Annotated in this window: 110 protein-coding genes (2 of these 110 only partly in view); 54 read left to right on the top strand and 56 right to left on the bottom strand. The window is 69.1% G+C overall.

The window, feature by feature from the left end:
- The 3 genes from ACFVVM_RS06905 to ACFVVM_RS06895 form a co-directional block, all read left to right on the top strand.
- A protein-coding gene (locus tag ACFVVM_RS06905) for an OsmC family protein (protein WP_387613922.1) crosses the window boundary here: on the top strand, positions 1-476 show its 3' portion. 37 nt of this gene lie to the left of the window's left edge; the window shows 476 of its 513 coding nt (coding positions 38-513); its start codon lies beyond the left edge, outside the window; its stop codon occupies positions 474-476.
- A 121-nt stretch (positions 477-597) separates the two neighbouring features.
- Complete coding sequence (locus ACFVVM_RS06900; protein ID WP_387613919.1) at positions 598-1,212, top strand: DUF2637 domain-containing protein; 615 nt, start codon at positions 598-600, stop codon at positions 1,210-1,212.
- 63 nt (positions 1,213-1,275) lie between these two features.
- Positions 1,276-1,722, top strand: a complete 447-nt coding sequence (locus ACFVVM_RS06895) for an alpha/beta fold hydrolase (protein WP_387613916.1) — start codon at positions 1,276-1,278, stop codon at positions 1,720-1,722.
- Here the strand turns inward: ACFVVM_RS06895 and ACFVVM_RS06890 are convergent.
- From ACFVVM_RS06890 to ACFVVM_RS06865, 6 genes are read right to left on the bottom strand one after another with little or no spacing between them, the layout of a single operon-like run.
- Positions 1,717-2,634, bottom strand: coding sequence for an ADP-ribosylglycohydrolase family protein (locus ACFVVM_RS06890; protein ID WP_387613913.1), 918 nt, complete (start codon positions 2,632-2,634; stop codon positions 1,717-1,719). The two genes, ACFVVM_RS06895 and ACFVVM_RS06890, sit on opposite strands and share 6 nt — an antisense overlap.
- On the bottom strand, positions 2,631-3,572 hold the full coding sequence (locus tag ACFVVM_RS06885) for an STM4011 family radical SAM protein (RefSeq protein WP_387613911.1): 942 nt from the start codon (positions 3,570-3,572) through the stop codon (positions 2,631-2,633). Before ACFVVM_RS06885 ends, ACFVVM_RS06890 begins: the two co-directional genes overlap by 4 nt.
- Complete coding sequence (locus ACFVVM_RS06880; protein ID WP_387613907.1) at positions 3,572-4,909, bottom strand: STM4012 family radical SAM protein; 1,338 nt, start codon at positions 4,907-4,909, stop codon at positions 3,572-3,574. Before ACFVVM_RS06880 ends, ACFVVM_RS06885 begins: the two co-directional genes overlap by 1 nt.
- A complete protein-coding gene (locus ACFVVM_RS06875; RefSeq protein ID WP_387613904.1) occupies positions 4,906-5,742 on the bottom strand; it encodes an STM4013/SEN3800 family hydrolase in 837 nt (278 codons plus the stop codon). The genes ACFVVM_RS06880 and ACFVVM_RS06875 overlap by 4 nt, the downstream gene beginning before the upstream one ends.
- Complete coding sequence (locus ACFVVM_RS06870) at positions 5,739-6,833, bottom strand: STM4014 family protein (RefSeq protein ID WP_387613901.1); 1,095 nt, start codon at positions 6,831-6,833, stop codon at positions 5,739-5,741. The genes ACFVVM_RS06875 and ACFVVM_RS06870 overlap by 4 nt, the downstream gene beginning before the upstream one ends.
- Positions 6,834-6,839: 6 nt before the next feature.
- Positions 6,840-7,811, bottom strand: a complete 972-nt coding sequence (locus ACFVVM_RS06865; protein ID WP_387613898.1) for an STM4015 family protein — start codon at positions 7,809-7,811, stop codon at positions 6,840-6,842.
- A gap of 153 nt (positions 7,812-7,964) precedes the next feature.
- On the opposite strand from ACFVVM_RS06865, the gene ACFVVM_RS06860 reads away from it, so the two are divergent.
- Genes ACFVVM_RS06860 through ACFVVM_RS06850 form a run of 3 tightly spaced genes read left to right on the top strand, consistent with a single transcriptional unit; the run spans position 7,965 to position 9,909 of the window.
- Positions 7,965-8,291: a hypothetical protein gene (locus tag ACFVVM_RS06860; RefSeq protein WP_387613895.1), complete on the top strand. Its 327-nt coding sequence runs from the start codon at positions 7,965-7,967 to the stop codon at positions 8,289-8,291.
- Positions 8,291-9,337, top strand: coding sequence for a DUF6745 domain-containing protein (locus ACFVVM_RS06855; protein ID WP_387613893.1), 1,047 nt, complete (start codon positions 8,291-8,293; stop codon positions 9,335-9,337). Before ACFVVM_RS06860 ends, ACFVVM_RS06855 begins: the two co-directional genes overlap by 1 nt.
- Positions 9,338-9,360: 23 nt before the next feature.
- Positions 9,361-9,909: a DUF1990 family protein gene (locus ACFVVM_RS06850; protein ID WP_387613890.1), complete on the top strand. Its 549-nt coding sequence runs from the start codon at positions 9,361-9,363 to the stop codon at positions 9,907-9,909.
- Positions 9,910-9,924: 15 nt separating this feature from the next.
- Here the strand turns inward: ACFVVM_RS06850 and ACFVVM_RS06845 are convergent, their stop codons facing one another.
- A complete protein-coding gene (locus tag ACFVVM_RS06845; protein WP_387613887.1) occupies positions 9,925-10,779 on the bottom strand; it encodes an alpha/beta fold hydrolase in 855 nt (284 codons plus the stop codon).
- Between the two features lie 56 nt (positions 10,780-10,835).
- Here ACFVVM_RS06845 and ACFVVM_RS06840 point away from each other — a divergent pair, with 56 nt between their 5' ends.
- Positions 10,836-11,468, top strand: a complete 633-nt coding sequence (locus ACFVVM_RS06840; protein ID WP_387613884.1) for a TetR/AcrR family transcriptional regulator — start codon at positions 10,836-10,838, stop codon at positions 11,466-11,468.
- A 23-nt stretch (positions 11,469-11,491) separates the two neighbouring features.
- On the opposite strand, the gene ACFVVM_RS06835 is transcribed toward ACFVVM_RS06840, so the two are convergent.
- Positions 11,492-12,451: an endonuclease/exonuclease/phosphatase family protein gene (locus ACFVVM_RS06835; protein WP_387613881.1), complete on the bottom strand. Its 960-nt coding sequence runs from the start codon at positions 12,449-12,451 to the stop codon at positions 11,492-11,494.
- Positions 12,452-12,608: 157 nt separating this feature from the next.
- Between ACFVVM_RS06835 and ACFVVM_RS06830 the strand changes: the two genes are divergently transcribed.
- The gene (locus ACFVVM_RS06830) at positions 12,609-13,970 is read left to right on the top strand and encodes a M20/M25/M40 family metallo-hydrolase (RefSeq protein ID WP_387613878.1); all 1,362 of its coding nucleotides are present in this window, start codon (positions 12,609-12,611) and stop codon (positions 13,968-13,970) included.
- A 36-nt stretch (positions 13,971-14,006) separates the two neighbouring features.
- Entirely contained in the window at positions 14,007-14,534 is a 528-nt protein-coding gene (locus tag ACFVVM_RS06825) for a YbhB/YbcL family Raf kinase inhibitor-like protein (RefSeq protein WP_387613875.1), read from the top strand.
- Positions 14,535-14,593: 59 nt separating this feature from the next.
- On the opposite strand, the gene ACFVVM_RS06820 is transcribed toward ACFVVM_RS06825, so the two are convergent.
- From ACFVVM_RS06820 to ACFVVM_RS06810, 3 genes are all read right to left on the bottom strand, one after another.
- On the bottom strand, positions 14,594-16,420 hold the full coding sequence (locus ACFVVM_RS06820) for an AMP-dependent synthetase/ligase (protein ID WP_387613873.1): 1,827 nt from the start codon (positions 16,418-16,420) through the stop codon (positions 14,594-14,596).
- A gap of 132 nt (positions 16,421-16,552) precedes the next feature.
- Positions 16,553-17,302, bottom strand: a complete 750-nt coding sequence (locus tag ACFVVM_RS06815; protein WP_387613870.1) for a GTP cyclohydrolase II — start codon at positions 17,300-17,302, stop codon at positions 16,553-16,555.
- A gap of 99 nt (positions 17,303-17,401) precedes the next feature.
- Positions 17,402-18,901 carry a carbohydrate kinase family protein gene (locus ACFVVM_RS06810; RefSeq protein ID WP_387616779.1) on the bottom strand — a complete coding sequence of 500 codons (1,500 nt, stop codon included), beginning with the start codon at positions 18,899-18,901 and terminating at the stop codon, positions 17,402-17,404.
- Between the two features lie 355 nt (positions 18,902-19,256).
- On the opposite strand from ACFVVM_RS06810, the gene ACFVVM_RS06805 reads away from it, so the two are divergent.
- A complete protein-coding gene (locus ACFVVM_RS06805) occupies positions 19,257-19,649 on the top strand; it encodes a hypothetical protein (RefSeq protein ID WP_387613868.1) in 393 nt (130 codons plus the stop codon).
- Positions 19,650-19,654: 5 nt separating this feature from the next.
- Here the strand turns inward: ACFVVM_RS06805 and ACFVVM_RS06800 are convergent, their stop codons facing one another.
- From ACFVVM_RS06800 to ACFVVM_RS06790, 3 genes are read right to left on the bottom strand one after another with little or no spacing between them, the layout of a single operon-like run.
- Complete coding sequence (locus tag ACFVVM_RS06800; protein ID WP_387613866.1) at positions 19,655-20,734, bottom strand: quinone-dependent dihydroorotate dehydrogenase; 1,080 nt, start codon at positions 20,732-20,734, stop codon at positions 19,655-19,657.
- 7 nt (positions 20,735-20,741) lie between these two features.
- The gene (locus ACFVVM_RS06795) at positions 20,742-20,996 is read right to left on the bottom strand and encodes a DUF5703 family protein (RefSeq protein WP_387613863.1); all 255 of its coding nucleotides are present in this window, start codon (positions 20,994-20,996) and stop codon (positions 20,742-20,744) included.
- A complete protein-coding gene (locus tag ACFVVM_RS06790) occupies positions 20,996-22,006 on the bottom strand; it encodes a YncE family protein (protein WP_387613861.1) in 1,011 nt (336 codons plus the stop codon). Before ACFVVM_RS06790 ends, ACFVVM_RS06795 begins: the two co-directional genes overlap by 1 nt.
- A gap of 165 nt (positions 22,007-22,171) precedes the next feature.
- Here ACFVVM_RS06790 and ACFVVM_RS06785 point away from each other — a divergent pair, with 165 nt between their 5' ends.
- The 3 genes from ACFVVM_RS06785 to ACFVVM_RS06775 are packed head-to-tail and all read left to right on the top strand — an operon-like array spanning position 22,172 to position 25,167.
- Entirely contained in the window at positions 22,172-22,528 is a 357-nt protein-coding gene (locus tag ACFVVM_RS06785; RefSeq protein ID WP_387613858.1) for a hypothetical protein, read from the top strand.
- Between the two features lie 6 nt (positions 22,529-22,534).
- Positions 22,535-23,068, top strand: coding sequence for a hypothetical protein (locus ACFVVM_RS06780; protein ID WP_387613855.1), 534 nt, complete (start codon positions 22,535-22,537; stop codon positions 23,066-23,068).
- A gap of 2 nt (positions 23,069-23,070) precedes the next feature.
- A complete protein-coding gene (locus ACFVVM_RS06775; RefSeq protein ID WP_387613852.1) occupies positions 23,071-25,167 on the top strand; it encodes an MMPL family transporter in 2,097 nt (698 codons plus the stop codon).
- On the opposite strand, the gene ACFVVM_RS06770 is transcribed toward ACFVVM_RS06775, so the two are convergent.
- A complete protein-coding gene (locus ACFVVM_RS06770) occupies positions 25,154-28,372 on the bottom strand; it encodes a BTAD domain-containing putative transcriptional regulator (protein ID WP_387613850.1) in 3,219 nt (1,072 codons plus the stop codon). The two genes, ACFVVM_RS06775 and ACFVVM_RS06770, sit on opposite strands and share 14 nt — an antisense overlap.
- A gap of 320 nt (positions 28,373-28,692) precedes the next feature.
- On the opposite strand from ACFVVM_RS06770, the gene ACFVVM_RS06765 reads away from it, so the two are divergent.
- Positions 28,693-30,279 carry an MFS transporter gene (locus tag ACFVVM_RS06765; protein WP_387613846.1) on the top strand — a complete coding sequence of 529 codons (1,587 nt, stop codon included), beginning with the start codon at positions 28,693-28,695 and terminating at the stop codon, positions 30,277-30,279.
- A 4-nt stretch (positions 30,280-30,283) separates the two neighbouring features.
- Here the strand turns inward: ACFVVM_RS06765 and ACFVVM_RS06760 are convergent, their stop codons facing one another.
- The 5 genes from ACFVVM_RS06760 to ACFVVM_RS06740 form a co-directional block, all read right to left on the bottom strand.
- Positions 30,284-31,156, bottom strand: coding sequence for an SDR family NAD(P)-dependent oxidoreductase (locus ACFVVM_RS06760; RefSeq protein ID WP_387613844.1), 873 nt, complete (start codon positions 31,154-31,156; stop codon positions 30,284-30,286).
- 398 nt (positions 31,157-31,554) lie between these two features.
- Positions 31,555-32,424, bottom strand: a complete 870-nt coding sequence (locus ACFVVM_RS06755) for a heme ABC transporter ATP-binding protein (RefSeq protein ID WP_387613841.1) — start codon at positions 32,422-32,424, stop codon at positions 31,555-31,557.
- Positions 32,421-33,542 carry a FecCD family ABC transporter permease gene (locus ACFVVM_RS06750; protein WP_387613839.1) on the bottom strand — a complete coding sequence of 374 codons (1,122 nt, stop codon included), beginning with the start codon at positions 33,540-33,542 and terminating at the stop codon, positions 32,421-32,423. The genes ACFVVM_RS06755 and ACFVVM_RS06750 overlap by 4 nt, the downstream gene beginning before the upstream one ends.
- Positions 33,539-34,549, bottom strand: coding sequence for a hemin ABC transporter substrate-binding protein (locus ACFVVM_RS06745; protein ID WP_387613836.1), 1,011 nt, complete (start codon positions 34,547-34,549; stop codon positions 33,539-33,541). Before ACFVVM_RS06745 ends, ACFVVM_RS06750 begins: the two co-directional genes overlap by 4 nt.
- A gap of 17 nt (positions 34,550-34,566) precedes the next feature.
- Positions 34,567-35,544 (bottom strand): aldo/keto reductase, encoded by a 978-nt coding sequence (locus ACFVVM_RS06740; RefSeq protein ID WP_387613833.1) that lies wholly within the window; start codon positions 35,542-35,544, stop codon positions 34,567-34,569.
- Between the two features lie 227 nt (positions 35,545-35,771).
- On the opposite strand from ACFVVM_RS06740, the gene ACFVVM_RS06735 reads away from it, so the two are divergent.
- From ACFVVM_RS06735 to ACFVVM_RS06720, 4 genes are read left to right on the top strand one after another with little or no spacing between them, the layout of a single operon-like run.
- Positions 35,772-36,713 (top strand): undecaprenyl-diphosphate phosphatase, encoded by a 942-nt coding sequence (locus ACFVVM_RS06735; protein ID WP_387616777.1) that lies wholly within the window; start codon positions 35,772-35,774, stop codon positions 36,711-36,713.
- Between the two features lie 32 nt (positions 36,714-36,745).
- Positions 36,746-37,462, top strand: coding sequence for a histidine phosphatase family protein (locus ACFVVM_RS06730; protein WP_387613830.1), 717 nt, complete (start codon positions 36,746-36,748; stop codon positions 37,460-37,462).
- Between the two features lie 50 nt (positions 37,463-37,512).
- Entirely contained in the window at positions 37,513-38,100 is a 588-nt protein-coding gene (locus ACFVVM_RS06725) for a DUF3090 domain-containing protein (RefSeq protein WP_387613827.1), read from the top strand.
- Between the two features lie 4 nt (positions 38,101-38,104).
- Positions 38,105-38,902 (top strand): SCO1664 family protein, encoded by a 798-nt coding sequence (locus ACFVVM_RS06720; RefSeq protein ID WP_387613824.1) that lies wholly within the window; start codon positions 38,105-38,107, stop codon positions 38,900-38,902.
- Between the two features lie 37 nt (positions 38,903-38,939).
- On the opposite strand, the gene ACFVVM_RS06715 is transcribed toward ACFVVM_RS06720, so the two are convergent.
- Positions 38,940-39,335, bottom strand: a complete 396-nt coding sequence (locus ACFVVM_RS06715; RefSeq protein ID WP_387616775.1) for a RidA family protein — start codon at positions 39,333-39,335, stop codon at positions 38,940-38,942.
- 114 nt (positions 39,336-39,449) lie between these two features.
- Here ACFVVM_RS06715 and ACFVVM_RS06710 point away from each other — a divergent pair, with 114 nt between their 5' ends.
- Together ACFVVM_RS06710 and ACFVVM_RS06705 are read left to right on the top strand one after the other, a co-directional pair.
- Positions 39,450-40,415, top strand: a complete 966-nt coding sequence (locus tag ACFVVM_RS06710; RefSeq protein ID WP_387613821.1) for a helix-turn-helix transcriptional regulator — start codon at positions 39,450-39,452, stop codon at positions 40,413-40,415.
- Positions 40,416-40,590: 175 nt separating this feature from the next.
- Positions 40,591-40,860: a hypothetical protein gene (locus ACFVVM_RS06705; protein ID WP_387613819.1), complete on the top strand. Its 270-nt coding sequence runs from the start codon at positions 40,591-40,593 to the stop codon at positions 40,858-40,860.
- Between the two features lie 51 nt (positions 40,861-40,911).
- Here the strand turns inward: ACFVVM_RS06705 and ACFVVM_RS06700 are convergent, their stop codons facing one another.
- Together ACFVVM_RS06700 and ACFVVM_RS06695 are read right to left on the bottom strand one after the other, a co-directional pair.
- The gene (locus ACFVVM_RS06700; protein ID WP_387613816.1) at positions 40,912-41,772 is read right to left on the bottom strand and encodes an alpha/beta fold hydrolase; all 861 of its coding nucleotides are present in this window, start codon (positions 41,770-41,772) and stop codon (positions 40,912-40,914) included.
- Positions 41,769-42,194, bottom strand: coding sequence for a helix-turn-helix domain-containing protein (locus ACFVVM_RS06695; RefSeq protein ID WP_387613813.1), 426 nt, complete (start codon positions 42,192-42,194; stop codon positions 41,769-41,771). The genes ACFVVM_RS06700 and ACFVVM_RS06695 overlap by 4 nt, the downstream gene beginning before the upstream one ends.
- Positions 42,195-42,500: 306 nt before the next feature.
- On the opposite strand from ACFVVM_RS06695, the gene mshC reads away from it, so the two are divergent.
- The 10 genes from mshC (at position 42,501) to ACFVVM_RS06645 (ending at position 54,246) form a co-directional block, all read left to right on the top strand.
- Positions 42,501-43,739: a cysteine--1-D-myo-inosityl 2-amino-2-deoxy-alpha-D-glucopyranoside ligase gene (gene mshC, locus ACFVVM_RS06690; RefSeq protein ID WP_387613810.1), complete on the top strand. Its 1,239-nt coding sequence runs from the start codon at positions 42,501-42,503 to the stop codon at positions 43,737-43,739.
- Between the two features lie 108 nt (positions 43,740-43,847).
- Positions 43,848-46,418, top strand: coding sequence for a heavy metal translocating P-type ATPase (locus ACFVVM_RS06685; protein WP_387613807.1), 2,571 nt, complete (start codon positions 43,848-43,850; stop codon positions 46,416-46,418).
- Positions 46,419-46,454: 36 nt separating this feature from the next.
- The gene (locus tag ACFVVM_RS06680; RefSeq protein ID WP_387613804.1) at positions 46,455-46,826 is read left to right on the top strand and encodes a DoxX family protein; all 372 of its coding nucleotides are present in this window, start codon (positions 46,455-46,457) and stop codon (positions 46,824-46,826) included.
- A 76-nt stretch (positions 46,827-46,902) separates the two neighbouring features.
- Positions 46,903-47,496, top strand: a complete 594-nt coding sequence (locus tag ACFVVM_RS06675; protein ID WP_387613801.1) for a TetR/AcrR family transcriptional regulator — start codon at positions 46,903-46,905, stop codon at positions 47,494-47,496.
- An 86-nt stretch (positions 47,497-47,582) separates the two neighbouring features.
- Positions 47,583-48,281 (top strand): dienelactone hydrolase family protein, encoded by a 699-nt coding sequence (locus ACFVVM_RS06670; RefSeq protein ID WP_387613798.1) that lies wholly within the window; start codon positions 47,583-47,585, stop codon positions 48,279-48,281.
- An 86-nt stretch (positions 48,282-48,367) separates the two neighbouring features.
- A complete protein-coding gene (locus ACFVVM_RS06665; protein ID WP_387613795.1) occupies positions 48,368-49,153 on the top strand; it encodes a universal stress protein in 786 nt (261 codons plus the stop codon).
- A gap of 71 nt (positions 49,154-49,224) precedes the next feature.
- Complete coding sequence (locus ACFVVM_RS06660; protein ID WP_387613792.1) at positions 49,225-49,959, top strand: MerR family transcriptional regulator; 735 nt, start codon at positions 49,225-49,227, stop codon at positions 49,957-49,959.
- A 10-nt stretch (positions 49,960-49,969) separates the two neighbouring features.
- Entirely contained in the window at positions 49,970-51,895 is a 1,926-nt protein-coding gene (locus tag ACFVVM_RS06655) for a S9 family peptidase (RefSeq protein WP_387613789.1), read from the top strand.
- Between the two features lie 92 nt (positions 51,896-51,987).
- Positions 51,988-53,406 carry a hypothetical protein gene (locus ACFVVM_RS06650; protein ID WP_387613786.1) on the top strand — a complete coding sequence of 473 codons (1,419 nt, stop codon included), beginning with the start codon at positions 51,988-51,990 and terminating at the stop codon, positions 53,404-53,406.
- Positions 53,407-53,409: 3 nt separating this feature from the next.
- A complete protein-coding gene (locus tag ACFVVM_RS06645) occupies positions 53,410-54,246 on the top strand; it encodes an Abi-alpha family protein (protein ID WP_387613783.1) in 837 nt (278 codons plus the stop codon).
- Here ACFVVM_RS06645 and ACFVVM_RS06640 read toward each other — a convergent pair whose 3' ends face one another.
- Complete coding sequence (locus tag ACFVVM_RS06640) at positions 54,247-54,903, bottom strand: enoyl-CoA hydratase-related protein (RefSeq protein WP_387613779.1); 657 nt, start codon at positions 54,901-54,903, stop codon at positions 54,247-54,249.
- 22 nt (positions 54,904-54,925) lie between these two features.
- Positions 54,926-55,534: a TetR family transcriptional regulator gene (locus ACFVVM_RS06635; RefSeq protein WP_387613776.1), complete on the bottom strand. Its 609-nt coding sequence runs from the start codon at positions 55,532-55,534 to the stop codon at positions 54,926-54,928.
- Positions 55,535-55,749: 215 nt separating this feature from the next.
- Between ACFVVM_RS06635 and ACFVVM_RS06630 the strand changes: the two genes are divergently transcribed.
- Complete coding sequence (locus ACFVVM_RS06630) at positions 55,750-56,295, top strand: TetR/AcrR family transcriptional regulator (protein WP_387613773.1); 546 nt, start codon at positions 55,750-55,752, stop codon at positions 56,293-56,295.
- Here the strand turns inward: ACFVVM_RS06630 and ACFVVM_RS06625 are convergent.
- Genes ACFVVM_RS06625 through ACFVVM_RS06615 form a run of 3 tightly spaced genes read right to left on the bottom strand, consistent with a single transcriptional unit; the run spans position 56,292 to position 60,249 of the window.
- On the bottom strand, positions 56,292-58,148 hold the full coding sequence (locus tag ACFVVM_RS06625) for a Na+/H+ antiporter (RefSeq protein ID WP_387613770.1): 1,857 nt from the start codon (positions 58,146-58,148) through the stop codon (positions 56,292-56,294). The two genes, ACFVVM_RS06630 and ACFVVM_RS06625, sit on opposite strands and share 4 nt — an antisense overlap.
- 24 nt (positions 58,149-58,172) lie before the next feature.
- Entirely contained in the window at positions 58,173-59,444 is a 1,272-nt protein-coding gene (locus tag ACFVVM_RS06620) for a threonine/serine exporter family protein (RefSeq protein ID WP_387613767.1), read from the bottom strand.
- Between the two features lie 49 nt (positions 59,445-59,493).
- The gene (locus ACFVVM_RS06615; RefSeq protein ID WP_387613765.1) at positions 59,494-60,249 is read right to left on the bottom strand and encodes a histidine phosphatase family protein; all 756 of its coding nucleotides are present in this window, start codon (positions 60,247-60,249) and stop codon (positions 59,494-59,496) included.
- Between the two features lie 123 nt (positions 60,250-60,372).
- Between ACFVVM_RS06615 and ACFVVM_RS06610 the strand changes: the two genes are divergently transcribed.
- Complete coding sequence (locus ACFVVM_RS06610; RefSeq protein WP_387613762.1) at positions 60,373-61,089, top strand: DsbA family oxidoreductase; 717 nt, start codon at positions 60,373-60,375, stop codon at positions 61,087-61,089.
- Here the strand turns inward: ACFVVM_RS06610 and ACFVVM_RS06605 are convergent.
- The 4 genes from ACFVVM_RS06605 to ACFVVM_RS06590 form a co-directional block, all read right to left on the bottom strand.
- Positions 61,086-62,942, bottom strand: a complete 1,857-nt coding sequence (locus ACFVVM_RS06605; RefSeq protein ID WP_387613759.1) for a neutral/alkaline non-lysosomal ceramidase N-terminal domain-containing protein — start codon at positions 62,940-62,942, stop codon at positions 61,086-61,088. The genes ACFVVM_RS06610 and ACFVVM_RS06605 overlap by 4 nt on opposite strands.
- The gene (locus tag ACFVVM_RS06600; protein ID WP_387613756.1) at positions 62,939-64,078 is read right to left on the bottom strand and encodes a hypothetical protein; all 1,140 of its coding nucleotides are present in this window, start codon (positions 64,076-64,078) and stop codon (positions 62,939-62,941) included. The genes ACFVVM_RS06605 and ACFVVM_RS06600 overlap by 4 nt, the downstream gene beginning before the upstream one ends.
- Positions 64,079-64,142: 64 nt before the next feature.
- The gene (locus tag ACFVVM_RS06595) at positions 64,143-65,168 is read right to left on the bottom strand and encodes an AraC family transcriptional regulator (protein ID WP_387613754.1); all 1,026 of its coding nucleotides are present in this window, start codon (positions 65,166-65,168) and stop codon (positions 64,143-64,145) included.
- Positions 65,169-65,194: 26 nt separating this feature from the next.
- Positions 65,195-66,244, bottom strand: a complete 1,050-nt coding sequence (locus ACFVVM_RS06590; RefSeq protein WP_387613751.1) for a glucose 1-dehydrogenase — start codon at positions 66,242-66,244, stop codon at positions 65,195-65,197.
- Between the two features lie 265 nt (positions 66,245-66,509).
- Between ACFVVM_RS06590 and ACFVVM_RS06585 the strand changes: the two genes are divergently transcribed.
- The 5 genes from ACFVVM_RS06585 (at position 66,510) to ACFVVM_RS06565 (ending at position 71,822) form a co-directional block, all read left to right on the top strand.
- Positions 66,510-67,550, top strand: a complete 1,041-nt coding sequence (locus ACFVVM_RS06585) for an NAD(P)-dependent alcohol dehydrogenase (RefSeq protein ID WP_387613748.1) — start codon at positions 66,510-66,512, stop codon at positions 67,548-67,550.
- Positions 67,551-67,599: 49 nt separating this feature from the next.
- Positions 67,600-68,388, top strand: coding sequence for an N-acetylmuramoyl-L-alanine amidase-like domain-containing protein (locus tag ACFVVM_RS06580; RefSeq protein ID WP_387613745.1), 789 nt, complete (start codon positions 67,600-67,602; stop codon positions 68,386-68,388).
- A 120-nt stretch (positions 68,389-68,508) separates the two neighbouring features.
- On the top strand, positions 68,509-68,961 hold the full coding sequence (locus tag ACFVVM_RS06575; protein ID WP_387613742.1) for a helix-turn-helix domain-containing protein: 453 nt from the start codon (positions 68,509-68,511) through the stop codon (positions 68,959-68,961).
- Positions 68,962-68,971: 10 nt separating this feature from the next.
- On the top strand, positions 68,972-69,382 hold the full coding sequence (locus tag ACFVVM_RS06570) for a VOC family protein (RefSeq protein WP_387613740.1): 411 nt from the start codon (positions 68,972-68,974) through the stop codon (positions 69,380-69,382).
- A gap of 52 nt (positions 69,383-69,434) precedes the next feature.
- A complete protein-coding gene (locus ACFVVM_RS06565) occupies positions 69,435-71,822 on the top strand; it encodes an ATP-binding cassette domain-containing protein (RefSeq protein WP_387613738.1) in 2,388 nt (795 codons plus the stop codon).
- Between the two features lie 41 nt (positions 71,823-71,863).
- Here the strand turns inward: ACFVVM_RS06565 and ACFVVM_RS06560 are convergent, their stop codons facing one another.
- A complete protein-coding gene (locus ACFVVM_RS06560; RefSeq protein WP_387613735.1) occupies positions 71,864-72,463 on the bottom strand; it encodes a helix-turn-helix domain-containing protein in 600 nt (199 codons plus the stop codon).
- Between the two features lie 90 nt (positions 72,464-72,553).
- Between ACFVVM_RS06560 and ACFVVM_RS06555 the strand changes: the two genes are divergently transcribed.
- Positions 72,554-73,573, top strand: a complete 1,020-nt coding sequence (locus ACFVVM_RS06555; protein ID WP_387613733.1) for an alpha/beta fold hydrolase — start codon at positions 72,554-72,556, stop codon at positions 73,571-73,573.
- A 60-nt stretch (positions 73,574-73,633) separates the two neighbouring features.
- Here the strand turns inward: ACFVVM_RS06555 and ACFVVM_RS06550 are convergent, their stop codons facing one another.
- Together ACFVVM_RS06550 and ACFVVM_RS06545 are read right to left on the bottom strand one after the other, a co-directional pair.
- Positions 73,634-75,175: an alpha/beta hydrolase gene (locus ACFVVM_RS06550; RefSeq protein WP_387613730.1), complete on the bottom strand. Its 1,542-nt coding sequence runs from the start codon at positions 75,173-75,175 to the stop codon at positions 73,634-73,636.
- Between the two features lie 74 nt (positions 75,176-75,249).
- Complete coding sequence (locus ACFVVM_RS06545) at positions 75,250-75,933, bottom strand: hypothetical protein (RefSeq protein WP_387613728.1); 684 nt, start codon at positions 75,931-75,933, stop codon at positions 75,250-75,252.
- A gap of 82 nt (positions 75,934-76,015) precedes the next feature.
- Between ACFVVM_RS06545 and ACFVVM_RS06540 the strand changes: the two genes are divergently transcribed.
- Both ACFVVM_RS06540 and ACFVVM_RS06535 read left to right on the top strand, forming a co-directional pair.
- On the top strand, positions 76,016-76,645 hold the full coding sequence (locus ACFVVM_RS06540) for a TetR/AcrR family transcriptional regulator (RefSeq protein WP_387613725.1): 630 nt from the start codon (positions 76,016-76,018) through the stop codon (positions 76,643-76,645).
- Positions 76,642-77,451 carry a transglutaminase domain-containing protein gene (locus ACFVVM_RS06535; RefSeq protein ID WP_387613723.1) on the top strand — a complete coding sequence of 270 codons (810 nt, stop codon included), beginning with the start codon at positions 76,642-76,644 and terminating at the stop codon, positions 77,449-77,451. The genes ACFVVM_RS06540 and ACFVVM_RS06535 overlap by 4 nt, the downstream gene beginning before the upstream one ends.
- Here ACFVVM_RS06535 and murJ read toward each other — a convergent pair.
- The 4 genes from murJ to ACFVVM_RS06515 all read right to left on the bottom strand — a co-directional run bounded on the left by murJ (position 77,438) and on the right by ACFVVM_RS06515 (position 81,689).
- On the bottom strand, positions 77,438-79,111 hold the full coding sequence (gene murJ / locus ACFVVM_RS06530; protein ID WP_387613720.1) for a murein biosynthesis integral membrane protein MurJ: 1,674 nt from the start codon (positions 79,109-79,111) through the stop codon (positions 77,438-77,440). The genes ACFVVM_RS06535 and murJ overlap by 14 nt on opposite strands.
- A 68-nt stretch (positions 79,112-79,179) precedes the next feature.
- Complete coding sequence (locus tag ACFVVM_RS06525) at positions 79,180-79,656, bottom strand: hypothetical protein (protein WP_387613718.1); 477 nt, start codon at positions 79,654-79,656, stop codon at positions 79,180-79,182.
- 18 nt (positions 79,657-79,674) lie between these two features.
- Positions 79,675-81,045: a GMC oxidoreductase gene (locus ACFVVM_RS06520; protein ID WP_387613715.1), complete on the bottom strand. Its 1,371-nt coding sequence runs from the start codon at positions 81,043-81,045 to the stop codon at positions 79,675-79,677.
- Positions 81,042-81,689 (bottom strand): carboxymuconolactone decarboxylase family protein, encoded by a 648-nt coding sequence (locus ACFVVM_RS06515; RefSeq protein WP_387613712.1) that lies wholly within the window; start codon positions 81,687-81,689, stop codon positions 81,042-81,044. The genes ACFVVM_RS06520 and ACFVVM_RS06515 overlap by 4 nt, the downstream gene beginning before the upstream one ends.
- 117 nt (positions 81,690-81,806) lie before the next feature.
- Between ACFVVM_RS06515 and ACFVVM_RS06510 the strand changes: the two genes are divergently transcribed.
- On the top strand, positions 81,807-82,568 hold the full coding sequence (locus tag ACFVVM_RS06510; protein WP_387613709.1) for a TetR/AcrR family transcriptional regulator: 762 nt from the start codon (positions 81,807-81,809) through the stop codon (positions 82,566-82,568).
- Between the two features lie 18 nt (positions 82,569-82,586).
- On the opposite strand, the gene ACFVVM_RS06505 is transcribed toward ACFVVM_RS06510, so the two are convergent.
- Genes ACFVVM_RS06505 through ACFVVM_RS06495 form a run of 3 tightly spaced genes read right to left on the bottom strand, consistent with a single transcriptional unit; the run spans position 82,587 to position 84,666 of the window.
- Complete coding sequence (locus ACFVVM_RS06505) at positions 82,587-83,489, bottom strand: aminoglycoside phosphotransferase family protein (RefSeq protein WP_387613707.1); 903 nt, start codon at positions 83,487-83,489, stop codon at positions 82,587-82,589.
- A gap of 49 nt (positions 83,490-83,538) precedes the next feature.
- Positions 83,539-84,099, bottom strand: a complete 561-nt coding sequence (locus ACFVVM_RS06500) for a TetR family transcriptional regulator (RefSeq protein ID WP_387613705.1) — start codon at positions 84,097-84,099, stop codon at positions 83,539-83,541.
- 54 nt (positions 84,100-84,153) lie between these two features.
- Positions 84,154-84,666: a hypothetical protein gene (locus ACFVVM_RS06495; protein WP_387613703.1), complete on the bottom strand. Its 513-nt coding sequence runs from the start codon at positions 84,664-84,666 to the stop codon at positions 84,154-84,156.
- An 82-nt stretch (positions 84,667-84,748) separates the two neighbouring features.
- Here ACFVVM_RS06495 and ACFVVM_RS06490 point away from each other — a divergent pair, with 82 nt between their 5' ends.
- A complete protein-coding gene (locus ACFVVM_RS06490; RefSeq protein WP_387613702.1) occupies positions 84,749-85,141 on the top strand; it encodes a PPOX class F420-dependent oxidoreductase in 393 nt (130 codons plus the stop codon).
- 78 nt (positions 85,142-85,219) lie between these two features.
- On the opposite strand, the gene ACFVVM_RS06485 is transcribed toward ACFVVM_RS06490, so the two are convergent.
- A complete protein-coding gene (locus ACFVVM_RS06485; RefSeq protein ID WP_387613700.1) occupies positions 85,220-85,810 on the bottom strand; it encodes a TetR/AcrR family transcriptional regulator in 591 nt (196 codons plus the stop codon).
- Positions 85,811-85,887: 77 nt separating this feature from the next.
- Here ACFVVM_RS06485 and ACFVVM_RS06480 point away from each other — a divergent pair, with 77 nt between their 5' ends.
- Both ACFVVM_RS06480 and ACFVVM_RS06475 read left to right on the top strand, forming a co-directional pair.
- A complete protein-coding gene (locus ACFVVM_RS06480) occupies positions 85,888-87,234 on the top strand; it encodes an ABC transporter permease (protein ID WP_387613698.1) in 1,347 nt (448 codons plus the stop codon).
- A gap of 41 nt (positions 87,235-87,275) precedes the next feature.
- Positions 87,276-89,069, top strand: a complete 1,794-nt coding sequence (locus tag ACFVVM_RS06475) for an AMP-dependent synthetase/ligase (RefSeq protein WP_387613695.1) — start codon at positions 87,276-87,278, stop codon at positions 89,067-89,069.
- Positions 89,070-89,133: 64 nt separating this feature from the next.
- On the opposite strand, the gene ACFVVM_RS06470 is transcribed toward ACFVVM_RS06475, so the two are convergent.
- Together ACFVVM_RS06470 and ACFVVM_RS06465 are read right to left on the bottom strand one after the other, a co-directional pair.
- Entirely contained in the window at positions 89,134-90,210 is a 1,077-nt protein-coding gene (locus ACFVVM_RS06470; protein ID WP_387613693.1) for a diacylglycerol kinase, read from the bottom strand.
- An 11-nt stretch (positions 90,211-90,221) separates the two neighbouring features.
- Complete coding sequence (locus ACFVVM_RS06465; protein ID WP_387613691.1) at positions 90,222-91,010, bottom strand: SDR family oxidoreductase; 789 nt, start codon at positions 91,008-91,010, stop codon at positions 90,222-90,224.
- Positions 91,011-91,109: 99 nt separating this feature from the next.
- Here ACFVVM_RS06465 and ACFVVM_RS06460 point away from each other — a divergent pair, with 99 nt between their 5' ends.
- Positions 91,110-92,036, top strand: a complete 927-nt coding sequence (locus ACFVVM_RS06460) for a helix-turn-helix domain-containing protein (protein WP_387613688.1) — start codon at positions 91,110-91,112, stop codon at positions 92,034-92,036.
- Here ACFVVM_RS06460 and ACFVVM_RS06455 read toward each other — a convergent pair.
- The 3 genes from ACFVVM_RS06455 to ACFVVM_RS06445 form a co-directional block, all read right to left on the bottom strand.
- Positions 91,991-93,301, bottom strand: coding sequence for a class I SAM-dependent methyltransferase (locus ACFVVM_RS06455; RefSeq protein WP_387613686.1), 1,311 nt, complete (start codon positions 93,299-93,301; stop codon positions 91,991-91,993). The genes ACFVVM_RS06460 and ACFVVM_RS06455 overlap by 46 nt on opposite strands.
- A 528-nt stretch (positions 93,302-93,829) precedes the next feature.
- Positions 93,830-94,159 (bottom strand): hypothetical protein, encoded by a 330-nt coding sequence (locus ACFVVM_RS06450; RefSeq protein ID WP_387613683.1) that lies wholly within the window; start codon positions 94,157-94,159, stop codon positions 93,830-93,832.
- Positions 94,160-94,247: 88 nt separating this feature from the next.
- Positions 94,248-94,625, bottom strand: coding sequence for a nuclear transport factor 2 family protein (locus tag ACFVVM_RS06445; RefSeq protein WP_387613681.1), 378 nt, complete (start codon positions 94,623-94,625; stop codon positions 94,248-94,250).
- Between the two features lie 146 nt (positions 94,626-94,771).
- On the opposite strand from ACFVVM_RS06445, the gene ACFVVM_RS06440 reads away from it, so the two are divergent.
- Positions 94,772-95,899: a helix-turn-helix domain-containing protein gene (locus ACFVVM_RS06440; protein ID WP_387613678.1), complete on the top strand. Its 1,128-nt coding sequence runs from the start codon at positions 94,772-94,774 to the stop codon at positions 95,897-95,899.
- Here ACFVVM_RS06440 and ACFVVM_RS06435 read toward each other — a convergent pair.
- Entirely contained in the window at positions 95,868-96,788 is a 921-nt protein-coding gene (locus tag ACFVVM_RS06435) for an RNA polymerase sigma-70 factor (RefSeq protein WP_387613675.1), read from the bottom strand. The genes ACFVVM_RS06440 and ACFVVM_RS06435 overlap by 32 nt on opposite strands.
- 75 nt (positions 96,789-96,863) lie before the next feature.
- Entirely contained in the window at positions 96,864-98,045 is a 1,182-nt protein-coding gene (locus ACFVVM_RS06430; protein ID WP_387613673.1) for an NAD(P)/FAD-dependent oxidoreductase, read from the bottom strand.
- Positions 98,046-98,204: 159 nt separating this feature from the next.
- Here ACFVVM_RS06430 and ACFVVM_RS06425 point away from each other — a divergent pair, with 159 nt between their 5' ends.
- Positions 98,205-100,700 carry a molybdopterin-dependent oxidoreductase gene (locus ACFVVM_RS06425; RefSeq protein WP_387613671.1) on the top strand — a complete coding sequence of 832 codons (2,496 nt, stop codon included), beginning with the start codon at positions 98,205-98,207 and terminating at the stop codon, positions 100,698-100,700.
- Here the strand turns inward: ACFVVM_RS06425 and ACFVVM_RS06420 are convergent.
- Both ACFVVM_RS06420 and ACFVVM_RS06415 read right to left on the bottom strand, forming a co-directional pair.
- Positions 100,697-101,287, bottom strand: coding sequence for a TetR/AcrR family transcriptional regulator (locus ACFVVM_RS06420; RefSeq protein WP_387613668.1), 591 nt, complete (start codon positions 101,285-101,287; stop codon positions 100,697-100,699). The genes ACFVVM_RS06425 and ACFVVM_RS06420 overlap by 4 nt on opposite strands.
- A 51-nt stretch (positions 101,288-101,338) precedes the next feature.
- Positions 101,339-102,511, bottom strand: coding sequence for an epoxide hydrolase (locus tag ACFVVM_RS06415; protein ID WP_387613665.1), 1,173 nt, complete (start codon positions 102,509-102,511; stop codon positions 101,339-101,341).
- 102 nt (positions 102,512-102,613) lie between these two features.
- Here ACFVVM_RS06415 and ACFVVM_RS06410 point away from each other — a divergent pair, with 102 nt between their 5' ends.
- The 3 genes from ACFVVM_RS06410 to ACFVVM_RS06400 all read left to right on the top strand — a co-directional run bounded on the left by ACFVVM_RS06410 (position 102,614) and on the right by ACFVVM_RS06400 (position 104,529).
- On the top strand, positions 102,614-103,183 hold the full coding sequence (locus tag ACFVVM_RS06410) for a CGNR zinc finger domain-containing protein (protein ID WP_387613662.1): 570 nt from the start codon (positions 102,614-102,616) through the stop codon (positions 103,181-103,183).
- Between the two features lie 39 nt (positions 103,184-103,222).
- Positions 103,223-103,993, top strand: a complete 771-nt coding sequence (locus tag ACFVVM_RS06405) for a phosphotransferase (RefSeq protein WP_387613660.1) — start codon at positions 103,223-103,225, stop codon at positions 103,991-103,993.
- Between the two features lie 137 nt (positions 103,994-104,130).
- Positions 104,131-104,529, top strand: coding sequence for a hypothetical protein (locus ACFVVM_RS06400; protein WP_387613657.1), 399 nt, complete (start codon positions 104,131-104,133; stop codon positions 104,527-104,529).
- Between the two features lie 10 nt (positions 104,530-104,539).
- On the opposite strand, the gene ACFVVM_RS06395 is transcribed toward ACFVVM_RS06400, so the two are convergent.
- A complete protein-coding gene (locus ACFVVM_RS06395; RefSeq protein WP_387613654.1) occupies positions 104,540-105,103 on the bottom strand; it encodes a winged helix-turn-helix transcriptional regulator in 564 nt (187 codons plus the stop codon).
- A gap of 109 nt (positions 105,104-105,212) precedes the next feature.
- Here ACFVVM_RS06395 and ACFVVM_RS06390 point away from each other — a divergent pair, with 109 nt between their 5' ends.
- The 4 genes from ACFVVM_RS06390 to ACFVVM_RS06375 all read left to right on the top strand — a co-directional run bounded on the left by ACFVVM_RS06390 (position 105,213) and on the right by ACFVVM_RS06375 (position 108,932).
- Entirely contained in the window at positions 105,213-106,004 is a 792-nt protein-coding gene (locus tag ACFVVM_RS06390) for a crotonase/enoyl-CoA hydratase family protein (protein WP_387613651.1), read from the top strand.
- A 46-nt stretch (positions 106,005-106,050) separates the two neighbouring features.
- Positions 106,051-107,271 (top strand): acyl-CoA dehydrogenase family protein, encoded by a 1,221-nt coding sequence (locus ACFVVM_RS06385; RefSeq protein WP_387616773.1) that lies wholly within the window; start codon positions 106,051-106,053, stop codon positions 107,269-107,271.
- On the top strand, positions 107,268-108,044 hold the full coding sequence (locus tag ACFVVM_RS06380; protein WP_387613648.1) for an SDR family oxidoreductase: 777 nt from the start codon (positions 107,268-107,270) through the stop codon (positions 108,042-108,044). The genes ACFVVM_RS06385 and ACFVVM_RS06380 overlap by 4 nt, the downstream gene beginning before the upstream one ends.
- Before the next feature lie 96 nt (positions 108,045-108,140).
- Positions 108,141-108,932 carry an acyl-ACP thioesterase domain-containing protein gene (locus ACFVVM_RS06375; RefSeq protein ID WP_387613645.1) on the top strand — a complete coding sequence of 264 codons (792 nt, stop codon included), beginning with the start codon at positions 108,141-108,143 and terminating at the stop codon, positions 108,930-108,932.
- A 19-nt stretch (positions 108,933-108,951) separates the two neighbouring features.
- On the opposite strand, the gene ACFVVM_RS06370 is transcribed toward ACFVVM_RS06375, so the two are convergent.
- From ACFVVM_RS06370 to ACFVVM_RS06360, 3 genes are all read right to left on the bottom strand, one after another.
- A complete protein-coding gene (locus ACFVVM_RS06370; RefSeq protein WP_387613642.1) occupies positions 108,952-109,176 on the bottom strand; it encodes a hypothetical protein in 225 nt (74 codons plus the stop codon).
- A 23-nt stretch (positions 109,177-109,199) separates the two neighbouring features.
- Positions 109,200-110,273, bottom strand: a complete 1,074-nt coding sequence (locus ACFVVM_RS06365; RefSeq protein WP_387613639.1) for an oxygenase MpaB family protein — start codon at positions 110,271-110,273, stop codon at positions 109,200-109,202.
- Positions 110,274-110,372: 99 nt separating this feature from the next.
- Positions 110,373-110,378, bottom strand: partial view of a TetR/AcrR family transcriptional regulator gene (locus tag ACFVVM_RS06360; protein ID WP_387613636.1) — the end only. It continues 681 nt past the right edge of the window; only the last 6 of its 687 coding nucleotides appear in the window; its start codon lies beyond the right edge, outside the window; its stop codon occupies positions 110,373-110,375.

Here is a 110,378-nt window from a genome sequence, read left to right as displayed (position 1 = left end):
AGGCCACCGCGCAGGCGGTGGCGACCGATCCGGCCAAGGCACAGGTGGTGTTCCGCGCGTCCGGGACGCCGACCGGCACGGTGGGCAGCGTGATCACCGCGCGCTCGCACACGGTGCGCGTCGACGAACCGCCGACCCTCGGTGGCGCGGACACCGACGCCAATCCGGTGGAGGTGTACCTGGCCGCGTTGATCTCCTGCCAGGTGGTGACCTACCGGTTCTGGGCCCAGCGGTTGGGCGTGACCGTCGACGACATCGCGATCACCGCCGAGGGCGACCTCGACGTGCGCGGGTTCTTCGGAATCGACGAGTCGGTGCGCCCCGGATTCCAGGCCGTGCGAGTGCACGTGCGGATCACCGGGCCCGAGTCCGCCGAGCGCTACGCCGAACTGCAGCGCGCTGTCGACGCCCACTGCCCGGTGCTGGACCTGTCGACCGGTGTCACCCCGGTGAACACGACGCTCGAACTCGCCTGAGGCGTGGCGTAGCCGACGCCCACATCCAAGTCCGGTTCGGACGGTGTCTACCGCGAGCGTGGCCGTACTCTGTTGAGAGCCTGCATGTTTGGTGGCCGTAGCCCGTACTGGATGGAGCCTGATGGACCCCACGGACCCTTACCCCCGACCCGTTCCGTTCACCGTGCCGAAGCTACTCGTGGGTTTGGGGTCGCTACTGGTCGTCGCCGCGGCGATCGCGTCGTTCACCTTCACCTCCACCTTCGCCAGGGCGGCGGGGATCCCGGCGGACCTGACCTGGTTGTGGCCGGTGGTGTCGGGCCTCACCGTCGCGCTCGTGGCGTGCACGTTCATCACGCTGGTGGGGATCCGCGACGACCGGGCGACATCGCTGGTGCGGGTCTACGAGCTGCTGCTCATCGCCGCCGTGCTGGCGAGCGTCGGCGGGAACATGCTCGCACTCACCCGGGACCCGATCGTCCTGGGCACGATCGAGACCGCGACCGTGGTCGCGATCCCGCCGCTGTGCCTGATGGTCTGCGTCGCCAACTACCTGCTGCTCACCGCGGTCGTGCCCGTCCGCATCGTGGCCTCGATCCGCGAGGACGACTGGCGGTTGCGTGTCCTCGGCATTCCCAGCTCCTCGCCGCCGTCGAAGGACCCGGTGGCGGCCTCGCGCGGCGACAGCGCCGCCTGGTGGGACCAGCACCGCGGCGAGGCCAGGACACCGCCCGCCGCACCGAAGACCCGCACCTGAGCAGCCGATGCGGTGGGCGGAGCCCGCTCGATGCGGGATCGACCGGTTCGTCGGGTGTCACCGATGACCGAAACAGTCCTCACGCTGGGAGCCTCCGTCGGTGGGCTCGCCGCCATCGCCGCGCTCGCCGATCCGGCTGTCGCGCAACGCGTTGCGGGCCTGGTGCTCGTCGATGTCGTTCCGGAGCCCGAGCCGGACCGGGTGCGCGCGTGGCTCGGTGACCAGGGGCTGGGCGATCAGCGAGCCGATCTCGTCGAGGACATCCTCGCCAGCGGCTCCGAGTTGCACGCGACCGCCGCGGCCTTGGATCTGCCGATCGTGCTGGTGCGCGCCGGTCGGTCCCCGATCGGCGATGCCGATGTCGACCGGTTCCTCGCGGCCAACCGCCGCGTCACCAGCACCGTCCTGCCGGATGTCGGTCATCTCGTGGCCAAGGAGGCGCCGACGGAGCTGGCGCGCATCGTGTCGGCTTTCGCGACCACGTGGCTGACTGGTCGCCACTCGTCATGAACTCTGGAGGTCAGCTGCCCACCCGGGCAGGGCTTCGCGGGCCGACAGCCATGACTCCGGAACCCCGCGGATCGCGCCGTGCGTACCGGTTCCGGTGTGTGCCGCCACTATTCCGCCGACGATCGCGGCGGTGGTGTCGACATCACCGCCCGCTTCGACACAGGCCGTGATGGCCGCGGGATAGTCGGCGAGGAAAGTGGCCGAGACCCACAGGGTGAACGGGACCGTGTCCTGGGCGCTGACCGACGCGCCGTTGCCGAGGGTGTAGGCCGCCTCGGCGACGGAGCGTCCGAGCAGTCGCCGGGCGTGCCGGATTCCCTCCGAGGTCCGGCCGTCCACCAGGTAGGGGTCGACCGCGTCGAGCAATTCCGCTGGTGCGCAGTGTCTTCCGCGGGTAGCGGCCGCGTGGCTCGCCGCGACGGCGACCGCCATGGCGCCGATGATGGCTTCCGGGTGACGGTGGGTGACCTCGGCGGACGACGCGGCTTCGGCGGCCGCGCGATTCGGATCACCGGCGAAGTGGGCGCCGAGCGGGGGCACCCGCATCGCGGCGCCGTTGCCCCAGGAGCCACGGCCGTCGAATGCCGCCCCCGCGGCCTCGGACCAGGGGCGGCCGTCGCGGATCTCGTGCAGCACCACCACGGTGCCACCGCCGTAGCCGCGGTAGGGCTCGCAGCGATCGGCGAACACGGCGGCCAGGGTGTCGCGGTCGATGTGACCGCGGAGCCGGAGCTGCTCGTGGACCGAGCAGGCCATTTCGGTGTCGTCGGTCCACGGCCACGGGGCAGCGGGTGGGCGGCCGTCACGGAGTTCGGGGAACGAGCGACCGGGGACGAAGAACTGTGCTCCTAGCGCATCTCCGACGGAGAGACCGTCGAGGCTGTCGCGAGCGATATCGGGAACCGGCGTCATACGGTGTCGAATGATGCCAGGCCGCGGCGGCCCGGCGCAACGCGTGTCGGCGTGCTCGCTGAGCTCGCTCGCGGCTGTAGCGACAGCTCGACCGGGGAACGCGTCGGAATCCGTTCCAGGACACCACCGGCGAACACGTCGTAGAGGGGCAGGGTCTCGAGGTGGACATAGCCGATGTGACAGTCGCACACCGTGAGCGGGCAGGAACGGGGTGTGAGGGCGGCGCGGTAGGTGCCGTCGTAGAGATTGCCCAGTGGGGTGGGGACGAAATGGCAGCGGCGGACGGTGCCTTCGCCGTCGACCGAGATCACCGAAGAGCCGGTGCGGCACGGGGCTCCGGCCGAGCGGTGGGGGTGGCGGCTGAACGGAAACAGGTCGTCGATGGCGGTCCATTCGGCGGCCTGGTCATCGGTGTAGGTGTGCCCTTCGGCCGCGTTGACCCAGAGATAGATGTGGTCCGGGAGGTCGGCGCGCAGGCGGCGGGCGTGCTCGAGGTGCTCGGGCAGCCCGACGATCCCGACACTGAACCGGATGCCCTGGGCGGCAAGGCGTTCGGCCTTGTCCAGGAATCGCCGATACGGCGTCTGGCCGGGGTGATAGGTGCACCAGAGCGCGAGAGTGTCGGGGTCGGCGTCGGCGGTCCACTCGATCCGGCCGCTGAGGTTGGTCTGAATGGCGACGCGGTCGACGTGCGGTTGTCGTGACAGGTCGACCATCGCCTTGCGATACCAAGACCGCACGAGACCTTCCCCCCACGGCGTGAACAGCACCGAGAGCCGGTCGTCGGTCTGCGCGTGTGCCCAGTCGGTGAAGCGCTGCAGCGCGGCGCGATCGGCGCGCAACTGCTCGGTGCTGTCCCGGCGTTTGGCGAAGGGGCAGTACGGGCAGTCGTAGTCGCAGGAGGACAGCGGGCCGCGGTAGAGGATCGTCAGGTCCATCAGCGCAGCTCGTAGGCGGCCATGGCGGCCCGCACGTCGGCGGAGAAGAAGTCGGGGCCGATGGCGTCGGAGTAGGCGAGGCCGGTGGCGGACAGCCGCAACAGTTCGGCGCCGGTGTCGGCGAGCCAGCCGCGCTCGGCGAGGGCGTGCAGTTGCGCACCGAAGTCGTCCCAGGGGTCGGCGCCGAAGCGTCGACGGTAGTCGGCGACGGGTAGGCCGTCGGCCTGCAACAGCGACTGGAGCAGGTGCCTGCGTGCGGCTTCGTCGCCGTCGATCACCCGGCCGTGCACGGCCGAGCCGAAATCCGTGGTGGCGACGTAGTTGTCGATGATGCCGCGTACTTCGCGCAGGTCGACGGCATAGTCGAACGAGTAGTGCAGGCTCGAGGTGTAGGAACGCGCCCCGCAGCCGAGGCCGATCATGCCGTCGGTCTGGCAGGCGTAGTCGTCCGGCCCCTGGGGCGGGGCGTCGCGGCGGCGGAACATCCGCATGGACACCTGCTCGTATCCCTCGGCGAGGAGGTGATCGCGGCCCTGGGCGTAGCGGGCGAGCCGCTCGCGGTCCCAATCCTGTTCGGCGACATCGGGATCGGCGTGCCGGGCCAGCCCGGTGAGCGGGCGCACGTAGAGCGGGTAGAGGTAGATCTCCTCCGGACGCCAGGCCAGCGCCGCGTCGAGGGAGTGCCGCCAGCTCGCGGCGGTCTGGCCGTCGATGCCGTAGATGAGGTCGATGTTGAGCACCGGAATCCTCGCGTCGCGGATCCGGCCCAGTGCCGCTTCGACATCGGCGCGCCGTTGCGGTCGCACGGCCGCGCGGGCCTCCTCGTCGATGAAGCTCTGCACACCCAGGCTCAGGCGGGTCGCGCCGCGCTCGGCGAGCACGGCCAGCCGGTCGGCGGTGGAAGTCGACGGTGACGCCTCGACCGAGAGCGGGATCGTGCGCAGATCAGCGCCCATGATCTCTTCGGCGATATCGCAGAGCCGGGTCAGCTCGCCCGCGTCGAGGAAGGTCGGTGTGCCGCCACCGAAGGCCGCGTTGGCGAAGCGCGGTGCTTCGGCCTCACCCAATGCCTCGCGGACGGCGGTGGCCTGGCGGGCGAGGGCGTCGAGATAGCGGCCCGTCAGGTCGCCCGGTGCGCCGACCCTGGTGAACAGATTGCAGAAGCCGCAGCGCACCTCACAGAACGGGATGTGCAGATACAGCGAGAGTGCCGAACGGGATTCGCCCGCCCACACGCGCGAGAGCGCGGGCCGATCGGGCAGCGGACGGTAGGCGGTCTTGTGCGGGTAGGCGTAGACGTAGTTCTGATACGGCCGGGGTAGGACGGTGTCGATCATGCGGACGGCTCCAGGAAGAAGTGGCTGTAGGGGACCGTCCACACGCTCTCGTGGCCGAGCCGGTGACCGGTGTAGCCGTCGTCGCCATAGGCGGTGCCGTGGTCGGAGCACACGATCGCGAAGCAGCGGCGACGCGACCGCATGGCCGCGAACAGGCGCCCGACGTGGGCGTCGATGTATTCGAGCGCGGCCGCGTGGGTCTCGCGGCTGTCGCCCGCCGCGCGGGTGGCGCCGGGCAGATGGAACCAGTTCGGCTGGTGCAGCGCGGAGGCGTTGACGAACAGGAAGATCCGTTGCTCGGCGGGCAGGGCGGCGATCGCCCGTTCGGCGCACGCCACCTGGGCCTCGAAAGAAGTCGGCGAGGCCACGGAGAACTCCGGCTCCCAATGACTCTCGGTGAACAGGCCGGGGAGCACGCTGCCGAGCGCGCCCTGTTTGTTGAAGAAGCCGACACCGCCGATACAGACGGTGTGATAGCCGCGGCCGGCCAGCGCGGTCACCAGATCGGGTTCGTCGAAGACGAAGGTGCCGTCGGCGGTGGTCTCGCTGCCGGCGAAGCGGGCGGCGAACAGCCTCGGGTGCGGGCCCGGCGCGGCCGGGGTGGGCAGGAATCCGGCGAAGATGGCTTGGTGGGAAGCGTAGGTGAAACTGCCGGGCGCGTGCCTGCGCTGCCAGCGGCCCTCGGGCAGGTGCGCCGAGAGGGTGGGCAGACGGCCCGCCGCCGCGAGCTCGACGGCGACGTCGTAGCGGAGGGTGTCGAGGGTGAGCAGGAGCAGGTCGTCGCGGCCGATGACCTCGGTCATGTCCGGGCGTGGCAGCGTGGGTTGGGTCATCGAGGAGTTCCGATCGTGGCCGGTCGCGGTGTGGCGGCGGCGAAGTGGGCGGCGGCGGACACCTGGGTCGCGTAGGTGTCGAGCCCCTCGGCGGGCGTGCCGGGGAGCCCGGTGAGACCGGGGAGCAGGTCACCGAAGGCATTGACCTCGCCGACGGTGAACCGGCGCCATCCGACACCGGGCAGGAGGTCGACGCCCACACAGAGGGTGTCGGGGAAGCACGCAGCGGCGCGTTCAGAGATCGCCATGGCCTCGGCCCACCGGTCACCCGCCGCGGCACGGACCGCGTCGAGGTCACCGCGCGAGCCGCCCAGGTGCAGATTGGTCATGGGCGAGCGGCTGGTGCGGACGACCACGTGGGTGGCGCGGCCTGCGACGACGACCACCCGCAGATCGGCGGCCCGTCCGCCGAGGGTGGCCTTGGGAATCCAGCGCTCGAGATGCAGCCCGTCGGGGGCGAGCCGGTCGACGATCGCGGCGATCTCGCGTTCGTCGCGATAGCGCCGCACGCGCAGGGAATTGTGCAGCGCGCCCTCGTGATCCACCTCGACCGACGTGGTCGCCTGCCAGCGTCCCGAGCTGGTCGACTCGACGGCGAGCACGCCCGAGGCCGACGATCCGTGCGCGAGCTTGACGAAGACCCGCGACATCCCGGCCGCGCGCATGCGCTCCCGCACCTCGGTCCAGCCGCGCAGCGGACCTGTTCCCGGCGCGGGTGGTACCGGGACGCCCGCCGCGGTGAGTCGCGCGTGGCAGCGTCGTTTGTCGAACAGCACCGCGAGATCGTCCGGATCGTCGAACCGCTGCCCACCACGCAGGGAGGTGACGGCGGCGAGAAAGTTCGTGTACCAGCGCGCCGAACCCTCCACGCGGGTCGGTGCGTGCATTCCGCGCAACAGTGCGTCGACTGCCGGATTCTCACCGGGGGAGTCCAAGCGGACGAGCTCGTCCTCGGCGAAGTCGTGACCACCCTCGGTCAGCACCGTCTGCCACGGGACGACCCGGGGCGCGGCGTGTCCGGCGGCCAGTACCGCGTCGGTGAACAGCCGGACCCGCCGGTTCTCGGGGTTACCGACCACCACCCAGCGCATGTCGGATCACTCGCCGACCGCGACGAAACGCCAGTCGTCGTCCTCGTCCTGGTCGGCGTCGTCGACATCCAGATCCAGCTCCACACCCGCCGCGGCGAGGGTGTCGGCGAGCCTTGCGCCGATTTCGGGGCTCACGTAGTTGTGGTGCAGGTCCAGCGAGGTCAGGTGGGTCAGCGGCTGGCCGCCGAGCAGGGCCGCGACCCCGTCGTCGGTGAGCACACCCATCGACAGGTCGAGTTCGTCGAGCCGCGCGACGACCGGCGCCGAGGCCACCGCCGCGCAGATGGCGTCCTGGATCTCGCTGTTGCGCAGGGCCAGTCGCTCCAGGCTCGGCAACCGCTCACCGGACAGGATCGGGGCGAGATCGTCGACATCGCTGTTACCGCCGTATTCGGAGGTACCGAGCCACAATTCGAGATCGACCAGGGCGGGCAGTTCGCTGGCCGCGACACCGCGCACCACCTCGACGGGCAGACCGCCCGCCTCCACCGTCAGCGTGCGCAGGTTCTCGTGCCGGATCGCACGGAACTCGAGGCTGTCCCCGCCGCGCACGCCGAGTTCCTCGAGCGCGGGGAACGCCTCGAGCAGACGGGTCACCTCGCCCTGTTTGATCCAGGAGATCTCACACTCCTCGCCGATGATGTCGCCCACGAACACCGCACGCAGCGCCGGAAGCTGTTCGCGGGCGGCCACGATGGCCTCGAACACGGCATCGGGACGATTCTCGTAGGCGTCCGACCAGGGACCGACGATGATGGACCGCACCGCACCGGGGTCGACCGTGTCGAGGAACCGGGCGAAGGCGTCCTCCCAGGATTCGGGCGCTTCGTAGGAATCGACCGCGATCCGCCATGCCACCGCATCCGCGGCGGGCAGCGAACGCACCGCCGCCGCCTGCTTCTCGGGATCCTTCTCCAGATCGGGGAAGGTGTAGGCGGGCAGGTCGCCCCACTCGCTCAGATGATCTCCGATGGTCATGTGTTCCCGCCCCTTCTGGCGTCGTGCCGTGTCTCGACAGGTGCGTTTCTACCAAGGACCGCCGACAATTTCCGCGCCGGGCCGACTTGTCGGGCCCTGCCGCTACCGTTCTGGCCAACGGCGGCGAAACGCGGGCCGTGACGGGAGGAAATCATGTATCGACAAGGCGATGTGCTCATCGTCGGGCTGGCCGAGCACGCGGTGCCCGAGCACGCGCGTGACGCGATGGGGGAGAAGCGCGACGGCCGGGGCCGGTTGGTCCTCGCGCTCGGCGAGGTGACCGGGCACGCGCACGCGATCGCCGGACCCGGCCGCTTGATCAGGGAGGCCGGTGCGTTCGGCCCGATGCTGCTGCATCTGCCCGAAGGCGGACGGGTCGTGCACGAGGAACACGCGGCGATCGGACTGCCGAAAGGCTGGTACCGGGTGGTCCGCCAGCGCGAGTACATCCCCGGCTCGGTGCGGGTGGTGGCCGACTGATGACGCATAACCCTTCGGCGACAACGGAAACGAGCACCGAGATGACCCAGCGGGACTGGCGTGCGGTGGCGGCCGCGACGGGCGGCGGTGACCGCGCGGCGGCGGAGGCCGGCGTGCGCCTGGCCTACGCGCGTGCCGGGCTGGCCGAACCGGAGCGGATCGTGTGGGCCGCTTCGCCCCTGGCGGCTGTCGAACTGCTGACCTCGGGCGATCTCGAGCCGGGCGCACCCGTGCGGGAGGCCGTGCGCAACGGTCCATGGGCCGCCGAACGGGCGCGCCTGCACACCGAACTCGGCGCGAACGGCTACAGCGCGCACTGGCGAGCCACCGGCGCGGACCTGTGGAACCTGACGAACTCCGTCGTCGAGCGCATCCGGACCGGTGTCGTCGAGACGGCGGCCGGTGATCGCAAGCAGGAGCGGCAGATCCGGGTCCTGCTGCTCGACGCCGTGCTCGGCCAGCACGAGGCGGCCTGGCTCAGCGCCTACGACACCGCGCCCGGCCATCCGCTCGACGGTGTCGCCGCCGTGGCCGCGGAGGCAGGCTGGTGGTGGCCCTACGAGAAGGTCGCGGTGCTCACCGAACGACCGCTCGAGCTGCACCGCGACGAAGCGGGACGACTCGACCGCGGCGACGGCCCCGCCCTGGCCTACGCCGACGGCTTCGCCCTGTACGCCTGGCGTGGCATGCCGGTCCCCGCCGAGTTCCTCGACAGCCTCCGCGCGCTGACCCCCGCACGGATCCGCGAGGAGGAGAACGCCGAACTGCGCCGGGTGATGCTCGAGTACTACGGCTACGACCGCTATCTCACCGAGTCCGACGCCCGGCCCCTGCACCGCGACGAAACCGGCATCCTGTGGCGAATCGCGCTCGACGGCGACGAGGACGTGGTGATGGTCGAGGTGGTCAACTCCACCCCCGAACCGGACGGCACGCACCGCACCTACTGGTTGCGCGTCCCACCCACCACCCGCACTGCCCGCGAAGGCGTCGCGTGGACGTTCGGTTTGGGCGCCGAGGTCTACGAACCCCTCCAGCAGACCTGAACCGCAGCCGCTATCGTCACCTCGTGAACGCGCACGTGGACGGCCCCGTTCCGGCCGAGCTCAGCTACGGACCTGCTGGTGCGACAACACCGGGCGAGGCGCACTGGGGCGAGTCGGCGCCAGAATTTCGGCGGTTCGAACAGACGGTGGTGCTCGGTCGTGGCGACGAAACCTGGGCTCGGGTTCGCGCGGCAGTCCTGGAATGGGAGATCAAGCGCCGCAGCGGGTTCCGCGTGCTACCGCGAGGCGGCGCGGGACAACTGGTGGCGGTGGATTCGGAATACCGCATCGTGGCCGGGTGGGGGCCGGTGACTGTTCACGAACCGGTGCGGGTGGTGGCCGTGGTCGACACCGCAGACCGCTGCGGGTTCGCCTATGGCACCCTGCCCGGACATCCGGTCTCGGGTGAGGAGGCGTTCGTGGTGCACCGCGCCGCCGACGGGACTGTGTCGTTGACACTGCGCTCGCTCACCCGGGCCGCACCGGATGGCCTGTGGCGAAGAGCGTTTCCCGCCCTGCTCCTGGCACAACGGTTCTTCCGGCGTCGATACCTGCGCGCGCTGGTTCGATGACGCGACCCGCGAGCGTCAACGCTGTGCGCGATCGGCCGTGGTGGTGGTGAGGAATTCGGTGACGGCCGCCGCGACGGCGGTGGGCTGGTCGAGCATGGACAGGACGTAGGCGTCGTCGATTTCGACCAGGCGGGCGTGGGGGAGCAGGGCGGCGAGGCGGTGACCGTGTTCGCGGGGCATGACCTTGCCTGCGCTGGACCAGAGGATCAGCGCCTCGCCGCGGAAGTGCCGCAGCGCTTCGGTGTTGGCGACGAGGTCGGGTTTGTGGAAGCCCGAGCGGGTGTAGGCGAGCAGGTCGGTGCGGATGCCGCGGTGACGCAGGCCGGGTTCGGTCCAGCCGTGGACGAGATCGTCGGGGATCGGGAACTTGGCCATCCAGCCGAACATCAGCGGGGTGCGCCGCAGCCAGGGGATGCGCAGTTGGCGCAGGGCGAGCGCGATGCCGCCGGGCAGGTACGAGGCCAGGGCCGAGGTCTTGCCCGGCAGCCCGGGCGGGAAATTGTCGAAGGCCTCGCTCGGGAACACGATCAGGCGACCGACCCGCTCGTCGAGACCATGGGCGGTGAGGAACAACGCGCCACCCCAGTCGGAGTGGACGAGGGTGACCTCGCGCAGGTCGAGGGCCGCGAGGAAATCGGCGACGAGGTGATTGAGACCGCGCAGGCTCAGGTCGGTGCCGGGACGCAGCGGCTCGGGATGGGCGCCGAGCGGCAGGTCGGGCAGGACGTAGCGGAATCCGGTGGGGAGCAGATCGATCACCGAGTCCCACACCGTGTGGTTCATCAGCAAACCGTGCAGCAGGACGACCGGTGGCCCTTCGCCGCGTTCGCGGTAGTGGATGCGGCCTGCGGGTAGTTCGACGGTCGGCACGATGTCCTCCTCGCGGTAGAGCGTTCGCTCTAGTGCATTTGCTCTAGTCTGGAACGGTGAGCGAGAAGATGTCAACGTCCACCCGGGACCGCCTGGTCGTCGCGGTCGCCGAGTTGATGCGCACGCAGGGCTACAGCGCGATCACCGTCAAACAGATCACCGCGGCCGCGGGAGCTCCCATGGGCTCGCTCTACCACCATTTCCCGCACGGCAAGGTGCAGATCGCCGCCGAGGCGCTCCGCAGCACCGGCGCGGCCTACATCCAGCTGCTACCGCTGCTGATGGATCCGCACGAGGACCTGCGCACGGCGGTGCCCGCCGCGTTCGACGAAGCCGCCCGCACGCTCGAGGAATCCGGCTGGATGAACATGTGCCCGGTCGGCACGGTCGCCGGGGAGATCGCCGACAGCGAACCGGCACTGCGCGGGGCGGCCGCCGAGGTCGCGCGGGACTGGATCGACAGGGGCACCGCGTATTTCGTCGGACGTGGCCTCGGCGAGCCGGCGGCACGGGAGCTGATCCTGGCGATCCTGTGTGCCCTGGAAGGCGCGTTCATCCTCGGCCGAACGCTGCGGTCCACCGAACCACTGCACGCGGCGGGCCGAGCGATGGCCGCCCGAGTCGACGCACTCCTCGCCGGATCGGAACCGTCACTGCCGCGCGACAGGGGCGCTCCGGCCGACTACTGAGTCCAGCGCCGCCCGGGTCTGCGCTACCGCCCGACTCGCGGCACGACGATCCGTGCGATCAGGGCCCGGTGATCGGCACCCGGCAGATCGACGGTCTCGACAGCGGTCGCACGAGCATCGGCGAGAAGGAAATGGTCGATGCCGACGAGCGGCGGAAAACGTTTGTCGGTGGGATAGGTACGCAGATGACCCGCGCCCGCCTGGGCGGCGGCATCGGCGAACCGGCCGGCGGCCATGGCACGGAACCGTGCGTGATCATGGGTGGCATTGAAGTCCCCACCGACGATGACCGGGCGATCGGTGGGCGCGCGACGCAGGATCGCGTGCAGGCGAGCGAGTTCGGAGGCCCAGACCCCGCTGTCATAGATCGGCGGGACCGGGTGGAAGGCGTAGACCGCGACCGGTCCGATCTCGGGGACCTGGGCGGTGGCCGAGATCTGATTGAGCACGAAACCGTCGTACTCGACCGTGTCCTGGAGCGGATACCTGCTCCAGATCCCGGTACCGCTGGCGGTCCGGCCGGGCGCGAGGTAGCGGTGCGGCAGGAGCTGGTCGAGACCGGCACGAGACAGGTCGTCGACGGCGGTTCGCGTGAGTTCGTTGACCGTGATCAGCGCGATGTCGCGCGCACGCACCTGCGAGACCAGCGCGGACGGATCGGCACCGTCGAACAACAGGTTCGCCTGCATGGCCACGATCGGGTACCCGTCCCCGCCACCATCGGCGACATACAGCGGCGCCTGCGTCGCCACCCCGACCGCGGTCACGAGCACCGCGACCCCCGTCGCGACCCACTGCCGCATCGCCGCGAACCCGACCACACCGAGCACCGCACCCGCCATCAGATACGGCGCGCCCGAGGCGGCCAGCACCAGCGGCTCCACCGGCCACCGCAGAAAATGCAGGGCGATCCCGACGACTCCGGCGAGCGTCGCCGCGGCGGCCGACCCGACGATCCAGATTCGAACTACCCGCGCGCTCATCGGGCCAGCCAAGCACGTGACCCGGCTCGCGCACGAATGCGGCGGGAATTCCGCTCAGCCCGAGTCGGAATCGTGTGGGGGCGGCGAGCAGCGCGGAATCGGCGCGAGTCAGGGGAGGTGGCACGGGGTGGGCGCGCGGAGTGGTAGGAAGGGGAACGTGTCGGCATCTGGCGAGAGTTCTGGTTCGAACGTACGGTCGCGCGCGGTGGACGAGGTGGTGGAGCTGGTCAGCGCGCTGATCCGGTTCGACACCTCCAACACCGGCGAGCTGGCGACCACCAAGGGCGAACGCGAATGCGCCGAATGGGTGGCCCAGCAGCTCCAGGAAGTCGGATACGAGACCGAGTACGTCGAGTCGGGCGCGCCCGGCCGCGGCAATGTGTTCGCGCGGCTGAAGGGTGCCGACCCGACCCGCGGCGCGCTGATGATCCACGGCCACCTCGACGTGGTCCCCGCCGAGGCCGCCGACTGGAGCGTGCACCCGTTCTCCGGCGCGGTGCAGGACGGCTACGTGTGGGGTCGCGGCGCGATCGACATGAAGGACATGGTCGGCATGACGCTGGCCCTGGCCCGCCAGTTCAAGGCCGAGGGCACGGTGCCGCCGCGCGATCTGGTGTTCGCGTTCCTGGCCGACGAGGAGAACGGCGGCAAATGGGGTTCGCAGTGGCTGGCCGACAACCGGCCCGACCTGTTCGAGGGCGTCACCGAGGCGGTCGGTGAGGTCGGCGGGTTCTCGCTGACCGTCCCGCGCCCCGACGGCACCGAACGCAGGCTCTACCTGGTGGAGACCGCCGAGAAGGGCCTCGGCTGGATGCGATTGCGCGCCAAGGCCCGCGCCGGGCATGGCTCGTTCCTGCACGACGACAACGCGGTGACCATCCTGGCCGAGGCCGTCGCTCGCCTGGGCAGGCACACCTTCCCGGTGGTGCTCTCGGATTCGGTGGCCGAATTCCTCGCCGCCGTCAGCGAGGAGAGCGGACTGGCCTTCGACCCGCACGGCCCCGACATCGAGGGCCAGCTGGCCAAGCTCGGCACCATCTCCCGCATCATCGGCGCCACGCTGCGCGACACCGCGAACCCGACGATGCTGCAGGCCGGCTACAAGGCCAATGTCATCCCGCAGACCGCCGAGGCCGTGGTCGACTGCCGCGTCGTGCCGGGGCGTCAGGCGGCGTTCGAACGCGAGGTCGACGAGCTGATCGGCCCCGATGTCGAGCGCGAGTGGATCACCAAACTCGACTCCTACGAGACCACCTTCGACGGTCACCTCGTCGACGCGATGAACGACGCCGTGCTCGCCCACGACGCCAACGGCCGCACCGTGCCGTACATGCTCTCCGGCGGCACCGACGCGAAAGCGTTCGCGCGCTTGGGTATTCGCTGCTTCGGCTTCGCGCCGCTGCAGCTGCCGCCCGACCTGGACTTCACCGCTCTGTTCCACGGCGTGGACGAGCGGGTACCGGTGCAATCACTGGAATTCGGCACCAAGGTGCTGGAACACTTCCTGCTGCACAGCTGATCGCCGAGCAACCGACCACGAATCGGAGAGGTCTACATGAGCCACAACCCCTATGACGCCCTGCCCCAGGTTCCCTCGTTCACCGTCACCTCCACCGACGTCACCGATGGTCAGCAGCTGGCCAACGACCAGGTTTCCGGAGTGTTCGGGTCGGGCGGCAAGGACATCTCACCGCAGCTGAGCTGGTCCGGCTTCCCGGAAGGCACCCAGAGCTTCGCGGTGACGGTGTTCGATCCCGACGCGCCGACCGCCTCCGGGTTCTGGCACTGGGCCGTGGCGAACATTCCGGCGTCGGTGACCTCGCTCGACACCGGTGCGGGCAGTGAGGGCGGTACCTTGCCCGCGGGTGCGGTGACGCTGCGCAACGACGGTGGCTTCCCCGGCTTCGTCGGCGCTTCCCCGCCCAAAGGCCATGGCCCGCACCGCTATTTCGTGGTGGTGCACGCCGTGGACGTCCCCGAACTCGAGGTCGGGCCGGACGCGGCTCCCGCGTTCCTCGGCTTCAACCTGTTCTTCCACACACTCGGCCGGGCGACCCTGATCGGTACCTACGAAGAGCGCTGAGCCGTCGACACAACGGTGGCCCCGGGGAGATGTCCCCGAGGCCACCGTTGTTCTCGGACCTACTTGACGTTCGTGACGTGCTCCGGCGGCGTCGCCGCGTAGAGCTCCTCGATGGTGGTGGCGTACTTGTTCGCGATCGGGGTGCGCTTGAGCGACATCTTCGGGGTCAGCTCGTCGCCGCCCGGCTCCCACAGCGTCTCCACGATGACGAAGCGCTTGATCTGCTCCACCCGTGAGAGCTTGCGGTTGCCTGCCTGCACCGCTTCGGTGACCTCGTCGACGATCTCCTTGCGCCGGGCGAGCTCGGCGTGGGTGGCGTCGGTGGCGCCGAACTCCTTGGCGCGCAACGCCGCCACATCGGGGTCGAGCATGATCAGCGCGGTGATGTAGGGGCGGGCGTCGCCGATCGCGACGGCCTGGCCGATCATCGAGGAGGCCGCCTTCATGGCGTTCTCGATGTTGGAGGGGGCGATGTTCTTGCCCGCCTCGCTGATGATCAGCTCCTTCTTGCGGTCGACGATGCGCAGGTAGCCGTCGGCGTCGAGAGTGCCGATGTCACCGGTGTGCAGCCAGCCCGCGTCGTCGATCGCCTCGGCGGTCTTCTCCGGCATGTTGCGGTAGCCGGGGGTGATGATCGGACCGCGGATGAGCACCTCACCGTCGGCGTCGAGGCGCAGTTCCACCCCGTCCATCACGCGACCGACCGAGCCGGGGCGCGGCTTGTCGATCTCGGTGAAGGTGCCGACACCGGTGGTCTCGGACATGCCCCACACCTCGCTGACCGCGAAGCCGAGACCGAGGAAGTACTCGAGGGTCTCCGGCGGCACCGGCGCCGCGCCCGACGCGGCGACCTTGAGCTCGTCGAACCCGAGTGCCGTGCGCAGCTTCGACAGCACCAGCGTGTCGGCGATCTTGTGCTGCACGCCGAGCAGCAGCGAGGAACCCTCACCGGCCAGCTTCGCCTTCGCCTGGGTGACGCCGACCCCGATTGACCAGTTGGCCAGCGCCTTCTTGACCGGGCTCGGCTCGACCGCGAGCTTGTTCTCGATGCCTGCCTTGATCTTCTGCCACACCCGCGGCACACCGAAGAACACGGTGGGGCGGGCATCGGGCAGCGCGGCCGCGATCTCGCGCGGGTCGGGCACGGTGGTGATCTGGATGCCGGTGAGCAGGCTCATCGCGTGCGCGGAGATGCGATCGGCGACGTGCGCGGCGGGCAGGTACGACACGGCTCGGTCGTCGAAACCGACCGGGAGCGGACCCTGCACCAGGCCGACGACCTGGGCGATCACATTGCTCTGGGTGAGCTCGACGCCCTTGGACGGGCCGGTGGTGCCCGAGGTGTAGATCAGGGTGGCCAGATCGGTGGACTTCACCGCCTGCCAGGCCGCGTCGAAGTCGAAATCGGGCGCCGGGTCCGACTCGAGGTCGGCCAGGGTGATCGTGCCCTCGGCGGTGCCGTCGACCAGGACGGTGTGCTCGGTGTCGGCACCGGCCTCCCGGATGACATCGAGGAACGCCTGCTCGGTGACGACCAGCTTGTTGCCCGCGTTGGCGAACACGTGCGCGATCTGCTCGGCGGAGCTGGTGTTGTACACCGAGAACGGCGTGGCGCCCAGGTGCAGGGCGGCGGTGTCGATGAGGTTGAACTCGGGGCGGTTGGTGAGCATGATGCCGACCGCGTCACCGTGGCCCACACCGAGTTTCGCCAACCCGGCGGCCAGCGCTCGCACCCGCGTCGCGTACTCGGCCCAGGTGATCTCCTGGGTGCCGCCGACGGTGCGCAAGGCGATCTGGTCGGGCCGCAAGGCGGCAGTCTGCTGGAAGGCGGCGGGCACGGTGTGCACCGTGACGCCGGAAGCGTGCGCGAAACCGATGTCTGTCATATCCCTGTTCCCGAATTAGGCCGTGCGGACACCGAGCCAATGCGAGAAGAACTGTCTCATCGTCTCGAGCGATGGGCATCACAGTGGCGCGGCTCACTCATCGTAACCGGACATACGGGATTGTGGCGGTGGTTACCGTCGACCGCCGAAACGCGGCCACCTGCGCCACCACGGCCGATCCGGCGCCACAGGGGGTGTTTCGGCGGCCGGGGCGAGGGTCTCCTGCGGCGCCCACGGCGCGAAATCACGGGGGATCATGTGCTTGCGACGGCGCACTTTGGCGTCGAGATAGCGGCGTCCCCGCTCGGTGTCGAGCCGGATCGCCAGCGGGATCACCTCGACGGCGATGCCCTGCTCGGTCAGCGCGCGGACCTTGTCGGGATTGTTGGTCAGCAGGCGCACCTGATGCAGCCCGAGGTCGAGCAGGGCCTTGGCGACGAGTTCGTAGCGGCGGGTATCGGGCTCGAGGCCGAGGCGCTCGTAGCTGTCGAAGGTGTCGATGTCGAAACGCTCACTGGTCCGGTAGCCGATCGCCTTCCAGATCAGGCCGGCGCCGCGCCCCTCCTGCTCGAGGTAGACCAGGACACCGGCACCCTCGGCCTGGATCAGGTCCATCGACCGGGCCAGCTCCGGGCCGCAGTCGCAGTCGTCGGAGCCGAGCGCGTCACCGTAGAGACAGCGCGAGTGCACGCGGACCAGCGGCTTGGGGCCGGGCTCGCCGAAGACCAGGACGTAGCCACCGTCGGTGGGGTCGTCAATGGTGTGCACCTGCACGCCGATCTGTTCGCCGTTGCGGCTGAACAGGTGTTCCGGGCGGAGATCGTCTGCGCCTCGTCCGGTCGCCGCACCTGGCGTGACCTGGACGGACTCGATGATCGTCAAGCGCTCCTCCGAGAATGTTGCGCACCGGGCGAACCCGCTGCGAGGACCGTATGGGCGGGGCAACGGCGCGACTCTACTCCGGGTCCGATGCCGGACACATCAACTGCCTGTCGCGGTGATGTTACGAGTGTCGCCGTCCTCGGGCGCGTGCAGCGCGACGATCCGTTCGATCTCGGCGCGCGGCGGCAGCGAATCGGAGAACGCCACGAGCTTCTGCGTCGGGACCATCGCGGCGGTGGCGAACTCGAAATCGGCTGCGGTGAGCGGGCCTTCGGCCTGCACGACGCGGAAGGCGAGCGCGCCCGCGAACGCGGCGGCGGCACCCGCCGAGGCCTTGAGGACCTGGGGGAAGCGATCGATGACGATGCCACCGTCGTCGGAATACGCCGTGCACTGGAAGCCGTCGACGGCGCACACGGTGGAAACGCCGAGCCCGCGCAGGCGCAGGGCGGTGTCGGCGGGGGAGTCGGTGTCGACTTCGGGAAGCAGGGCATCGAGTTCGACCGTGCTGCCGATCAGGTAGTCGATGACATCCAGATACCGGTAAAGCCCCTGTGGCACAGCCATACTCGGCGTGGGACAGACGATGACCCGTGGCCGGTCGGGCAGTTCGCGGATCAATGCCAGCACCTGCTCGACGATCGAGGACCGCTCGAAGGTGAGGATGACGACGGCGGCCGACGCCAGCGCGGCGCGGATATCGGGCCTGCGCAGGTCGTCCTCGCGCAATTGGACTCGTGGATCATGGCAACCGATCAGGCGCACCTCGCCACTTCGGTTCCGGATGACGGCGGTGACCAGGGTCGGCGCGTCCGGCACGACACGGACCAGATCGGTGCGTACACCGCTGTCGCTGAGCACCTTCAGCACCCGTGCGCCGTCGGCGTCCTTGCCGATGGCCGAGATCAGCCGGACATCGAGGCCGAGAACCGCGGCGGCCACCGCGCGATTGAGGCCCTTGCCCCCGGGCGCGCCGACGAAGCTGGCCTCGACCGGGGACTGGTCGGCGGGGAAGCTCTCGACTTCGTAGATGTGGTCGATCACCGCGTCACCCACGACGGTGACGGTCCCCCCGCGCGGCGACGAGGGCGGCGCGGGCGGCACCGGTGGGTGCGCACCACCGCGCGGATCGGCGCTCAGCGCGGCGGCCAGTGCGGTGAGCGCCGCGTGTTCGGAGTAGGTGCGCAGGCGTTTGACCGTGGGCGCCTCGATCTCGGGCACGGCGCCGATCTCGGCGTGCAGCGCCGCCCAGTGTTGGGCGAGATAGTCACGGCGGGCGCCGAGGACGGCGGCGTAGAGCTGATCGGGGTCGATCTCGGTCGCCGTGCCGTCGCGCAGCAGGCCCAGGGCGAGGATCGCGTCGACGATGAGCAGCTCCGCCGGTGGCAATTGCCGCGCCTGGTCGCGCAGCACCGGCAGGATCGCGTCTTCGCGCGGAACGCCGGTGCGTTCGGCGTAGCGGGCGATGACCGGCAGGTCGAGCAGCGAGTCCACGTCGATCTCGGTGTGGCGCAGTCGATCTGCGCTGAGCCCGGCGAACTTGCCCAGCCGCGCGAGGATGCCGCGCACGACGTCGGTCCGTGGGTCCTGCGGAACCATCGGCACGCGATCGACCTCCAAAAGTCGGACGAAGGTGGTTTATCCACCGGCTCCTCGGGCAATTACCAATTTACAACGGCAATTGACCGCAGTGAAGGGCAAATGCCACACTGGAATTGGCGAAACCCTCGCCCACCAGACCGGCCCGGGAAGTCTGGTGCAGACGACTTCCGGCTCGTCCGCCGGACACCGTCTGATTCCCCTACGCGACGAGTTCGCCCCGTATCCGGCGGGCTCTAGGTGCAGAAGGCGCCACCGCCGATGCGCTTGCCGAACGCGACACGCTCAGCCGTGCGGCGTTCCGCATCCCAGGAACCGGGAGCAGCGGCTCCCCTTCGTGGAATCGGAGAATCCGATGACCATTCACCTCACCCCGGACGACATGCGCAGCACGCGCACCCCCGAATACGCCGTGCGCACCGGCGCCGACCCCGAGGTCTGGCAGCTCAGCTGGCTGCCCGGCCGCACCCTCACCCGCAAGCAGGCCTTCGCCGGAATGCAGCTCGACGAGCTGCTCAGCGACCTGAACGCCGTGCACGACAAGCGAGCCCACGCCCAGATCGAGTTCTGCGCGGCCGCGCTCGGCATCGCCTGGACGCAGGCCGCGGGCCAGCTGTTCATCCGGATGCTCGATCGTCTCGACGCCGACCCCGAGGAGGTGGCCCGGCCCCGGCCGACGGGTCGGCCGCGCACCGCGACCTGGCTGTTCGCGCATCCCGACGCGACCCGGCGCGTAGTACTGGGCTGAGAACCTCAGGCCGAGTGCGTGCGGTGCTCGGCGCCGACCGCGTCGGCCAGGGAGGCGAAGCCGCCCGCGCGCAGGTTGGCGGCGATGCCGCGATGAATGCGGGTGGTCCAGAAGGGTCCGCCGTAGATGAAGCCGGTGTAGCCCTGCAGCAGGGTGGCACCGGCGAGAATGCGCTGCCAGGCCTGCTCGGGGGTTTCGATGCCGCCCACCGAGATCAGCACGACCTGGTCACCGACGCGGGCGTAGAGGCGGCGCAGGACTTCGAGGGATCGCTCGGCGACCGGGGCGCCGGACAGCCCGCCCGCGCCCATCGACTCGACCTCGGCGGCGGGAGTCCGCAGGCCGGTGCGCCGGATGGTGGTGTTGGTGGCCACAATGCCGGCCAGACCCAGTTCGACCGCGAGATCGGCCACGGCGTCGATGTCGTCGTCGGAGAGGTCGGGGGCGATTTTGACCAGCACCGGCACCGAGACGGAGTCGAGGACGGCCTGCAGGATCGGGCGCAGCGACTCGACCGCCTGCAGATCGCGCAGACCGGGCGTATTGGGGGAGGAGACGTTGACGACGACGAAATCGGCCAGCGGACCGAGCAGCCGCGCGCTGGTCGCGTAATCGCCTGCGGCGTCCTCGGGTTCGACGACCTTGGTCTTGCCGATGTTCGCGCCGATCGGCACGCTCGGACGCGCGCCGTGTAGTCGGGCCGCGGCCGCGGCGGCGCCGTGGTTGTTGAATCCCATGCGGTTGATCAGACCGTGGTCGGCGGGCAGCCGGAACAGGCGCGGGGCCGGATTGCCGGGCTGGGCGTGCGCGGTGACGGTGCCGATCTCGGCGAAACCGAATCCCAGCGAGCCCCAGGCGTTCGCGCCGTCGGCGTTCTTGTCGAAACCGGCGGCCAGGCCGAGCGGGGCGGGGAACTCGACACCGAACGCGGTGGTCGCCAGGATCGGATCCTCGGCGACGGTCAGCTTGCGGGCCAGCCAGCGGGTCGGCGGGAACCAGGTGGCGAAGCGCAGGGCGCTGAAGACCAGGTGATGCACCCGCTCCGGCGGGATCAGGAACATCAGGCGTAATAGCAGGGCGTACATGGTCGGCTCACAATCCGGGTTCGGGCACAGGCAGGACGGCGTTCTTGCGGCGGCGCAACAACACCCGGCGGCTGCCGTCGGTGTAGGCGCGCACGCGCGACAACTCCCAGCCACCGAATTCGGCCTGGATGGCCAGCCGCATCGATGCGGTGACCCGGGTGACCTCGGGTGGCAGCCGCAGCGGCACGTACTCGTAGTCGTCGTTGCTGGTCTCCCAGCTCGGCGGAACCGCCGAGCGCGAACCGTGAGATCTGGCTGCCATCACTGCCCTCTCTTCCGTTCGTCCGCGCCGATCCGCTGCAGACCATCGCCGGTGGCCGAGGCCACGAACAGGTCGCCGGTGCGTTCATCGACGGTCACCGCGTCGGGCTGGCGCAGGGTCGGGAACCGTCCCACCTCGACGCCGATCCCGGTCGACAGGTCGTAGCCGAGGACCTCGTTGGTCTGCGTGCAGGTCACCCACACCGTGTCCGAGCGCGGATCGTAGGCGAGCGCGTAAGGCGATGATGCTACCGGGAAACGCTGCCGCAGGACGAGCGGACCGGCCGTGTAGACCAGCAGTTCCCCGCCCGCGGTGTCGGTGACGATGATGCGGCCCTGCGTGTCGGACAGGGCGTTGACGGCGCCGTCACCGGCACGCAGCATCAGGCCGAGCGCGTCCTCGCGCACGCCGACGACGGCGGTCTGCTTGCGGTCGAGCACGGTGATGTCGTCGCCGGTCAGCGCGATCGCGTCGACCGAGACCAGGCCGGTGATGGTGCGCGCGACGCTGCCGTCGGTGTTCAGTTCGCGGACCGTGCCGTCGGCGGTGCCGACGATGAGGGTGCCGTCGCTGCGGGTTTGCACGCTCTGCACGTCGCCGTCGACCGGGGTCTCGGTGACCGTGCCGCTGATGGCGTCGATGCGCAACACCCGGTTCGGGGCGGCGACGAGGACTTCGCCGGGCAGGCCCTGGGCGAGCGCGACGCCCGCGGCGGGCAGGGTGACCGTGCGCGCATCGGTGACTGCGGCCGGATCGGTCAGGGTCAGCGCGGTCCCCGCGGGGTCGAGCGCGGCCAGGCGACCGGTCTCGCGTTCGGCGAGCAGCGCTTTCGTCGCGGCGGCCGGATAGACCTGCCCCGCGGGTGCGACGGTGGTCGCGGGGGAGACGGCCGCGGTGGCCGGTTCCCTCGTCGGCACATTGGGGCCGCTGTCCTCACCGGAGCATCCGGTCAGCACCACCAGTGCCGCCACGCCGACCAACGCTGAGGCGACCGAGCCGCGAGGGCGCATGCACCGAACTCCTTTAACTCCGCACGAGATGACCGCTGATCACCATCTGACCATGATGACTCACCGGTAGCTCCGACCGGGTGGGCGCGTCGGGACCGTCGGTACCACAGGTTACTGTTGACGCGTCGACAATTGATCGCCAGGCAGCGGCAGGAGATCCGAACGATGACCGACCGGACACCAGTGGGTTTCGGTATCGACGACATCTCGGTCGGTCCGTTCGCCCACGGCTTCGGCACCACCGACGACGGTCACCCCTTCGCCTTCCGCACCCGCCGTGCCACCCTCACCGTGGAGATCTACCGCGCCGACCTGGGCGATGCCGTGCCCGAAGCCGAGGACGTGGTGGCCCAGGCGCAGGCCCAGGTGACCGATATCGACCTCGGTGACGAACGCAGCGTCGCCGCCTTCGTCCGCGATCTGCTGCCCGACGCGACCCCGGTTCCGGCGGCCGCGAGCAGGGACACCACGACCGTGCGCGGCATCCTGGGCCGGATCAGTGCCGTCATTGATGGTATGTAGATGGTGATGTCTTCCACACTTTTCGCCAGGGCCGCTGCGGCCACCGCCTGCCTCACGGCCCTCGTCGTCCTCACCGCCTGCGGTGGTGGTGCCGACGAGGCCTCGGTCGACGCCGCACGGTCCTCGGCCAACGCCTCCCTCGCCTCCTCGGTCGCGGTCTCGGCCAGCAAGGCCAATGTGCCGCTGCCGACCGCCGCCGAACTCGACGCGCAGATCAAGAGTGCGCTCGACCCGAACCTGCCCGATGTCGAGCGCACCGACCTGATCGAGGACGGTGCCGCGTTCTCCGACGCCATCCCCGACATGTACAAGGCGCTGCGGGACAATCCGCACGCGGTCTACGGGGTCGTCGACCCGGTCTTCGACAACCGTGACGGCACCCTGACCGCCACCATGCGCCTGGACAAGGACGGTTCGGGTACCAATATCCGCACCACGATCGTGCATTTCGTGCTGCTCGACGGGAAGTGGAAGATCTCGCGCACCGATCTGTGCGGCATCCTGCGCTCGGCCGACTACCGCACCGCCGCCTGCGGCTGAGCATGCGGGAATCGCGATCGATGCGGTGGGGCCGGTTCGTCCACCGCCACCGCTTCCTGGTGCTCGGCCTGTTCGTGTTCACCGTGCTGGTCTCGGGCTGGTTCGGCCGTGACCTGGCCGGTCGCTACACCCAGGAGGGCTGGTTCGACGAGAGCAGCCAGTCGGTGGCGGCGTCGAAACTGGCCGACGACACCTTCGGCCGCGACACCGACGGCGACCTGATCGTCATCTACACCGCCCCGCCGGGCACCACCGTCGACGATGCCGGTGTGCGCGGGCCGGTCATGGCGGCGCTCGAGGAGTTGCGCGCCGACCACGGCGAGCGCATCCACAAGATCGACAGCTACTGGGACAGCCCCTTCTCGGCGAACGCCTCGGACGCGAGCAAAGAGCATGCCTTCGCCAGCATCGGGCTGGCCGGGGGCGGCGGTACCGCGACGGTGGAGAACTATCTGGCGCTGAAACCGCACCTGAACGCCGGTGTGCCCGGCGCCGGGCCCGGCGGGACGACGGTGCAGCTGGCCGGCCTGCAGCCGGTCGTCGAGGGCATCAACATCGGCATGCAGCACGACATCCGGCGTGCCGAGATGATCGCGCTGCCGATCGTGGCCGTGCTGCTGTACTTCGTGTTCGGCGGGTTGATCGGCGCCCTGCTGCCAGTGCTGATCGGCGGGCTCACGATTCTCGGCACGTCCGGGATCCTGCGGGTGCTCACCGCCCACATCGAGGTCAACGTGTTCGCCGCGGCGGTGATGACGTTGGTCGCGCTGGGTCTGGCGATCGACTACGGGCTGTTCACGGTGACCAGATTCCGGGAGGAACTGGCGGCGGGTCGCAGTGTGGAGGAGGCGACCGCCCGCACTGTCGCCACCGCGGGCCGCACGGTGCTGTTCTCGGCGGGCATCATCGCGATCAGCCTCGGCGCGCTGTTCATCTTCCCGAACGGTGTCCTGCGCTCGGTGCCCTATGGCGGCATCTCGGCGGTCATGCTGGCGGCGCTGCTGTCGGTGACCGCGCTGCCCGCCGCGCTGAGCATCGTCGGGCGGCGGATCGACTGGCTGGGCTGGAAACGGTTCTCCCGCAGCAAGACCGAGGCGCAGATCGATGCCGGGTTCTTCTCCCGGCTCGCGCAGTGGGCGATGCGACGGCCGTGGGCGGTGGTCATCCCGATCGTGCTGGGTCTGCTCGCGCTGAGTATTCCGTTGCGCCACATCGAGTTCGGCGGGATCAGCGAGAAATACCTCGCCGCCGACAACCCGGCGCGGGTGGCGCAGGAGGACTTCGACCACCTGTTCCCGGGGTTCCGTACCGAACCGTTGAAGCTGGTCGTGGTCGGGGCCTCCCCACAGCAACTCGGCGACATCCGGTACGAGGCCAATCAGATCCCCGGTCTCACCGGCCGCTTCGAGCCCGCCGCGCCGACGAAGAACGACGTCAACGTCCTCTCGGCCGGACTCGACGACAAACGCGACGCCGACCGGGTGATCGACGCGCTGCGTGACCTCCCGGAACCACCGGGCGTGCAGATCATGGTCGCCGGCATCCCCGCGCTCGAACGCGACAGCATCAACGGCCTGATCGACGGGCTCCCGCTGCTGCTGGCGATTCTGATCGCGGCGGCACTGGCCTTGATGATCGTGGCGTTCCGGTCGGTGATCCTGGCGGTGAAGGCCGTGGCGATGAGCGCGCTGAGCCTGGTGTCGACGCTGGGCGTGCTGACCTGGATCTTCGTGCAGGGACACGGATCGGAGCTCTTCGCGTTCACACCGGGGCCACTGATGTTCGCGGTGGTGGCGCTGATCGTCACCGTGATCTTCGGCTTGTCCACCGACTATGAGGTGTTCCTGCTGTCCCGGATCGCGGAGAAGCGCGCCGCCGGAGCCGACGCGCCCGAGTCGATCCGCTACGGCGTCGCCCATACGGGCGGCGTGATCACCTCTGCCGCGGCGATCCTGATCGTGGTGACCGGCGCGTTCGGCTTCTCCGATCTGGTCCTGATGAAATACATCGCCTACGGCATGATCGTGGCCCTGATCATCGATGCCACCATCATCCGCATGGTGCTCACGCCGGCCCTGCTGAAGATCATCTGGAAGTAGCCGCGCCTTCGGCGTATTCGACGTCGAAGGCGCTCGCACCGAGTGCCGTGCGGGCCCTGGCGGTGATCCGATCGACGTCGAAGCGTTCCGCCGGGGGGAGCGGGGCGCCCACCGTGCGGCGGGCGGCATCGGCGGCGCCGAGGAGGCGAGCCGCCGTGGCGGGTTCGCCGAGCAGTGAGTGGGCGCCCGCGAGCCCTTCCAGGGTGAGTGCGAGTGCGCGTGGGGCCGCGCCCGTGGCCAGCGCGAGGCGGTGAGCTTCGGCATGCTTCTCGTGTGCCGCCGGGCCGTCACCACGCATGTCGGCGAGGAAACCGAGTTCGGCCAGCGGGGTGAGGGCGGCGAAGGACTTCGGGTGGTCTTCGGTGAGCCAGGTCAGCAGGATGCGTTCAGCGGTGTCGAGATCGCCGCGTCGGCGGGCGGTGAGCGCCAGCCCGAACTCCGCGAAGCCGACCAGGGCGATATTGCCCTGGTCCAGCGCCAGGCGCCGGGCCCGCTCGTGCAGGTCGGTGGAGGCGTCCAGATCGCCGGTCAGCATGACCACCCGGCCCAGACCCGACAGTCTGCCCGCGATTTCGGGCCACAGCGCCAGATCCTCGGCCATGCGCAGTCCGGTGGTTTGCCGCCGGATGGCCTCGCCGTACTCCCCGGCGACCTCGGCGACCCCCGCCAAGGTGTCCAGCGCCTGCACCCGGCCCCACCGATCGCCGAGGGCGGTGAACAACTCGTCGGCGCGGTGCGCGTCGCGCCTGGCGCCGTCCAGGTCGTCGCGCAGCAGGGCATAGGACGCGCGGATCGCCAGCACGGCCGCCGATCCCCAGTCGTCGCCGGCCGCGCGGAAACCCGCCAGCGCGGTCTCCGCCCACGCGAGCGGCACCGCCACATCCCCGAAACCCCAGTGTGCGAACGACATCAACCAGTGCGCGCGGGCCCGGTGCGGACTGTCCGGTGACACCGCGGCGAGGGCGGCGGCACCGTGATCGGCGGCTGCTGTCTCGGCGCGCGACCACAGCGCGAGACCGGTGCGCCACACGCGCACCTCGGCACGCAGGTGGTCGTCGCCGCCGGGTTCGGCCAGTACCGCGTCGGCGGCGTCGATCGCGATTCCCGGTCTGCCCCGCAGGAACCAGTACCAGGACAGCGCGGACACCAGCCGCAATCCCTGGTCGGCCGAGGCGGCACACAGCGCGGCGCGCATGTTCGGGTCCTCGGCATCGAGCGCGGCCAGCCATGCGCGCTGCTCCTGGCTGCGCAGATGTACGTCGGCGGACTCGGCGAGCGTCAGGTGGAACTCGACATGGCGGCCTCGGATCCGCTCGGCCTCGCCCGCGTCCGCCAGCCGCTCGGCGGCGTAGGCGGACACCGATTCGAGCATCCGGAACCGTCTGTCGGATCCGCGCACCACCAGTGACCGGTCGACCAATCCGGCGATCACTTCGGCCACTCCGACCTCCGCACCGGCCTGGTGCGTGGCCGGGCCCGGCGCCACTTCGCCGCGTCGGCTCCGACGATCGGGGTGCCGCGCCGGGGCCCGATCATCGACGTCGCCGCAGACGTACTCGGCCGCCGCCATGGTCGTTCCACCGGCGAAGACCGAAAACCTGCGCAACACAATGCGTTCGGATTCGGTCAGTAGTGCCCAGCTCCAGTCGATCGTGGCGCGCAGGGTCTGCTGGCGGGCCGGTACGCCGGGTCGGCGTGCCGAGAGCACCCGGAACCGGTCGTCGAGCCGAGCGGACAATTCGGCCACGCCGAGCGAACGCACACTGGCCGCGGCGAGTTCCAGTGCCAGTGGGATCCCGTCCAGGCGCAGGCAGATCGTGCGGACGTCGGCTTCGGTGCTCGCGTCGAGGACGAAGTCCGGATCGGCCGCCACGGCGCGTGCGGCGAACAACTCGACCGCCGAACCGTCCGCCGGGAGCGGTGGTACCGGATGTAGCGCCTCACCGGCGAGCGAGAGGGGTTCCCGGCTGGTCGCGAGCACGCTCGCCGCCGGTGCCGCGGCGAGCAGCCCAGCCACCAGCGTCGCCACCGAGCCGATCACGTGCTCACAGTTGTCCAGCACGAGCACGCCGTGGAAGTCGCGCGCGAACTCGGTGAGCATCGCGACGGGATCCGCGGTGGGCGCGGCGGCCGCGCTCGCGACTGCCTTCACCCCGACCGCCGCGCAGATGACTTCGGCGACGGCGGCGACCGCTGCCGCACCGCTTTCGGTCCCGGTGGTCGGCAACCGATCCAGTTCGACGAAGCGGGCACCATCGCGCCGACGGCCATCGAGTTCGAGCGCCACCGCCAGCGCGAGCCTGGTCTTGCCGACGCCGCCGATACCGGTCAGTGTGACCAGCCGATGGCGGTCGAACAGTGCACGTACCCGAGCCGAATCCGCTGCGCGACCGATCAGTTCGGTCAGGGGAGTGGGCAGGGCTACCCGAGGCCGGGCCGGTTCGGTGACCGGTGGGCGCAGCCGGGGACTGTGCTCGAGCAGGTCCCGATGCAGGTCGGCCAGCTCCGGACCGGGATCGGCGCCGAGTTCGGTGCGTAGTCGGCGCCGCAGCTCGTCGAAGACCGTCAGCGCTTCGTTGGCCCGGCCCGACCGGTACAGCGCGCGCATCTGCGTGGCCCGCAGTCGTTCTCGCAGGGGATGTTCGGCCGCGAGCTGTGCGAGTTCACCGGCGACGGTCAGATGCTCACCCAGTTCCAGCAGCGCCTCGGCGCGATCCTCGAGCGCGGTGAGGCGCTGCTCGGTGAGTCGGCCGATCACGGGTTGCGCGGCCGGTGCCTCGGCCACGTCCGCGAACGCCGGGCCCCGCCACAGGGCGAGTGCCTCGTCGAGCAGCGACACCCTGGCCCGCGGGGTGGACTCCGCGCGCGCCCGGCTCAGGAGGTCGGTGAAGCGGTCGGAATCGAGCGCGAGCTCCCCCAGGCGTAACCGGTAGCCCGCCGGATCGGTCACCACCAGGTCGCGTCCGTTCGGTTCCGCATCGCCGAGCGCGCGCCGTAGCTGGGAGACCTTCGCCTGCAGCGCGCCCCTGGGATCGGAGGGTGGTTGTTCGCCCCACAGCTGGTCGGTGAGCTGATCGGCCGATATCGGTTCACCACCGCGCAGCAGCAGGTGGGCGAGGAGTAGCCGAACCTTGAGCTCTGGCACCCGCACCGGATCGCCGCGCTCGGTACGCACTTCGATCGCGCCAAGGACCCCGAACCGCACGGAACCGACGTTACCGGAGGTGGGCGCCATTTCGACCTACCTCGTACGACACCGAACACCTCGGGAGCCTCTGCCGAGACCGCCACGGGCCGCGGGGCGGTGGTTCAGTCGCGACCGGTGGCACGTCATCCATCAGGCCGAGGTGGACCCGAGGCGCATCCGCAGTGGATCCGAACCGGTGCGGCCGATGATCGGACCGCGTGACCGAAGACAGGTCGCGCAGACGACAACTCGGTAGGAGCCGTCATGTCGGAGGATCGGAAACCGCTCGCAGTCACCGTCGGCAGCGGTCATCACCCGTGGCGATCGGCGGCCCGCCGATGACCGCCCCGGAATTCGCGCCGAAAGCAGGCCGACGGGAATGGTGCGGACTGGCACTGCTCACGCTGCCGCTGCTTGTCCTGGCCTTCGACGTGAGCGTCCTGTACCTGGCCGCGCCGCAGCTGACCGCCGACCTCGCGCCGACGGCCGTCCAGCAGCTGTGGATCCTGGACATCTACGGGTTCCTGATCGCGGGCTTCCTCGTCACCATGGGGTCGCTCGGTGACCGGATCGGGCGGCGCAGGCTCCTGCTGATCGGCGGTGCCGCCTTCGCGGCCGCGTCGATCCTCGCCGCCTTCGCGCCCTCGGCGGAACTGCTGATCGCCGCGCGGGCGCTACTCGGCGTCGCGGGCGCGACCCTGATGCCGTCGACCTTGGCCCTGATCAGCACCATGTTCGTCGATCCGCATCAGCGCCGGTTCGCCATCGCGGTCTGGATGACGGTGTTCTCCGCCGGGGTCGCGGTCGGCCCGGTGGTCGGCGGGGTGATGCTGGAGCTGTTCTGGTGGGGATCGGTGTTCCTGCTCGCGGTGCCCGTCATGGGGCTGCTCGTCGCGCTGGGGCCGATCCTGCTGCCCGAGCATCGGGGACAGGGCGCGGGCGGATGGATCGACCTGCCCAGCTCGGCGCTTTCCCTGGCGACGATGCTGCCGCTGGTCTACGGCTTCAAAGAGTCGGTGGCGAACGGTATCTCGGCCTCGTCAATGCTCGCGCTGGCCCTCGGTGCGTGCGCCGGTGTGCTGTTCGTGCGCAGGCAGCGCCGCCTGTCCGATCCGATGCTCGACGTCTCGCTGTTCACGCGGCGGGTGTTCGTCGGCGCGGTCGCGCTGATGCTGCTCGGCACGATCGCGATCAATGGGGTGTTCTTCCTCGTGCCGCAATATCTCCAACTCGTGCGCGGTATCTCGGCGTTGGCCGCGGGTCTGTGGATGATCCCGATCGCCGCGGTCTCGGTCCTCGCCTCGCTGCTCACACCCCGCCTGGCGCGACAGTTCGGGCGCCGTGCCCTGCTGGCCGGTGCGGGGACGCTGGCCGCGGCCGGCTGTCTCGCGCTCACCTTTCTCGAAGTCGATACGGCGCTGCCCTTCCTGCTGGTCTGTGTGTCGCTCGCTGTGCTCGGCAATACGCCGACCGGGGTGCTCGGCACCGACCTGGTGGTGAGTTCCGCGCCACCCGAGCGCGCCGGTTCGGCCGCGGCGATCACGGAGACTGCCGGAGAAATGGGTGTCGGCATCGGCGTCGCGCTCACCGGCACACTGGTCGCCGCCGTCTTTCGGTCCCGGATGGCTGACGACCTCCCCGCCGGCGTACCCGCCGATGCCGCGTCGGCCGCGAACGAGGGTGTGGCCGCTGCGGAGGCGGCAGCACGCGCGTTGCCCGCCGAGGTCGGCGCCGAGCTGGTCGACACCGCCCGCACCGCCTTCACCGCCGGATTCGCCACCGCGGGCTACCTCGGGACGGCGCTCGTGGCGTGCATCGTCGGCCTGGTGCTGCTGGTCGTCCCCTCGGATCGAGACGACGACCATGACGAATCCGGTTCCCCGGGTGCGGAATCCGGGATGAGCCTCGGGAAGCCGACCAGCTGACCGGTCAGCTCGGCCAGGTGAACTCGGGGTCCGCGAGGTAGTCCTGGCGGCGCGCGTCCAGGGCCATGGCGACCATCTGATGGGCGCCGGGACCGATGATCTTGCGCAGCGGCGGGTTCGGGTCGTCGACGAGCGCGAGCAGGCCCACGGCGGCAACCTCCGGCGCAGGCTCGATCCAGGCGTTCTCGGCGGCGTTCTCGGCAGTCGATTCGGTCGGCGCCTCGACCGAGGGCTGGGCCGAGGCGTCCGGGTATTCCGGCATTCCGAGGATCGCCTCGCGGGTGGCGGAATAGGCCGGGATGCCCGGTGCGAACTGCATGCTCGACTTGGCCCAGTCGGTGTCGAAGCCGCCCATCTGGGCGAGGGTGACCTTGATACCGAAGGGCCGCACTTCGTCGGCGAGAGAGGCGCTGAAGCCTTCGAGCGCCCACTTGCTGGCGTTGTACAGGCCGAACAGCGGCAGCGACCCGACCGCGCCGACCGTCGAGATCTGCACGATGTGGCCCGAGCCCTGAGCACGCAGGTGGGGGAGTGCGGCCTGGGAGACCCACAGCGCGCCATAGAAGTTGGTGTCCATCTGGTCCCGGATCTGTGCTTCGGTCAGCTCCTCGATCGCACCCACGAGACCGTAACCGGCATTGTTGACGAGGACGTCGATGCGCCCGGTGACGTCGAATGCCTTGGCCACCGTGGCGGTTACCTGCTCGCGGTCACGCACGTCCAGCGGCAGCACCGTGAGTCGTTCATCGGCGAGGTCGGACATGGTGTGCGGATCGCGGGCGGTCGCGACCACGGTGTCGCCGACAGCGAGCGCCGCCACGGTGAACGCCCGGCCGAGGCCGCGGTTGGCGCCGGTGATGAACCAGGTTCTGGTCAATGGAGATTCCTTTCGCCTTCTTCACTTCTGAACCGAGACGCTGCGTCTCGTTCACGAATAGATCATTGCGCCGATTCGGGAGATTGTCAAGACGAGACGTTGCGTCTAGTTATGGCGATGCGGGGACCCTGGGGAAGTGGGGGAGGGGTGCCTTGCCGACCCTTTGCGGCGCGGGCAGTGAGCTGTGCCGTGCTGGCGGATTGGTGGCGGTCGGGGTAGCCGGTGCCCTGGGGGTGAATGGGTCAGGACGGTTGCGAGTAGCGGTAATTAATAGTGATAATCAGATATGCGCATCTAACAATGATTTCTCATTCCTCCAACATCGCCAACCCGAAGGCGTCAGCTTCAAAACCAACAAGGACGGGCGGGGGTTGGGGCAACCCCCGTGAGCCGGGTGATCAGGCTTTGGGGCGTTCCGGCAGAACGAGTTGGGCACCGGTGGTGGGGTGATCGAAGACGTCGACCGGGTGCCGGTAGATGTCGGTGAGCAACTCATGGGTGAGGACGTCGCGAGGTGGGCCGTCGGCGGCGACCCGACCGGCGTCCAGGACGGTGACGCGGTCGGCATAGGCCGCGGCGACGCCGAGATCGTGGACGACCACGACCACCGCGGCACCCTCGGCGGCCCGGGCGGCGGCCAGGCGCAGGACGGCTTCCTGGTGACCGATGTCGAGCGCGGCGGTGGGCTCGTCGAGCAGCACCGTGGCGGTGTCCTGCGCCAGGACGCGGGCCAGCGCGACCCGGGCGCGTTCACCGCCGGACAGCGTGGGGAAGATCCGGGCGGCCAGGTGAGCGACATCGGTGGCGTCGAGAGCGGCGTCGATGAGCTCGTCGTCGCGGGCAGCCGCCGGGGTGTGCAGCCAGGGCGAGCGTCCCATGGCGACGACCTCGCGCGCGGTGAACGGGAAGCCGACGCTGTGCGCCTGGGGGAGTACGGCACGGCGGCGGGCCATGTCGGCGTGCGTCCAGTGCGAGAGCGCGTGGCCTTCGAGCTTCACGGTGCCCGCGGTGGGTTCGAGCTCACCGGCGAGGGCGGCCAGCAGGCTCGATTTGCCCGCCCCGTTCGGGCCGACCAGGGCGACGATCTCACCGGCCGCGACCTGGAAGTCGACATCGGCCAGCACGGTCCGGCTGCCACGGCGCACGGTCAGGTCCGCGGCGCGGAGTGTGACGGTGCCGAGGTCCGGTCGTGCCGGGACATCGGGGGTACGCGCGAAGAGCGACCGCCACGAGGCGGGTGCCCGCCGTCTGGTTCCGGTGTCGGTCATCCCCAGCCTCCTGCCCTCGCCCTGGCGCGGCGCAGCAGCCAGAAGAAGAACGGCCCGCCGATCAGCGAGGTGAGCATGCCCAGCGGCAGATCGGCGTTGTGTACGAGCGTGCGGGCGGCGACGTCGGCACCGAGCAGGACGACGGCGCCGACGATCGCGCTGAGCGGGACGAGCACCCGATGCCCCGGGCCGACGAGCATGCGCACCAGATGGGGCACGATCAGCCCGACGAACAGGATGATGCCGCTGAACGCCACCCCGGCCGCGGTCAGTACGGCGACCATCACGATCACCTGACGGCGCAGGCGCTCGACATCGATGCCGAGATGCCTGGCCGCGGAATCGCCGAGGGACAGCAGATCCAACCGTGGTGCGATGGCCACGGCCGCCATGATTCCGATCGAGGCCAGGGACGCGACGATCGCCACCGACGGCCAGGTGGCGCCGTTGAGGCTGCCGAGCTGCCAGAAGACGATCTGGTCGCGCGCGGCGGGGGAGGCCACGAACAGCAGGAAGGCGATCAGGCCACCGGCGAAGGCGTTGATGGCGACACCGGTGAGGATCAGGGTGACCACCTCGGTGCGCCCACCCGAGCGCGACAGCACGTAGACGAGGGTGGTGGTGATCAGTCCGGCGAGGAACGCGGCGGCCGCGATCGACCAGGCCGCGACGAACGCGCCGCCGATCACGATGACGGTGCCCGCACCGACCGCCGCACCGGCCGAGACCCCGATGACGCCGGGTTCGGCGAGCGGATTGGCGAACACGCCCTGCAGCAGCGCGCCCGCGGTCGCCAGCGAGGCCCCGACGAGGATCGCCAGCGCGACCCGGGGGAACCGGACCTGCCACAGCGTGACCTCACCGGCGGGGTGGGCGGGCAGCGGTCCGAGATCGAGCCCGATCTTGTGCGCGATGCTGCCCAGCACCTCGGCGGCGGTGGTCGGGACCTGCCCGAGTACCGCCGACACGATGGCCAGGATCACCAGCGCCGCCAGCGCGCCGGCGAACACCAGGGTGACCCGGGTCTTGCGGTGCCGGATGTGGGGCAGCGGGTCGAGTGTCGCGTCGTTGATGCGCGGCTTGTCCGTGGTTTTCGTCAGGTTTGGTGCTTCGCTCATGAGGGGGTGCCGTAGACGGCGGCGGACAGGGCCGCGATGACGCGGCCGGTGTTGGGTCCGAAGCTGAGCAGCACCGAGTCGTCCATGTCGACCACGCGGCGGTTGATCCCGGCCGGGGTCTGGGCGATGCCGGGGATCTTCGCCAGCCCGTCGACGCCGTCGACCGATTTGAGTCCGCCGGACATGACCAGCAGCACGTCGGGGGCGGCGGCGATCATCGCTTCGCTGGTGATCGCGATGAACGGCTCGCTCACGCCGGCGGCGGTGCCCGCGTCGACGCCGCCGATGGCGGTGATGAGGGAATCGGCGCCGGAGCCGGGCCCGGCGATCATGGTGATCGAGGTGCTGCGCAGGTACAGGAACGCGATCTTGGGTTGCGGGTCCTGCTTCGGGACCGCGGCGACGGCGGCGGCGATCTCGTCGTTGGTGCGCTGCCCGAGCTGTTTGCCCGCGTCGGGCACGCCGAGCGCGGCGGCGACGGCTTCGATCTGCGGGACCACGCCGTCCATGGTGCGCTGCGGGTCGAAGTAGACGACGGTGACCCCGGCCGCGCGCAGCTGTTCGCGGACGGCCGGGGTGGTGCTGGTGGTGTCGGTGAGGAAGACCGACGGGCGCTGCGCGAGGACCGCTTCGATGCTGAGGGCGCCGTTGCCGCCCGCGACGTTCGGTACGTGCAGGACGGCGGGGAACGCGGCCGTGGTGCTGCGGCCGACGAGGTTGTCGCCGAGTCCGAGCGCCCACACGGTCTGGGCGATGGTGCCGTAGCGGTCGACGGCGATGATCCGGGAGGCGTCGGTGACGGTGACCTCGGTGCCGTCGAAGGACCGCACGGTCGTCGGCAGTCGCGGGGCCGGCGCGGGACCGACCGGGACCGGGTCCAGGTCGGTGAACTGTGCCGTCGCGGGGCCGGTCGTTGCAGTCGATGCAGGATTGCTTTCGGTGCAGGCGACGACGCCGGTCAGTACCGTCACCGCGACCATCGCCGTCAGCACACCACGCAGTTTCATGAAGGTAAGGCTAGCCATCATTCGGAACGGGCGCTCACATCGTCCAGTGCCGCGGCGATCGCGCGCGGCAATTCGAGGGTTTCGGCGGCCAGCACGCCGGTGAGCTGACCGATGTCGCGGGCGCCGACGATCATGCTCGCGATCCCGGGGCGATCGCGAATCCAGGCGAGGGCGACCGCCAGCGGCGAGGTGCCGAGTCCGTCGGCGGCGGTGACCAGCGCGTCGACCACCCTGGTCGCGCGGTCGTCATCGAGTCGGCGCCGGATCTCGGCCGCGGTGGCCTCGTCCGCACCACGCGAGTCGGCGGGCACACCGTTGCGGTACTTGCCGGTCAGGATGCCGCCCGCCAGCGGCGCCGAGGCGATGATGCCGACGCCGTGATGGCGGGCGGCGGGAATCACATCGTTCTCGGTACCGCGCGCGAGCAGCGAGTACGGGCTCTGCGCGGCGGCGATCGGGGCGATCGCGGCGAGACTGGCCAGTTGCCAGGCCGCGAAGCCACGCACGCCCGCGTACCGGGTGCGCCCGGTGCGCACCGCGGTCTCGAGGGTCGCGGCGACCTCGTCGAGTGGGGTGTAGGGGTCCCAGGCGGCGATGCTCCAGATGTCGAGATGGTCGGTGCCCAGTTCGAGCAGGGTGCGGTCGAGTTGTTTGAGCAGGGTCCGGCGCGAGGCGTCGACCACCGGGCCGGTCGCCGCGGGGGCGGGCACGCTGTCGCCGACGCCGGCACCGGGCGGATGCAGCACGACGCCCGCGCTGCCGCTGAGCACCAGATCGTCACGGGCGACCAGGTCGCCGAGCAGATCGGCGAGGATGCGCTGGGCCGCGCCGTCGCCGTAGACGGGGGAGAGGTCGACGAGCGTGCCACCGGCCTCGGTGAACGCTGTCAACTGCACCGATGCCTCGTCGGCGTCGGTATGTGTCCCCCAGGTATGGGTCGCCAAGCCGATTCGCGACACCCGAAGGCCGCTGCGTCCCACCGTCCGCTGTTCCATCACCGCGCCCGCGCTTTCGTCACGGCGACAGCCTAATGGGCGCACCCGTCGGCCCTGCTCCGACGACCCGTCGCCGCACCGGTGTGAATCCGATCGCACGGTCGCGGGCGGCGGTCGTGGGCGGCGACGGGTAGGGTCGCTGCGTGATCGCGGCCGGTATCGGCCGCAGGTGAGGCAAAAGCCCAGGAGGACGCGGTCTTTCGGGCGTGAGGCAGCAGGAGGACGCGGTGGGCGAGTCGATGACCTGGCTCCAGGCATTGATACTCGGACTGGTGCAGGGGCTCACCGAGTTCCTGCCGATCTCCTCCTCCGGACACCTGCGGATCGTGTCGGGCGTGTTCTTCGGTGACGACGCGGGCGCTTCGTTCACCGCCGTCACCCAGCTCGGCACCGAGCTCGCGGTCCTGGTGTACTTCGCCAAGGACATCAAACGCATCGTCATCGCCTGGTTCACCACGCTCGCCATGCGCTGGCGGGAACGTTCGCAGCGTGAGGTCGCCGTCGGTGACCGGGTCACCACGAAGCTGCCGGTGATGGATCGCAGCGCCCGCGACGCCCACGAACGCGATTCGCAGCGCGAGCTGGACTATCGCATCGGCTGGTACGTGATCATCGCCACCATCCCGATCGGCGTGGTCGGTTTCCTGTTCAAGGACGAGATCCGTACCGGTGCCCGCAACCTGTGGCTGGTGTCGTTCATGCTGATCGCGTTCGCGCTCGTGATCGCCGCCGGTGAGTACTACGGCAGCAAGACGCGGCCGATCGAGAAGCTGACCACTCGCGACGGGCTGGTCATGGGTCTGGCGCAGTGCCTGGCGCTGATTCCGGGTGTCTCCCGGTCCGGCGCCACCTCCTCCGCGGGCCTGTTCCTCGGGTTGAAGCGTGAGGCCGCGGTCCGGTTCTCGTTCCTGCTGGCCATTCCGGCGGTCACGGCGTCGGGGCTGTTCAGCCTGCCCGACGCGTTCGAACCGGCCGGTGAGGGCCTCAATGCCAGTGGCCCGCAGTTGCTGGTCGCCACGATCCTGGCGTTCGTCGTCGGCTACGCCTCGATCGCCTGGCTGTTGAAGTTCGTCAGCAACCATTCGATGTACTGGTTCGTGGGCTACCGGATCATCGTCGGCCTGATCGTGATGGGCCTGCTCGCCGCGGGCGTCGTCTCGGCGACCTGAGCGCGGTGCGCACTGATGGCTAGGCTGGTCTCATGACGGTGATCCTGCTCCGGCACGGAGTGTCCACCTCCAACACGGCGCGCACCCTGGCGGGCCGCGCACCCGGAGTCGAGCTGACCGAACGCGGGACCGAACAGGCGGCCGCGGTCGCCGACCGGCTCGCGACGCTGCCGATCGAGCACATCGCCAGTTCGCCGCTGCTGCGCTGTCAGCGCACCGTGGCGCCGCTGGCCGACAAGCTCGGACTGGAACCGGACTGCGACGAGCGGCTGATCGAGGTCGACTACGGCGACTGGACGGGCCGTCCGATCACCGAGCTGCTGAGCGAGCCGCTGTGGCAGGTCGTGCAGCGGCACGCCTCCGGTGCGGTGTTCCCCGGCGGGGAAGGGCTCGCGCAGGTGCAGCAGCGGGCGGTGGCCGCGGTGCGCGAGATCGAACGGACGCTGTCCGAGCGCGCGGGCCGGGATGTGCTGTGGCTGGCGTGCGCGCACGGAGATGTCATCAAATCGATCCTGGCCGACGCGCTCGGCCTGCATCTGGACAGTTTCCAGCGGATCGCGGTGGAGCCCGCCTCGATCAGCGTCGTGCGCTACACCACGCATGGACCGGCGGTGTGGAAGTTCAACGACACCGGCGCCGATCTGTCCGCGCTGGCCGCCGCCGCACCCGCGTCGGCGACGCCCGGTGGAGAGGTGCCGGGGGCCGCGAGCGCGGATAATGGGAATGCGAGGCACCGCGATTCTCCTTAGAGGGAGGGTGTTCGTGTGTGTCGATCAGGGTCACGTATCAGGAGGTGCATGTGTCACGCGCAATCCATGTATTCCGCACCCCCGATCGTTTCGTCGCCGGGACCGTGGGCGAGCCGGGCGATCGTTCGTTCTACCTGCAGGCCGTGCAGGAACCGCGCGTGGTCAGCGTGCTGCTGGAGAAGCAGCAGGTGAAGGTGCTCGCCGACCGGATGGGCCTGCTGCTCGACGAGGTGGCGCGCCGCTTCAACGCCGAGGTGCCGCCCGAGGGTGAGGACGTGCACGATGTGGCGCCACTGGTCACCCCCATAGACACCGAATTCCGGGTCGGCACCATGGGTCTGGGCTGGGACGCCGACGCCAATGCCGTGGTGGTGGAACTGCTGGCGATCACCGAGACCGAGGTCGACGAATCGGTGGTGCTCGACGACACCGACGAGGGCCCCGACGCGGTCCGGGTGTTCCTGACCCCGATCCAGGCGCGGGAGTTCGCGTTGCGGTCGGCGCGGGTGATCGCGGCGGGCCGTCCGCCGTGTCCGCTGTGTGGGGAGCCGCTGTCGGCGCGCGGGCACATGTGTGTGCGCACCAACGGGTACAAGCGCGGCGAGATCTTCGGCGCGGCCGAGCTCGAAGAGGAGTGACCGGGTGTCGGTGATCACCGAGGGCGAGTTGGACATCGTCGGGCGGGTGGGTGTGGCCAGCAATCTGACGCTGGTGTGCGAGATCGCCGCACCCGAACCCGACGGTGCCCCGCTGCGGGTGGTCTACAAACCGGTGCGTGGCGAGCGTCCGCTGTGGGATTTCCCCGATGGCACGCTGGCCGGACGCGAGGTGGCGTCGTATCTGATCTCCGAGCAGCTCGGCTGGGGTGTGATTCCCGAAACGGTGTTGCGCGACGGGCCGTTCGGGCCGGGCATGGTGCAGCGCTGGGTGACCTCGGTGGACAATCACACCGATGCCAGGCAGCGGCACGACCTGGTGGATCTGTGCACGCCCGGTACCGTTCCGGCCGGATTCTGCGAGGTGCTGCGCGCTCTCGACGGCGACGGCAACGAGGTCTCGCTCATCCATGCCGACGATCCCAGGCTGCAGCGGATGGCGGTGCTGGATCTGTTGCTCAACAACGCCGATCGCAAGGGCGGGCACGCGCTCGAGGGTGTCGACGGGCAGGTGTACGGGGTCGATCACGGCATCTGCCTGCACAGTGAGCCGAAGCTGCGGACCGTGCTGTGGGGATGGGCGGGGCACGAGGTGCACGAGTCGCTGATCACCGACATCACGACCTTCGCCGCGAATCTGCCCGGCGCGGTGGCGGATTCGCTGGCCGTGCACATCACCGACGCCGAGATCACCGCGTTGACCGAGCGCACGAAGGCGCTGCTGGAGCATCCGGTGATGCCGGTGCCGAACTCCGCGCGCCCGATTCCCTGGCCCGCGTTCTGAGTCGGCACCGGCATCAGCGACCGGCGGTGCGGTCACCTCACCCGACGGCGGTTCCCTCCAGTTCGATGAGCTGACCGGGGATCGCCAGGCGTGTCACGCCGAGCATCGTGGTGGTCGGTGCGACGCCGGCGGCGCCCAATCGTGCGGCGAGCACGCCGTAGTGCTGGAAGAGCAGGTCGACGTCGGTGGTGTAGACGTTGAGCCGCACGAGGTTCGCCAGTGACATCTGCGCCGCGCCGAGGACTGCCTCGAGGTTGTCGAGGCTGAGCGCCACCTGCGCCGCCATGTCACCGTCGTGTTCGGGCTTGCCCTCGGAGTTCGTCGCGGTCTGCCCGGAGCAGTACAGGGTTCGGGTGTGTCCGGAAACGACCTCGCCCTGGTTGAATCCCAGCTCCTGCGACCACGTCACCGGGTTGACCGCGGTTCGTTCGATTGTCACTTCTGCTCCGTTTCGCTGTGTGTCGATGGCCGTCGTCGTCGACGGGTGAGCACGAGCCTGCCCACAAATCACGACATCCTCGGTCAGGTATTCCGATAAAGTTCTGGGATGCGTGCCGATCGCCTGGTCTCGCTGGTGCTGTTGCTGCGTCAGCGCGGTCGCCTGACCGCGGACACGCTGGCCCGTGAGCTCGAGGTGTCGACCCGCACCGTGCTGCGCGACATCGAGGCGTTGTCCGCGGCGGGCGTCCCGGTCTATGCCGAACGTGGCAGGCACGGCGGTTTCGCGCTGCTGCCCGGGTTCCGGACCGAGCTGACCGGACTGAATCACGACGAGGCACTGGCCTTGCTGACCGCGGGGTCGGGTCGCGGCGAGCAGGTGTTCGGTCTCGGCTCGGCGCTGGCTTCGGCGATGCGCAAGGTGGTCGACGCGTTGCCGGAAAGTCATCGGGCCAGCACCAGCGATGCGGCGCAACGGCTTCTCGTCGATCCGGAGACCGATCTGCTGGCCCGGCGTACGGTCACCGAGGAGGTGTCGGGTGCGGCGATGATCGAGGTGCGTCGCGCGGTGCTCGCCGGGCACAAGCTGCGCATCCACTACGCGGCCACCGATCAGCCGCCGAAGTGGCGCACGGTGGACCCGATCGGCCTGGTGACGGTGCGTGAGCGCGCCTATCTGCTGGCCACGAGGTCGGGTGTGGACCGCACCTATCGCCTCTCGCGGGTCGTGGCCGCGCAGGAGCTCCCCGAACCCGCCCAGCGGCCGAGTCAGGTGGATCTGGACCGGATCTGGCGGGAACGCAGTACGCGGTTCCGGTCCGGGGGCGATCAGATCGCGGTGGTGGTGCGGGTGAATCCCGCTCGGCGGGAGGAGCTGCTGAACACCGCGGTGGCTGTCCTGGTGGAAGTGCCCGACGCGGATGGCTGGTTGCGCTTGGAGCTGACTTTTCAGGATTCCCGACATGCCGAATGGGCGCTGTGGCAGCTCGGATCGGATGCCGAAGCGCTGTCCCCGCCGCAGTTGCGCGTCGCCCTGCACGACCGCGCGACCGCGCTCGCCGCCCGCTACGCCTGACTCCACCGCTGGTGTTCGTTCGTCTTCACAGACCCGGCGAATGTCGGATCGTGCCTGCACACGGCGGTTTCGGTCGGCCTTCGCAGGCTTCGCCAATTGTGCTGTTTTCCCCGTCACGGCCGGTGTTAATGTGCTCCAAGCACTTTCGTACCGACCGTTAGATCAGAGGAAACCTATGTCGACCCGTTCGATCGTCACCACCTCCGCCGCCGCGCTGCTGCTCACCGGCGCGGTCGCCGCCGTCGCCGCGCCCGCCCAGGCGTTCCCGGCCGGCTGGTGGAAGGAGAAGACCTTCGTGTGCACCGCCACCGACCGCAACACCGGTGCGCCGCTGCCCGATGTCACCGTGCAGGCGCCCGATCAGGTCGGTGCCGCCTACTACGCGCTGCCGCACTTCGGCGCGGACGCCGACACTCTCAACGTGCAGTGCTACGCCCAGGCGTGATCGGCTGAGTGAGGTGTCGCCGCTCCCGACGCGCGGCGACACCTTTCTCGTTCAGTGTCGTAAAGCGTTGTCCTGCAAGAACTCCCGAATCGGAACGGTCTGCCCGAGCAGTGCGTGACCGGCACCGGGAAGCAGGCGCACCTCGCCGCGCGTGAATCCGCCGCGGGCGAGTTCGGCGGTGCGCGCGGAGTCGAACAGCGCGTCCTTCTCACCGACGATTACCAGAACCGGGATGTCCACATCCCGTAGTTGCTCCTGGCGGAATCGGGGCAGTCGTCCCGACCGGGGCGAGAAGTGGGTGAACGTCAATTCGATCTCGTCGAGGATCTCCTCGGCCGCCGCGTCGTCGGGGCCGAGTCCGAGACCGACACGTGCCACGTCGCGCACGGAGTGCCTGCCGAGCAGTCGCAGGCCGATCGCCTTCACCAGCCACCCGTACCGGTGCTTGCCGAGCCCGCCGGGGCACAGCAGGACCAGGCTCGTGACACGCCCCGGCCGGCGCAGCACATAGTCGAGCGCGGTCCATCCGCCCAGTGACATCCCCACGAGCGCGATGGTGTCGAGTCCGAGCCCGTCGAGGACCTCGTCGAGCCAGCTCGCGGTCGCGTCGGTGGTCAGGTCGAGCCGGGTGGGCACGCTGAAGCCGGGCTCGCCGGGCAGGTCCACCGCGTAGACGCGGTAGTGCGCCGACCAGTCGGTGATGTCGCCGCGCCAGGTGCCTGCATTGGCGCCCGAACCGTGCAGCAGGACCAGTGGAGGCGCGTCTGCCGGTCCGGAGGCGACGACGAAGGTCTCCCCGGCGGCGGTGGGGACGCGGAGTTCCTCGCGCGGCACCGGCCAGGCGTCCAAGCGGGCCCGGTAGCGCTCTTCGATGGCTCGGCGGCCGGTGTCGGATTTGTAGATGCCGGTCATGAGGTGAGGACTCCGTCCATGTAGTCGAGCAGGCGCGCGGTGTCGGCGAGGCCGCCGAGCACGATGACCTTCAGCCGGGCGCGAGCCGGGTCGTAGCTCGTCTCCACGCGCAGGGCCTGTCCGCCGGGACCGCGGGTGGTGGCGGTCGCGGTGAGCAGGGTGGTGATCCGGTCGGCCATCGTGCGGTCGATGTCGTCGATCTCGACGATGCACGAGGCCTCGGCGTGGCGGGTGCCGCCCGGCGCCGCGGGGGTGGTGATCGGCAGGCCGGTGAACGCTTCGAGGTCGTCGTGGGCGATCCGGTACTGCTTGCCGATGCGGGCCGCGGGCAGTTTGCCGTCGCGGACGTAGCTGCGCACGGTGCGAACGTGCAGTCCGAGCAGTTCGGCGACCTGTTCCACCGAATAGAAGCGATCCGTCATGTAAACAACCCTAAATGAACATACGTATAGGGAGCAATAGGGAATTATAAGGAGTATGTGACTGTGAGAATGGTCGCGGCGCTCGCGATTGGGCAACCGTTCGCCCAGCTCACGCGCCGCGTCGCACCCGATCACGCCCGATTCGACCGATAACGCCGCGACCAGGGGTTCTGCGTGAGCCGAATCCTTGACGGTGTCCCCGGAACACGTTTGTGTGCAGGTAGCGGGCCGCGCGCCGTCACCGTGAGCAACCGTCTGGACCGGGCCGCGGGCCGAGCACCCGCGCGGGGGCTCTACCCTCGAATCATGCAGTCCTGGTCCGATATCGCCCTACCTACCGTCCCCGGAACCGGGCCGCCGTTGCGGTTGTTCGACACCGCCGATCGCCAGGTCCGCCCGGTCACCCCTGGCGCGACCGCGAAGATGTACGTCTGCGGCATCACTCCCTACGACGCCACCCACCTCGGGCACGCCGCCACCTACCTGACGTTCGACCTGATCAACCGGCAGTGGCGCGACGCGGGCCACGACGTGCACTACGTGCAGAACGTCACCGATGTCGACGACCCGCTGTTCGAACGCGCAGCCCGTGACGGCATCGACTGGCGCGATCTGGGCGACTCCGAGGTCGCGCTGTTCCGCGAGGACATGACCGCGCTGCAGGTGCTGCCCCCGCGCGACTACATCGGCGCCATCGAATCGGTGGAAGAGGTGGTGGAGCTGGTGCAGAAGCTGCTCGCCGCGGGCGCCGCCTACATCGTCGACGACGCCGAATACCCCGACATCTACTTCCGCACCGACGCCACCGAGCAGTTCGGCTACGAGTCCGGCTACGACCGCGCCACCATGGAGACCCTGTTCGCCGAACGCGGCGGCGACCCCGACCGGGTCGGTAAGCGCGACACCATCGACGCACTGCTGTGGCGGGCCGCACGCGAGGGCGAGCCGTCGTGGGAGGCGCCGTTCGGTGCGGGCCGTCCCGGCTGGCACATCGAGTGTTCGGCGATCGCGCTCAACCGCATCGGCACCGAGTTCGACATCCAGGGCGGTGGCTCGGACCTGATCTACCCCCACCACGAGTACTCCGCGGCGCACGCCGAGGCCATCACCGGCGCGCGCCGCTTCGCCCGCCACTACGTGCACGCCGGGCTGATCGGCCTCGACGGCGAGAAGATGTCGAAGTCGCGCGGCAATCTGGTGCTGGTCTCGAAGCTGCGCCGCTCCGGGGTCGACCCGGCCGCGATCCGCGCGGGCCTGTTCGCCGGGCACTACCGCAGCGACCGCATGTGGGACGACGACGTGCTCGCCGCCGCGCAGACCCGGCTGGCCCGCTGGCGGGAAGCGGTCTCCCTGACCGCGGGCCCGGCCGCCGCAGACACGATCGCCCGGCTGCGCCAGCACCTGGCCGACGACCTCGACACCCCGAAGGCGCTCGACGCCGTCGACAACTGGGCCGAACAAGCCATCGCCTACGGCGGCACCGACACCGACGCGCCCGCACTGGTCCGCACCGCCGTGGACGCGCTGCTCGGCATCGCACTCTGAGGACGCCCGCGACCTGCGCCGATCCGAGACCGTTGCCCGGTACAGTCGCGATGAGGTGAGGCGCTCGTCGCTGTCGCGTCGTGCGTTCGGCGGGCGACGGGAGCGGCGATGGGCGACACGACGAACAGCCCCACCCCGGCCACGACGGTCCTGCACGTCGGCGGCCAACTCCGGGCGAGTTCCCACGGAGTCCTGACGGCCGGTCTGCGTCACCGTCCCGGGGTGCTCGCGGTCGAGGCCAATCCGGTTGCCCAGACCGCCACGGTCACCTACGACCCGACGCGCACCTCGGTCGCCGACCTGCGCGCCTGGGTTCGCGACTGTGGTTACCACTGTTCGGGCCGGTCGGTGCCAGGGCATCTGTGCGATCCGATGAGCGAGCCGCGTGCCCATCGACGCGTCGGCGGTTCTGACAGCGACCCGTCGGCGCATCCTCACAGCGCCGCCCCACACGCCGACGAGGCTCCGATCGCGCCCGACTCGCGTTCCGAGCACCCATCGACGCCCGCACCACGTTCCGAGCACGCACCTCACGCGCACCCCGAACGCACACGCGGCGACGCCGACACCGTCGTCCGGTCACGTGCCCAGGACTCCGGCACACACCACGGCGGCCACGATCACGCGTCCATGTCCATGGACTCGATGGCCCGCGACATGCGCAACCGGTTCCTGGTCGCGCTCGTCTTCTCCACCCTGGTGATGCTGTGGTCGCCGATGGCCACGCACATGCTCGGCCTGCACCTGCCGGTCCCGTTCGGGATGCGCGCCGACATCTGGATGCTGCTGCTGAGCCTGCCGGTGATCTTCTACTCCTCGACGATCTTCTTCACCGGTGCGGTGCGGGCGTTGAAGGCGCACACCCTCGACATGATGGTGCTGGTCTCGGTCGGTATCGGCACCGGCTGGCTGTATTCGCTGTACATCACGCTGACCGGCGGCGGCGAGGTGTTCTACGAGGCCGCCACCATGCTGGCCACCTTCGTGCTGCTCGGGCACTGGTTCGAGATGCGGGCGCGCAGCGGTGCGGGCGACGCGGTCACCTCCCTGCTCGATCTGTCGCCACCGAAGGCGGTCGTGCTGCGCGACGGCGAGGAAGTGGAGGTGCCGACCGCCGAGGTCGCGGTCGGTGATGTGCTGCTGGTGCGGCCCGGGTCCAAGATCGCGGTCGACGGCACGGTGCTCGACGGGTCGAGCGAGGTCGACGAGTCGATGGTGACCGGCGAGAGCCTGCCGGTGCGCAAGGAGCCCGGTTCGGCGGTGATCGGCGCGACCATCAACACCACCGGCAGTCTGCGGGTCGAGGCCACCAAGGTCGGTTCCGACACCGCGCTGGCCCAGATCGTCGAACTGGTGCAGCAGGCACAGGGTTCCAAAGCGCCCGGACAACGACTGGCGGACCGGGCCGCGTTCTGGCTGACCTTGGTCGCGCTTCTCGGCAGTGTCACCACGCTGGTGGTGTGGCTGCTGCTCGGGGCGTCGGTGAGCAAGGCGCTGCTGTTCGCGATCACCGTCGTCGTCGTGACCTGTCCCGACGCGCTCGGCCTCGCGACGCCGACGGCGATCATGGTCGGCACGGGTCTCGGCGCCAAACGCGGGGTGCTGTTCAAGAACGCGACCGCGCTCGAGGACGCGGCCCGTATCGATGTGGTGGTGCTGGACAAGACCGGCACCCTCACCAAGGGCAAGCCCGAGGTGACCGATGTGGTGGCCGCGCATGGTGTCGACACCGACCGGGTTCTCGCGTTGGCCGCGGCGGTGGAGCTCGAATCCGAGCATCCCCTCGCTCAGGCGATCGTCGAGTACGCGAAAAACCATGACGTGCACGTGCTTTCGGCGAAGGAGTTCCAGAATGTGCCGGGCAGGGGAGCCGTCGCCACCGTGGACGGGCAGCGTGTGCTCGTCGGCAACCGCGGCTTGCTCGACCATGAACACGTCGACCTGGGCGAGCTCGCGACCCAGCGCGACACCCTCGCCGCCGCGGGCCACACCGCGGTCCTGGTCGCCGTCGACGGCACCGCGGCCGCGGTGATCGCCCTGGCCGACGCCCCGCGCCCGACCTCCGCCGACGCGGTCTCCGCCCTGCACGAACTCGGTGTCGGGGTCGTGATGCTGACCGGCGACAACCGGGCCACCGCCGAACGCATCGCCGCCGACCTCGGTATCGATACCGTGATCGCCGACGTGCTGCCCGCCGACAAGGCCGACCGCGTGGCCGAACTCCAACGCTCCGGCAAGAAGGTCGCCATGGTCGGTGACGGTGTCAACGACGCACCCGCCCTGGCTCGCGCGGACCTCGGCATCGCGATCGGCGCGGGCACCGATGTCGCCATCCAGACCGCCGATGTCGTCCTGATGCGCTCGGACCCGTTCACCGTGTCGACGGCATTGCGGATCGGGCGCGGCACCGTTCGCAAGGAGCGCCAGAACCTGTTCTGGGCGGTCGGCTACAACGGCATCGCCCTGCCGATCGCGGCCGGTGTGTTCGCGCCGTGGGGTCTGACGATGCGCCCGGAGATCGCCGCGATGGCCATGTCGGGGTCGAGCCTGATCGTCGCGCTCAACGCCTTGCACCTCAAGCGCCTGTCACTGCCGACCGCGCCGACCAGTGAGCGCGGGGAGGGAGTTCGGCATCGGGAACCCAGCCTGGACGGCAGCGTCGGCGGGACAGCCGATTGACACCGAGCCGCCCGGTCACACAGAAGGGAACAGACAGTGGACATCGCGGTATGGATCGTCACGGGAATCATCGCCCTGATTTTCGGTGGGGCCGGCGTGAACAAGCTGGTCCAGTCGAAGGGGAAGATTCTCGAGAACCCCAATATGGGATGGGCCAACGATTTCAGTCAGTCCTCGATCAGGCTCATCGGCCTCGCCGAGGTCGCCGGCGCACTCGGACTCGTCCTGCCGTGGGCCCTGGATGTGCTTCCGGCCCTCACCCCAATCGCCGGATACGCCCTGGCCGCACTGATGGTCGGAGCCGGGATCGTGCACGCCCGGCGTGGTGAGTACAAGGCGCTCCCGGTCGTGGCGCTGCTGGTCGCCGGAGCACTGTTCGTCGCCATCGCTCGATCAGTCGCGCTCTGAACGAGCGCGCCAGAGCCGGGGCCGGAAACCGCACTATGCTCGGTGGCATAGCAGTCGAGGAGAGGATCTGTCACCGATGGGAGCGCGCTCGGGTACCCGGGACAAAATGCTCGTCGCCGCCGTGGAGCTGATGCGCGAGCGTGGCGCCGGGAGTGTCACCGTCGATGCCGTGCTGGCCCGCAGCCAGACGCCCCGGGGCTCGGTGTATCACCACTTTCCCGGCGGCCGCGCCGAACTGGTCCGTGCGGCACTCGTTCGGGCCGGTGACACCATCGGCGCCATCATCGAGGACGCCGCCGTGCGCGGCCCCCTCGGCGCGCTGCACTTCTTCGGTGAGTTCTGGACCGCGATGCTGCGCGCCTCCGACTTCACCGCGGGCTGCCCCGTCGTCTCGGTCGCTGTCGGCGGTTCCCCCGACGACGACGCGCTGCGCCCCGTCGTCGCCGCCATCTTCGAGCGCTGGCACGCCGGCCTGGTCGCCACGATGACCGCCGAGAACCTGCCACGCGCCCAAGCCGAAAGCTTCGCCACCCTGGCCGTCGCCGCCATCGAAGGCGCGGTAATCCTTTGCCGCACAGAACAATCCACCGCCCCCCTCGACACCATCATCGAGGAACTGGAACACCTGTTCACCACCCGGCTCGCCGCCGTCACCCAACCGGCGGTCTGACCCGCTCCCGGCGCGAGACCCAGGATGTCCTCGCGCAACGCGGCCGAACCGCTGCGCCCGTCGTGGTCAGGGCTTACCTTCGGAGCATGGACAGTATCGAGATCGCCTCACCGGCAGGGAAACTCGACGTGCTGTTGGTTCGGCCGACAGGGGAGGGCCCGTGGCCGGGGGTGGTGGTTGTGCACGACGGGCTCGGTGTCACCGATGATCTGCGCGGTCAACTAGAACACCTCGCCGCCAACGGGTATCTGGCGATCGCGCCGAATCTGTTCACCCGAGGTCGTGCCCGGTGCATCAAAGAGATCTACCGTTCGTTGTTGTTCACCGGCGAGGGTCCGGCTGTCGGTGAGATTCTGGCCGCGCGTGATCGATTGGCCGCCGAGCCCGACTGCACCGGCCGCATCGCCGTGCTCGGCTTCTGCATGGGCGGCGGTTTCGCCCTGCTGAGCGCACCCGCGGGCTTCGCCGCCGCCGCACCCTTCTACGCCTCGCTCTACGGCGACTACAAAGCCCTGCTCGACGGTGCCTGCCCGGTGGTTGCCAGCTACGCCACCCGTGACCCGTTCCTGCGCGACGGCGCGACCAGACTCCAACAGGCACTCACCGTCAACGGTGTCGAACACGACATCAAGACCTACTCCGCCACGCACGGCTTCGCCAACGTGTTTCCCGGAAACTCGGTGCTCGAACGCATCGGGCTCGGCCACGACGTGGCCGCCTCGGCGGATGCCTGGCAACGCGTCTTCGATTTCTTCGACCGGCACCTGCGCACGGACACCGCGTGATCGCGTCCCGGTTGCCGGTGGTGTGCGGCGCTTATACTGTGCCCAATCGCAGCTGATCTGCTCATCGTCCGATCGGAGAGCGTCCAATGGGGTTCTACCAGCGCATCGTGGTGGGGACCGACGGCTCCGAGGACGCGCAGGTCGCGTTGGCGGTGGCCGGTGAGATGGCGGCGCGGTGGGAGATCCCGGTCACGGCGTTGGCGGTGTGGAAGGACTCCGCGCGCAAGGCGGCGATCGGACCCGAATCCGCCGAGGAGATCACCGCGGCGGCCGCCGAGATCCTGGTCGAAGCGGGGGCGGCGGAGGTGACGCGGCTGGAACTGCCGGGCGCGGCGAGCACCGTGCTGCTGGAGGCGGTCGAACAGCAACCGGACGCGCTGCTGGTGATCGGCGGCCGCGGGCTCGGCAGCTCGAAGGCCCGGCTGACCGGGTCGACCGCCAACCACGTGTCCCATCACAGCCCGACCGATGTGCTGTTCACCCACAACGTCCCCAAACGCTGGACCACGATCGGGCTGGCCACCGACGGATCCCCGAGTTCGATCCTGGCGGTGCGCCGCGGCTACGAGGTCGCCGTCGCCATGGGCGCGCGCCCGTTCCTGGTGACCGCCGCCAAGACCGACGACGAGGGCGCACAGACCCTCCTGGAGGTCGAGGCCGCCGCCGCGGTCGAGGATCCCGACCTGTTCGGCCGCGATGTCCTCACCGGCGTCCCCGCCGCCGAGGCCCTGTGCAACGCGGCGTGGAAGTACGACATGGTCGTCATCGGCAACCGTGGCATGAGCGGCCCGGCCCGGCTGCTCGGCTCGGTGGCCAACAAGGTCACCCACGACATCGACACCAACCTGCTGCTGGTGAACACGACCCCGTGACCACCCGGAGTTGACTGTGCCCCAAGGGCATGGTTTCCACTGGTGTCGGCAGCACACGGGAAGGGCCGATGATGGCGTGGAGTACGCGGCAGCTCGCCGAGCTGGCCGGCACGACGGTGAAGACGGTCCGGCACTATCACCAGATCGGACTGCTCGACGAACCCGAACGCGCGGCGAACGGCTACAAGCAGTACCGCACCGAGCATCTGGTGCGGCTGCTGCAGATCAAACGGCTCAGCGATCTCGAGGTGCCGTTGGCGCAGATCGCGGCGATGGGCCGCGCGGACGAGGACCCCGACGAGGCGATCCGGGTGCTCGACGCCGAGCTCGCGGGGACCATCGAACGGTTGCAGCGGATCCGTGCGGAACTGGCGGTCATCCTGCGGCATCGGGCACCGGTCGATGTCCCGGCCGGCTTCGGCCACCTCGCCCGTGACCTGTCCGCCGCGGACCGGTCGATCATCATGATCTACTCCCGGCTCTTCACCCCCGAGGCCATGGCGCAGCTGACCGAGATGATGGCGCACCAGGATCCCACCGACGCCGAGTTCGAACAGTTGCCCGCCGACGCCGACGACGAAACGATCGCGGACCTGGCCCGGCGGATGGCGCCGGTGATCCGTGAGCTGCGGCAAGGGCATCCGTGGGCCGCCGATCCCGCCGCGTACGCCAAGGAAGGCGCCGAACTCACCCGGGAGACCATGACCCAGATGCTGCGCGATCTGTATCACCCGGCGCAGCTGCGAGTGCTGCGGCGCGTCCATTCGATCGTCGCCGAATCGGCCGACGATCCGCACCGACCCTGAGGAGTCGCACATGACGACATCGACGAGCCAGGGCCCGCCCGAACTGATCGACATCGAGGAGTTCTTCGCCGACCCGGAGTTCTCCGGGGCGTCGATCTCACCGGACGGCACCCGCATCGCCTACCGCGCCCCCGCGCACGGGCGCCGCAACATCTGGGTGCGCGGGATCGACGAGGACCACGCGGACGCGGTGTGCGTCACCCACGACGCGCGCCGCGGCATCACCACCTACTACTGGACCGACGACCCGCGCTGGCTGCTGTACCTGCAGGACACCGACGGCAACGAGGACTGGCACCTGTTCCGCGTCGACCTCGACGCACCCGACGAGCCCGCCGTAGACCTGACACCCCTGGCGCCCGGCTCACGGGTGTTCGGCGCCGAACCCTCCGCCGAGGTCCCGGGAACCGTGCTGGTGTGGATGAACCAGCGGCCGATGTTCATCGACACGTTCCGCATCGATGTCGCCGACGGGTCGACAACACTGCATCTGGAGCAGACCGAACCGGGCGAGACCGTCCTGCTCGACCGGCACGACCGGCCCGCCTTCGGCGCGCGGCTGGCCGAGGACGGCGCCTTCGAGTTCTCCGCGATCGACCCCGGCACCGGGGACACACGCCTGCTGCACCGAGTGGGCGGCGCCGAGCATCCGATGGGCGCGCAACCACAGCTGGCCACACCGGACGGACAGGGCCTGCTCGTGGGCTCCTACCAGGATTCCGACGATCTGCGCCTGGTCCGGATCGACCGCGAGACCGGGCAGGAGACCGTCGTCGCCGCGGTACCGGGGCACAGCCTCGACATCAAGGGCACGATGGCACCGGACGTGCTGCCGCCGACGGTGTTCCTGAGCCGGCGCACCGGCGAGGTCCTCGCGGCCCGCTTCGTCGGTGACCGGCCCCGGATCGAGGTGATCGACCCGCACTTCGCCGAGGTCTACGCCCGTCTCGCACAGCTGTCCGACGGCGTCCTGGGCACCCTGTCCTCCGATGAGTCCGAGCAACGCTGGGTGGCGACCTTCCTGCACGACCGGGACCCCGCGGTGGCCTGGTTCTACGATCACGTGACGGGAGAGAGCCGACAGTTGTTCCGTGCCTACCCGCGCCTGGACCCGGCCGCGCTGGCCCCGATGACCGCGATCGAATTCCCGGCACGCGACGGGTTGCCGTTGCACGCTCTCCAAACCCTGCCGGTGGGGGTCGAGCCCCGGAACCTGCCGCTGGTGCTGCTGGTGCACGGCGGGCCGTGGTCGCACGACACCTGGGGCTACGACCCGCTGGTGCAATTCCTCGCCAATCGCGGCTGCGCGGTCCTGCAGGTCAACTTCCGTGGTTCGACCGGCTACGGCAAACGCCACACCACCGCCGCCATCGGCGAATTCGCCGCCGCCATGCACGACGACCTCATCGACGCCGCCGACCATCTGGTGGCCGAGGGCATCGCCGACCCGGCCCGGATCGGCATCATGGGCGGCTCCTACGGCGGTTACGCGGCACTGGTCGGCGTCACCGTCACCCCCGACTACTTCGCCGCCGCGGTCGACTACGTCGGCATCTCCGACCTGGCCAACTTCCTGCGGACCCTGCCACCGTTCACCCGGCCCTACAACGTCAACAACTGGTACCTCTACGTCGGCGACCCCGAAGACCCCGCCCAGGAAGCCGACATGCTCGCCCGCTCACCGCTGACCATGGCCGATCGCATCCGCACCCCGCTGCTGGTCGCCCAGGGCGCCAACGACGTTCGGGTGGTGCAGGCCGAATCCGACAACATCGTCGCCTCCCTGCGCGAGCGGGGCGTCCCGGTCGAGTACCTGCTCGCCGCCGACGAAGGCCACGGTTTCGTCAACCCGGAGAACCAGATCCGGCTCTATCGCGCCGTCGAACAGCATTTCGCCCGGCATCTGGGCGCCTATATCAGGTTTGCTCCGGTTTAGCGGGTAACCGTCGAACATGCCCGAAACGGGCCTATCGGTCACCTATGATGACCGAACGCGCGCGGTTCGGAACACGACGGAGTGGACGCCGGATGAATGCTGGGATCGAGGCGGCCGGTTTCTTCGGCCTGCTGGACTGGGAAGAACTCACCGGGCTGAACCGTTTCTGGCTCGACATGATCAGCATTCCGATCTTCAGCGCGGTGGCCGGTCTGATCACCAACTGGACCGGGGTGATCATGTTGTTCGCGCCGGTGCGGTTCACCGGCTTCTACGTACCCGGCCTGAAGACGATCTTCCCGTTCCTGCCGCGCAAGGTGCAGATCCTGCCCACCTTCGCCCCCGGCGGCATCCTCGGCTTCCAGGGGTTCATCCCGGCCCGTGCGGAGAAGATGGCCAGCCTGATGGTCGACAACGCCGTCGCCAAGATCGGCACCGCCAAGGACTTCTTCGACCAGATGGACCCGCGCAAGATCTCCGCGCAGGTCGCCCACGTCGCGCTGCCCAATGTGCGCTCGATGGTGGACAACATCATGGTCACCGAACATCCGCAGCTGTGGGCCGACATGCCGCCGCGCGCACGCGAAGCCATCTACGCGCGGGTCGAGGCCGAACTGCCCGCGATCACCGATCGCGCCTTCGACTTCATCGGCGCCAACATCGACCAGCTGCTGGATGTGAAGCTGATGGTCGTCGGCTATCTGCGGCGCCGCCCGGAACTGCTCAAGGACGTCATCTACGGACTCGGCGCGCCGGAACTGCGTTTCATGACCCGCATCGGGGTGATCGGGTTCCCGTTCGGGGTGGTGCTGGCACTGTGGTTGTCGTTGCTGCACTACAGCACTCCCCATGGTGACACCCCCGCGGTGATCGAACTGCCCGGCTGGCTCTACACGATCCTGCATCTGCTGCCGGCATGGGCGTGGGTGGTCCTGGGCGCCGCGACGATCGGGGTGGTGGTCAACATCATCGCGATCAAGGTGGTGTTCGAACCGGCCTCGCCGCAGCCGCGCTACAAATACCCGTGGCGGGTCGCGAAATTCGCCAAACGCCAGCATCAGGCGGCCGCCGACCTCGGGCACGCCATCGGCTACCAGATCGTCACCCTCGACGTCGTCACCGAGCAACTGCTCGACGGGCCCAGCGGCGACAAGACCCGCGCGGTCATCGCGCACTTCCTCAAAGCCGAGATCGACCGGGTGCTCGGGCCGCTGCGGTCGGTGACCCGGCTCGCGGTGGGGCCGCGCCAATTCGACGCCATCCAGGCCACCGCGGGGGTGAACCTGGCCGCGGAGATGAAGCCGTGGCTGGCCGACGACGTCGACTTCTCCCAGACCACCGCGGCCAGCGTCGACCGCCTGGCCACCGAGAAACTGCGCGAACTGCCGCCCGAGGAGTTCGTCGAAATGCTCTACACCGCCATCGAACAGGACGCCTGGCTGCTGTACGCGCACGGTGGCGCGCTCGGTGTGCTCGTCGGCGTCGCGCATCTGCTGATCTTCGGAGTGTGAGTCATGGACGAGCCGCGCAAAGAACCCGAACCCGATCCCGGGATCCCGACCGACCTGGTCGGGCTGGCCCGCATCGCCGGATTGTCGTTGCGCCACATCGTCGGCGCGGTCACCAAGGGCGCGCTGCACACCGCCACCGACCTCGTCGACGACATCCGCGCGGGCGAACCGATGTCGCAGATCATCGACGAGCGCGTGGACATGCTGCGCCGCACCGCCCTGGGCGCGCTGGGGCTGACGAGCACCGCCAACGGCGTGTACGGGCCGATCGAACCCGGTGCCGCCGCCGAGGATCTCAAGACCATGGGCGATGCGATGATCACCGAGGGCTGGGATTCGGCGCAGCAGCCGCGCGATGTGCATCCCTCGTTCATCCCGATCCTGCACGACCTGACCCCCGACGAGGCCCGCATCCTGCGGTTCCTCGCCGTGGCCGGTCCGCAACCGGCGATCGACATCCGGACCAGGACACCGTTCGGGATCGGCTCGCAGCGACTCGCCGACGGCATCAACATGATCGCCTACATGGCCGGGTGCGCGATTCCCGACCGCGACCACCACTATCTGGGCAACCTCAGCCGCCTCGGACTCGTTCGGTTCTCCACCGAACCGGTCGCCGACTTCCGCCGCTACGCCTTCCTCGAGGCACAGCCCTCGGCGCAGGTCGCCTACAAGTCGGTGAACATGCGCGCGATCAGCCAGTACCGCAGCATCTACCTGTCGGTGTTCGGCAGGCAGTTCTGCGACGCGTGTTTCGTGTTGGACGACTACACCGGGGGCGGTTGGGCCAGCGACGATCGCGGCGACGTCTATCTGGGCAAGGGCCCCCGGCTGCCGTGATCAGTCCTTGCCACGCAGCGCGTCGAGCACGCGCGCGAACATCACCGACTTGATGGCGGTCATCGTCGCCTGATCCTTGCCGGTGTACGGGGTCACCAGATCCACCGCGGTGGTGAGGACTTCGTTCTCGGCGGCGGTCGCGTCGACCAGGTCGACCGCCTGCGCGTCGGATCCGCCGAAGCGACGGCCCGTGGTCATGGCGGCGATCGCCGTCTTCGGGGGCACCTTGGCCTGGATGAGCGCGGCCATCCCGTTGGTGAACGGAATGCGGATATCGGCCTCGGGGAAGCAGAAGAAGCCGCGATCGGCGCGCATCACCCGGTAGTCGTGGGCGATGGCCAGCATCGCGCCCGCACCGAAGGCGTGGCCGCCGATCGCGGCGACGGTGGGCATCGGCAGGGTCAGGACGCGGCCGAACAGGGTGTGCACGGCTTCGACGTACTGGGTGGCGCTCTCGCCGTTGGCCGCCAGCCAGTCCAGGTCCAGGCCGTTGGAGTAGAACTTGCCGGTGGCGGTGGTCACCAGGGCGCCGGCGCCCGCGGCGACGACGGCGTCGAGGTGGGCGTGGACCTCGTCGAGGAAGTCGGGGGAGAAGCGGTTCTCGCCGTCGCCGAGATCGAGCACGGCGATCGAATCCTGGTGGGTCAGTGTGGGCATGGTGGTTTCCTTCCGGTGGGAATCAGTGGGGGCCGAGCTCGAGCACGGCACGGACGGCGGCGCGCAGGTGGGCGCGGGCCAGGGGATCGGTGAGCCGGTCGCGGCGCAGCAGCAGGGCGGTCGGCAGGTCGACCAGGCAGGTGGTGACGGTGGCGACACCGCGCCGGTCGGCGCGGCCCCACAGGGCGCGGGCCAGCCGGCTCAGGGTGGCCAGCAGCGCCTTCTCGGTGTCGGTGATCTCCTTGGCCAGGGCGGGCGGCAGGTCACCGGCGAGCAGCTCGGCCCGGTCGACGAGCAGCAGCAGCCGCGCCGAGCCGGGGTGACGCTCGGCCAGGCGCGCCGGCGTCTCGGCGGCATCGATCACCGCGTCGATCCTGGCGGCATGCCCGGTGGCGGCCAATGCCGGCGCGACCGCCTCGGATTGCAGGTCCAGGAATCGGTGCGCGGCGCGTAACCAGGTGCGCGCCAGCACTTCCTGGCGTGAGCCGAAGGTGTGATACAGCGCCCCGTTCGAGACTCCGGTGGCGGCGGCGACGGCGCGCACGGTGACCGCGGCCGGACCCGAAGCGGCGGCGAGGTTCTCGGCGGCGTCCAGGACGGTCTGCGGGTCGTGCGTGCGGGGTCTCGGCATGAACAATAGTTTACAGAGCGTCTGCTCTGTTACTGCGTTCGGGTGGGTTCATATCGGCGTTGTTCCTGGATGTCGTTCCAGCGCTTGATATTTCGTCGACGGTTCGACGCTTCGGGCCAAAACATAGACTTCGTTATGCTTCCCCGGGGACTCGATACGATGGGGTACTGTTCGCATTCTTCGGCCCCTGCCCGCACGAACAGAACGGCATCGCGATGTCCCGAGTGGTCACCAAGGAGCAGTACTTCGACACCGCCGTCGCGGTGCTCGCCGAGTTCGGCTTCAAAGGCCTCAACATCGGTGTGCTGTGCCGTCGGCTCGGGGTGACCAGTGGTTCCTTCTACCACCACTTCGGTTCCTGGCAGGGCTTCGTCGACACGCTGCTCGAGCACTGGGAGAACCGGCAGATGCTCGAACTACGCGCCCTCGATGTCGGCCACGGCGACCCCGACGCCGACGTGCGCGCGATGTCGGAGCTGGCCAGCGGTCTCGAACACGGCGCCGAAGCCGCCCTGCGCGCCTGGGCCGCCAACGACGAATCGGTACACGTCACCGTCAAACGGGTCGATGCCTCGCGGCGGCGCACCGTGCACCGCGTGATCGACGGCGTCGTGGGCGACGAGGCCACCTCGACCGTGGTCACCGAGTTCGGGATGGCCATGCTGATCGGCTACCAGCAGCTCGCCGCCGCGGGCGAACCCACCGAACTCGACCGGCTGCTGGCCGAATACGCCCGCCTGATCTACTCGCACCGGCACTAGCCGAGCAGTTCGTCCACATAGCACCAGCGCCACACCTCACCGGGTTCGACACTGCGCATCACCGGATGCGCGCTCGCCCGGAAATGAGCCACCGCGTGGTTGCCGATCGAGGACTCACAGCAGCCGATGTGCCCGCAGGCGGTGCACATCCGCAGATGCACCCAGCGCAACCCCTCGCGCACGCACTCCGGGCAGACGTGCTCGCCGACGGGTTCGCGCAGCAGCGGCGCCTGCGCGAGATGGACGCAGCCGTCGGCCGGTGCCGCACCGGAGAGCGGTTCCTCGGGCGACTCGTCGTCGGCCTCGTCGAACCGGTCGATCATCGACTCCTCGAGATCGAGGCGCGACAGCACGTGTTGGAGCACCTCGTAGTCGACCGCACCCGAATCGCGCACGCGCAGGACCGCATCGCGTTCGGCCGCCAGCATCGCCAGCCGCAGCCGCCGGTACTCCGCGGTCGGTGTCGCCAGTTCGGCTTCGGGGCGGCCGAGCCGTTCCCAGGCCGCGTTGGTGCGCCAGATCAGGCGCTGGCGCAGTGACTCGATCACCGGTTCCGGCGTGTTCGGGCCGATCCGGCGGTCCAGCTCGGCCAGGCCCGCGCTCGAAGCCTGTTGCAGCAGGTCGGCTTTGGCCAGCGCGTCCTCGGCGCGACTGGGGCCACGCAGGCGCAGCAGCCGCACCAGCCACGGCAGCGAGGTCCCCTGCACGAGCAGCGTGCCACCGACGACGACCAGCGCCAGCAGTTCCAGCACCGGCAACTGCGGTGTCGAATCGGGCAGAAGCAACACCGCCGCCAGCGTCACCACCCCGCGCATCCCCGCCCACGACACCACCGCGGCATGGCTCAACGGCACGCTCGGTCGACCCGTCAGCCGGGCCACCAGCACCGGGGTGAACACCCAGATCGGACGGGCCAGCATCACCGCCGCCAGGACCGCGAGTGCGGTGAGGATCAGCGTGTGATGGTCGAGGCCGCTGTGCCAGGCGCCGTCGACGATCCAGCGCACCTGCAGCCCGATGATCAAGAACACCGTGCTCTCCAGAACGAACTGGATCGTGCGCCAATTCGTCATCTCCGCCACCCGCGAGGCCGCGCCCTGCCAGCGTTGCGCACCGTGGCCGAGGATCATCCCGCACGTCACCACCGCGATCACGCCGGAACCGTGCAGGTGCTCGGCGGGCAGATACGCCACGAACGGCCCGAGCAGCGACACCGTGGTGTCGAGCACCGGATCGGTGATCCGCCTGCGCAGCAGCACCATCGCCGCCGCGACCAGCGCGCCGACCGCGACACCACCGCCCGCGGCGACCACGAAGTCACCACCGATCTGCCACACCGTCACCGCACCCGCCATCGCCGCGATCGCCGAGCGCAGCGCCACCAGCGCGGTGGCGTCGTTGAACAGCGACTCGTCCTCGAGCACCGTGACGATGCTGCGCGGCATCCCCGTGCGCCGCGCGACCGCGGTCGCCGCCACCGCGTCCGGGGGAGCGACCACCGCGCCCATCGCCACGGCCGCCGCGAACGGCACCGGCAGCAGCCACCACACCACCAGCGCCACCGCGAAGGTGCTGAACAGCACCAGCCCCACCGACAGCGACGCGATCGTGCGCAGATTCGTCCGGAAATCGACCAGCGAGGTCCGCAGCGCCGCGGTGTAGAGCAGCGGCGGTAGCAGGCCGAGCAGCACCACTTCGGGCTCGAGATGCACCACCGGCACCGCGGGCACATACGAGGCCGCCAGTCCGGCCAGGGTCAGCACCAGCGGCTCGGAGATCCCGAACCGTCGCGCCAGCGCCGCCAGCGCGGTCGCCGACCCCACGAGCACCACCAAGCCGATCGCGATACCCATCAGCGCATTCCTCCACTCACCGACCTACTCGGTCGAGGCCGCGAACCCGTGCCGTGCCACCACCGACCACAGATACACCCCGAGGCTCGCGCCGACACCGAGGCCGACGCACACCGCGCCCGCCTGCACGAAATAGCCGATCCCCGACACCTGATACACCGACAGGATCAACCCCTGGCACACGATCAGACCCGGCAGCAACGCACCGGTGATCCCGACCAGCACCAGCGCCGACATCGGCACCCGCAACCGCTCCGCCGAGGCCGCGGCGAGGAAACCCAGCACGACCGCCGCGATCGGGCCCGCCCACGCCGCGGGCATGTTCCCGAGGTGGATCAGCGCCTGGTTCACCGAAGCGGTCACCAGCCCGGCCACCGCCGCGGGCGCCAGCAGGCGGGGACCGCCCACATTGAACAGCGCGTTACCGATCGCGCCGAGCACCGCGAAGCAGATCCCCAGCCAGACCGGCAGCACGGGCAGCACCGCGTTCGCGGCGACCCCCAGATCGAAGCGCCACGACAGCGACAGGATCAGCACGCCGCCGAGCGCGATCCCGCCGATGATCAGCGCCGCGCCCAGCGCCCGGGCCAGTGCGGTGAGGCTGTCCGCGCTCACCATGTCGATCGCGGTCGAGATCAGTTGGGGCAGTGGCGCGATGAGCACCCAGGTCGTGGCAACCAGGGTCGCGGCCTGGGCCACCGTCAGCCATCCGGCCAGATGGAAGGTCCCGCCGAAGGCGCCCGCCACCGTCGCCTGCACGACGACCGTGAAGAACCTCGGCACCCCGTGCCCGCCGAGCCCGCGTCCGGTCAGGTTCACCACCAGCTGGGTGGCCGCGGCCAGGCTCGCCGCCAGGGCGGTGCCGCCGATCTGCAGGCAGATACAGAACGCCAGCAACATGCCACCGGCCTGCAGCGCCCACCACGGAAACGGCTGCGGACCGGCGTCGGCGGCCGTCAGCTCACGGCAGGCGGTTTCGGGATCGAGCCGGTCGACCACCTGCCGCCGGGCCACGGCCTTGATCCGGCGCATCCGGTCGCAGTCGAACGCGTCCAGCGTCGCGGCCTGTGCCTGACGGGTGTGGATGTGCCCGTGCTCGTCGACGTACTGCACCGTCACCGTCCGGCCGATCCCGGTGACCAGCACCTCCGACATGCCCCACGCGGCCGCACACGTGGTGACCATGAGCATCATCGCCTCGGTGGCGTACCCGGATTCCAGTGTCGAGGTGCCCAATTCGGCCAGGAACCGCAGCTCGGCCTCGACGTGCTGTCGATCGGTGTCCTGGTTCGACATAGCGTCGAATGTAACGGCCGCCCACGGCCCGATCCGGCGACACGCGCGGTCAACCGGCCTGCTCGTCGGCGCGCAGATGGTCCACCGCACCCCACACCCGCAACCGCAGCAGCGGACCTTCGCGCCGCCACTGCGACACCGAGGCGTTGGGGACCGGTTCGAGCGAGTCCGGCACCGGTGCGCCGAGACCATCGAGGATGTAGCGCAGCGAGACCACCACCGCGTCGTGGGTCACCAGCAGCACCTGCTCGCCTGCGGCGACGGTATCGAGTTCGTCGAGGAAGCTGCGCACCCGCAGCGCCACATCGGCCAGCGATTCCCCGCCGGGCGGGCGATACACCCAGTTGCCCACGCGGGCGCGCCGCGCCGCTTCCTCCCGTGCGCGGCGCTGGATCGCCTTGTGCGGGTGCAGTTCGAACACGCCCATCTCGCGGTCGCGCAAGCGCTCGTCGACGAGGGTGCGGATCGGGCGCAGGTGTCGATGGCGTCCGGCTGCGGCCTCGGCCATCATCGCCCAGGTGAGCCGGGTGCGCAGGTAGGGGGAACAGACCACCAGGCCGGGGCGCTGCACCCCGGCCAGCGAACCGAGCCAGTCACCGAGGCGCTGGGTCTGCCAGTGCCCGTGGGCGGTGAGCTCCACCGCGGCGTCGGTGCCCGGCATCGGCCGCTGCTCGGTGGCCGGGTCGGCGAACCAGGCATTGGCCTCGCTCTGGGCGTGCCGGATCGCCCACAAACCACCCAGCGCGCGGGGCGCGGCCAGTCCCTCGGGCACCTGCAGCCACCCCTTTCGCTGATCGAACGTCATCGAGAAGTTCCTTCGTGCTCGTCCTGTCGTGCCCGGACGCGCCGGGGGAATACCGGCCTCGTCGCCGATGTTGCACCCCCAAGACTTTGAACGCTTGTCCAGATCGTGCCGGAGGAGGCCCCCGTGACTACCAGAGTAGAGATCTGGACCGACATCAACTGCCCGTTCTGCTACCTGGGCAAAGCCCGCTTCGAAGAAGCGCTTTCGCGTTTCGAGCACCGCGGCGACGTCGAGGTGGTGCATCGCTCCTTCGAACTCGATCCCGGCCTGCCCGCCGACGAGACCGGCCCGGTCATCCCGCGCATCGCCGCCAAATACGGCATCCCCGTCGAGCAGGCGGCCGCCAACGAACGCGCGATCGGCGCCCAGGCCGCCGAACTCGGGCTGCCCTACCTGACCAGCGGCCGCGATTTCGGCAACAGCTTCGACATGCATCGCCTGCTGCACTTCGCCCTCGACAAGGGCCGCCAGGACGCCATGATCGACGCGCTCTACGCGGGCAACTTCGCCGAGCCCGAACCGGTCTTCGCCGACCCCGAACGCCTCGTCGCCCTGGCGGTGCGCGCCGGGCTCGACGAGACCGAAGTCCGTGCCGTACTGAATGATCCGAACGCCTACGCCGATGCCGTGCGAGCCGACGAACGCGAGGCCGCCCAGCTGGGCGCGACCGGTGTGCCGTTCTTCGTCTTCGACGACAAGTACGCGGTCTCCGGCGCCCAGCCCGTCGAGGTGTTCACCCAGGCACTGACCACCGCATGGAACGACCGTCCGGCGCCGCTGGTGCTCGCCGATTCCGATGCCTGCGGCCCCGATGGCTGCGCGCTACCCGGTCCGGCCTAGTCACCGGTGCCGCTGACCGTGATCGGCGGCGTCGTCGCCTCGGTGCTGCCCAGATAGGTGATGCGGTAGGTCCCCGGCGCGCCCGCCACCCAGGTCACCGCGGCGCCGAAGCGTAGGCGCAGGTCACGATGCCAGGTGATCGTGGTGGTGGTCGAGGCGTCATCGGCGACCACCTGCCAGGCGTCACCCTGCTGTCGTTCCACCCGGAAATAGGTCGGTCGCAGGACCGCGTTGGGGTGGTCGGCATCGAACCGCACGGTCACGGTCTGTCCGCTGCGCGCGGATGTGGGCGCGTCGCGGACCGCCACCGGCCGCTGGCGCGCGAACCGCGGTGAGCCGGTGGGGCCGATGAGTCGCAGCCGGTGCGGACGGGGCGGGGTCCCTGGTTCGACGGCACGGCCCTCGCGCAGCGCGGACGCGAGCTCCACGAAGGCATTCCGCAGCGCGTCGAGCTCGTTGCGGCCGAAGACGGTCGCACCGCCCTCGTACAACTGTTCGTCGTACTCCTCGGGCGTGGTGACGTAGTGCCCGTAGCCGTTGGCATAACCTTGCACCACCACCAGGTCGAGCTCGACTCCGAGTTCGGTGGCCACCGCGCGCCGCATCCGCAACCCGGCCACGATCGTGAGCTCGAACGGTAGGCAGATCAGATACAGCTGACCCCAGCGAACCAGCTGCAGCAGATAGGTTTCCTGCGCCCAGCGCATCGGGCCGATCGGCAAGAACAGGTCTTTGGGCGCCTGCGCGCGGGCCAATCCTGGCAGCAGCCGGTAGAGCGCCTTCGTGATCAGCTCGGGGACCGGGTTGCGCTTGCCCTCGTCGAACAGCGGCGAGCCCGGCCCGTCGGTCAGCTTGCCCGCGGCGAAACTGGCACCCAGGATCGCGCGTCCGGTCGGCCCGGCGGGCGTCGGCTGCCCGGCGACCCGCAGGTAGCGGTGCCGCACATCGATGAGCGCCGTGAGCTCCGCCCCGACCTGCTCGGCCAGTTCGCGGGCGGCGTCGAGCTGGCGCGCGCCGATGATCGCGGTGTTGGCCACTTCGTCGTCGGTCGGGCCCCTGCCCGGCCGCAGCTCCAGATTGGGCGACAGGTCGCCGCTGTTGGTCTGCGCGAACGCCGTCACCAATTCGGGCGCGCTGCCCTGCGGGTCGGCGCCGCGCCGCTCCCACGAGTAGGCCGCCCATCCCTTGTTGTCGGCACTGATCAGGCGGTTGCTGTTGGTCATCGAGGTGTTGTGCACCGCGAACCAGTTGATCGCACCCACCAGCCTGCCCGCGCGCTCGAAGCGCAGCAGCAGCGTGGCCGGGTCGATGGCGTCGGGGAAGACCGCGCGCTCCTCGGCCGGATCCCGGTCGAACGCCGAACGTGCGCGGTTCGCGCTCGCGGTGTGCAAGGTGGCGCGGGTCAGGATCGCGGTGCTCGGAGCGAGGTCGGCGTCGGCCCGGGCGATCGCCTCGACCACGCCGTCCACCAGGCGGGCGAAGGTGCGGGAGTGATGGCCCGCGGTGGTGATGTTGTAGAGCACGTCGTGGCCGTGACCGCCTGGGCCGCAATGGGTGTGGGTGGCGGTGAGCACGACGTTGCCCGGCCCGTAGGTGCCGGCAAAACGCTGCCCGAGCCGTTCATGGATGGCCGCGACACCGGCCTGGAAGAACATGCCGATGTCGGCGACCACGAACGCCACCCGACGGTCGCCGTCATCGAGCACGAAGGCCCGCGCGAACTGCCGCGAGATGATGCCGTTGGTCCGTTGATGCGGCATCCCGTAGCCCATCATGCCCACGCCCCACGGTTCGCCCGTCACATCGGCGATGCCGCGCCCGACCAGCCACTGGTTGCCCATTCCGGCGGTCATTTCAGGCCGGCCTCGATCTCGCCGTAGGCGATCCCGCCGTGGACGTAGGTCGGCACCACCGGCCAGAACCGCTTCCACGGCGCTAGTTCGGTGCTGGGAAGAATCTGCAGCCACCGCGGGTCGTTGCGGCACGGGTCGGCCATGGTCTTCTCCTTGATCATGGAGTCGTACTGATCGAGGGAGTCCTCGAGGGTGTTGGCGTTCGGGCAGATCTCGCGACCGAACTGCTCGTGATACCTGCGCACGCCGGGGATCTTCGACAGCTCCGGCTGCCAGTTGTCCAGGGAGATACCGTTTTCCGAGGAGACCCAGACGCCGTCGGGGGTGTTGATGACCAGCGAGTGGTTGCCGTCGGTGTGCCCGGGTGTCCATAGCAGCGCGATGCCGGGGCCGAGTTCGATGTCGCCGTCGAAGGTCACGAACTTGCCCGGATCGACACCGTCGAGCCCACCGTCGACGTACCACGCCCACTGCATCGGGTGCAGCGACCGCAGGGTGGCGAGTTCGCGGCTGTGGACCAGCATCCTGGCATCGCCGAACAGCGCTCGACGCGGCCGCGGCTCGCCGTCGATGACCTCGGTGGAGCCGAGGATCATGCGCGGGTCCTGCACATGCAGGTGGTCGAAGGTGCAGAAGTCGATGTCCTCGGCGCGCAACCCCACTGTCGCGAGCACGTCGCCGGGCTCGTTGTAGTACTCGAGGATCACCTTCTCGAGCAGGTGACCGCCGGGGATCTTGCCCGTGAGTTTCTTCAGGTTGCGATAGAACGGTGCCTCGGCCGACCCCGCGGGCACCGTCGGCTCGAAGACCAGCGTGCGCGGGGTGCCGTTCCAGTCGTCGTACTGGACGACGAGCATCCGGTTGATCATCGAGATCAGCGGCAACGTCGGCACCGACACCGCGTTGTCGAACGCGAATTTCACCGGGTAGGGCGCCGCGGCGATGTCCACCGACCGCACCGCCCGGATCCGGCCCTGCGCGGTGAAGCGTTCCTTGTACGCCGCCGCGGACTCCCGCACGGCCCGCAGCCGCTCACCACGGGGCCACACTTCGTGCACGCCCTCGAACTCGGGAATCACGCGAGCGCCGATCGCCGCCAGATCGGTGTCGTCGGTTCGGTGTGCCTGCTGCACCATCAATCGCTCCTCGTGGGTCGTACGTGCCCTTCAGGATGCCGCCGCACCGGGAGCAATACTTGTTTCAGTGCGACAAATCCGCTCGGCTGCCGCGCCGCAGATCCCGGGGACTCACGCCGTACCAGCGCCGCACGGCGTGGCTCAGCGTCGACTGCTCGGTGAATCCGAGCCGCGTCGCGACCTGGCCCAGGGGCAGATCGGTCGTGGTGAGGTAGCGATGTGCCGCGTCACGCCGGACATCGTCGAGGACCGTTTCGAACGTGGTCTGCTCCGCGGCCAGTTGTCGCTGCAGTGTCCGCGGATGCACGGCGAGCAGGCGGGCGACCCGCCCGATCGTCGGGGGTGCGCTGCCGAGACTCTTCGACAGCGCTCGCCGGACCTGCGTGGACACCTTGCGAGTCGGGTCGGGGTAGTTGCCTGCCAGGTACTGCAGCGCCAGCCGGCGGATCGCTTCGTTGGCGGTGGCGAACCGGTCGTCGAGCCGATCACGCTGCACGCGCAGCGCCGCCGCCGGACGGCCGAATGCCACGCCGGCACCGAAGAATTCGGTGTAGCGCGCAACGGGCGACAGCGGCCGATGGGGGATCTCCACCGACAGCAGACCTTCCCGATTGCCCATCAGCATCACGGCGACCTGATAGAACACCCCGAGCCCCAGTTCGATCGCCTGCGGGGAATAGGGCGACTCGTGCAGCTCTTTCCGATAGGTCAGCGCCGCGATCCCGCGGCGCCCCCGCGGATCGGGCTCGACCCCGATGCTCAGCGCCGGGCTGTGCACGAACATGTACTTCGACGCGAAGACCAGCGCCTCGGCCGCCGTCGACGACGCCTCGATCACCACCGCCAGCGGGCCGAGGATCGACACGTCCTGCGCCTCGGCCAGGCGCAGCCCCAGGTCCGGACAGCCGAGCTCGGCCGCTGCCGCGTCGAGCACGAGATCGTTGGCGGTGATCGAGATCAGGCCCTCGTCGGAGTCCAGATCGCCACGCGCTAGGCCGAATCGGGCGAGCAGCCGATCGGCGTCGCCACCGAGTTGTTCGACCAGGGGCACGAACCCGCGCAGACTGGCGGCCCGGATCATCGGACCCATGATCGTCAGTGTAGGACCGCCCGGTCCTAGAGGTCGATGACGACCTTGATGTCGCCGCGATCACCCGGATCGAAGGCTTCCAGGGCTCGCTCCAACGGCAGCCGGCGGGTGATCAGCCGTTCCAGCCACGCCTTGTCGGCCTTGGCCAGGGCTTCGGCACCCTGCTCGTAGTGGTGTCGGTTCGCGTTCACCGAACCGAACACGACGGCGTTGTCGAGCACGATGTTGCGATTGAGTTCGCCCACATCGACTCCGGTGTCCACGCCGGGGGAGGAGACCCCGGTCAGGCAGATGATCACGCCCGGGTTGTCGACCTCCATCGCCTGCAGTGCCACCGCGGGCGCGCCGGTCGCCTCGATCACGATGTCGGGTTTGACCTGCACGGCCACCGCCCCGGCGGTGCCGGTGTGGAAGGTGGCGCCGAGGTCCTCGACCAGCTGTTGTTTGATCCCGCCGGTGGCGCGGTCGAGCACGTGCACATCGAGGCTGCGCTGGGCCCCGAGCAGTGCCGCGAGCAACCCGATCGGTCCCGCGCCGGTGACCAGCACGGTCCGCGGATCGAACCAGGCGCGCTTGTTGATCTTCTCGATCTGGTCCCACGCCTTGGTCACCACCGTGGTCGGTTCCAGCAGCACGCCCACCTTCTCCAGAGAGGCGTCGAGTTTGACCGTGTAGTCGGCGCGCACCGACCACGCCGTCGACCCGTAACCGTCGATCTCCTTGATCCCGCGTTCGACGTACATGCCGTTGCGGCACATGTCGAATTCGCCGCGCGCGCACGCCCCGCACGGCACCGGGTCGGGCCTGCGTACGATCCCGACCACGAGATCGCCGGGCGCGAAACCACTTCCGTCGGGCGCGGTGCGCACCCGGCCCAGCGATTCGTGCCCGAGCACCATCCGTTCCCGGCCCGGCGGCGCCCAGCCATAACTGCCGTCCGCGATCTCGCGGTCGGTGCCGCAGATCCCGAGGGAGATCCCGTCGACAAGCAATTCCCCCGGTGCGAGCACCGGGTCGGGTACCTCCTCGATCCGTAAGCTCTTCGCCTGCAGGGGAACGACTGTCAACGCGCGCATCTCGGTTTCCCTTCCGCCCGGACCGGGCCACGACCTGTCGGAACTGCACCACTACGGCCACGACATGCGGGGGAAGAGCAACCCCGTCGCGAACTCGCCACGAACACGGACCACCTGCGTCAACGGTACGCGAGCGATGCTGCCGAACGCAGGCGACGGACCGATCGCGAACATCCGGCACCCACACATTGACGCATGCCGGGGCGCACTGCCACGATCGACAGGTTCGGTCTGTCCCGGGTCATCGTCGACGTGAGGGGTCACCATGAAGGCTGTCCAGTATCGAACACCCGGTTCCGCTCCCGAGGTGGTCACGGTGCCCGACCCCGAACCCGGTCCCGGTCAGGTGCTGCTGAAGGTCGCCGCCGCCGGGGTGTGCCACTCCGACATCGCCGTCATGAGCCTGCCCGCCGACGCGCTCGGCTTCCCGCTGCCGCTGACCCTCGGCCACGAGGGCGCGGGCTCGGTCGCCGCCCTCGGGGCCGGTGTCGAAGGCATCGAGGTAGGCGAGATGGTCGCCGTCTACGGGCCGTGGGGGTGCGGGCGGTGCCGTCAGTGCACGAAAGGCCAGGAGAACTACTGCCTGCGGGCCCGCGAGCTCGGGATCTTCCCGCCCGGGCTCGGCGCGCCCGGCGCCATGGCCGAGTACATGATCGTCGACGACGCCCGTCACCTGGTTCCGCTGCGCGGGCTCGACCCCGTGCGGAACGTCTCGCTCACCGACGCGGGCCTGACCCCGTATCACGCGATCACCCTGTCGCTGCCCAAACTCGTTCCCGGCTCCACCACTGTGGTGATCGGCGCGGGCGGGCTCGGCCACGTCGCCATCCAGCTGCTTCGGGCGATGACCGCCACCCGCATCATCGCCCTCGATCTGTCCGAGGAACGCCTCGAACTGGCTCGCACGGTCGGCGCGCACGAGACCGTCATCTCCGACGCGCAGGCCGCCGACCGGATCAAGGCCCTCACCGGTGGTGAAGGCGCGCAGGTGATCCTGGACTTCGTCGGCGCCCCGCCCACCACGGCGACCGCCGCGGCCGCGGCGGGCATCAACGCCGACATCACCGTGGTCGGTCTCGGCGGCGGCTCGGTGCCCGTCGGCTTCGGGTCACCGCCCTACGAAACCACCGTCACCTCGCCGTACTGGGGCAGCCGGACCGAACTGATCGAAGTGTTCGAACTGGCCCACCTGGGCGAGGTCGACGTGCACGTCGAGACGTTCGGCATCGACGAGGCCCCGCTCGCCTACGAACGCCTGCACGCCGGAAAGATCACGGGCCGGGCCGTCATCGTGCCCACCAGCTGAGCGGCTCGGCTACGGTGGAGTCCGCTCGCACCGATCTGCTGGAGGCGTCTTGCGCATCATCGTCCGGATCCTGCTCGTGCTCGCCACCTTCCTCGTCGCGGGCGCACCGGCACTGGCCGCGCCGACCGTCGACGACGCGACCGGGCGCAAGATCGACGAACTGCTCGCGGTGCGCGCCGAAGCCGGCGACATTCCCCGGGCCGAGCTGATCGAACGGCTCTCCGCCCGCCTGCTCGGCACCCCCTACGGCGCGAACATGCTGATCGGTTCGGCCACCGAACCCGAGCAGCTCGTGATCGACCTGCGCCGCGTCGACTGCTTCACCTACCTGGACTACCTCGACGCCGCCTCCCGCTCCGCCGACCGCGAAGAGTTCACCACCAACCTGATCGCCACCCGCTACACCGAGGGCCGGGTCGAATTCGCCCAGCGCAAGCACTTCTTCACCGACTGGGCCACCACCCCGCGCATCGCCGCCACCGACATCACCGCCGACCTGAGCTCCGCCGCCGTCACGGTGACCAAACACCTCAATGCCAAGGCCGACGGCAGCACCTATCTACCCGGCATCCCGGTCGTCGACCGCGCGATCACCCACATCCCCTCGGCCGCCGTCGACGGTGCAGTGCGCGAACGCCTGCGCACCGGCGACTACCTCGGCGCCTACACCCCCGACGCGGGCCTCGACGTCACCCACGTCGGCATCATCGTGCAGACCCCCTCCGGCCCGGTCTTCCGCAACGCGTCCTCACTGGCCGACTACCAGGTCCTCGACACACCACTGGCCGACTACCTGCGCACCGTCCCCGGGATCGTCGTCCTGCGCCCCACCCCCTGACCTCGAGTCGACCTGAACAGCCACCGTGGTCGTATGGCCACCTTCGGCTACGACCGCCGCGCGACCCGCCTCCTCGACCGGTCGCACCCCGGATAGTCGAAAAGCCTCCAACGTGCGACGATGTCGGATGTGACCAGTACGCCCGGGCAACCACAGCACCTGCGCGACCTCACACTGCTGCGCCGCGTGCGCGACCGGATCGACCGCGAGTACGCCCAGCCACTCGATGTCGAAGCGCTCGCCCGCGGGGTCCACGTCTCCGCCGGGCACCTGAGCCGCCAGTTCCGCCTCGCCTACGGCGAATCGCCGTATTCCTACCTGATGACCCGCCGCATCGAACGGGCCATGGCGCTGCTGCGGCGCGGCGATCTGAGCGTGACCGAGGTGTGCTTCGAAGTCGGCTGCTCCTCGCTGGGCACCTTCAGTACCCGCTTCACCGAACTCGTCGGCGTACCGCCCAGTGTCTACCGTCAGCAGCAGACCGGGTCCACCGAGGGAATGCCGTCGTGCGTGGTCAAGAAGGTGACCAGACCGATCAGGAATCGAGAAGCTCCCGCCTCGCCGGGCAATTAGCGTGGTCGCCATGACGATCACCATTCATCAGAGCTACCTGCCCCACGACGACGCCGACGCGGCCCTGGCCTTCTACCGCGACAAGCTCGGCTTCGAAGTCCGCAACGACGTCGGCTACAACGGTCTGCGCTGGATCACCGTCGGCCCGGCCGGCCAGCCCGACACCTCCATCGTGCTCACCCCACCGGCCGCCGACCCCGGGATCACCGACGACGAACGCCGTGTGATCTCCGAGATGATGGCCAAGGGCACCTATGCGGGGGTCAACCTCGCCACCGACGATCTCGACGGCCTGTTCGAGAAGCTGCAGGCGGGCGATACCGATGTGGTGCAGGAACCCACCGACCAGCCCTACGGCATCCGCGACTGCGCCTTCCGCGATCCTGCGGGCAACCTGATCCGCATTCAGCAGCTCAAATAGGTCAGACCCCGTCGATACGATGACCACCGACGCCGACTGACCGAGGAGACCCATGAGCACGGCCACGAAGACCGGCACGACCCCGACGGTGGAACCCGCCGACAGCCACGATCTGATCCGCGTGCACGGCGCCCGGGTCAACAACCTGCGAGATGTCAGCGTCGAGCTGCCCAAGCGCAGGCTCACGGTCTTCACCGGTGTCTCCGGCTCCGGCAAGAGCTCGCTGGTGTTCGGCACGATCGCCGCCGAATCCCAGCGGCTGATCAACGAGACCTACAGCGCGTTCGTGCAGGGTTTCATGCCCACCCAGGCGCGTCCCGATGTCGACGTGCTCGACGGGCTCACCACCGCGATCCTGGTCGACCAGTCCCGCCTCGGCGCCGACCCGCGCTCCACCGTCGGCACGGTCACCGATGCCAACGCCATGCTGCGCATCCTGTTCAGCCGCCTCGGCGACCCGCACATCGGGTCGGCGCAGGCGTTCTCGTTCAATGTGGCCTCGATCAGCGGGTCGGGTGCGGTCGCGGTGGAAAAGCACGGTGTCACCGTGAAGGAGCGCCGCAGTTTCTCCGTCACCGGCGGTATGTGTCCGACCTGTGAGGGCAAGGGTCACGTCAACGACATCGATCTCACCCAGCTCTACGACGAGAACAAGTCCCTCGACGAGGGCCCGTTCACCATCCCCGGCTACAGCATGGACGGCTGGATGGGCCGCATCTACAAGGGCAGCGGCTTCTTCGACCCGGCCAAACCGATCAAGAACTACACCAAGAAGCAGCTCGCCGACCTGCTCTACAAGGAACCCACCAAGATCAAGGTCGAGGGCATCAACCTCACTTACGAGGGCCTGATCCCCAAGATCCGCAAGTCCATGCTGTCCAAGGACGTCGAAGCCCTGCAGCCGCACGTGCGCGCCTTCGTCGAGCGCGCCGTCACCTTCGGCACCTGCCCGGACTGCGACGGCACGCGGCTGAGCGCCGAGGCGCGCTCGTCCAAGATCGACGGCATCTCCATCGCCGACGCGTGCGCCATGCAGATCAGCGACCTGGCCGAATGGGTCAAGGGCGTCGACGACCCCACCGTGGCGCCGCTGCTGGACTCGCTGCGCCAGACCCTGGATTCGTTCGTCGAGATCGGCCTGGGCTACCTGTCGCTGTCGCGGCCCTCGGGCACGCTGTCCGGTGGTGAGGCCCAGCGCGTCAAGATGATCCGGCACCTGGGTTCCTCGCTCACCGATGTCACCTATGTGTTCGACGAGCCGACCGCGGGCCTGCACCCGCACGACATCCAGCGCATGAACGACCTGCTGTTGCGCCTGCGCGACAAGGGCAACACCGTGCTGGTCGTCGAGCACAAGCCCGAGACGATCGCCATCGCCGACCACATCGTCGACATCGGTCCGGCCGCCGGGTCCAAGGGCGGCACCATCTGCTTCGAGGGCACCGTCGATGGCTTGCGCGGCAGCGACACCGTCACCGGGCGGCACTTCGACGACCGCGCCTCGGTCAAGGATTCGGTCCGGGAGTCCACGGGCGCGTTGAAGATTCGGGGCGCCACCGCCAACAACCTGGAGAACGTCGACGTCGACATTCCGCTCGGTGTGCTGGTAGCGGTCACCGGTGTCGCGGGTTCGGGCAAGAGCTCGCTCGTGCACGGCTCGATCCCGATCGACGAGGGCGTCATCTCCATCGACCAGGCCCCGATCAAGGGTTCGCGCCGCAGCAATCCCGCCACCTACACCGGTCTGCTCGACCACATCCGCAAGGCTTTCGCCAAGGCCACCGGCGCCAAACCAGCTCTGTTCAGCGCCAATTCCGAGGGTGCGTGCCCGAACTGCAACGGCGCGGGCGTGGTCTACACCGACCTGGCGATGATGGCCGGGGTCTCGACGGTGTGTGAAGTGTGTGAGGGCAAGCGTTTTCAGGCCGAGGTGCTCGAATACACCTTCGCGGGCAAGAACATCAGCGAAGTGCTGTCCATGCCGGTCGACGAGGCGCGCGAGTACTTCGGCGAGGGCGAGGCCCGTACCCCCGCCGCGCACAAGATCCTCACCCACCTCACCGAGGTCGGCCTCGGCTACCTCACCATCGGCCAGCCACTGACCACGCTGTCCGGCGGTGAACGGCAACGGTTGAAGCTGGCCACGCACATGTCCGACAAGGGCGGGGTCTACATCCTCGACGAACCCACCACCGGCCTGCACCTGGCCGATGTCGAACAGCTCCTCGGCCTGCTCGATCGCCTCGTCGACGCCGGTAAATCCGTCATCGTGGTCGAACACCACCAGGCCGTCATGGCCCACGCCGACTGGATCATCGACCTCGGCCCCGGCGCGGGCCACGACGGTGGCCACATCGTCTTCGAAGGCACCCCCGCCGAGCTGGTCAAAGCGCGCTCCACGCTCACCGCTCAGCACCTCGCCGATTACGTGGGCGCCTGAGTTCCCGCCGGTGCTCTCCTCGACGGGGGAGCACCGGCGTGCTATCGCGCGTCGTCGGAGGACCGCTGTGCGCCGGGGCGCACATGTGCGCGCGTTCCGTGCGGGCCGAACAGGATCAGCAATTCGACCGCACCCCCGTCGGCGCTGCCCAGCCAGTGCGGCAGGGACGTATCGAATTCGGCGGCCTCACCGGCAGGCAAGGTCAGGTCACGGTCGCCCAGGATCAGCCGCAGCCGGCCGTTGAGGACGTACAGCCATTCGAAGCCGTCGTGTGTCTGCGGTGTGGGTTCGAGCGGTCGCGACCGGGCCGAAATCATCATCTTGAACGCCTGCACCCCACCCGGACGCCGGGTGAGCGGGATGTAGACCATGCCGGATCGCTGGATCGGCTTCAGGTGGATCCGGGGATCGCCGGTGCGCGGGGCGCCGACGAGATCGTCGAGTGGCACATCGTAGATACGCGCCAGCGGGAGCAGCAATTCCAGGCTGGCCCGGCGTTGCCCGCTTTCGAGCCGAGACAGCGTGCTCTCGGAGATGCCGGTCTTTTCCGTCAGGTCGGCGAGGGTGATGCCACGCTCACCGCGCAGCGCGCGCAACCGCGAACCCACCACATCGAGTACTTCTTCTGTCTCTCGGTCCACCCCGGCATCTTGCCGGAACAGCAAGACTTCGTGCCAGGTGGCGGCACGGTCGGTGACACTGAACCGGCCCTGCAACCAGAACGGACCACGATGACCACCCCACCCAGGCCACCCGCGCGGCGGACCCGGCTCATGGCGGCGGCCGCCGCACTCGCCTGCCTGTTCACGATCAGTACCGCGGCGTGCGGCGCGCCGACCGCCGCCGAGAATCCCCCTCATGCTGCGGCCACTCACCAAGACCCCGACTTCGAAGGCACCTTCCGCCATGAGTTCGCCGATGTCGACGGTGTCCGCATGCACTACGTGACCGGCGGGAGCGGTACACCGGTGGTCCTGATCCACGGCTGGCCGCAGACCTGGTACGGCTGGTGGCCCATCATGCCCGAACTCGCCGAACACCACACCGTGTACGCCGTCGACCTGCCCGGGCTGGGTGACAGCACCGGATCGCCGACCGGCTACGACAAAGCCACCCTCGCCCGGTACATCCACACCTTGATCGCCGAGCGGCTCGGGGTGCGCGACGCACGCGTCGTCGGACATGATTTCGGTGCGGCGGTGGCCTTCCACTACGCCGCCCAGTTCCCCGACGACACCGCACGACTCGGTTACTTCGATCTTCCGCTGCCCGGTCCCGCGATCGATGCCGACACCTACCGGACGATGAGCTGGCACATCGCCTTCCATTCCCAGCGCCGGGTTCCCGAGGCGGTGGTCGACGACGACGTCCGGGAATACCTCGCCCTGTTCTACCCCCAGGTCGCTTTCGGCGGAACAGCTTTCGGCGGCACGTCGACCCGCTCGCCGTTCACCGATGCCGAGATCGACGAGTACGCCCGGACATACGCCCGCCCCGAGGCGCTGACCGGTGGCTTCGAGCTGTACCGCAGCCTCGACCTGGACGTCCGCGCCACCGTCTCGGCCGCACCCGTCCGGGTCCCGACCCTGCTGCTGACCGCCCAGGGACAACTCGAGCCGGTCCGCGCCACCGTGGCCCCACGGATGACCGACATCGTCCGGGCAGCGGAGGTACCGAACGCCGGGCACTGGCTCATCGTGGAGAATCCCCAGTTCGTCACCGCGGAGCTGCTGGGTTTCCTCGACGGCTGAGGCTGAACTCCCGAGGTAGAGGTCGGGTTGGACACCGCCTCGGCTTCATCCCGGTCACCGTCAAAGGCTGCAGCGGGCGCCGGTGGGCGGGGTTTCTAGGTCGAGGAGATACGCGTCGACCACGTCGTCGACGCACTCGCTGCCGCCGAGCAGGTAGGCGCCGTGCTGCTTGCCCTCGACGGTGAGCAGGCTCGCGCCCAGCGCGTCGGCCATCGCGATGCCGCCCTCGTGTGGCGTCACGGGATCGCCGGTGACCGACACCACGAGGGTCGCGGGCAGGTCGTCGATATCGGTGAGCCAAGCTTCCTCGCGTGTGGGCGGTGCGGGCCATGCCTCGCACTCGCTGTGGTAGTCGCCTGCTGTGAACACGTCGAGGTCGAACATCGGCGCCACGTTCCCGATCTCGCGGGCGAGCGCGGTGTGTTCCTCGGGTGTGCGGCGGGGCCAGTCCATGCAGCGCACGGCGATGTTCGTGTCGAGGTCGAGCGTGTAGACGCCGTCCGCGGCGCGGCCGTAGAACGTGTCGCGCAGGGCGAGCATCTCCTCGGCCCGGCCTGCCTCGAGGGCAGTCAGCGCGGCGATCACGTCGGGCCACTTCGCCTCCGCGTACAGGCCGCCGGAGATGCCGATGTAGACATCCCAGACACTTACCGCTCTGCCGTCGGCGGTCGGCGGTGTCTCGACGAGCGGTTCGACGATCTGGTGCAGGCGATCGTTCGCCACGGTGGGATCGGTGCCGAGTACGCAATCGGGTGATTCGGCGCAGAACGCGGCGAGGTCGTCGAATCGCGCCTGCAGGCCGGCGAACTGGGACAGGCGGAACTCCCGTGCGGTCAGGTCGGGCGCGACGGCCCCGTCGAGCACGATCGCGCGGACCTTCTCGGGATAGGACGCGGCATACATGGCGCCCAGCTCGGAGCCATAGCTGTAGCCGAGATAGGTCAGCCGGTCGTCGCCGAGGGCCTCGCGCAGGATGTCCATGTCACGCACGACATTCGTCGACCCGGCATTCACCAGGTTGGCGACCCCGCCGGAACCGTCGGCGCAGCGTTGTGCGAGTTCGGCGGCCTGCTCGGCGCTGGTGATGTCGTGCACGACGCCGAACCGTGCCGCGCTGCCCGCGTCGTATTCCTGGTCGGTGTAGCAGTCGAGGGCCGGTGTCGACGAGCCGGTCCCGCGCGGATCGAAGCCGACGATGTCGAAGCGCTCGGCGACGGGGTTGGCCTGCCACAGCGAGACGGTCGCTGCGACCAAGCTGGTGCCGGAGCCGCCGGGACCTCCCGGGTCGATCAGCACGGAACCCTCGGCAGCGCCGCTGGCGGGCAGGCGCAGGAGAGCGATGTGGGCGGTGTCGCCCTTCGGGTTGTCGTAGTCGAGCGGCACCTCCACCGAGGCGCATTCGAGCGCGGGGTTCGCGAACAGTTCGGCGTCCGCCGCGCTCGTCGCGGTGTCCGCGCACCCGCTCCAGTCGAGTTCTTGTCCCAGGTAGGCGCCGAGGTCCGGGCCGGAGACCGGGGATGCGGGCGTGCAGCCTACGAGCAGGAGCGTGGCGGCCGCGGCGAGCCCGGACGTGAAGCGGAGTGGTCGAGGACGTGATCGCATGCGTTTCCTTTGTCGAGCCGCAGGGGAGCCGCGGCGGTTGAGTTGGGCGACCTGGACCGGCCGGTTCGGGGAACTCAGCTCCCGATCCCGTCGGTCTCGGCATCCAGGAGCCGGTGATGGCGGAAGGTGAGCGCTCGTTCGATGCCCGCGAGGGCCGCGGTGACGGTGAGAGTCGTGTTCGCCCATGTCGGCAAGTCGATGGGGGAGACGAACGGGCTGAAACGGTCGGCCCAGACCGGCAGGTGGGTGACCAGCTCGAGCAGCTGCGGCGCGAGGAGGATCAGATTGACCGTCAGCACGATGACGGCGCAGACGGCCAGCGCGCGCCCGATCCGGGGGCGCCGCTGGGAGAGCTGGGCGCGCCAGTGCTCGGGGGTTCCCGGCGCCGGATCGAGACGTCGCTCGCTGCCGTCCGCGCCGATCAGGTGGATCCGCTGCATGCCGTATCTGCTCGCGGCGACCACGATGGTTTCCGATCCGAGCGGGAACCGGACCGGCATGTCGGAGGTCCGCACGTGCCGGTCGTTCCGATAGAGCGACGCCCGCCCCGACAGGTGATCGACATCGACCGTCGCCGTCGACGCATCGGGAAGGTCGATCGCGAATCGCGTGCGCTGCAGCGAAAGTGAGCGGCGGAACGGTGGCAACGGCGCTCCCGGCTCCGGATCGGGCCTCGACCACGCTTCCGCGTCGTCGAGGCCGTCGTCGTACGAGTCCTGCCACGCCGCACCGTCCCAAGGGTCGCGCCAGTCGCTCATGTCCGGTCCTGTCCGAGGTCTTTCTAGCATGGTCATGCTAGAAAAATAGCATGCAAATGCTAGAAGCGCTAAGGTGATGTTCGTGCCCAAGAGAATCGACCCGGATGTCCGCCGGGAACAGGTCGCCGACGCCGTGATCGACGAGATCGCCGAGCACGGGCTCCGCTCGGTGACCCTCGCCCGCATCGCCGCCCGCACCGGCTTGGCCATCGGGAGCATCCGGCACTACTTCGGCGACACCGTCCGCGAGGTCATGCGCTTCACCCTGGGCGTCCTCACACAGCGCGCCGTCGACCGCGCCACCACGATGTCCGACGACCCGGTGACCCGGATCGTGGACGTCATCGCCTTCGCCGCACCCACCAGCGAGCAGGAGCGCAAGGAGAACGTCGCCATGGTCGAATACCGCGTCATGGCGCGCACGGATCCCGAGCTCGCGGCCGACATCGCCGCGACCTCCCTCGCCGGCGCGGAGGTGATCCGCGCGCTGCTGCGCGACGCGCTGGCCGACCGCGCGATCGACGAGGACGCGCTGTACCGCGAGGCGCTCCTGCTGTTCGCCCTGGTCGAGGGCTTCTCGCTCAGCTCGGCACTGTTCTCGGCCCCCTTGCGCGAGACCGACATCCGCACCGTCGTGACGGCGACCATCGACCGCCTCCGCGGCGCCTATCCGCCTTCCGAACAAGCCGACGAGGAATCGGCTGCAGAATGACCAGGGTGATCGACTACAAGAGCCCTGGGCCACTGACGAACCTGCGCGACATCGATTCCGCGGTCCTAGCGCCGATCCCCACCGGCATCGTCGACATCTGTCGCCTCGCTCCCGGCCTGGTCTTACAGCCCACCGATGCCAAGACCCTCGACATCCCGGCAGATCGCTTCTCGGAGAACCAGATTCGTCCCGCCGCCGAGCTGATCGGCGCGCTACTGGCCCTGGATCCGGCGCCCGTGACTGTCGCGAGGGAACCCGCCCATCGCGTGATCGGCACCTGCCGCCACTTCGCGGTGATCACCTGCGCGTTGCTGCGCTACCGCGGAATCGCCGCCCGCGTCCGCTGCGGCTTCGCCACCTACTTCCAGCCGGGGCAGGGTCTCGATCACTGGATCACCGAGTACTGGCACGACGGTGAAAGCCGTTGGGTGCGCATCGACAGCGAGATCCTGGGGCAGACGATTCTGGAACGCCCGGAAGATCTCCGACCCGGTGAGTTCCTCAGCGGCGGTGAAGCATGGATCGCCTTCCGTGCAGGCCGCCTCGATGCCACGACGTTCGGCGTCTGCGGCACCGACAACTGGGGACCCGCCGAGATACGCGGCAACGCGATCAAGGATCTCGCCGCGCTGAACAAGATCGAGATGCTGCCGTGGGACGAATGGGGTCGGATGACCGCGTCCTACAACGGCGAGACCGGCCCCGACTACGACTCGTTCCTCGACACGATCGCGCTCACCTCCACCAGCGACGACCTCGCCGCGATCGCCGAACTCTACGCACACGAGGACCTCAGGGTCGTGTGAGCAGCGCTCGCGCCACCCGGATTTCGGGGATGCCGATCGCTCGGGCCGCCAGGAGGAAGACCACACATCCGGCCGCGGCTCCGGTGGCGAGGACGGCGAGTTGTTCGACGGTGGGTGGGCCGATCACGGATCGGGTGAGGGTGGTCGCGGCCAGGCAGGCGGCTCCGGCGAACGCGGTGGCCCACATGACGCGGTGGACGGTGGTGGCGACGGCGGTGAAGCCGAGTGGGCCGTAGCGGCGGCGCAGCAGGATGTGGCCGGTCAGCGCGCCGAGGAGGTAGGCGAACGAGCTCGCGACACCGATCATGACGATCACCGCGTGGTCGGGCAGGACGGTCGCGGCCAGCACCAGGATCGATACCTTCGTCACCACCATCACGACATTGATCAGCGTGGGTGTGCGCGTGTCGTTGTAGGCGTAGAACACTCGCATCTGCAGCATGACCAGGGCGAAGGGCGCGAGCCCGAAGGCCGAACACGCGACCGCGGTGCCGATCAACCTCGCCGCCTCGGCATCGACACGTCCGGTGAACACCAGCGCGGCGAATCCGGGGCCGAGCAGGCACATGGCCATGGTCACCGGGAGCAGGACGGTGGACAGGTAGCGGGCGCCGCGCGCGAGATCGGCGATCACCGCGCGATGGTCACCGAGGGCCGCGGCGCGCGAGATCCGCGGCATGAGCACCGTGAGGACCGAGGCCGCGAGAATGCCGTAGGGAACCTGGAACAGCAGTTCGGCGTAGGTGTAGATGGAGACGCCGCCGTGGTCGAAGGCGATCCGCATCGTGACCGCGACACCGACCTGGCTGATCGCGGCATAGATCAGCAGCCACCCCAGGATGGGCAGTCCCGAGCGGACCGGGCGCCACGTGTAGGGCAGCGGCCGCACCCGCCAGCTCCACGCGAAACCATTGCGCCGCAGGGCGATGACGACCCAGGCGGTCTGCCCCACGATCCCCACGGTCGTGCCGATGCCGATCGCCAGGATCTGCGCGGTGGTCATCGACGCGGGCGTCAAGGTGACCGGTCCGGGAAGCAGCACGAAGATCCCGCACGTCAGCAGCACGATCACGTTGTTGACCACGGGCGCCCACGCCGCGGCCGCGAAACTGTCGCGAACATTGAGCACCGCGCCGACGAGCACGGACACCCCGTAGAAGAAGATCTGCGGCAACAGCAGATACGCCAGCACGGTCGCCAGCCGACGCTGCTCGGTGTCCACCACGAACAGCCGGACGATGACCGGCGCGCCCACCACCGTGAGCACGGTGACCGCGGCCAGTACCAGCACTGCCGCCACCAGCACGCGCTGGGTGAACTCGCGAGAGCGCCTGCGCCCGTTGCGCCGAGCCCTGGCCAGCAACGGGATGACGGCACTGGCGAGCACACTGCCGAGCAACAGCTCGTACAGCATGTTGGGCATGTTGTTCGCCCCGTTGTAGGCGTCCCCGACCGCCGCGGTCCCGAGCACCGCCGCCAGCACGATCGTGCGAACGAACCCCGTCGCGCGACTCACCACACCGGCGACAGCCATCTGCCTGCCCGCCCTGGCGATCCCCGCACCACCGCCGACGCCTTTCAACTCGGCCGGATCGACCGTGCCTCGCCCGCGTCGCCGAATCGGCAACGGTTGCGTCGGAAAGCTCCCGTAGTCGTTCACGCTGTCCCCTCGGCGCGAAAAGTCATGAGCTCCAACGTACCCAGAGGCGCACGGAGCGCGAATGCTCGTCAGCGGTGCAGGGTGAAGTACATCAAGCGGCGTCGGCCGATGGACATGGCGCCGAGGTAGACGGCAGGGCCGAGCTGGGTGAGTTCGCCGGTGATCCGGCGCAGGGGGCGGGGGTTGGTGGGGTGGTCGTAGTCGAGCGGGATCGCCTCGGCGCGGGGCGTGCCGGGGACGAAGGTGCCGAAGGAGCGGTGGGTGAGCCAGAGGTTGGTGCCGGTGTCGGCGGTGAAGCGTTTTCCGCGCCAGAGGGGCCGGCCGAGCAGGGCGAGAGTTCGGGTGAGCGGGATGCGGAACGGGCGGGGGAGCCGGTGGAGGCCGATGACGGCAACGATGGTGCCGGTGTAGTCACCGTTCGGGGAGGTGATGAGGGGTGGCGCGTCGGCCATGCGGGCGGCCAGGTCGGTGAAATCCCGTCCTTCGCACGGTCTCGGCACGGAGTTCGTGGCCGACTGTGCGGCGTGGCTGTCGTTCGTGGTCATGGATGCTCCTCGGGTGGGTCAGCGGTCGGCGATGAGCGCAGCCTGGCGTTCGGCGAACGCGGCGATGGTCATCGACGGGGGAATGCCGGGTGCGGCGGGCAGGACGGAGCCGTCGGCGACGAACAGGCCGGGGTGGCCGTGGACCTCGCCGACATGGTCGACGACGCCGTCCTCGGGTCCGGTCGAGACCCGGGCACCGCCGAGAGGATGCACGGTGAACAGACCTCGGCCCCGGAACGGGACATTGGTGGTCACGCCACCGGCGTTGTAACCCTTGCCGATTCCGATCGCGTGCTCGCGTGCCCGGTCGAAGAAATCCGGGTCGTCGTCCCGGCTGGTGGTGATGCGCAGGTCGCGCCCGTTGTAGTCGACGTCGGTGGCGATGTGGTCGGCGCCCATGCTGAACAGCGCCGTCACGGCGGGCAGGAACGGGCTTCCGGCGCGGGGAAACGGGAACCGCGGCAGCGGGAAACCGACCTCAGCCGTGAGGAGTTCGCGCCCGCCCAGCGTGTCGGCACGGTAGGCGCTGATCGGCGGGCGCCCGCCGCGGGTCCGGCCGCTGCTCGCGCGCACGAGACCGATCGTGTCGCCGTTCGGGGTGAACCCGCGGCCGAGACCCGGTCCGAGACCGGTGAGGGTGCGGTGTCGATCGCGCGCGGCGAACAGCAGGCGCAGGGTGCCGAGAGTGCCTGCGGCCAGGACCAGGCGCGGCGCGGATTCGATCCTGGTGCGACCGGTTTCGAGATCACGACAGCGGACTCGCCAGGCACGGTGGGACCGGTCGATCGCCGTGACCTCGGTCAAGGCGCGCACCGTGGCGCCGTGTCGCACCGCGAGCGGAAGATGGGTGGTGTCCAGGGTGGTTCGCCGGTAGGCACCGCCGTCGAACGACGCCGCCAGATCAGGCCGCCGCAACCCATCGTGCCCGGCGCGCCTCGCGGCCTGCTCGAATGCCCGGACCTCCGACGAGACCACCGAAACCGGTGCGGGCGACAGCATCTCGCGCACCTTGTCGAAGTACGGTCGCATATGCGCACCGGTGATCTCGGCCGGCCACGCCTCGAAACAGTGATCCGGGGGCTGAACCTGCACGTCGGTGTACACCAGCGACCCACCGCCCACCCCACTGGCGACCACGCAGGTGAGATGGTCGAACTGGTTGACCTCGTAGAGACCACCTCGCCGCACACGCAGCGACCGCGCCCTCGAACCGACCGAATACCGCACGCCACGCAGCGCCTGGCCGACACCGCGCACGGCACCGGTGCCGCGATCCCACCACGCGCCCCGCTCCAGGACGAGCACCGTGAGCCCGCGTTCGGCGAGGCGCCCGGCCGCGACCGCGCCGCCGAAACCCGAGCCGACGACGATGGCATCCCACGCGGTCATCGTGCCGACGCCGCACCGTCGAAGGCACGGAACTCCCGCAGGATTCGCCGCGGCGACACCCGGCGCTGCGCGGCGGTCCGGGCGGCCGGCACGACCGAGCCGAGCAGATATCCGCCACCGATCGTCACTTCGTCGCCGAGGCGACTGCCCGGCACCGTGTGTCCACGCAGGCGGCGAAGCAGCGCCTCGGCGGTGTTGCCGGCGATGTTGGCCAGTGTCATGACCCGCACGACGGTGTCGAGATCGAGCAGTTCGGCGGCGGTGTAGCGCTGCCGCATCGCGGCTTCGAGTGCGTCGTCGGCCGGGCCGAGGGCGGCGTGCGTGCGGCTCTGGGCCCACAGGATCGTCAGGAGTCGGTCGTCGTCGGCCTGGTCCGGATCCAGACCGACCAACCGCGCCAGCGATGCCCGGTCGGCGCCCTCGGCGATCGCGGCGGCGTCGTGGACGTAGGCGCAGAACTTGCAGTCGTTGACCATCGCGACCGCGAACATCATCTGCTCGCGCAGCAGGGGATCGACGCTGTTCGGGCGCCACGGCCGCACGACCGCGCCCCGCCGCCGCACCACCGTGAGGAGGTCGGCGCCGAAGCGCGGCAGCGTGTACACGCGTTTGCGGAAGGTGGTCGGATCTGCGGTGTGGGTCATGATTGCTCCCTGCTGCACAAAAGTGATCAGTGATTACTAAGTGATCGTTGATCGCAGAGTAGGCGGTGGTCGCGTAGAGTGTCAACGGTCCGGGAACCATCGACGAGCGGAAACGGAATGCCAGAGTCGACATCTCCTGCCGAACCGTCGCGGCGTGAGCTCAAGCGGCAGCAGACCGTCGAGGAGATCAAGACCAGGGCTCGCCGACAGCTGGTCGAGGACGGACCGGGTGGACTGTCGCTGCGCGCCGTCGCCCGCGACATGCGCATGTCCTCGGCGGCGATCTACCGGTACTTCGCGAATCAACCGGAACTGGTCGGCGCGCTGTGCGTCGACGCCTACAACGCCCTGGCCGACAGCCTCGAAGCGGCGCGCGACGCACACGCCGCCGACGGCCCGACCCGGCAGTGGTGGGCGATCGGACAGGCGATCCGGGACTGGTCACTGCGCAGCGGCGCCGATTTCGCCCTCATCTTCGGCACGCCGGTCACCGGCTACCACGCCCCCGAATCGGTCACCGGTCCCGCCGCCGCCCGCTCCATCCTGATCGCCCTCGGAACCTATTCCGCCGCACTGGATTCCGGCGCCGCCGACCTCGACCGGTGCATCCTGCCCGAGAAGATCGAAGGCGGCGAACTGGGCACCTACCTACTCGCGGCCGCCCACCTGGACCCCACCGACGAAGCCGCCACGACACGCCTGGCCGGCATGGCCGCCGCAGCCCTCAACGCCTGGGCCTCCATCCTGGGATTCCTCATCTCCGAACAATTCGGCAACCTCCCCCGCCTCATCGCCAACACCGACGACCTCTACGCCGCCCACCTGCGCACCATCATGATCGGCCTCGGCTTCCCCCCCGAGGCGGTCGCACAACTCTGACCGCCACCGCACGCCTCATCAGACGAGCAGCTCGGCGAGCTGATCCGTCGCCTGGATCGCCCAGTCGGGCTCGTCGTACTGTCGACCCCACAGCGCCGATCGCACGGCCCGCACCTGTGCCCAACGGCGCGCCCGCGTCCGGTCGATCCGGGCCGCTTCACAGAACAGGTCGAGGCCGCGCAGCACGCCGGGCGCGGGATCGGGGGTGAACAGCAGGGGTGCGAAGCGGTAGCTGCGAATCACGGTGATCGTGTCGTAAGCGGGATCGCCGACATATCCCTTGGGGTCGATCGCGAGCCAGGGTTCGCGATCACCGGCGAGGACATTGGCGTCGTGCAGGTCCCCGTGGACGAGCGTGTCGGGCTGATCAGGGCCCAGCTCTCGCAGTGTGGCCACGGCCGCGTCGAGAACTCTGCGGGGCAGCGGATCCCCGAGTTCGGCGGCGGTGGCGCGGATCTCGGACTCCCAGTCGGCGACCAGGTCGCTGAGCCGAGGCAGGTCGGTCGGCCCGGGAATGGCCAGACGGTGTGAGAGTTCGCCGAGCGCAACGACCGCGGTGTCGAAGTCGGTGACGGCGGCGAGCGTGCCGCGCTCGGTCCGCTCCAGCAGCATCGCGAACCGGTCGTCGTCGCGGTCGAGCAGTCGCACGGCCCCGCGCCCGTTCCAGGCGGCGAACGCGTGGGGTTCGAAGACATTGCCCGGGTGCGGAAACGACACCTTGATGACAGCCGGTGGCAGGTCCGGACCGCGCACCGGCACGACCACTCCGATGTTGCCGTGCAGCACCGGCCCCTCCGGCATGCAGGACCAGCGTTGCAAGAGTTCGTCCAGGAGGCGGGGCAGTGCGGCGATCCAGGTTCGGCCCGGTGTTCCTTCGCGCTGGACGGTCTCGCGGGCGAAGGGTTCGGGAATCGCGATCACGCCGCGACTCTAGGTGCGGTGCCGGGATTTTCACACCGTCGGCGGAGGCTCACAGGAGGTGGCGCACGGCTTCGACGATGGCGCGGCGGCGGGCGTCGGTGCTCTCTGTTTCGGTCACGGAGGTAGGCATGCTGGTGGCGTTGGTCGGGTTCCAGGCGAGAGCGATGCTCAGGACGAAGCTCAGCAGCGCTGTGGGGGAGAAGTCGGAGCCCGGGCCGCCCTGCTTCTGCACTGCGGCAAGCGCTTTCAGCTTTGTCTCGTGCGCTGTCCGGAGCGTGCCGGTCGGGTCCTGGTCGGCACGCTCCAGGCGGTGCCAGGTGGCCAGGCGGATGACTTCGGGGTGCTGCTGGCAGTAGTCGAAGATCCGCCCCGCGTATTCGGGGAGGTCGTCGGGGGTGAAGGGGACCGAGTCCAGGCCGTGGGTGACGTGGGCGTCGAGGACCGCGTCGAAGAGTTGCTCCTTGCTGCAGAAATAGACGTAGATGAGGTTCTTGTTGGCTGCCGCTGTCTTGGCGATCCGGTCCACCCGGGCTCCGGCGATTCCGTAGGTGGCGAATTCGTCGGCGGCGGCCTGGAGGATGCGGGCCTTGGTGGCGTCAGCTCGGGACATAGAGGCCATCGTAATTCGGACTAACCGGTTGGTTGAGTGCTCGTGGGCGGCCCGTCAGTCGATCCCGAAGACGGCGAAGGCCGCATCCGACGCGAAGAGCAGCACCGTGCACCACAGGACGATCCCGGCCATCAGCCAGCGGATCAGCCGCCAGCGGGGGATGCCCAGCGCGGCACCGAGCAGGGCAGAGCCCCAGGTGCCGAAGAGGGCGGGTCCCGCGATGCCGAAGCCGATGACGCCGTACCGGTCGAGGACTCGCCGTGCCCGGCGCCCCGAGCCGCCCGAGAGACGGGCGTCGTCGGCGGGCGTCCCACCGGTGGCGAGCGCACCGCCCGCACCGTGCGCCGAACCGGCTGGCACCGCGGCCGAATTCCGGCGGCCTCGCCACGACCGCCAGTGCAGCCGAACGCGTTCCATGGCGAACACCGCGAAGACGACACAGCAGGCCGCCCCCAGCAGCACCGCGAGCAGCGCGACCGGGCCGGGCAGGGAGAGCGAGAGGCCGATGGGGACCGCGGGGGTGCCGAGTGCGAAACCTGCGAGCAGGGTCCAAACGAACCGCCCCATGCGAATTCCCTTCCACTGCACCGTGCGCACCGCCGAGCGGCGCCAACGACCACGCTGTTAACTAACTGGTTAGTATTCTTGCATGGAACACATCGACACGGTGCTGAGCGAGCTGGCGACCGGCAAATATCTGCTCCTCACGACGTTCCGCCGGGACGGCAGGGCGGTCCCCACTCCGGTCTGGGTGATGCGCGACGGTCAGGCGCTGGCGGTGTGGAGCGCGGCGGACACCGGCAAGGTGAAGCGGATCCGCAACGGAGGCCGGGTGACGGTCGCCCCCTGCGACTGGCGCGGCAAGCCGCTCGGCGCCGCGGTGCCCGGATTCGCCGAGGTGCTGGCGCCGGACGCGAGTGCGCACTTCGTCGTTCTGATGAAGCGCAAGTACGGGCTGGCCGCTCGGGTCGGGTTGCTGGGCGGCGCATTGCGCGGGGGCTCCGAGCGCATGGCGGGCATTCGGATCCGGCTGGACGGGTGAGCGAGCCCCGCGCGACCTCGGGTCAGCAGACCTGACGAGGTTGCCAGGTGTGCCCGACGGTCCGGGTCCGCGGCGACCTCACCGCCGGGGGAGCAGGCCGAGGGTGAGGTGGTGGACCAGGTCGTCGAGGAGTTGTTCGGAGTCGTAGTCGGCGGTGTAGCCGGAGCCGATGAAGGTGGCCAGGCCCTGGAGGGCGGCCAAGGCAGTCAGGCCGAGGCGTTTGGGGTCGCCTGGGACGATCTCGCCCGCGGCTTGGCCTTCGGCGATCAGGGCGATGGGGACGGCGAAGGCCCGGTCGACGACTTCCTGGATGTCGTCGGCGGTGGAGTTGTTGCGGCGCACGAACATCAGGGGGAGCAGTTCGGGGTTGTCGACGGCGAAGCGAAGGTAGGCGCGGGCGACCGTTTGCAGGCGGGTCGTGATCGGCCCTTCGGTGACTGCCTGTGCGAAGCGGTCGCCGAGGCGTTCGAAGCCGGTGACGGCCAAGGCGTCCAGCAGTGCTTGCTTGTCACGGAAATGCCGGCTCGGAGCGGCGTGGCTGACGCCGGTGTCACGGGCGAGCTGACGCAGTGACAGCCCGTCCACCCCGACCTCGCGCAGCGTCGCCTCGGCGCGCGTCAGCAGTGCGGCGCGGAGGTCTCCGTGGTGATAGGGGGTGTGCAGGGACATGGTACGAGCAGGATATCTGACATCCGCCAAATGTTTGCATTGACTACTTTGTTGTCGCTGACTACATTGGCGTTGCCATGACTGACAACAGCGCGCCAACGCCGGGAGCGGGCGAACCCCCGGTGGCCGATTCGAAGCCGCACCGCAAGCACGCCATGCCGATCCGAGAGTGGCTGGCCCCGATCACGCTGGTCACCGTCCTGGCGGCCCTGCTCGGCATCATGTACCTCGGCTACACCGCCGACCCCGAAAAGCACCTGCACGACTTCCCGATCGCCCTGGTCAACCAGGACGTCGGCGACACCCTCGGCGGCAAGCCGACCAATATCGGCGACCAGATCACCACGGCGCTGGGCGAGAACATCCCCGCCGACAAGATCGACCTGCGCACGGTCGGCCTCAACGAGGCCCAGCGGCAGCTGCAGAACGGTGAGGTCTACGGCGCCATCGTGATTCCCGGCGACTTCACCAAGCGCGTCGCCATCCTCGGCACCGCCTCGGTGGTCCCCGGCGAGATCGAACAGCCGATCATCTCCGTGCTCACCAACCCGCGCGCCGGCACCCTCGCCGCCCAGATCATGCAGACCATCGCCGACCAGGCCATGGTCCAGGTCAACAGCACCGTCGGCACCCAGCTCACCGACCAGGTGCACGCCGCGGTCGGCGACACGCCACTGAGCGGCGCGGCCCAACTGCAGCTCACCAAGCCGATCGACGTCATCGTCACCCCCTACCACCCGCTGCCCGCGGGCACCGGCCAGGGCCTGGCCGCGTTCTTCTACACCCTGGTCCTGCTGATCGTCGGTTTCAGCGGCGCGATGATGATCAACTCCCTGGTCGACGCCTCGCTCGGCTTCATCCCGGCCGAGTACGGGCCCTGGCACAAGCCGACCCCGCCCGCCCCGATCAGCCGGTGGCGCACCCTGCTCATCAAATGGGGGATCGCGGCGATCAGCGCACCGATCGCCTCGGGGGTGTTCCTCGGGATCGGCGCCGCGCTGAACATGTCCATCGAGCGACCGTTGCTGCTGTTCCTCTATGGCACACTGGCCATCGCCGCCATCGCGATCACCGGCCTGTCGGTGATGGCAGCCTTCGGCACGGCGGGCCTGATGATCAATCTGATCGTGTTCGTGGTGCTCGGCATCCCGTCGTCCTCGGGCACCATCCCGCTCGAGGCAACGCCGCGCTGGATCGCCGACATGGCCACCTTCGAACCCATGCACCAGATCTACCTGGCCGTGCGCGCCATCCTGTTCTTCGACGGACACCTCGAAGCGGGTATGGGCCAGGGACTGTGGATGACCTTCGGCGGACTGGCCATCGGACTGATCCTCGGCGCCGTCGCCACCCACACCTACGACCTGCGCGGCATGCACCGCCTCGGTATCGAACACCGCGGGCAACCCGCACCCGCCGAATAGCGCAACATCTCCGACCGATCGACCCACCTGGAAGGGCACTGATGCGAGAGTTCGAAGCCCCGGCTTCTTACACCATTCCGGAACACGCGAACAATTCCGACAGCGTGTTCCGGCACGCGGAGCACTCGCCCCGCACAGTGCTGTTCAACGTCACCGACGGCAGCGGCGGCGTCACCGATGTGACCGCCGCCGAGTTCGCGAAAACCGTCACCGCCGTGGCCAAGGGCCTGCTCGCCTCGGGCATCGAACTCGGTGACCGGGTGGCCATCATGGCCCCCACCCGCTACGAGTGGGTCGTGCTCGACCACGCGATCTGGGCCACCGGCGCCTGCACCGTGGCCATCTACGACAGCTCCGCGGCCGAACAGGCGAAATGGATCCTTCAGGACTCCGCGACCAAGCTGCTCATCGTCGACAGCGACAAACACCGCGAGGTCGTCGAGCAGATCGACCCCGACGCACTGCCGAGCCTGAGCGAGACCCTGCAGATCGACAAGGGCGTCATCGCGGAGCTGACCGCACGCGGCGCCGACCTCGACGACGCCGCCGTCCACACCCGCCGCGCCCAGGTCACCGCGGCCTCCCCGGCGACACTGATCTACACCTCCGGCACCACCGGCCGCCCCAAGGGCGTGATCCTCTCGCACGCCAACCTCTACGCCGAGTCCAAGTCCGACCGGATCGCGTTGAGCGCGTTCGTCGCCGAGGGCAACAAGACGCTGATGTTCCTGCCGCTGGCGCACGTGTTCGCCCGCGCGGTCACCCTGGCCGCTCTCGACGCGAAGGTGATCGTCGCGTTCAGCTCCGATTGGTCCACCCTCGTCGACCAATTCGGCAGCTACCGGCCGCATTTCATCCTCGCGGTGCCGCGCGTGTTCGAGAAGGTTTTCAACGGCGCCAAGCAGAAGGCGCACGACGGCGGCAAGGGCAAGATCTTCGACCTGGCCGCTGATACGGCGGTCGCCTGGAGCGAGTCGCGCGACAACGGCGGCCCCGGGATCGTGTTGAAGGCGAAGCACGCACTGTTCGACAAGCTGGTCTACCGCACCTTGCGAGCCGCGCTCGGCGGGCAGTGCTCGGCCGCGGTGTCCGGCGGCGGACCGCTGGGCGCGCGCCTCGGCCACTTCTTCCGTGGTATCGGCATCACCATCTACGAGGGCTACGGCCTCACCGAGACCACCGCCGCGATCACCGTGAACACCCCGACCGGCACCCGTGTGGGCACCGTCGGCCGCCCGATCGAGGGCCACGCGATCAAGATCGCCGACGACGGCGAACTGCTGCTGCGCGGCTCGGTGGTGTTCGAACAGTACTGGGGCAACCCCGAAGCCACCGCGGACGCCTTCGCCGACGGCTGGTTCAAGACCGGCGACCTCGGCGCCATCGACGGCGACGGCTACCTCACCATCACCGGCCGCAAGAAAGAGATCATCGTGACCGCGGGCGGCAAGAACGTCTCCCCGGGCCTGATGGAGGACGCCCTGCGCCAGCACCCGCTGATCAGCCAGGCGATGGTGGTGGGCGATGGCCGCCCCTTCGTCGGCGCCCTGATCACCCTCGACCCCGAGATGCTCCCACGCTGGAAACAGGACCACGACGTGCCCGCCGACACCCCGATCGAGACGGTTCTCGCCAACCCCGCGCTCGTCGCCGACATCGATGCCGCCGTCGCCGACACCAACAAACTCGTGTCCCACGCCGAAGCCATCAAGAAGATCCGCATCCTGCCCGTGGACTGGACCGAGGCCACCGGCGAACTGACCCCGAAGATGTCGCTCAAGCGCGCGGCGGTGATGAAGAAGTACGCCGCGGAGGTGGACGCGATCTACGGCTGATCGGCGACCGCGCGGTCCGGCGCCGCCGAGCTTGATCGTGCGCAAGGTGACCGAGCATTCGGCGCTAACCAGCCGCCAGTCGACCCTTACCCGGATTGATCGGGAGGTCCAGCGTCGTCTTCAATCCCGGCGCCGCGGCCACGACGGCGGGGATCGCGTTCACGATTCGCAGGGCGGTGCCGACCAGGCTCGCGTGATTGTGGTCGCCGTTGTCGCTGAACATCGCGAGATCGAGGTCATAGTGCGGCTCACCGGTGATCCGAACCCGATAGGAGCCGCCGGTCCGAGCGGGTTGCGGCCACTCCGGTGCGAGATCCTCACGCAGCCGGGTGACATGCTCGAGCACCGCGACAGCACGGCCGTCGACCATGCCGCGCACTTCGAAACGCAATGCCGCCGCCGTGCCTTCGGCGATCTCACCGGAAGCGATGGTGAACGTTTCGTGTGCGGGCAGACGCTCGTAGGTCTCGGTCACCTCGTCGAGCTCGACACCCATTCCCGCAGCGAGCTGACGCACCACACTGCCCCACGCCAGCGACAACACCCCCGGCTGCAACAGCAGCGGAATCTCGGCCAGCGGTGCACCGAACCCCATGATGTCGAACATCACCGCACGGTTGTCATAGGTGGAGTAGTCCACGATTTCCATACAGCGGACCTGATCGATCCGCTCGCAGGTACTCATCAGCGCGAACGGGATGAGGTCGTTGGCGAAACCGGGATCGATCCCGTTGACATACAACGACACCCCGCCCTCGGCGGCCGCCGCCTCGATGGGTCCGGACAGCTCCGGGGGCACCACATCCCATGGGTACTGCAGGAACACCGGCCCACTGGCGACCACGTTGATCCCCGCGGCCAGGATCACCCGCAGATCCTCGAGCGCCTCCATCAGCCGGTTGTCGGCCATCGCGGTGTAGACGACGCAATCCGGGCGCAGCGCCACGATCGCCGCGGTATCGGTGGTCGCCGCGACGCCACTGGACCCGGGCAGTCCGGCGAGCTCACACGCGTCCAGCCCGGCCTTGGCCGCACTCGACACGCGCACACCCACCAAGTCCAGTCCCGGATCACTCAAAACCCCACGCAGGGCCAGCTTTCCGACGTTTCCGGTTCCCCAGACGACGATTCGATGATTCATGGCGGAGCCTTTCACAGGTCGGGGATGGGCAGATCGAGATTCGGGCTGATGAGTCCACCATCGGGTTCGAGCACCTTCCCCGTCATGAAACTGCCCGCATCCGAGGCCAGGAACAGCGCGGTGGCCGCGACATCGAGGGGAACACCCAGGCGGCGCAGCGGGGTCTTCCGCTCGAGCTCGGACCGGAACTTCTCATCGGCGGCGACCACTTCCAGTGCCGAGGTCAGAATCGAACCCGGGGCGATGGCATTGACCCGGATCCTGGGGGAGAGGTCGAGCGCCGCCAACCGGGTGTAATGCGCGAACGCCGCCTTCGCCGTGCCGTACGCGAGAAAAGCACGACCGGGCAGGCGGCCCATCGTCGAGGTGATGTTGATGATCGACTTCCCGCCCGGCGTCTCGAGCAACCTCGGCACCGCCGCCTGGATGAGCCGGTGCGCGGCCGTGACATTGAAGGCGAACGCGTCATCGAGACTCGCGGCGGTCGCTTGCAGGAACGGCGTCGGCATCGCACCGCCGACATTGTTGACCACCACGTCGAGTCTGCCGAACTGCTCGATCGCGCCCTCGACCAGCACGGCCGGATCGTCCTCGGCCAGATCCGACACCACGATGTGGGCGCGCCGGCCGGCCGCCTCGATCGCCGTTCCCACCTCCGTCAACTCCGAACGAGTGCGGGACGTGATCACCACATCGGCGCCCGCTTCCGCGAAGGCGATCGCCATCGCCCTGCCGAGACCGCGACCCGCGCCGGTCACGATCGCCACCCGGTCATCGAGCCGGAACTGATCGAGAATCATCGCACTCCTCCGCTCCCATGTGACGAATATTCGTCACTGAGCTGGCAAATAGTCGCGCTACTGTAGACGTCCGGATAACGAAGGACAAGAGGAGAGCCAGTGCGCGAACCCGCCGATTCCGGCGCGTCACCGCCGACCTGGCGCGTGATCGCGGTCATGGAACTGCTGGCCCGACTCGACAAAGGACTGACGGTGTCGCAGATCGCCCAGCGACTGTCGGTCCCACGCGCCACGATCGCCTCGATCACCCGCGAACTACACGCCGCACGCTGGGTGCAGCGCGACGAACGCCTGCGCTACCGAATCGGCCCCGCCGCACTGGAACTGGGCGCGGGCCGGACCGGAGACGAGATCACCCGGGCCGCCGAACCCATCCTCACCCGCCTCGCCCGCGACACCGGTTGCGGCGCCACCCTGTCCCGGATCGCGCCCGGCACCCTGACCGTGGTGGCCAAGCGATACCCCGAAACCGGCCGCGTGATCCCGGGATTCTCCCTCGGCCAGCCCATTCCGCTCGGCTACCCCGCCGGCGCCGCGGTGATGCCATGGCGCGAGCGCGCCGAACAGGACGCGTGGATGGCCACCGCGCAGACCGCCGGCAGGCAGGGACGTCAGCTGATCCGCTTCGTCGCCGAGCACGGGTTCGCCATGTTCCGGCCCGGCGACGGCAATGGTCACCTCGTCGAGGTGCTCGTCGACCTGCTCACCGCCAGCGGATCCGCCGGTGTCGAACGTTCGGCACGCGAGACGGCCCTGCGCCAGATCGCGCGGCTGACCTCCCACCCCTGCACCATCACCGAGATCACCGACACGCCCGCCCTGCCGGTCAGCTACCTCTCGGCCCCGATCGTCCGCGACGGCCGCGCCGAATACGAACTCCAGCTCGGCATCCTGGCTGCCGCCACCGAGCCCGCCCAACGCCGGCGATACATCCAGCTCGTGCGCAGCTGCGCCGACCAGCTCGCCGAAATGCTCGCCGATCAGCCCCACGCGCGCCGCGACCCCGGCATGTCGACACCACCCTGAGCATCCGGCACCACGCCGAGCACCTGATGGATACCGAGCCCGCCGTCCTCGAAACCCAACGCCGACGCCGCCATGTAGAGCCGCCAGATCCGGGCCCGCCCGGCACTGGACAGCGCGACCGCCTGGTCCCATCCGCCTTCGAGATTGGCGACCCACCGGCGCAACGTCAGCGCGTAGTGCTCGCGCAGCGCCTCCACATCCCGTACCTCGAATCCGGCGCGCTGCATCGCCAGCACCACCTCACCGACATCGATCAGCTCCCCGTCCGGGAAGACATAGCGGCCGATGAACGAGCGGCCGGTCATCGTGGACCCGCCGGGGGAGGAGATCGCGTGATTGAGCAGGCGCCCGCCAGGAGGAAGTAGCGCACGCAACGTCTCGAAGTACTCCGCGGCGCGCTCGGTACCGACGTGCTCGAACATCCCGATCGAGGAGATGACGTCGAACTCCTCACCGCGCAGCTCCCGATAATCCGCCAGCCGGATCTCGACCTGCCCGCTCAACCCCACCTCGTCGACTCGCCTGCGCGCCAGCTCGGCCTGCTCCCGACTGATCGTCACCCCGACAACCCGCGCGCCGTACACAGCCGCGGCGTGCATCGCCATCGACCCCCATCCGCACCCCACATCGAGCAGCCGCGTCCCCGGCCGCTCGGCCACACCCAGCTTGCGGCAGATCAGATCGTGCTTGGCGGCCTGGGCGTCCTCGAGCGTGAGCGAACCGTCGGCCGGGGCATGACCGTCGTCGTCGGTGGCGACGAACCGTGCGCACGAGTACGTCATGCTCGGGCCGAGCACCAGTCGATAGAAGTCGTTGCCCACGTCGTAGTGATGACTGATCGCCGCCGCGTCCCGGCGCCTGGTGTGCAGCCGTCCACGCCGCGGACGTGCTTCCTCCGGGGGCGGCGTCGGCCGATGCGTCAGCGCACCGAGCTGCCGCGCCGCACCCATGGCCTTCCACGCTGCATCGAGGCCGAGCCGGGCGTCGTCCGATGCCGTCAATTGCAGCGACCGAAGAATTTTGAAGATGTCGCCGTCCAGATCCACATTCCCAGACACATAGGCACGGGCCAGCCCGAGCTCACCCGGCGCCCACACCATGTAGCTCAACGCGTCCTTCGACCGCACCCGCATCGTGCCGGAACACACCCCGGCCGGCTCGATCGCGCTACCGTCCCAGAACTCGAATCGCACCGAGGACTCGGACCCCAACGCGGCCCGCATCAAAGGTTCGAACACCGCCGCGATGGTGCTGTCATTGCCCATCCGACCACTATCACCCGCGACCACCGACCCGAATGCCAACGACGCGGATCAGCCGCGAGGTTTCCCCTTCACGCACCCGATTCCGGGAGGGCCGAGAAACCCACGGCCATCGGCCAGCCTCTCCCCATGCATCAATTCGTCACAGTGACGAATTGATGCATGGGGAAGGTGGAGGGGGAGTGCTACACCAACTCGACGCGACTCTCGGTTTCGCCCATACCTGGGGCCTGGGAGCCTGTTTCTGGCGCATTCGCCAATGATCACCAGCCGACCCAAACGGTCCCGAAATCACCAATCCGGCCGAATCCCACATTCCGGATGAACCCAGGCGGTGGGCACAGAATGGAACGAACACGTCGCAGACGTCCGGAAGAGCCTGTAACCCACGGGAGTGCGCGCACCACGGCACCCAGCGCAACAATGCACACGCTGCCAAAACTCACGAAAAACACTTCCGACCGGCCGCGTTAAAACGCCGATAATGCACATTATGACAAGTAAACCCTGTGCCGCGGCGATCACTAACGGTCAGCGTTGGGGTGTCAGGGTGATGGCGCCGATCACAACGTCGCCGAAGAACGCCGGGCCCTCGTATCCCCCGTGGCCGTCGCTGTTCAGGATGACCCGGTGGCCGGGAAACAAGTCCAGGTAGCCACCGTCGGGCGTCGGCTGAATCGGATAACGCCCGATCAGGACGAGTTCGCCGCCCTCGACGCGGGCGTCGCGTTGTAGGAGCACGATGCCCGATGACCACGTCGTGGATGTGTAGGCGCCGGGTTCGACGTCGGCGAATGCGTGACCGCTCGTGCCGCACAGCGTGGCACCACCCACGGCCACGGCGACGACGGCGGTCCGCATGATCGTTGTCCTGGCGCGTATGGACATCGTCGACTCCTGTTGCCTCGGGCGATCAACTCTACGCCTCGGGATGGTGGAGGCCGATGATTCAGCTAGCGGCGGCCTGCATGGCGACTCCGTCGACGTAGGAATGCTTTTCCTTGACCGCGCCGTCCTCGATCAGGACATAGTCCGCCAGGTCGACGAGCACGGCTTTACCGGTGACCGAGGTGCCGGTGAGCTGCCACTGCACTACCCAGAAGTCCTCGCCCACACGCAAGGAGATCAGGTGAAAGGTCAGGTCCGGGACGAGGGCCAGTAGCTGGGTCGCGGACTGGTGGATCGCGTCGCGGCCGCGGGCGGGTTCCTGGCCGGAATGCAGGTGGAACAGTGAGTCGGCGGTGTGGAGTTCGACGATACGGTCGGGGTCGCGGGCAGCCCAGCAGGCGTGGTAGCGCTCGAACAGTTCCCGGGTGGCGGTGGTCATGACAGTGGACTCCGATCGTTGGCCTCTCCCCCGTGACCGGGGGAAATCCAGTGTGTCCGAGGCGATCCCGTGGTGGCGAGGGGCGGGCGCCGCGAGTTCTGTCATCGTCGTTGGGCATGGGCACAACGGCTGATACCTTGGGGCCGGTGACCCAGGACACCCGGATCGTCGGTCCGCGCCTGCTGCGGGAACTGCGGGCGGATCTGGCGGCGATCTCGGAGCTCGTGACCGCCCGGATCAATCACGACGACGCCGACTACGAGGACGCGGCGCTGAGCCGCGACGAGCTGGCCGAACTGGTCGCCGACAGCCTCGCGGCCCTGGTCGATGCCATCGCCGGAGTGCCCTATTCGCTCGAGCCCGCTCGTCACGCCGGACGTCTGAAGGCCGAACGCGACATTCCGCTCGACAGCTTGCTGCACGCGTTCCGGGTGGCGGGCATGGCGTTCTGGGAGGTCATCGTCGAACGGGCCGATGCCGACGACCAGCCAGCACTCGCCCGAATGTCCACGCGGGTGTGGGCGACGATCGACGAGTACTCGGTCGTGGCGGCCGAGGAGTACCGGCGAGTGGTCGTCGTCGGGAACGAACAGCCCGATCAACGGTTGCTGCGGGCGCTGCTCGATCAGGATCTGCCCGCGGTACAGCGTGCGACCGTGGCCGCCCGGATGCGCCTGCCCGCCCACAGCACGTTCGTCGTCCTGTTCGGCGAGCTCCGTCTGACGGTGACCGGCGTGCGCACCGTCGATACCCTGCTCGACGACGGACCGGTGACCCTGGCCGCGGCGGACTCCCCCGCCCTGCTCGATCGCGCACTCGGTGCCGTCGCGGCGCGCGCCGGTGCCAGCAGGCCCTTCACCGACCTCACCGCCGCGTCGACCGCGCTCGGCCAGGCGCGCCTGGCGTTCGGCTGTCTCGGCCCGGCGGACGGGGGAATCCACCGGTACGGCACGTCCTCGGTGCGGGTGATGATCGCGGCGAACCCGGATCTGGCCGCGGAAGTCTTCGCGGACGCGCTGACCGCGTTCGACCGGCTTCATCCCGATGATGCGACGGCGCTCGCGCAGACCGCCCTGGCCTGGTTCGACCTCGGTGGTTCGACCTCGGCGGTCGGAGCGCACCTGCATCTGCACCGGAACACGGTGCTGCACCGGCTCAAACGGATGGAGCGGCTCACCGGTTGGACGTTCGCGGCCCCGGCGGAGGCGGCCACGTTGTATCTGGCACTGCAGGTGTGGTTGCTCAGGAGTCGGCGGGCTGGTGGAGACCGGTGAGCTTGTCGGGGTTGACCTGGAAGCGGATGTTCTCGATGTGCCCGTCGCGGATGTCGTAGGTGAGGGCGCCGACGAGGTAGTCGCCGATGAGGCCGATGATGCCGAGTTCGCCGTTGATGGTGGCCGGTTGCAGGCGGATGCCTGCGGAGGTCGGTTTGGCCATGACGCCGAGCATCCACCGGGCGACGTGGTCGGGGCCGTGCATCGGGCGGCGGGCGGCGGTGACCTTGCCGCCGCCGTCGTTCCACAGGGTCACCTCGGGGGCGAGGATTTCCATCAGCGCGTTGAGGTCTCCCCCGTGGCAGGCGGCCATGAACTTCTCGGTGACCTCCTGGCGGGAGGTGTCGTCGGTGTCGAAGCGGGGGCGGCGGGACTGCATGTGTGAGCGGGCGCGGTGGGAGATCTGGCGGATGGTGGGCTCGGGGCGATCGAGGAAGCCGCCGATTTCGGCGTGTGAGTACCCGAAGACCTCGCGCAGTACGAACACGGCTCGTTCGACGGGGCTGAGGGTTTCGAGGAGGACCAGCATGGCGGTGGAGACAGTGTCCGCCTTTTCGGTCTCCTCGGCGATGTCGGGCGTGGTGATCAGCGGTTCGGGCAGCCACGGGCCGACGTAGGTTTCGCGGGTGACCCGGGCGGAGGTGAGGCGGTTCAGGGCGAGGTTGGTGACCGCGCGGACCAGGTAGGACTTGGGGTGCTGGACCGAATTCTGGTCGACGGCATGCCATTTCAGCCAGGCGTCCTGGAGGATGTCCTCGGCGTCGACGACGCTGCCCAGCATCTGATAGGCGGTACTGAAGAGCAGGCGGCGGTGCTCGGCGAAGGGATCGGCCGAGGTGGCGTCGGCAGTCGGAGCGCTGGTTCTGGCCGGGTCCCGCATGGAATACATGCCTACCGGTATCGCCGGGACGGTGCCACCGGACGGCCGCATGTTCGCTGGAACGGTCCGGCCGTCGGAGTCGGCTCACTGGGTCGCACGGGTGGCGCGGCCGCCGTTGGTCATCTTGACCGGCAGTTTCACGACCTTGCTCATCTTGTATGCCATCGGCGGGGTCTTGCTGACCGATTCCTTGTAGGCGACGGCGGCTTTGCCCTTCAGGTACCACCGGGTCGGGGTGTCATCGGCCTTGGTGAACTGGATGACCGCGTCCTCGCGCCCCAGGCTCACCGGCTGGTGGAAGTAGCCGATGCGGAACGGCTTGACCTTCTTGCCCTTCAGCAGTCGCGTGATGACGCCGACGGCGTGGGCGGCCGAGGCCACGCCGGTCTGGCAGGTGCCGTGCACCTCCCCCCAGGCCTGCCGGATCACCGCCGCGTCGCCGATGGCGTGGATCTCCGGGTGCGAGACCGAGCGCAGGGTCGGGTCGGTGTCGATGCGGCCCTGTTCGTCGGTGGCGATTCCGGACTGGGCGGCCAGCGGGGAGACCCGAACGCCGGTGGTCCACAGGGTCAGGTCCGAGGCGAGCGTGTCGCGGGTGTCGAGGTGCACGGCGTCGGGCAGTACCTTGCCGACCTTGACGCCGACCCTGCGCTGCACGCCCAGCCGGTCGAAGACGCGGTTCACGTGCGCGCGGGCCTTGTCCCCCATCATCGCTCCGGGTTCGGTGGCGCTGACCAGGGTGACGGTCAGGTCCGGATGAGCCTCGGCGATCTCGGCTGCGGCTTCGATGCCGGTGAGGCCGCCGCCGCAGACGGTGACGGTGCCGCGGTCGGCGGCGATCTCGGTGAGTCGCTGCGAGAATCGGTGTGCCAGGCGGGGATCGTTCAAGGTCCAGGCGTGCTCGGTGGCGCCGGGGACAAGGCTGGTGTCGGTGGCGCTGCCGAGGGCGTAGATCAGGCGGTCGTAGTGCAGGGTCGCGCCGTCGTCGAGGGTGACGGTCCGGGCGGCGGTGTCGATGGCGGTGGCGGCGGCCTGCCGGAAGTTCACCCCCGAGCCGTCGAGCAGGGTGGGGATGTCGAAGTGGGCCAGTTCCTGCCCGGCCGCGACCTGGTGCATGCGCAGCCGCTCGGTGAAGCGGGGCGACGGGTTCACCAGGGTGATGTCGACGTTCATCTTCCGGGTGTCGCGGGCCAGGTAGGTGGTGGCGATCATGCCGGTGTAGCCGGCGCCGAGGACGACGATCTTGTGGGTGTCGGTGGAATTCATCGTGTGCTCCGAGGTCTTGTCCCGTTGTGGTCGACCATGGGACAGGGCAGCCCTCGTGAACGTGACAGGTCATCATTGTGACCTGCGTCACCACATACTCGCTCCTCAATAGTCACTATGACAGACTTCATAGAACGCGACCGACAACCGAGGAGCGCAATGCCCCAGGACTCCGTGGCCACCGACGACGCGACACACCGGCCGGACGGTGGGCAGTGGCGCAAGACGGCGTGCATCCTCTGCGAGTGCAACTGCGGCCTGGAGGTTCTGGTCGAGGACGGAGCCCTGACCAAGATCCGCGGCGACAAGCAACATCCCGGCTCGGCGGGCTACACCTGTGAGAAGCCGCTGCGGCTGGACAAGTACCAGAACGGGCCGCACCGGCTCGACACTCCCCTGCGCCGCCGACCCAACGGCAGCTACGAGCAGATCGATTGGGACACCGCGCTCACCGCCATCCGCGGCCGCCACGGCGGGGACAAGATCTTCTTCTACGGTGGCGGCGGTCAGGGCAACCACCTCGGCGGCGCCTATGGCCGCGCCCTGTTCCACGCGGTGGGCGCGAAGTACATGTCCAACGCGCTGGCCCAGGAGAAGACCGGGGAGAGCTGGGTCGACAAGCAGCTCTACGGCAACCACACCACCGGCGACTTCGAACACACCGAGGTCGCGATCTTCGTCGGCAAGAACCCGTGGCAGTCGCACGGCATCGCCCGTGCCCGACCGGTACTGCGGGAGCTCTCGCGTGATCCGGGCCGGGCGATCATCGTGATCGACCCACGTCGCTCGGAGACCGCCGACATCGCCGACTTCCACCTCCAGATCAAACCGGGTACCGACGCCTGGTGTGTGTCCGCGCTCGTGGCGACCCTGGTCCAGGAGGATCTGCACGATGTCGCGTGGCTGGCCGCGCACACCACCGGCAGCGAACAGGTGCTCGACGCACTGCGCGGGATCGATGTCGCCGACCACGCACGCCGCTGCGGTGTGGACGAGCAGTTGATCCGGAGTGCGGCGCGCCGGATCGCCGCGGCCGAGAGTGCCGCCACCTACGAAGACCTCGGCGTGCAGCAATCGCCCAACTCCACGCTGGTCGCGTACCTGAACAAGATGATCTGGATGCTCACCGGAAATTTCGCCAAACCCGGTGGCATGCATATTCATTCGTGGATGTTCCCGCTGGCGGGCAGTTGGTTCCCGGTGCCTTCGCAGCGGCACCCGGTGCGGGCGCCGCGTTCGCGTCGGGCGGTCGGCGGCACGGCGATGCGGCTGGGTGCGGCACCGCTGCGCCGTGTCATCGCCGGTGCGGCGGGCTCGGCCGTGGCGACGCGGGCCGCGAACCTCGTCTCCGACGTCGCGCTACAGGCGTTCTTCGATGCCGTGGCCGTGCCCACCGCGCGCATCATGGCCTCGGCGCTCGGCCGCTTGGAGGAGGCGGGAACCACCCCGGTGTCGGGTGCGACCATCATCGGTGGTCTCATCCCGTGCAATGCGATCACCGAGGAGATCCTCACCGAGCATCCGGATCGTTTGCGCGCGCTGTGGGTCGATTCGTCCAATCCGGCGCACTCGCTGCCGGATTCGGGGCGGTTCCGGCGGGCGATGCGGGAGCTGGAGTTGAGCGTCGTCGTCGACGTGGCGTTCACCGAGACCGCCCAGCACGCCGATTACGTGCTGCCTGCGGCGAGTCAGTTCGAGAAGGTCGAGAGTTCGTTCTTCACGCTGCACTTCCCCCACAATTCCTTCCAGGTGCGGCGTCCGGTCACCGCGGCGTTGCCGGGCACGCGCAGTGAGCCGCAGATCTACGCCGAGGTCATCGACCGGCTCGGTGTCGTCGAGCCCGCGCTGCTCGACCAGTTGCGCACGGCCGCGGGGATCGGGCGTGAGGCGTTCGCCCTCGCCTTCTTCTCCACCATCGCCAACCGGCCCGAACTGGCCGGCCTGGTCCCGTATCTGCTGTATCGGACGCTGGGCGACACCTTCGCCGAATCGGAGCGATCGTTGGCGCTGATCTGGGGGCTGGCGCATCTGGGTGCGATCTCCCAGCCCGACGCGGTCGCGCGCGCCGGGTTCGATGCCCGCGGTTTCGCGCGAGGTGAGCAGCTGTTCGAGGCGCTGCGCGACCGGCGCGAAGGGGTGACGTTCGCCGAGGATCGCTACGAGGACGCCTGGAACTACATCCAGCATCCCGACGGCCGTATGCACCTGGCGATTCCCCGGCTGCTCGACGAGCTCGAACGGATCAAGAACACCGAACCGCTCTATACGACACCGGAATTCCCGTTCGTGCTGTCCGCCGGTGAGCGGCGCGCGTTCACCGCGAACGTGATCATCCGCGATCCCCGGTGGCGTCGCCGTGACGCGCAGGGAGCGCTGCGGATCAGTGCCGCCGACGCCGAATCGCTGGGGCTCGAGTCCGGTTCGGGGGTGCGGGTGGTGACCGAGTCCGGTTCGGCGCAGACCGTGGTCGAGGTCAGCGACATGATGCAGGCCGGCCACATTTCGCTGCCCAACGGTTTCGGTGTGAGCTATCCCGGCGAGGACGGTGTGGTCGGTGTGGCGTTGAACGGTCTCACCAGTTCCACGCGCCGTGACGAGTTCTCCGGTTCGCCCTGGCACAAGAACGTTCCGGCCAGGATCGAACCACTCCTCTAGGTGGCGTTCGCCGGCGTGCTGCCGATGGCGGCGACGATGGGCCGGAGCGCGTCGAGGGTGCGGTCGAGGGGGGTTGTGCTGCGGTGGGCGCGGCAGAGGATGGTGGCGCCTTCGAGGCTCGCGATCACCAGATTCGCCACGCTGACCGCTTGCGTGGTGGGAGCGCCCGCGGACTCGAGGACGGCGGTCATCAGCGTCTGCCAGTTCGTGAAGGTCCGCTCGACCAGCTCCCCCGCGCCGGGAAGGTCCGCGCGCGAGTCGACCACCAGGGCGACCATCGGGCACCCGCGCTCGTAGTCACCGGATTCCAGGGTCGCTCGCCAGAATTCGCCGAGCCCGTCCAGTGCCCGCAGCGGGTCGCCGTCGCGGCAGGCGTCGGTCACCACTGTCGTGAGGTAGTCCGCCGCGGTGCGCCCGGCGGTCAGGAGCAGTTCGTCGCGGCCACCGGGAAAGTGGTGGTAGATCGATCCTCGTGGTGCGTTGCTGGCCGACAGGACGGCGTCGAGGGTCACCGCTGTCGCGCCGTGCGCGCAGAGCAGCTCGATCGCGCTGCGCACCATGCGTGCCTTCGTGTCACCGCGGGCCATGTCTGCATCCTCACCGGGAAAATGACGCTATGTCATAGGTCAGATTACAGTTCACCGATCGGCCGACAGCACTGCCGCGAGTCCGTCCTGGAGGTCCTTGACGAAGTACTCGGGAACCTCCAGAGACGGGAAGTGTCCCCCGGTTTCGGGTTCGGTCCATCGGACGATCCGGCGGTATCGCTCCTTGGCCCAGGGGCGCGGGCACTTCTCGACGTCGCGGGGGTACATGGTGAGGGCTGACGGGACGTCGACCCGCAGGTCGGGGTCGAGTGAGTTGTGGCTTTCGTAGTAGATGCGGGCCGCCGAGGCGCCGGTCCGGGTCAGCCAGTACAGGGTGACGTCGTCCAGAACGCGGTCTCGGGAAAGCGTCTCGAACGGGCTGTCTTCGGTGTCTGTCCATTCGGCGAACTTGTCGAGGATCCAGGCGAGAAGTCCGACCGGTGAGTCGACGAGTGAGTAGCCGATGGTCTGCGGTCGGGTCGCCTGCTGTTTCGCGTAGGCCGCGCGGTGGCGCCAGAAATGGTGGGTTTCCTCGGTCCATTCGCGCTCGGCCGCCGTCAGGCCCTCGGTGGTCAACCCGGGCGGTGCCGCCGCGAACGTCGTGTGGATGCCGAGAACGTGCGCGGGGAACCTGCCGCCGAGGACGGTGGTGATATTGCCTCCCCAGTCGCCGCCGTGGGCGGCGAACTCGCGGTAGCCGAGCCGTCCCATCAGTTCCACCCATGCGGCCGCGATCTTTTCGGTTCCCCACCCGGTGGTGGCCGGTTTGTCGCTGTAGCCGAAGCCCGGTAGCGACGGGACCACGACGTGGAACGCGGGTGCGTCTGCCTCTTTCGGATCTGCCAGCTCGTCGACGACATCGATGAATCGGGCGATGCTGTCCGGCCAGCCGTGCGTCAAGATCAGCGGAGTGGCGTCCGCGCGCGGGGATCGGCGGTGCAGGAAGTGGATTCCGAGATCGTCGATGGTCGTGCGGAACTGGCCGATCCGGTTGAGACGGTCTTCGAACGTCCGCCAGTTGTACTCGGTGCGCCAGTAGTGCACGAGATCGACGAGGTCGGCGAGTGGTACGCCCTGTTCCCATCGTCGACGGCCGGGCGCGGTGTGGTGGACCGTCTCGGCTTCGGGCAGGCGTGCCGCGGCCAGTCGCGCGCGCAGATCGTCGAGGTCGGCGTCGGCCGCCTGGGCTTCGAATGGTTGCACGTCGGTGGTTGGGCGGGGCATGAGACCTCCTGGCCATCGCGGGATCGACTGGGCGATTCGAGAACCGTCTAAGACGGTTCTAACACGCATCCGTTCCCGTGTGCAACCGGCTAAGGTGGTTCCATGCCTGCTGTGTTCCCCGACTTCCGCCTCGGCACTGTCCTGGCGACCAGCTTCACGGCGACACTGACGGAGCGGCAAGGCGATGCCGTGGAGCGCATCCCCACACCGCAGCGACTGCTCGACTGGCTGGCCGTGAGCGGTTTGGCCGTGGACTCCTGCACCACCGCCCAGCTCGAACTCGCTCGGGAACTGCGGGAGTCGATTCACGCCGCCGCGACCGCGGCCGCGATCCACGACACTCCCCCGGCGTCCGCCGTCGAGGTGATCAATGACCGCAGCATTCAGGGCCGAGCCTCGGCCGTCCTGACGGCCGACGGCAATCGGCAATGGTGGCTCGGCTCGCCGTCCTGCGTGGAAGATGCCCTCGGCGTGATCGCCGCCGACGCGATCAGCATCATCGCCGGGGAACGGGACGGACGACTGGCCCTGTGCGCATCGCCGACCTGCCGCGCCGCCTTCTTCGACACCAGCCAGAGCCGCACCCGCAAATGGTGCGACATGAACACGTGCGGAAATCGCCAGAAGAAGGCACGCTTCCTCGCCAATCAGCGGAAAGCCGCACACCAGTAGCCGCAGGCGCCGCTGTCCCGATGTTCTACCGTGGGATTCGTGGAGATCTCCGAGGGCTGGGACAGTGTCGCGACGGTGGTCGAGGATCGTTGGATCGAGCGTCGGCCGCGTCGACCGGAGGTGGCTGATCAGCTGCTGCGCGAAGTTCGGCTGATGCCCTGGCTGGCGCCACTGCTGCCGTTGGCGGTGCCGGTCCCCTGGGTCGTGAGCGATGATCCACTCATCGTGCGGCACACCCTGGTTCCCGGCCGAGCGATCGACGCACCCGGTGTCGAGCACGGGCGTGTGGTCGGCGCGTTTCTGCGCGCACTGCACGACAGTCCCCCCGCCGACGCGATCCAGCGTGGATTGCCGTCGGCAGAAGTGACCAGAAGGACCCGGGATGCGGAGATCGGCCGGTTCCGGACCGAGGTGATCCCCCTGCTCCCTGTCGCCCACCAGGATTCGGCGACGGCGATCCTCGATGCCGTGCGAGAGTTCCCGGCGGACACGGTGGTCCACGGCGACCTCGGTCCCGAGCACGTCCTGGTGAACGACGGGTCCGTCGCCGGGGTGATCGACTTCGGCGACATGCACCTCGGCGATCCCGCCAACGACCTCGCCTGGCCCCTGTTCGGTACCCCGGCACCTTTCGCGACCGCGGTGGCCGACGCCTACGGTCTCACCGACGAGCTACACCGCCGCGCTCTCGTCTGGCATCGCCTCGGCCCCTGGTACGAAGTCACCTACGGCCTCGACATCGACGACCCCGCGACGGTCCGCAGCGGCATCGCGGGACTGCTCGACAGGCTGGCATCCCCGGCCGGGTAGTGCCGCTGTCGGACGGGAACGACTGTCGTGGTGGCGATCTCGAACGCCGACGTTCATGATTGAAAGGAAGTGTTCACGGTGACCGCGCCGGGCGACGACTCGTCCGAGGTCAGCGCGGGGGGCTCACCACGAGTGAGATGAAGGTAGAAATGAACAAGAAGTTCTTCGCGGCCGCTGCGGCGCTGTCGGCCAGTGTCATCGCATTGACGGGGTGTTCGAGTGACGCCGACGTCGTCTCCAAGAATCTGTCGAAGGAATCGGACCAGTTCAAGATCGACCGCCGGGTCGTGTTCTTCAACGGCATCACCGACAAGTACCTGCTCTCGATCGAGGGCAAGTGCTCGATCAACGACGACGGCAACCAGCTCGAGGTCACCTGCAAGACGGGCGAGGACGAGTACAAGAAGCACTTCCTCGGCCTCTCCGACAATGTCAGCTACTTCGTCGAGCAGCTCGAATCCGCCGAGGTCAGCCGCTACCACTACAAGGTGATCTTCAAGCCCGAGACCATCATCGCCGACGTCGACCGCCCCTGACCGGGTTCCGCTAGCGACTGTCCGGAACCGCTGTCCCTGCAGGGATTTCAGGCTCGGGCGATGAGTTCGTGTTGCCGGCCGGGGTGAAGCGTGCGCGGACTCCTGGATGGTCGAGGAGATGGGCCGGGTACCCGGGCCCGGTCCGTACCTCGACGTCGCGATGATGCAGCGTCTCACCGCAGGCCGAGCAGACGACACGGGCGTGTGTGTCATGGTCGCAGGCGGTGTGGTGCATGAGCACCGGCACACCTTCGTCGTCGCTGAGCCACCGGTCGCCCCAGGCATTGAGCGCGGCCAGGACGCCGAAGAAGTCGCTGCCCTTGTCGGTGAGCAGGTATTCATGACGGACCGGTTCGCGCTGATAGGCGCGCCGCGTCACGATGCCGGCCTCCTCGAGTCGGCGCAGTCGGTCGGTGAGGGTGTTGCGGGCGATGCCGAGGGTGGCGATGAAGCCGTCGAAGCGTGACTCGCCGTAGAACAGTTCGCGCAGCACCAGCAGTGTCCAGGCATCGCCGAGGGTGCCCACCGTGCGGGCGATCGAGCAGGGCCACCGATCGAATGCTGTCCGTCTCACGGCGTCCACCATATCAGTCTCGTTTTCAGATGCACTTGCGTCCAGCGGTGCGATGTCGCTAGCCTCCTGCTGAGTCTAGAAATGAAACTTAGGAGGATGGATGGGTGTCATGCCCGCAGACCCGGTCACAGTCACTGTCGAACGCGACGGGCACGTGCTGTTGATGGGATTGAACCGGCCTGCCAAGCGCAACGCGTTCACCCGGCAGATGATCGGCGAACTCTCGGCCGCGTACGGTCTGCTCGAGTCCGACGATGATCTGTGGTGTGGAGTGTTGTTCGCCCACGGCGAGCACTTCACCGGCGGCCTCGACATGCTCGATGTCGGCGCCGAGCTGGCCTCCGGGCACTTCACCGGCGCCGAAGGCGGTCGGGATCCGTGGCGGCTGGACGGAACCTGGTCCAAGCCCGTCGTCGCGGCCGCGCAGGGCTGGGTGATGACCCTTGGCATCGAGCTGCTGCTCGCTGCCGACATCCGGGTGGCCGCCCGCGATGCCCGGTTCAGCCAGTACGAGATCCGCCGCGGAATCTACCCCTTCGGCGGCGCCACGCTCCGGTTCCCGCGTGAGGCGGGCTGGGGCAACGCGATGCGTTGGATCCTGACCGGTGAGGAGTTCGACGCCCCCGAGGCCCACCGCATCGGCCTGGTCCAGGAACTCGTGCCCGACGCCGACGCGGCCCGCGCACGGGCCATCGAGATCGCGCGGGCAATCGCGGAACGGTCCGCGCCACTGGGGGTACGCACCACCCTGGCCTCGGCCCACCGGGCCCGTGACCACGGCGACGCCGCGGCCATCGCCGAATTGCGTCCCGATGTCGCCCGCCTGTTCGCCACCGCCGACGGCGCCGAGGGCTTGCAGTCGTTCGTCGAACGCCGCGACGCGGTGTTCACCGGCCGCTGACCCGGCCACCCAACCACTGCCCGAGGAGAAACTTGTTGTGACCACCGTGAATACGGCCCCCTCGCTGTTCGCCTTGCCACCCCAGATTGCCGAGGCAGGTGTCTGGGCGCACGACTTCGCCACCAAATACGTACGCCCGGTCGCCGCCGAGTACGACGCCCGCGAGGCCACACCGTGGCCGGTACTCGAGGAAGCCGCCAAGGCCGGCCTCTACACCCCCGACTTCGCGCGCGAGATGTTCACCGAACCCACCGGGCTGCTGCAGCCGGTGGTCGCCGAGGAGATCTTCTGGGGCGACGGCGGTATGGGACAGGCACTGCTGGGCACCTTCCTGCCCGCCGCGGCCCTGTTCGGCACCGCCACCGCCGAGCAGATCGACACCTGGCTACCCGAATTCTTCGGCACCCCCGGCGATCTCGCGGTCGCGGCACTGTGTGCCAGTGAACCCGATGCCGGCAGCGACGCCGCCGCCATCCGCACCACCGCCCGCTACGACGAAGCCACCAGCGAATGGGTGCTCAACGGGACCAAGACCTGGGCAACCAACGGCGGCATCGCCCGCGTCCACGTCGTCAACGCGATCACCGACCCCGCCCTCGGCGCCCGCGGGCACGCCCTGTTCCTCATTCCCCCCGGTACCGCCGGGCTCAGCCAGGGCCAGAAGTTCGCCAAACACGGCCTGCGCGCTTCCCATACCGCCGAGGTCGTACTCGACGATGTGCGCATTCCCGCCGATCTGGTTCTCGGCGGCAAAGATGCCCTCGACCAACGCCTGGCCGCCGCCCGTGCGGGCACTCGCGTGCGAGTGCCCGCGGCGATGGCGACCTTCGAGATGACCCGGCCCGCGATCGGTGCGATGGCTCTCGGAGTAGCCCGCGCCTCCTACGAGTACGCCCTGGAATACGCCGGGGTGCGTGAGCAGTTCGGCCATCCGATCATCGACAACCAGGCCATCGCGTTCATGCTGGCCGATATGGCGACCGAGATCGATGCCGCCCGCCTGCTGGTCTGGCGAGCCGCCCACCAGGCTCGCAGCGGCAAGCGATTCCTGCGGGGTGAAGGCAGCATGGCCAAGCTCAAGGCCAGTGAGGTTGCCGTGCGCACGAGCGAACAGGCCCTGCAGATCCTCGGCGGCAACGGCTACACCCGCGACTACCCCGTCGAGCGGTGGGCACGTGACGCCAAGATCTTCACCATCTACGAAGGCACCAGCGAGATCCAGCGCCTGATGATCGGCAGCGCGATCTCCGGACGGAGGATTCGATGAACACCGAGGCAAAGCCCTTGGCGGGCAAGACCGTCGTCGTGACCGGTGGCGGGCGCGGTATCGGCCGCATGATCAGCGAGGGCCTGCTGCGCGCGGGCGCGACCGTGTACATCAGCAGCCGCAAGCAGGACGAACTCGACGCCGCCGCCGCAGAACTCGCCGCGCTGGGCGCCGTCCGCGCGGTGCCCGCCGATCTGGGTACCGAGCAGGGCATCGCGACATTGGTGGCGGCGGTGCGCGCGGACACCGACCGGTTGCACGCACTGATCAACAATGCCGGCGCGAACTGGGGCGCACCGTTCGAGGAATTCCCCGCAGCGGCGTGGGACCGGGTGCTGGCGGTCAACCTCACCGGTGTGTTCGGGCTGACTCAGGCACTGGCCCCGCTGCTGCGCGCGGCATCCACTGCCACCGATCCCGCCCGGGTGGTCAACATCGGCAGCATCGACGGTCTGCGAGCCCCCGGACGTGGGTTCAACAACTTCTCCTACAGCGCCAGCAAAGCAGGCGTACACATCCTCACCCAGCAGCTCGCCGCCGAACTCGCGCCCGATGTGCTGGTCAACGCGGTCGCACCAGGCCTGTTCCCCTCGAAAATGACCGCCGGGCTGCTGCGTGGTGGCGAAGACGCGATCGCCGCCGGGATCCCGGTGCGCCGGATAGGACGACCCGACGACATCGCCGGAGTCATCGAATTCCTGCTCGGACCCGCCTCCACCTACATCGCCGGCGCGGTGATCCCGGTCGACGGCGGCGTCAACGCCACCCGATAGGTGCCCACAGCGGACCGGGCCGCACCCGCGGCCCGGTCTCGCCATGGGCGCAGTGGCGCCGACCGCACCCGATACCCTGAGTCGAAGGACGATCAGATGCCCGACAACATGCCGGCCCCCGAGCTCGAATCCGGTCCTGACGGGGCCGAACCATTCACCGCGACCTACCGTGTCCGCGGCGACGACATCGATCAGACGATGCGCGTTCGGCTCGATGCCGTCGCCCGCTACGTACAGGACATCTCGGCCGACATGATCGAAGACTCGCCGTTCTTCGAAACCGACCCGTACTGGATCCTGCGGCGCACGATCATCGATGTGCGCGCACCCATGTCATGGCCAGGAAATGTGAGCGTGAACCGGTGGTGTTCGGCGACCGCCTCACGCTGGGTCGCCATGCGTCAGACCCTGCGGGGAGCCCCGGAATCCTCGCCGTTCAACCCCGCGACCCGCTCCCCGGGCCTGGTGGAGACCGAATCGTTCTGCATCAAGGTCAACGCGGATGGCTTCCCGTCCCGCATCAGCGACCAGGCCCTGGACCATCTGAGCCGCGGCGTGTCCGACACCCGGCTTCGTTGGCGCGCCCTCAACGACGCGCCAACACCGGCGGAATCCGGCGCTGACACCGTGTTCGCGCCCCGGGCCAGCGACGTGGACCAGTTCGCCCACGTCAACAACGTGATCCATTGGCAGATCGTCGAGAGCGCGCTCACCTCACGCCCGGACCTTCTCGCCCACCCCTATCGCGGCATCCTCGAATACCTACGGCCCGTGCCGCCGGACACCCCGATCACCGTGCGCCGGTGCGACGAGCGCGACCGGCTCCTGCTGTGGATGCTGATCGACCAGGAAACCGTCGCCGCGACCGCCTCGGTCACTCGGCGATAGCACCACGCGACACAGGCTGCTACCGCAGCGAGATGTCGGCGAAGAGCAGGAGGGGCCAGGCGACCACCTCGCCGATCATCGAGAACACCTTGTCGATGCCGTGTTGGTCGGCGAGGTGTTCGCGGTGGCCGAGTAGCCAGAGGATGCCGACGACGAGGTAGGGGACGCCGAGGAGTGCGGTGGTGGTCACCGCCAGGTGCAGGAGTTGGCGCAGGCTCAGGGTGCGATCGAGCAGGTCGTTCATCGCGGTGTCGCTTTCGTGCGCGCTCAGGCGGTTTCGCCGAGGATGGGGCGGGATTCGATGATGCCCTCGTCGCTGGGCTGCTCCCCGGCGTTCAGGACGCGGTCGCGCTGACGTTGGCGCAGTTCCAGGTGTGCCTGTCTCGGCACGGCGTAGCCGAAGCGTTCCTGGGCTTGCCGCGGTGTGGTCGTCACCGGGTGCTGTGGTGCGATGCCCAGCAGCACGGGGGCCGCCACGTCCACGGTCGTGGGTGAGATCAGGCGCAGGAGGATCAATTCGAGCCGGGCGCTGAAACTCACCAGCGTGTAGGCGGCGCTGAGCGGGGGCACGACGAGCAGGTCGAGCAGGCGCCCGGTCGGCAGTCCCGCGGTCTGGCGCATCCAGCGCGGCATGGTCGCCAGGGTCCCGCGCCGCAGGAAGGCGGTGACGACGTAGAAGAACGGTCGCAACGGCCACGGCATCGGCGGCAGCATGACGTCGGCGCGCAGCAGGTGCCGCATCGCCTTCTTCGCGATGTCGGAACCCAGCAGCTGGGGCCGCATGTCGTCGAAGTAGGCGCGCACGCCTTCTCGGGTGCGCGGGATGTCGTCGGGATGGCAGGTCTGCAGTTCGGCGGCGCGGGCGCATTCGTCCCAGTAGCGCGCCTCCTCCTCGGGCGAGAGGCGGCCGGGTCCGTACTTCTCGTAGGCGAGGAGGATGGAGTGCCAGGCCGTGAGGTGGATCCACAGCTGCGAATGCGGGTCGTTGGCGTCGTAGACCAGTCCGGTGACCGGGTCGATGCCGACGGCCTTGGAGTGGATCTTCACCAGCACGTCGGCTGCTTTGGTCGTCGATCGGCTGTCGCCGAACATCACCATGGCGAAGTAGCGCAGCGTGCGGTCGTAGCGGGTGCGCGGCCGGGTGTAGATGGCCTGGGTCTTGTCGACCGCGGCGATGAGTGCCGGGTCGAGTTCCTCGATGACGACCGCCCGCTGGAATCCGATGGTCAGGCTGGTGGGGTAACTCCACACCCGCCAGGTGATCGAGTCGGGGCCGAAGAACCCGTAGTCCTCGGCCGGTTCGACTACCGGCAACGACAGCCAGTCCCGTATCGCTCCCATGCCCACTCCCCTAGATCTACTTTGGCGTAGTTTCACTTCTACGCGTGCGTAGAAAAGTATGTGATGGCGATGCGGCGACGTCAATACTTCAGGCTGCGATCAGCT

This window comes from Nocardia sp. NPDC058176, assembly GCF_042883805.1.
GTDB lineage: Bacteria > Actinomycetota > Actinomycetes > Mycobacteriales > Mycobacteriaceae > Nocardia.
The sequence above is the reverse complement of the archived record's forward strand: the minus strand, read 5'-3'. Positions and strand labels throughout refer to the sequence as shown.

Bases quoted from the DNA above. Each gene is read 5' to 3' on its own strand.
- ACFVVM_RS06655 (WP_387613789.1), top strand. From the start codon at position 49,970: ATGACGACATCGACGAGCCAGGGCCCGCCCGAACTGATCGACATCGAG.
- ACFVVM_RS06555 (WP_387613733.1), top strand. From the start codon at position 72,554: ATGACCACCCCACCCAGGCCACCCGCGCGGCGGACCCGGCTCATGGCG.
- ACFVVM_RS06400 (WP_387613657.1), top strand. From the start codon at position 104,131: ATGAAGGTAGAAATGAACAAGAAGTTCTTCGCGGCCGCTGCGGCGCTG.
- ACFVVM_RS06585 (WP_387613748.1), top strand. From the start codon at position 66,510: ATGAAGGCTGTCCAGTATCGAACACCCGGTTCCGCTCCCGAGGTGGTC.
- ACFVVM_RS06825 (WP_387613875.1), top strand. From the start codon at position 14,007: ATGAGCCACAACCCCTATGACGCCCTGCCCCAGGTTCCCTCGTTCACC.
- ACFVVM_RS06370 (WP_387613642.1), bottom strand. From the start codon at position 109,176: ATGAACGACCTGCTCGATCGCACCCTGAGCCTGCGCCAACTCCTGCAC.
- ACFVVM_RS06430 (WP_387613673.1), bottom strand. From the start codon at position 98,045: ATGAATTCCACCGACACCCACAAGATCGTCGTCCTCGGCGCCGGCTAC.
- ACFVVM_RS06685 (WP_387613807.1), top strand. From the start codon at position 43,848: ATGGGCGACACGACGAACAGCCCCACCCCGGCCACGACGGTCCTGCAC.
- ACFVVM_RS06620 (WP_387613767.1), bottom strand. From the start codon at position 59,444: ATGTCGAACCAGGACACCGATCGACAGCACGTCGAGGCCGAGCTGCGG.
- ACFVVM_RS06875 (WP_387613904.1), bottom strand. From the start codon at position 5,742: ATGACCCAACCCACGCTGCCACGCCCGGACATGACCGAGGTCATCGGC.
- ACFVVM_RS06705 (WP_387613819.1), top strand. From the start codon at position 40,591: ATGTCGACCCGTTCGATCGTCACCACCTCCGCCGCCGCGCTGCTGCTC.
- ACFVVM_RS06695 (WP_387613813.1), bottom strand. From the start codon at position 42,194: ATGACGGATCGCTTCTATTCGGTGGAACAGGTCGCCGAACTGCTCGGA.
- ACFVVM_RS06805 (WP_387613868.1), top strand. From the start codon at position 19,257: ATGACCATTCACCTCACCCCGGACGACATGCGCAGCACGCGCACCCCC.
- ACFVVM_RS06740 (WP_387613833.1), bottom strand. From the start codon at position 35,544: ATGGAACAGCGGACGGTGGGACGCAGCGGCCTTCGGGTGTCGCGAATC.
- ACFVVM_RS06485 (WP_387613700.1), bottom strand. From the start codon at position 85,810: ATGTCCCTGCACACCCCCTATCACCACGGAGACCTCCGCGCCGCACTG.
- ACFVVM_RS06785 (WP_387613858.1), top strand. From the start codon at position 22,172: ATGACCGACCGGACACCAGTGGGTTTCGGTATCGACGACATCTCGGTC.
- ACFVVM_RS06450 (WP_387613683.1), bottom strand. From the start codon at position 94,159: ATGCGGACCGCCGTCGTCGCCGTGGCCGTGGGTGGTGCCACGCTGTGC.
- ACFVVM_RS06420 (WP_387613668.1), bottom strand. From the start codon at position 101,287: ATGGCCCGCGGTGACACGAAGGCACGCATGGTGCGCAGCGCGATCGAG.
- ACFVVM_RS06710 (WP_387613821.1), top strand. From the start codon at position 39,450: ATGCGTGCCGATCGCCTGGTCTCGCTGGTGCTGTTGCTGCGTCAGCGC.
- ACFVVM_RS06650 (WP_387613786.1), top strand. From the start codon at position 51,988: ATGAATGCTGGGATCGAGGCGGCCGGTTTCTTCGGCCTGCTGGACTGG.
- ACFVVM_RS06490 (WP_387613702.1), top strand. From the start codon at position 84,749: ATGGAACACATCGACACGGTGCTGAGCGAGCTGGCGACCGGCAAATAT.
- ACFVVM_RS06630 (WP_387613773.1), top strand. From the start codon at position 55,750: ATGTCCCGAGTGGTCACCAAGGAGCAGTACTTCGACACCGCCGTCGCG.
- ACFVVM_RS06780 (WP_387613855.1), top strand. From the start codon at position 22,535: ATGTCTTCCACACTTTTCGCCAGGGCCGCTGCGGCCACCGCCTGCCTC.
- ACFVVM_RS06635 (WP_387613776.1), bottom strand. From the start codon at position 55,534: ATGCCGAGACCCCGCACGCACGACCCGCAGACCGTCCTGGACGCCGCC.
- ACFVVM_RS06900 (WP_387613919.1), top strand. From the start codon at position 598: ATGGACCCCACGGACCCTTACCCCCGACCCGTTCCGTTCACCGTGCCG.
- ACFVVM_RS06880 (WP_387613907.1), bottom strand. From the start codon at position 4,909: ATGATCGACACCGTCCTACCCCGGCCGTATCAGAACTACGTCTACGCC.
- ACFVVM_RS06870 (WP_387613901.1), bottom strand. From the start codon at position 6,833: ATGCGCTGGGTGGTGGTCGGTAACCCCGAGAACCGGCGGGTCCGGCTG.
- ACFVVM_RS06835 (WP_387613881.1), bottom strand. From the start codon at position 12,451: ATGAGCGCGCGGGTAGTTCGAATCTGGATCGTCGGGTCGGCCGCCGCG.
- ACFVVM_RS06590 (WP_387613751.1), bottom strand. From the start codon at position 66,244: ATGCGCGCGTTGACAGTCGTTCCCCTGCAGGCGAAGAGCTTACGGATC.
- ACFVVM_RS06550 (WP_387613730.1), bottom strand. From the start codon at position 75,175: ATGCGATCACGTCCTCGACCACTCCGCTTCACGTCCGGGCTCGCCGCG.
- ACFVVM_RS06570 (WP_387613740.1), top strand. From the start codon at position 68,972: ATGACGATCACCATTCATCAGAGCTACCTGCCCCACGACGACGCCGAC.
- ACFVVM_RS06475 (WP_387613695.1), top strand. From the start codon at position 87,276: ATGCGAGAGTTCGAAGCCCCGGCTTCTTACACCATTCCGGAACACGCG.
- ACFVVM_RS06795 (WP_387613863.1), bottom strand. From the start codon at position 20,996: ATGGCAGCCAGATCTCACGGTTCGCGCTCGGCGGTTCCGCCGAGCTGG.
- ACFVVM_RS06545 (WP_387613728.1), bottom strand. From the start codon at position 75,933: ATGAGCGACTGGCGCGACCCTTGGGACGGTGCGGCGTGGCAGGACTCG.
- ACFVVM_RS06525 (WP_387613718.1), bottom strand. From the start codon at position 79,656: ATGACCACGAACGACAGCCACGCCGCACAGTCGGCCACGAACTCCGTG.
- ACFVVM_RS06515 (WP_387613712.1), bottom strand. From the start codon at position 81,689: ATGACCCACACCGCAGATCCGACCACCTTCCGCAAACGCGTGTACACG.
- ACFVVM_RS06890 (WP_387613913.1), bottom strand. From the start codon at position 2,634: ATGACGCCGGTTCCCGATATCGCTCGCGACAGCCTCGACGGTCTCTCC.
- mshC (WP_387613810.1), top strand. From the start codon at position 42,501: ATGCAGTCCTGGTCCGATATCGCCCTACCTACCGTCCCCGGAACCGGG.
- ACFVVM_RS06425 (WP_387613671.1), top strand. From the start codon at position 98,205: ATGCCCCAGGACTCCGTGGCCACCGACGACGCGACACACCGGCCGGAC.
- ACFVVM_RS06660 (WP_387613792.1), top strand. From the start codon at position 49,225: ATGGCGTGGAGTACGCGGCAGCTCGCCGAGCTGGCCGGCACGACGGTG.
- ACFVVM_RS06885 (WP_387613911.1), bottom strand. From the start codon at position 3,572: ATGGACCTGACGATCCTCTACCGCGGCCCGCTGTCCTCCTGCGACTAC.
- ACFVVM_RS06640 (WP_387613779.1), bottom strand. From the start codon at position 54,903: ATGCCCACACTGACCCACCAGGATTCGATCGCCGTGCTCGATCTCGGC.
- ACFVVM_RS06445 (WP_387613681.1), bottom strand. From the start codon at position 94,625: ATGACCACCGCCACCCGGGAACTGTTCGAGCGCTACCACGCCTGCTGG.
- ACFVVM_RS06375 (WP_387613645.1), top strand. From the start codon at position 108,141: ATGCCCGACAACATGCCGGCCCCCGAGCTCGAATCCGGTCCTGACGGG.
- ACFVVM_RS06390 (WP_387613651.1), top strand. From the start codon at position 105,213: ATGCCCGCAGACCCGGTCACAGTCACTGTCGAACGCGACGGGCACGTG.
- ACFVVM_RS06775 (WP_387613852.1), top strand. From the start codon at position 23,071: ATGCGGGAATCGCGATCGATGCGGTGGGGCCGGTTCGTCCACCGCCAC.
- ACFVVM_RS06435 (WP_387613675.1), bottom strand. From the start codon at position 96,788: ATGTATTCCATGCGGGACCCGGCCAGAACCAGCGCTCCGACTGCCGAC.
- ACFVVM_RS06730 (WP_387613830.1), top strand. From the start codon at position 36,746: ATGACGGTGATCCTGCTCCGGCACGGAGTGTCCACCTCCAACACGGCG.
- ACFVVM_RS06665 (WP_387613795.1), top strand. From the start codon at position 48,368: ATGGGGTTCTACCAGCGCATCGTGGTGGGGACCGACGGCTCCGAGGAC.
- ACFVVM_RS06500 (WP_387613705.1), bottom strand. From the start codon at position 84,099: ATGTCCCGAGCTGACGCCACCAAGGCCCGCATCCTCCAGGCCGCCGCC.
- ACFVVM_RS06790 (WP_387613861.1), bottom strand. From the start codon at position 22,006: ATGCGCCCTCGCGGCTCGGTCGCCTCAGCGTTGGTCGGCGTGGCGGCA.
- ACFVVM_RS06575 (WP_387613742.1), top strand. From the start codon at position 68,509: ATGTCGGATGTGACCAGTACGCCCGGGCAACCACAGCACCTGCGCGAC.
- ACFVVM_RS06750 (WP_387613839.1), bottom strand. From the start codon at position 33,542: ATGAGCGAAGCACCAAACCTGACGAAAACCACGGACAAGCCGCGCATC.
- ACFVVM_RS06595 (WP_387613754.1), bottom strand. From the start codon at position 65,168: ATGGGTCCGATGATCCGGGCCGCCAGTCTGCGCGGGTTCGTGCCCCTG.
- ACFVVM_RS06565 (WP_387613738.1), top strand. From the start codon at position 69,435: ATGAGCACGGCCACGAAGACCGGCACGACCCCGACGGTGGAACCCGCC.
- ACFVVM_RS06410 (WP_387613662.1), top strand. From the start codon at position 102,614: ATGCCTGCTGTGTTCCCCGACTTCCGCCTCGGCACTGTCCTGGCGACC.
- ACFVVM_RS06510 (WP_387613709.1), top strand. From the start codon at position 81,807: ATGCCAGAGTCGACATCTCCTGCCGAACCGTCGCGGCGTGAGCTCAAG.
- ACFVVM_RS06600 (WP_387613756.1), bottom strand. From the start codon at position 64,078: ATGGTGCAGCAGGCACACCGAACCGACGACACCGATCTGGCGGCGATC.
- ACFVVM_RS06465 (WP_387613691.1), bottom strand. From the start codon at position 91,010: ATGATTCTCGATCAGTTCCGGCTCGATGACCGGGTGGCGATCGTGACC.
- ACFVVM_RS06625 (WP_387613770.1), bottom strand. From the start codon at position 58,148: ATGGGTATCGCGATCGGCTTGGTGGTGCTCGTGGGGTCGGCGACCGCG.
- ACFVVM_RS06800 (WP_387613866.1), bottom strand. From the start codon at position 20,734: ATGTACGCCCTGCTATTACGCCTGATGTTCCTGATCCCGCCGGAGCGG.
- ACFVVM_RS06865 (WP_387613898.1), bottom strand. From the start codon at position 7,811: ATGACCATCGGAGATCATCTGAGCGAGTGGGGCGACCTGCCCGCCTAC.
- ACFVVM_RS06520 (WP_387613715.1), bottom strand. From the start codon at position 81,045: ATGACCGCGTGGGATGCCATCGTCGTCGGCTCGGGTTTCGGCGGCGCG.
- ACFVVM_RS06605 (WP_387613759.1), bottom strand. From the start codon at position 62,942: ATGACCGCCGGAATGGGCAACCAGTGGCTGGTCGGGCGCGGCATCGCC.
- ACFVVM_RS06535 (WP_387613723.1), top strand. From the start codon at position 76,642: ATGACCAGGGTGATCGACTACAAGAGCCCTGGGCCACTGACGAACCTG.
- ACFVVM_RS06670 (WP_387613798.1), top strand. From the start codon at position 47,583: ATGGACAGTATCGAGATCGCCTCACCGGCAGGGAAACTCGACGTGCTG.
- ACFVVM_RS06365 (WP_387613639.1), bottom strand. From the start codon at position 110,273: ATGGGAGCGATACGGGACTGGCTGTCGTTGCCGGTAGTCGAACCGGCC.
- ACFVVM_RS06855 (WP_387613893.1), top strand. From the start codon at position 8,291: ATGACGCATAACCCTTCGGCGACAACGGAAACGAGCACCGAGATGACC.
- ACFVVM_RS06455 (WP_387613686.1), bottom strand. From the start codon at position 93,301: ATGGGCAATGACAGCACCATCGCGGCGGTGTTCGAACCTTTGATGCGG.
- ACFVVM_RS06895 (WP_387613916.1), top strand. From the start codon at position 1,276: ATGACCGAAACAGTCCTCACGCTGGGAGCCTCCGTCGGTGGGCTCGCC.
- ACFVVM_RS06765 (WP_387613846.1), top strand. From the start codon at position 28,693: ATGACCGCCCCGGAATTCGCGCCGAAAGCAGGCCGACGGGAATGGTGC.
- ACFVVM_RS06860 (WP_387613895.1), top strand. From the start codon at position 7,965: ATGTATCGACAAGGCGATGTGCTCATCGTCGGGCTGGCCGAGCACGCG.
- ACFVVM_RS06675 (WP_387613801.1), top strand. From the start codon at position 46,903: ATGGGAGCGCGCTCGGGTACCCGGGACAAAATGCTCGTCGCCGCCGTG.
- ACFVVM_RS06415 (WP_387613665.1), bottom strand. From the start codon at position 102,511: ATGCCCCGCCCAACCACCGACGTGCAACCATTCGAAGCCCAGGCGGCC.
- ACFVVM_RS06820 (WP_387613873.1), bottom strand. From the start codon at position 16,420: ATGACAGACATCGGTTTCGCGCACGCTTCCGGCGTCACGGTGCACACC.
- ACFVVM_RS06470 (WP_387613693.1), bottom strand. From the start codon at position 90,210: ATGAATCATCGAATCGTCGTCTGGGGAACCGGAAACGTCGGAAAGCTG.
- ACFVVM_RS06380 (WP_387613648.1), top strand. From the start codon at position 107,268: ATGAACACCGAGGCAAAGCCCTTGGCGGGCAAGACCGTCGTCGTGACC.
- ACFVVM_RS06495 (WP_387613703.1), bottom strand. From the start codon at position 84,666: ATGGGGCGGTTCGTTTGGACCCTGCTCGCAGGTTTCGCACTCGGCACC.
- ACFVVM_RS06615 (WP_387613765.1), bottom strand. From the start codon at position 60,249: ATGACGTTCGATCAGCGAAAGGGGTGGCTGCAGGTGCCCGAGGGACTG.
- ACFVVM_RS06810 (WP_387616779.1), bottom strand. From the start codon at position 18,901: ATGGTTCCGCAGGACCCACGGACCGACGTCGTGCGCGGCATCCTCGCG.
- ACFVVM_RS06755 (WP_387613841.1), bottom strand. From the start codon at position 32,424: ATGACCGACACCGGAACCAGACGGCGGGCACCCGCCTCGTGGCGGTCG.
- ACFVVM_RS06645 (WP_387613783.1), top strand. From the start codon at position 53,410: ATGGACGAGCCGCGCAAAGAACCCGAACCCGATCCCGGGATCCCGACC.
- ACFVVM_RS06745 (WP_387613836.1), bottom strand. From the start codon at position 34,549: ATGAAACTGCGTGGTGTGCTGACGGCGATGGTCGCGGTGACGGTACTG.
- ACFVVM_RS06700 (WP_387613816.1), bottom strand. From the start codon at position 41,772: ATGACCGGCATCTACAAATCCGACACCGGCCGCCGAGCCATCGAAGAG.
- ACFVVM_RS06480 (WP_387613698.1), top strand. From the start codon at position 85,888: ATGACTGACAACAGCGCGCCAACGCCGGGAGCGGGCGAACCCCCGGTG.